This is a genomic window from Paenibacillus sp. FSL K6-1122, from assembly GCF_037977015.1.
Classification (GTDB): Bacteria; Bacillota; Bacilli; order Paenibacillales; family Paenibacillaceae; genus Paenibacillus; species Paenibacillus amylolyticus.
Map to the genome: position 1 here is coordinate 2990280 of NZ_CP150272.1, position 115343 is coordinate 3105622.

A 115343-nucleotide genomic window follows, 5' to 3' on the forward strand; every position below is an offset into this window, starting at 1 on the left:
CTGCTTGATGAATCTGTGTATATGGATGAAGTGCGGAATAAACGGATCTCCATGCTGGATTATCTGGTGAAATATGAGGCATGTGAACTGCCGTTTGAGCGTTTCCTTGAATTATTGCCTTCACTAAAAGCCAGATATTATTCGATCTCCAGTTCACCGCGTGTTCAGCCCGATCAAGCGAGTATTACGGTCAGTGTTGTGCGCGCCCCAGCATGGAGTGGACAGGGAGAATACAAAGGCATTGCGTCCAACTATCTGGCTAACCTGAAACCGGGTGACGAGATCGTCATGTTCACGCGGACACCGGAATCCGGCTTCCAACTGCCGGAGGATGCACAGGTTCCCGTTATCATGGTAGGTCCGGGTACAGGTGTTGCTCCATTCCGAGGTTTCTTGCAGGCAAGGCACGTATTGAAGGAACAAGGTCGTGAGGTTGGCGAAGCCCACCTGTACTTTGGATGCCGGAATCCCGAGCATGATTATCTGTACAAAAATGAATTGGAAGCAGCCCAGCAAGAAGGGCTTGTGAAACTTCATACGGCCTTCTCCCGTGTAGACGGGGAGGAGAAATGTTATGTACAGCATCTGATGAGAGACGATGCCCATCATCTGATTCCTTTGTTTGAAGAGGGTGCGCATCTGTATATCTGCGGTGATGGCAGCAAGATGGCACCTGATGTGGAAGCTACACTCCAGCAGGCATACGCTGATATTCATGGCAAATCCGCGAAGGAAGCAGAAGATTGGCTTAATCAGCTTCAGCAGGAAGGTCGTTATGCCAAGGATGTATGGACAGGCATCTGATGTACACATGTGAAGGGTCAGCTTGATCCGTAACTGGCTGAGCGGTGAGATACAGAAGCAGTTCTGTTCTCACCGCTTTTTGACATAAAATGATTCTTCAGCAGATAAGTGGTTGCATGGGTTATAATTATATATTGGAAGGGAGCACCCGTATGCAGACATTTGGGAACCATTGTATGGCTTGCGAAAAGAACCAGCTTTACTTCCGCCTACAAGGCCGTTTCAGGTTTTTTCTTCCGGTGGTTGGCCGATAGATCGACTCGACGCTGGAGAGAGGAAATAAAATACGGGAAGGGACTCTGCCTTTTCCTTGGAGTTCAAGATAATCCAGTCCCACACCCACAAGTCTGATATTGTTAAATGCATTCCTGGAAGGGAAAGTCGTGCGGATTCCCACTCTGACGCCTCGCCGTGTTCGAGGAATATCGAATACCCGAATGGAATTCAGACTAAGTGGAATGAATAACTGCCGGTTTACTTTGATAAACTGCCTTGGATAGACACGACGAATACGTCCCGGTTCCAACCCGGAGAGTGGAGTATTCAGTTCTGCAAGGTGCCCCTGGAGTTCTGCCAGGCGCTGCTGAAGTGTTTTTCCAGTATGGAGATGCTGCCAGCTCATAAGTATTCCTCCGTTCGCCATTTGTACCTAGTATATGAAGGAACGGGGTCGGAAGGTGTACGTTTGATAGCCCATGTTCGTTAAGGCTAACGGGGTTTCTTTTATAATAGAGGAGTGATTCACATGATCGTAGAGATGTATAAAGACCTCATTAAGGATGAGCGTGGCAATTATTATCTAGCAGTGCAGATCGAGGGCAATGAGCTTACGCTCGTTAATGCTTTCGTCGAAGCGGCATTCACACCTGAACTGATCTACAATGAAGAGTTTCGTGCCAAGCATAAAGAGATGGAAGGCGGGTTTGTAGGCAAAATTGCGATGGATCTGCTAAGGCACGATGTGGTCATGGGGATGAAGCAAATCGACCGCAAACTGTTGAACTTGTCGGATGTGGAACAGCATTTCACGGTAAATTATATTGATACGATTGAATTTTATCGTCACCCGGCGTGGAACCGGAAGGTGTAGAAATAAAGAAATGCAAAAGCGCAAGTGCAGGGGCAGTAAACCTCCGCAACTTGCGCTTTTTGCATACAAACAATTAACGATACGTAGGATGGATGATGCCAATATCGCGCTCGGTGCTCAAACTTCCATCAGCGTAACGCTGCATTTCATTTCCTTTGATCCGAATCGGAATGTGCTCTCCTTGATAGAAGAGCTCTCCCTCAACGGTGCGAACGCTCATTCCAATAACGCCTTCCAGATGTCCACAATGATCCGTCACCAGTCGAATCCCTGACGGGCCATCCAGATGAACCTTGCCTTCCAGATATACCGTCATGCGATCAGGCGTGTTGACCAATTCATATCCTACTCTGTTGACTTTTCGGCTATAAGCCGTGTTGCCAGATACGATCTCGCCATGATCCATGTCGATGGGGAGCAGTCCGGTAAACCAGAGCTGATTCGATCCAACAGGCATAATTCCGCATAATCGCTCCACATAATCAAGGAGACAGAGAATGGAGGGTGAGTAAGTCTCTGTAAAACCTTGTTCTCCGGTCCATGGGCTTAGTACCTGACCAAATCGCTTATTTTTGGATAGAGCGGACAAGATTGGCTGCATTACCCAGGTTAGCTCCACATATCGATGATGATACTCGAATGCGTGAGGTGCCCGAATCAGACTCAGGAAATTGGATGCCCCTCCCCAGCTGTTATAAGAGGAAAAGGGATCAAATCTGGGATCATCCATTGAAATCGATGTAAACGGGTATTTAGCGAAAAACTTGCTTGTATTCAACAGGTACCGACGCAGTAGGTTATCGAACAATTCACGGTCGCCCACCTCGCAGGCCATTACGCGGAGCAACACATCGGATTGGACTCTGACCAATTCGTCATTGCGATCCCGATCATAGAAGAACATATCCTGTTCGTCGTAACAATAACGGAAAAGACTTTCCAGGCTAGACTCGGCTTTTGCTTTCCAATCCGTTCCCGATTCTCCCAGTTCTTCAGCCATGCGGGATAGATACAAGCGCTGACAATAGATATTGGCAGTCAGATCTGGTGCCAGAAAAGGCAGAATCGGAGAATCCGGTTGATAGGCAGAAGCATCATTCATGTAAGGTGTGTCCGGAACATGCCAGAATCGCGGGGATAAGTCATGTCCGGTGTCAAACGTACTGAACGCCTCTACACAGCCAGTTCCTCGAGTATTACGGTTGTGGGCAATCCACTCATCGTAACGAACCATAGCCTTATACATCGTGTTCAGGAAAGGCGACTGCTTGCCATGATTGCTATGAAGCTGATAGTGGTTCCATACACTGCGTGCCAGTGGAGTGACCAACTGGATTTGCCGGAAAGAGGGCCCGTTTGCCGTGAGTTTATACGGGAACAATCCATCTTCTCTTTGCTGCTCGGCAAATGCGAGGTATGTTGTTTCGGACACGGAAGGAAGCAGGCGAGACAGCAGCTCTGCATTGATGGTACCTGTGCTCTCTAACCAACAACCCAGATAGATGCCACCTTCTTGTAAAATAGGATCGTTGTCTCCCATGGGCAGGATACAAGCAAGCAATTTCTCCACGGCTGCATTATACGTAGCTTCCAGTTGTCCGCCCGATGCCGCAAACCGGATACCTGACGCATGCCATTCTTGTAATAACTGCTGATCTTCCGGTTTAACTGGCTGAACTTGATCCATCATCGAAATGTTGCGCAGCCGATTTAATATCTCTTCTGTCATATGTTCCTCCTCACAGTGTCTGGTTTCTGGTTATTGATTCGATTCAAAGATTCGAACGGTCCCGTTATAGAAGTCGGAGACAGCTTGCTCCACACTTTTTCGTCCAAATCCGATCTCTTGATTTGTCGTCTGAGCTAACTTGGAGAACTCTGCAAATCCAGGTGGATTGTAACTCACGTCAAATGGTTCAGTCTTCGTTGCTTCAGAGACAAGATTTGTATAGTTATAGACAATCTCCTCCACAGGGCCTGCACCTTCCTGAAGAAGATTTCGATTGGCTTCCGTAACGGGCACGCCACGGTCATTACCAAGGATATTGGTTGCTTCAGGATCATGAATCCAGAAGTCCATTAATATAGCTACTTCCTTCGGATGTTTGGTATTGGCATAACCTGATAATCCCTGACTGGATTCAAATACAACACCCGTTCCCTTAGGGCCTCGTGGTACAGGGAGTAACACCAGAGGATCTTCCGTCAAACTCTGGAATGCAGCAAGTTGGTTGGATGGTAGTAGAGTCATGGCTGCTTTACCTGTGATCAACAGGGATTTACTGGTATCATCATGCGGGTTGGATACCTGCAATTCCGGTGTGACTACACCGCCGGATGCCGAAGTCTTTTCCCAATACTGGAACCATTCCAGAATGTCTTCCTTGGCGAATCCAAGTGTGCCGTTTTTCATGTCATACAGTTGTTTACCCCTTTGTTTTAGAAAAATATCCATCCCGTCGACGGTAAAATTGTACGTCCCATAGAAGCCATCTCCGAGCTTGTCGGACAACTCTTTGCTGATGGCGGCATAGTCCGTCCAGTCCCAATCGGATGCTGGCAAAGGCACGCCGGCTTTCTCAAAGAGTGCCTTGTTAACAACAATTCCTCGTGCGTTCGCACCGGCAGAGATATGTTGCAGCTTCCCGTCGAGACGTCCGTATTCGATCATGGTTTCATCCATACCGTCCAAATTCAGTTCGTTGCCAACATACGGGTCCAGATTGAGCAGGACATCTTTTTTGGCATAGTCCACGACATTTCCGCCAAGGAAAAAGATATCTGGTGCTGTGCCTGATGCCAGCTGGGTATTCAGTTTGTCGAAATATCCGGAGGAGGGTGCAAATTCTCCTGAAATTTTAATATCTGGATATTTCGCCTGAAAGACTTTGAGGGCTTCATTCGTAATATCTGCCCGTTTCTGGTCACCCCACCACATGATGCGAAGTTCGACCTGTCCGCCCTCGGTAGTTCCATTATCATTACCATTGCCTGCATTATCATTAGCCCCTGTATGGTCTGTTCCAGAGCAAGCTGTTACGAGTAACAAAAGTGAAGTAATCATACCAATCATGAAACGTTTGAACATGGTAAATCCCCCTGTCTATGGATAATGAGAAACGTGTTGTTACTTCAGACCTGTGGTCGCAATGCCCTCAAGGAAATATCGCTGAAACAATAAAAAGATGATGGTCACGGGAAGCAGTGACAGGGTGGACATGGCGAGTAATGCGCCCCAATCGGATTGTCCTGAGGGATCAAAGAGAGAGCGAATGCCCAGCTGCACGGTGAACAGATCAATTTTGCTCAGATAGATCATCTGGCTGAAAAAGTCATCCCAGCTCCACAGGAAGGTGAAGATCGCTGTTGTAATCAGTGCCGGAACGAGCAGAGGCACTACGATTCGGAAAAAGATCTGTGATTGCCCGCAGCCGTCAATGGTCGCACTCTCGTCCAGCTCTCGCGGTATACCGCGTATAAATTGAACCATAAGCAAGATGAAGAAGGAATCCTGCGCAAGCCACTTAGGCAGAATCAGCGGGAAATACGTATTAATCCATTGAAGCTCATTATAGAGAATATACTGGGGCACCAGAGTAACATGGTAAGGCAACATAATTGTGACCAACATCATGCTGAACCACAGGCCTTTGAATCTAAATTTCAATCTGGAGAAGGCGAAGGCTGCAAGGGAACAGGAGATCACATTGCCCAGCACACTCATGACCGAGATCAGCACGGAGTTGCCGAAAAAACGGCCGAAGGAGATGCCCTGTAGACCTTTCCAACCATTAATATAGTGCTCCAGCGTGAAGCTGGTTGGAAATAGACTACCGCTGGTGAAAATGAGATGGTTCGGTTTAAATGAACTGAGAATCAACCATAGTACTGGATATAACATCAGCAGACCGAAGAGTATAATGGCGGCATGCCTCCCGGCCTGAACCAGTTTTCGTTTGATTGGCATATGCATTACCTCCCCTCCTGATTATCCCCGTAGAACACCCAAAATCGGGATGTAACAAAGACGATTGCGGTGAATACTCCGATAATGACCAACATGATCCAAGCCAGAGCTGAAGCATAACCCATATCAAAGAACGAGAAACCTTTCAGATACAGATACAAGGTATAAAACATCGTTGCGTCGAGTGGACCCCCGCGGCCATCTCCGATCACGTAAGCTGGTGTAAACGCCTGAAATGAATTGATCATGCTCATGATCAGGTTAAAAAAGATAACGGGGGAGAGCATGGGCAGAGTGATTCCGAAAAATTGACGTATTTTTCCCGCTCCATCGACATCGGACGCTTCATATAAGTCTGCCGGGATCTGTTTCAGGCCAGCAAGAAAGATGACCATGGCAGACCCGAATTGCCACACGGATAGTGTAATGATGGTGTAGACCACATAATCTGGATGCGCAATCCAGGATGGTCCCGAGATACCAAACCAGCTTAAAAACTGATTGACCAATCCATTCCCCTCAAAGAGTTGCCGCCAGACGATTGCAATCGCAACGCTGCCGCCCAAGAGGGAAGGGATGTAATATACAGTCCGGTAGATGCCGAGGGCTCGAATACCTTTGTTCAGCGCCATCCCCACCAGTAGAGCAAAGGCAAGCCTTAGTGGAACAGATAGAAAAACATAATAAAACGTCAGCCCAAGGGACCTGCGAAAGGTATCGTCCTCGGTAAAGATGTGAACATAGTTGCTAAGTCCAGTCCAAGTCGGTGATGACAGTAGATTGAATTTGGTCATGGATAAGTATAGGGACGCAACCATCGGTCCCAGTGTCAGACAGAAGAGTCCGATCAGCCAGGGCAGAAGAAACAAGTAGGCTGTGGTATTGTGCTGACCGTATAAGGGTTTGGTCTGTTTTTTCATCATGTGCCTCCCTTTTGAATGGGTAAGAATAATAGTTACCAGTTATGAATCCGCTTACAACATGCGGCGTTCTCTTGGTAACCACATCATACCGGGGAAGGGGAGAAGCTTGAATCTCATTTCTTCGGATCATGGCTATCGATTTTTTCGGAATGCAGCAAGCGATAGTCTGACGGACTCATGTTGAACATTCTTTTGAATTTCGAGCTGAAATAACTTGGTGAACTGAAGCCGGTCAGTTCTGTAATATCCCACACGGTTAATTGGGTTTCCTTCAGCAGTTGCAAGGCGTGTTTCATCCGAACGCCCGTCACATACTGAATAAAAGAGGTCCCTGCACCTTCCTTAAACAGTTCGGAGAAATAGGTAGGATAATAGTTAAACCGTTCAGCGAGTAACGTCAAGGTTAGCTCCTGCATGTAGTTCTCCTCGATATATCGCTTGGCTAAGTCTATAACCGTCTCATCCCCATCTTCTGAAGGAAGTTGTCGACTCAGGAAGTCTTGAGCCCATTGCATTAATAAGCGTTCTGCTTGATCTGGCGTCTTAAGCCACAGTATCCATTCCGGGGCTATAGGAAAATCCATCAACAGTGAAATTTGAAAAATACTTCGTGTCATTCGAGAGGGAGAAAGCTGGAATGCCTCGTGAAGTTTCTTGTGGATGATGCTGCGGAAGGAGTCCAATTCTCCTCGAATGAGGCAACGATGCAGCTTGCGTGTTGTTTCTTCAGGCAGTAATGGACTATAGTCTGTTCCTGCCTGAAGGTTTGGCCCGCTGACAGCCCGTTCAGCTGAATTCCATGCCAGAAGGGAATGGATATAACCTTCTTTCCAGTGCTCAAGTCCGGAACCAGAAAGCCCCACCCCAATCTTGAGTTCCATGGAAAAAACGGATGCCGTATGTTCCGTAAGCTGTTGGATGAATTCATGCTGCATACCATCTTGCACTATGAAATGCATGATCCCTGCGTGTGCCGAATCATGAAAAACCTGGACATTGTCTGAATCAGACTGGGCGATTTCATAACATACCATCTCAAAAGGAAGATGCATCTGCTCGTGTGAGCGATCTTTTCGAATATCCTGCTTGTCCGATTGACTTATACTGGCGGTGATGAAACAGACCTTCTGATCTTGCCATGATTCGAGATGAAATAATCTGAGCCGTTCTGGCATGGAGGAAGGCGGTAGGCGATTGCCTTTAACGAGATCAAGAAGGAAACGTTCCTTCATTTCCCGGTAATACTGAGAGAGTCGCCATTGCATCAATTCGGAATTGCCTCGAACTTTACGTTGTTCATCCAGATCCGCTTTGATTTTGCCTAATGTGGCTTTCAGTTCATCCCGGGTTACAGGCTTCAGTAAATAATCCATGACCTGACTGCGGACCCCCGCTCTGGCATATTGAAAATCTTCATAACCCGTGATAATGATAATCTGAATAGAAGGATTATAACTGCGGCAGACATCCAATAGTCTGATGCCATCCATGACAGGCATATTCATATCGGTAATCAGCAAGTCAAAATGTTCAGATTTCAAAAGTTCATCCGCTTCGATCCCATTAGAGGCTTCTCCTGTTATGACAAAACCCATGCCATGCCAATCGACTTTCAATTTTAATCCTTCGCGAACTTCGATCTCGTCATCTGCGATTAATACGTTGTACATCATATTCCTCCTGTACGGGTAGAGTCAGTTCAATACATGCGCCTCCGTTTTCATCGTTCTCCATGTGGACCGTGAACAAGCCACCATAATGCAGACGGCAACGAGCAATAACATTGCCCAGTCCAATATGCCAGCCTCCATTATGCAATATGGATTCCAATGAGGAGGGAGCAACCGGATGTTGCAACTTATTGATTATTTCTGCTGGAATACCCGGTCCGTTGTCTGAAACGCTGATGTGCAGACGATCATACATCCGGTTGATCCGTATCTGTACCTGAGCTGTCGTCTGATGCTGGAAGCTGTATTTCACTGCATTTTCAATAAGTGGTTGAAGAATAAACTTGATGATGACCACGGAGTTCAGTGTACCTTCTAACGTTACCGAAATGTCGAGTTTATGACCGAAACGAGTCTGCAAAATGGAGATATAACGCTGCACATAATCCAGCTCTTCGGTTAGCGGAACACGGTCGTCATTGGTATTGATAGAAAAGCGCATCATTTTACCCAGATCCTCAATGACCTGAACCGTATCATCCGTTCGGCGCTGAATGGCAAGACTGCTTACCAGCTCCAGAGTATTAAACATAAAATGTGGATTAATCTGTATGAGAAGTGCTTTGTACTCTGCTTGCTGGCGAAGCAGTTTCAGTTCAAATTCATTCTGGATATGCTGCCGTAGCTGACTGATCATATAACGGAAAGTGAAGATTACATAACTGATCTCGCTCTTTACATTTTTATCTGGAGGCAGAAGTGAATCCGCTTGGTCAAAAGCACCTCGTTGAACCTGTCTCATCGCCAGCACCAGTCTGGTCAAAGGTTTGGTTACGCCATGGGATAGCCATGCAGCAGCCAAGAGGGAGACCAGAATCAGGGCAATCGTCACCACCACAATTGTGCTTTGGAGCTTATGGAGAGAGAGGTACATTTCCTTTTCAGGTGCGATACCCGCCAACATCCAGCCGGTACGTCCCAGTTTCTTGAATACAAGAATGTCTCGCTGTCCTTCCTGGTTTTTGAGGTATGCCACACCGGATTTGAGCGGGCTGTTTCGAAAACGATCGATCTCTGCGGTAGCTACAGCACCCAACGCGTCTATCTGTTGTGACAGAATAGGATTTCCTTGCTCGCCCAGTAGAAAAATAGTGCTACTCTCCGCAAGATGTATGCGCCGGAGCGGCTCCAGAAAATAAGATTCACTGACATTCACCTTCATGACATTCTGCGCTGTAGCATGATGAAAGGTGCCAATGGGCATCAGCAGACTGACCACCGGATTACCATGATCTCTGACACGTTCATGTTGATCGGTGTGTGCAGGTAACCAGCGTTCTCCCAACGTGTAAAAATTCGTATACCAGGATTCTTGTACAAAGGCAGGGTCATATGTTACCTGATTCTCGCTGCCAATTCGCAGTCCATTCCGACGATAGATGGATACATCCGAGATACTGGTGTAACTGTTGGTTGCCTGAGTAAGAAAACGGCTCATCGTAAGATTGGCCAGCATCTTTTCTCCTTCGGGCAGGTTCGGATCACCGATCGCGTTATCCCAGTTTTTGCCCATATCACTATTAAAAACAAGAGAGGCGACATCGTAGATCTGCATCTGCACCATGTCTACGTATGAACCGTATTCCTCCATTTTCTCAAGAGCAGAGGATTCGATGTAAGAGCGAATGACCGTGCGTGATTCCTTGAAGAGCAGGTAGGAGAGTGTGCCAAAAGCGAGGACAAACAGGACAACGATAAAGGCAATCAGACGGTTTTTTAAAGAGAAGAACATAGATTTCCTCCTTCTACCGAGTCAACTTGCGTGCAGATTAATTATAAAAATATAAAAAAGACTGCGTGATATGCGCAGCCTTTAAATGAAATTAATAATGTAGTGCAGACCTGGGAGACTTAGAAACGAACCAGATTATTGACATTGACAGGCAAACCCGTCGCGATGGCGCGATTGGCAGCAATACCCGTCAGAATGGATCTGGCACCGTCCACGTGGTTAGCAGCGCGATGATACGGATCTTCAACAGGCTCTCCAAACAGATCATTCAGCAGAACCGGGTCACCTCCGCCATGTCCACCTGCTTTTTCTTCCACTTCAACCTCATATGGCGCATCAAACATTGGAAGAACCCGCAACGTTTTACCGATCAATGCACCTTCTTTACTCTTGTCACCCAATGAGTTGACATAGGATTGCTCCACAATGTTCATCTCAATCCGGCCTTTGGTGCCATTAATGGCAATGCGGTAACCTTCCCATGGCTGGTAGGCGACGAGGGAGTAGGTCAGAATGGCTTTGTTCCGATACTTCACAAGAACACCCATTGTATCCTCAATGTTGATGCCATCCCCAAATACACTCTGATCGCGCTGGTAACCATCTTCCGATTCGGCATCCAGATACATGGACTTCATATGTGCGTCTGAATCCAAATGCAGTGCAAAAGGATCATCCTTTGCGATCGGGTTGCCGGTTGCCCGGTTGTAGAATTGCGTTACACCGCGTTCTTCTGCGTTTTCTCTGCCGTAATACATCAGATCACCAAATGCAAACACGGTATCCGGTTGCGAGCCAATCCAGAAATTCACCAAATCGAAGTGATGGGTGGATTTGTGCACGAGTAATCCGCCGCTATTACGCTTGTCCCGATGCCAACGGCGGAAATAATCTGCCCCGTGGCGGGTATTCAGCAGCCATTCAAAGTGAACGGAAGTGACTTTCCCGATGGTATCATTCAGAATAAGTTCTCGAATCTTAGTATGGTGCGGTGCATAACGGTAGTTAAAGGTGACTCTTACGTTCTGGCCAGTCCGCTTGACAGCATCCAGAATCTCCTGACATTTCTCCTCATCGATGGTCATCGGTTTTTCGGTGACAACGTCACAACCCAGTTCCATCGCACGAATGATGTACTTGTGATGGGTGCGGTCAACACTCGTTACGATGACATAGTCAGGTTTCTCGTTCTCAATCATCTGATCAAACTGATCTGCAGGATAAGTGGGTACCTCAGGATACTCGTACTTTTCCTTCAATAGTTGATTCGCGTAGTTCATGCGGACTTGATTTATATCACAAAAGCCGACAAGCTCGGATGTATCTCTATAATCCCGGGTCAAAGCACCATAAAAAAATTCGGCGCGGCCGCCGGTTCCGACTAATACATAACGTTTCTTGTTACTCATGTCTATCGCCTCCTTGAATATAGCTCTAGACTATAACAAGGGAGTACTTCTTTCGCCGCATTTTATGCGTAACCGCTTTCAAATGCCGCATATTTTGCTATAATTTATGGAAAGGAGAGAGGGCGACATGACAGAACCTTTTCGTGCAGATTTTCATGATCCGACGGATTTGTTGCACATCGAATATGATCGTCGCATTGGATATTTCTCGATGACGGATGACCACCTGCATGATCATTATGAGTTGTATTACCTGTTGTCTGGTGAGCGCATCTATTTCATTAAGGACCGGACCTATCGGGTAAAGGCTGGTGATCTGGTGTTTGTTGACCGCAATACGGTTCATAAAACATTGGAGAGTGGCATGCCTGACCATGAACGGATGGTGCTGTATTTGAAGCCTGAGCTTTTTGCAGCCATAGCTATTTCCCCCGAGTTAGTTGAAGGCTTGAAGGAACCCTTCTGTTGGGAGATTCCTATTGTAAGGTTTCCATCTCAAGTCACTGAGGTTCTAGAACGGATGGTTAGCGAAATGGTGGATGAAATGCTTCGTCCTCAACCCGGAAGCGACCTGCTGCTCCGTCACCGGGCTGTTGAATTGTTGCTCCATGCCTATCGTAATCAACACTTGGGCAGGTTAAGCTCCGATGATCGTGAGCCGGTTCTTCATCCCAAGACACAGGCAGTTGTACGTTACCTGAATGAGAACTATCAGAAACCACTGACATTACCGGAGGTGGCGGGCATGTTTCGCATTAGTCCGCATTATCTGAGTCGATTGTTCAAACAAACGACGGGCTTTACCTTCAGTGATTATCTGAATCTGTTACGGGTAAAGGAAGCACAACGTTTACTGCGAGAAAGTGAGGAATCCGTTACGGATATCGCCTGGCTTGCGGGATTCAGTAACTTCTCTCATTTTGGCAAGATGTTCAAACGTACCGTTCAGGTATCACCAAGAGTTTATAGACAGGAATACAAGGAATCGGGTTCCGTGAGGACCGTAAAAGAGGGAGAGAATATACGATGATTGAAGCAAGATTGAATGAACTGGGGATCATTTTACCACAGGCCAGCGCGCCCGCTGCAAAATATGCCAATGCCGTTATTGTCAATGGAATCATGTATGTATCTGGGAAAGGACCTGATACCTCTGAACGTGGCAAACTGGGATCAGACTTCACAACAGAGCAGGGATATGATTTTGCCTGGAACGCTGGACTGGAGGTGCTTGCTGTCGTTCGAGATGTGTTGGGTTCACTGGATCGGGTGAAGAGAGTGGTTAAAGTGCAGGGGTTCATTAATGCGTCCGCTTCGTATCAGGAGCATCATAAAGTGCTAAATGGATTCTCGGATCTGATGATGGAGGTATTTGGGGATCAGGGGGTACACGCTCGTTCCGTATTCGGTGCAGTGTCCGTAAGGGATAATTTGCCGCTGATCATTGATTCTATTTTTCAAGTGGAGGAGTAGGTATAACGATGACAGAATCGTCTTCTTTTAATCCAATTATGCTAACGATTCCCGAGAGCTTCCATACGAAACGCCTCTCGATTCGAGCACCGCAGTGGGGGGATGGCGCAGCCGTTAATGAAGCGGTCCGTGAGAGTGCGGAGCAGCTGCGGTTGTGGTTACCTTTTGCCGAGAAAATCCCTTCATTGGAAGAGTCTGAAGTGACTGTTCGCAAAGCAAGGCTGAAATATCTGGAACGTACCGACATGATGTTACATTTGCGTGATAGACATACGGATGAATTCGTAGGCAGCAGCGGGTTACATCGTATTGACTGGAATGCACGCTGTTTTGAGATCGGTTACTGGATTCGAACATCGCGAGCTGGTGAGGGTTTGATGACAGAAGCGGTGAGAGGCATTGAGCAATTTGCCATTACTCATCTGGAGGCGAACCGGCTGGAGATCCGCTGTGACGCCCGCAATGTGCGAAGTGCCAAAGTAGCCGAACGAGCGGGTTATACGCTGGAAGGTGTACTGCGCAAGATGAGACGTGACAGCACAGGTACGCTGGTCGATTGTATGGTTTTCTCCAAAATCAGAGGCAGTGAGTTCGAGTAAAGGGAGGGTAGATATGGAGCGAATCGGTCAAGGAAGAACTGCGGAAATCTATGCGTATTCGAACGAGCACATTATGAAGTTATATCGAATGGATTTTCCTCACGAAGCCGTCCAGAATGAATTTAGAATAAGTGAGTTGGCATTCAAAAAAGGACTCCCCGTCCCACAGGCAGTATCCTTAATAGAACATACTACATCGCGAGCAGGCATCGTTTTTGAGCGAATCCAGGGGATTACCCTGTTATCACTTATCATTCAGCAACCGGAGTTACTAGAGCAGCTGGCGTTTAAAATGGCTGACTGCCATTACAGACTTCATTGCGAGCGAGATGATGAAGGAACACTCCCCTTACAGAAGCAGATTTTATCGGGAGCGATTCGCAATGTTCGATTATTGTCGGAGGACGATCAAGCGCGAGTCCTTTCTTACTTAACAACATTGCCTGATCAACAACAGATCTGTCATGGCGATTTTCACCCTGATAATGTTATGCTCAGTGAGGCTGGCGATCAATACTGGGTCATTGATTGGATGACTGGTATGTCCGGTGATCCTGCGGGTGATGTGGCTCGAAGCTGGGTAATATTAATGAGTGCCACATTGCCGGAAGATACAGATTCTGCTATACGAATGGGTTTTGAAAAGGCTCGTGAATCGCTGGTCGAATTTTACATCCATCATTATATGCAACTCTCCGGGATTACACGTGAAGCAATAGAGTCCTGGATGCTGCCAGTTGCTGCCGCGCGTCTTGACGAGGATTTGCCCGCTCAAGAGGTAGAACAGCTGCTCAAGTTTGTTCAGGAACGAATTCGTCGGTTAGACGAATCTAATGATTTTTATATATAAGGGTAGAGAAAGAGAGGGGACATATTTATGCTGCATTCATTAAAGGCCATACAATCATACAAGTCAGGTAATACGCCGGAAGCCCAGCAGCTATGGCTGCAACTGCTGGCAGCAGCGGAGAAACCCCATATTAACCTCGAACGCATTCATTCCATTGCCGAACTTGAGGGAACTAATCCGGTACTGGACTATACCGAGCGTACACTTCACGTACTGGAGGAGCTTCAGGTTTCTTTTTGGGTGCGAGAAATTCTGGAAGACGTATTAATCTGGTCAGAGACGGCGAAGGCCGGATCACGGGAGCAACGGCGGGTATGGCAAAAGCAGGGCGTTAACTTGTTTGTACACAATGTGGGGTCCGCTCAGTTATATGACTTATACGCAGTGGCGGAGCACCTGGATAATGACATCGATAAGACCAAGGAGACGAGTATATATCAACTTGGTTCTCCGAGTGGTGCTCTGAGTAAGAATGCGGATATAAGCGAGCATGCTGCACTGACTTCACACACACCAAGGCATGAGATTATTCGTACTCTGATTGCTACGCATGGACTTATTGGTCAATACATACGGGGCGAGATTCCATTTGCCGAGAATGCTTCGCTCCACGCCTTGATCGTCAAAGGATGGCTTACTACAGATGAATTGCACACTATACTGATGGCATTAAATGAATGCATTATTGCAGGTGTTGATCCAGCGTTATGGAATCAGGTTCAGGCTGAGGTGCAGCGCATTGTAGGCTGGATTATCGTTGGACCGGATCATGAGGACTGGAGCGTGAAGGAACGGTTATCCCGCTTAAGAAGTTCATCCATTCGGCAGGGAGAAGCTATGGATACGGCTTACGCCAAGCTACAAACGGAACTGGATGTAGAACAGGCGCTGGCTCCGCTGGCTCATCGCACATTATGGTATGTGGAGTCGGCCATGCAGGATTTTTCGTTGCAGGAGATGGTAAAAGTGTTCCTGTTGACGCTTCGCAGCGAAAGTATGAATCCAACATCCATGGAGAGTCGATCTGAAATCGTTCGTCATATCAGCTTCGAACCATTGATGAATACGATGTATTACGACTACAAGGGTGTGAAGAAGCTCAATATTTACAAGAAACGAATGATTGAAAAATATTTGGAACAGTATGCATGGGAACAGATTACGGCTGGAGAGCAGATCGTCTATCCCCATCTAACCCATCGCATTGAACGTCATGCGGATCTGCCGGATACACTGTTTGTGACCTTTGAATTTTCTCCAGCGGCGGAGAAGCTGATTGCATTCTGTATTGAAGCGGAAAAGTCGCCGTTATACGAGAAGGCTGTACTGCTGTTATTTGACCTGTTCGGATTACGCCGGGATGCGTATGATCGTTTCCACAACGAAGAGACGTATTTGTCCGATATGAACAGCTCCGGTGATTACAAAAAAGTACTGCTCGACTATATCGTTGGTAAACGAGTACTGGATATTGGTCCAGGTGGAGGAATTCTGCTGGATCTGATTGAGCAGGAAAAACCGGAAGTGGAGCCGATTGGTATCGATATCTCAGCCAATGTCATTGAAGCGCTGGAACGCAAAAAACAACGTGAGGGACATCGCTGGCAAGTGATGAAGGGCGATGCCCTGCAACTGGAGCAATATGTGCAGCCGGGCACAGTGGATACGGTTATTTTTTCATCCATTCTGCATGAATTATATTCATATATTGAACTGGACGGTCGAAGATTTAATTCCGATACGGTTGTAGCAGCGCTGAGAAGTTCATTCCGTGTGCTGTCACCTGGAGGAAGAATCCTGATTCGGGATGGGATCATGAGTGAGCCGGAGGCGCAGAAGCGCCGGATTCGTTTCCAGGAACCGGATGGGATGCGCTGGCTGGAGCGGTATGCAGAGGATTTTCAGGGACGTGCAATTCAATATGAGCGGGTCTCAGACAATGAGGTCGTATTGCCGATCAACGATGCAATGGAGTTTCTCTACACCTATACGTGGGGCGAAGAGGCATACGTGCATGAAATTCAGGAACAGTTCGGTATATTCACGCCGACAGCCTATGAGAACTGTATTCGAGAAGCGCTGGGTGAACAAGCCGCGATGATTACGTTCCGACATTTTCTCCAGGAGGGGTACACGGAAGCACTTGGAGAACGAGTGATCTTCATGAAGGAAAATGGTGAGCCTGCGCCTTTGCCAGACAGTACCTGCCTGATTGTCATTGAGAAGAAAAAAGGGTTGGCGGATGAATGATGAGTGAGGCCAGTACGTTTTTGTATTTTGTCAGACATGCGGAGTCTCGATATGTTGAAGGACAGGAACGCGAGCGTGGACTGACAGAGCAAGGTCATCAAGATGCGGGAACGGTTGCCAGTCTGCTCCATGGGGAGCAGATTCAACTGTTTTATTCTAGCCCCTACAGGCGAGCGGTAGATACGATTCAGATTCTGGCAGATTGGTCAGATGGAATTGTGGTGACAGAGGAAGATTTGCGTGAACGCCAGTTGTCGAGTTCAGATGTGAAGCATGCTAATTTTCGTGAAGCCAAGCAGCAGTTGTACCGTGATCCTACGTATGCGTATTCAGGTGGGGAGTCTGGTGCACAGGCTCGCTCAAGGGCAGTAGCGGTAATCGAGAAAATTTTGGATAAACATATGGGTCACAAGGTAGTCATCGGAACCCATGGAGATGTAATGACACTTATTTTACAACACTATGATTCTTCCTACGGGTATGACTTTTGGGAGAGTACTACGATGCCGGATATTTTTAAATTGCAGTTTGATGGAACGCGCAAGTTGGTCCAGGTCACCCGATTGTGGGAGTGACAGAGTTATATATGAGAAATGCATTTGCCAGAATGATAGTGGGGAGGAGTGAGTTGGCGGATGAAAATTACGCTTTTGCCTGATACATACTTTATTGAAAATCTAAGCGTATCTCCATTACAGGATAGAATGTACTGCATATTTGATCTCGAAGGTACAGGCATTAATCCGTCTCTACGGATTTTCTGATTCGGTATTACGATCTGAATACAGATGGAATTCACAGGCACAATGCTTTGGCAGATTGTGGTGTGATCGCTGGTATCTTTGAAAGTATCCTTAGCGAATATGAGGAACTTCAATTGGATCATTTTACAGCCGATCCAAAGCAGATGATGAAACGTTTTGTTATACCAGAGATGTATCTGACTTGACGAGGAACTGGAGGAGAGATCAATGAGCAAAACGGATGTGGAGAAGCTACTGTTGGATCTTAACGAGGGACGGATTCTGACCCAGCAGACATTCGAAGGATTGGATGTGGAAATTTACTTGGATGAAAGGGATGCTTCTGCATTTGCTGACGAGTGGATGCAAGCTTTTGTACGATGGGCTCAAGATAAAGTGGTGGCTGAAGAAGAGGTGCTGCGCGCATGTAGGGAACAGGCGTTCAAACAGACCTTGGCTCTCACCGGCGAACCTGAGTTAGCGGGGTATGTGAGTGATGATATGGGTTTAATTGGTGCTGCATTGTTACAGGGTACGGCGAACGATTTCTTTGTGGATCAGTTGTTGGAAAGTTATCGTCAAGGCAGGTTGCCCCTGCGATAAGCGGGGGAGGACCAACAGGGTTGTTTTCGTTTGTATAAAAAAACAACATCAAATGTACATTGTGGGTCGGCTGAGGCATAAGGTACAATTCACCTAAGCAATCGATGAGAATGATAATCATTATATGTGAAATATTCTCACGGTTACATCAACAGATCACATAGGGGTGAAGGGTAACATGGTAGGTTTAGTTAAAGGTTTCAAAGGGTGGATGATTACATTACTGCTCATGGGTCTGGTTATTTCAGGATGTAGTACAAATACCGCTACGAATGCGGAACAGACTCCTGCAACTGCAACTGAAAGTGCGGCTTCTGGAGAAAATACTTCTGGAAACGAGACAGAGCCTGCGACACGACTTGTACAGGATGAATTTGGAGATGTAACGATTCCGGTTCAGCCACAGCGGATTGCTGGAATATATGTGGAAGATTATCTGAAGGCGCTCGATATTACACCAGTCGTGCAGTGGTATAACCCGATGTGGGGTGTACAGGATTATTTAGGATGGGATGTTCCTCAATTTGATACTACGGGGAGTATTGAGGCTTTGTTGGAATATGATCCGGATCTCATCATTGTAGATGGTGGGGTAGATATGGAGAAGTATGAGATGTACTCCAAGGTAGCACCGACATATCGTCTGCCTGAGAGCGTACTGCAGGATTCGAATCAAATTTTGAAAACCATTGCCGATGTTGTAGGGAAACCGGACAAGGGTGAAGAAGTTGCTGCGGCATTTGAGGCCAAGATTGCAGATGCTAAGGCGAAGTTGCAGGAAGCGGTTGGAGACGAGACTGTGGCAGTTGTCCGGCTGAATGTTAACGATGATACACTGGCACTGTTCGGTGTGAAAAATCGGTTCACCGGATTTATTTATTCGGAGCTTGGCCTAATACCTCATCCTCTGGTTAACAAGATGGAAGAATACCAGGAAATTCTGTCTGAGGAGGCCGTGCCGCAACTTGATGCGGATCATCTTATTATTTTCCCTTCCAATGGAGAATGGTCTTCTCCCGAGAACAAGGAAGCCTTGAAGGTACTTGACAGCAAATTGTGGAAATCTCTTCCGGCCGTTAAGAACAATCAGGTATATATTATGGAAAGATCACATTGGCAATCAGGTGCGATTACAGCAAATTCCATGAAAATTGATGATCTCTTGGAAAAATTGACTCCATAATTGAATCGATTACTTAAAGAAAGTTCTTCAGCCAGGGTTGAAGAGCTTTCTTTTTTCGTATACACTATTTTAAATGATAATAATTCTCAGTTAAGGACGATGAACATGTGCCCCACGATAATACAACTGATCCCCAAGCCCTGGCTATGCTCACTTCAGCATATGGAATACGTAGATCACCATCAATCTCATATCAATAAACGTTTGTTATACAGAATGTCGACTTCACACTCCATATTTGTTGTAACGTCTGGGAAAGGTTCAATAGTTTGCTCAGATCGGGAATCTCATCTGGAAAAAGGAATGATTATGTTTGTTCCATCGGGAACATCTATTAAGATAGAAGGCTCTCCTTGGACAGAAAGTGAATTGCAGTATTATAAGCTTGATCTTATGGTGGCTGAGTTGAAAGAAGAGACTTCAAACGCTTTGTTTAGAAGAAACACGGAGGAGCAGCAGGGACTTTCCCAAAGTCCAGATTCTCCGACATTATTACCGCTTATGCAACTCAGCTACAGTCCGTGGAGTTCTTGTCTGGAAGCCTTGGAACAAATACTGCGTCAACAGGTCACTGGCGATTGGCTGGAGCAATGGGAGGTACAGCTTCGTTTCCAGGAGTGGTTCCGTGCCTTGCTTCGCCAGAGTGCCCCCGAAACAGAAGTACCTGATGACCGTGCCCGTCTTCAAAGTTCAATTCGTTATATTGGCGACCACTATGATCAGACGATAACCGTGGATGAGCTCGCGGCAGATATTGGTCTTACCAGAGCCAGCTACACTCGGCAATTCAAAAGGATTACGGGCAAACTTCCGCTTGAATATGTAAATGCGGTTCGGCTGGAGCGCTCGAAGCAACTATTGCAGCTGACGGATGATCGCATCCATGAAATTGCACAGAATGTGGGCTTTAGCAGCGAGTATTATTTTGGTCGCCGTTTCAAGCAATATGCTGGTATTTCACCTGGATTGTATCGCCGTCATCATCGTCAAGAGGTTCGTGTCTTTGCTCCTTATCTGGAGGACTTTGTGTTGGCTCTTGGCGTAAAACCTGTACTGCAATGTTCGCATCATTCCTGGGGTAGACAGCATTATTTGGGGTTGGATGACGTACCTGAATTTGATGTGAGTCAGATGGATGCGCAGTTTAATCTGGGCAATGTACCTGATTTTATCATGCTGGACAAGGGATATGATCGATGGAATCTGGACCGCTTCGAGCAGGTAGCACCTACGTTTTACGTGGAACATCTGGGAGAAGATTGGCGCTCCATTTTGAGATCGACCGCCGATGTATTGGGAAAGGTGAATCGGGTTCAAGATGTAATTGGTGCGTATGAGGACAAGGCAATGGAAGCTAAGAGCCGGTTAGCACGATATATACGTGGTCAGACAGTGGCATTTTTGCGTATATCCGCGTCTGATATTACTCTCTATGGGGATCAACAGGGTTACGTTGGCCCTGTAATTTATCAGGATCTTGGACTGACTCCCCACTCCCGTGTGCAGCAATGGACAAGACACGAGCGGAGGATTTTCATTGGATTGGACCAGTTAAGTCAGCTCCATGCGGATCACTTGTTGATTACATTTGACACTGGAAATTCTGCTAAACCAGGAGATGAGCGCGAACTGCTCGATAGGGATGAATGGAAACGTCTGCCTGCGGTGAAGAGCGGTAATGTGTATGAAGTGGATTTTATGAGCTGGATGAACTACGGTGTGATTTCTCATGGAAAGAAGATTGAGGATATATTGCGGTTTATGGCTTGATAATGAATGGTCTGTGAGATGTTTTACGAAAAAATCAAGAAAACCATATAACTTTCAAAGCTATCAAAATTTTGTGATGTAATTTACAGGCACTCTATTAATCTACTGGGATTATCCTTTTTTAATCAATAATCTGTTTGTTTAATAGACTAAACAAAGGAATTTCAATTAGATTGAGGAATATCTTGTAACAGATGGGATATAACCTAAAGGAGCAGATTAATGATCAAGGATAAAATTCCAATTTGGTTCTGGTGTACCTCGGTAGTAGTTGTCATTATGCTAGTATATAACTTGTTTCAAGTAGATTCTCGTATTAACATGCTTGCACTAGGCATACTAAATATTGCTAATGCCATTCGGATGTGGAAGAAATATCGGAACTCAGCAATTATATTTTTGATAATAGGTGTTCTTTGTGCAGTTTTATTTTTCAAATATCTATTTCAATAATCAGAAGCCTGACCATCATATATCTGGCGGTCTTTTTCGTTTTTAAAAATTAAAACATTGGAGGAATTACAATGAGCGACAAACTACAAAATAACAAACACGCTGGATTCAACATCAGAGAAAATATTATAACATTCCATTTTAATGTATAATATAGGAAAAATAGAATTGGAGAAAGGAACTTCCTATGCGGAAAAAAATCTTGGCCGTACTTTTAGTAGTAGCTGTTATTGGGATGATTCCTGTTACAGCAATATCGACGACTATGGTTGCCGAATCGCATGAAATTTCGGGTGAAGATCTTCCTGAAAGCTTACGATATGATTCTAACCATCCAGATATAATTTATGTGAAGGATTGTGGGGCCTACGAGAAAGTGGATTCGAGTTTAGTAGATTACGGCGAAGAAGAATTTGTTTTCGATGATGTACAAAAGGTAACAGATAAACGAATGTAATTGTTGCATATGATGCAACTTATATCAAAACAGGTGAATGGGAATAGCTAATTCATTGGATATACAATCTGGAAGCGCAAGGAGAGATTTATTCTTCTTGGGCTTTTTTTATATCCAATAAAAAATAAAAATCCAGAATTTAGCTGAATTTTATAGATTAGCAAGTTTATGTTTAGACATATTTTCAAGTACATATTACATTAGTCACTTATTATATTAATAGGGGGATAATAGAGTGATTGCTAAGTTTAAGAAAACAGTATTTGCGGTAGTGTTATTATGTTTAATGAGCATGAACGTAGCTATGGCAGCAAATGAAGAAGTAGCTACAGTAGAAGGGATGCAAGGAATTTCACCTCCAAAGGAAACAGTTGTAACAGTAAATGGTACATATAGTGCGAATTATGGTAAAAATTCTATTGACGGTAAGTTGGGTACTCTTTGGAATTCGGGTGCAACAAAAGGAACAATTCAATATGTTTTTCCAGAGGAATTAAGTCTTAACTTTATTCAAGTTGCTGCGTATTCTAATCCTAAATCCAATAACTATTACACAGTGTACGGTTTGAAAGATGGTAAATGGATTTTGGTGAGCCCTAAAGTGGGAAGGTATGTAAATGCAACTGTTACCATAACCGAACCAGTAGCAATTACTCCAGGGGTCTACGAAGGCATCAAGGTAGAAGTAGATGGAGCGGCGTCATGGGCTCATATTAATGAACTTACGATAGGTGTAGTAGAGATGATGAATCCAAATATAATTGATCTGAAAGCAACTCCTGGAAATACTCAGGTCGGACTAAATTGGGGAGCCATAGATGGTGCAGAAAATTATATTGTGAGGTATGGGACGGAATCAGGAAAATATACTGAAACTGTTGTTGCTACAAAAGATGAAAATGGGAACTTTGTCATTCCTGCTCTTACAAACGGAACTACGTATTATTTTGTTGTAACGACTACGATTAATGGTGTTGAAACTGAATACTCCAACGAAGCATTTGCTACTCCGTATGGAGAAGAGCTCCCTAACCCAGAACCAGAAGAACCTACAACTCCGGAACAACCAGAGGAACCTTCCACTAACCGTGCCATCTTTGTCGTCACCATGACAACGGGTTTGGAGAAAGAATTCGACCTAAGTATGAAAGAAGTAAATGATTTCATCGACTGGTATGAAGCGAAGCAAGCTGGAAGCGGAAAAGCATCGTATGCGATCAATAAACACGACAACAACAAAGGGCCATTTAAGAGTCGGAAGGATTATATCCTGTTTGATCGGGTGCTGACGTTTGAAGTAAGTGAATACTAAAAAATGTGAAGTTCCTCCAGCTTAGCTGAAGGGGCTTCTTTTTTGTTACTTTGATGAATGAGCCAATGCAACTGCTCGAAAGGCTTGTTTCATCTTATTTTAGTGTAACGTTTACAAAAAAACAGGATAACGAGCACAAAATGCAAAAGCGGATGTCCTTGACTGAACGATTGTGACATACCATTAGAGTGAAGGCTGATCTGTAACGCAAGAATTGCAGTCTTCAAGCATAGCCATGAATGGCGGATGGGAGAGCTGTAATGACAAAACGGGTAATTCTGTTGGAAGAAGGTACGGCAGAGATGAAAGGGCTAATGGGCAGTAAAGGGGCTGATCTTGCAGAACTTATCCATGCAGGGTGGTCTGTCCCAGCCGGATTTGTAGTCACAACGGAATGCTGTCGCGAGTTCTGTACCCGTCTTGGACATCTTTCCGGTGAAGGAGAGGAAGAGATTATTAACGCGATCCGGCATCTGGAACAGCAAACCGGGAAGTTCTTCGGACATTCGGAGAATCCGCTACTACTCGCGGTACGTACGGACCAGGATCGAGCCTCAGCAACTGCGACACAATCACTGCTCAATGTTGGTCTGAATGATGTTACTGTGGAAGGACTCGCACGTCAAACCGGTGATCGGTTGTATGCACTCCAATGTTATCTAGATTACTTAGAGGAATATGGACAGCTGGTATATGCAATTCCGTCTGAATTTTTCACAAAAATATCAAGTCACGTCAAGGGTCGGGATGAAACGGAACTTGAATTAACCATTACCGAGTTTAAATATTTAATCGAAGGGGAGGGGCGTAACCCTTTTCCTCAAGATGTTCAAATTCAATTCAAAGAAGCAGTACGTGCGGTATATCATTCACAGCGTATTAAAGCATCCAGATCTCAGGACGAGATCATGCGTAAATCATATTACATCTCTTCGGAGCAAAGCGCTCCTGTTCTTATACAGACGATGATGCATGGAAAATGTGGAGAATCAAGCGGGACCGGAACAATATATACGTGTAACCCACTTACAGGAGAAAAGGGAATTACAGGACAATATGTCCCAACCGGGAACGCGAGCCAAACAGATCACAGCCTGGAGCGTTTACGGAATGACGAACCTGAGCTGTACACAAGTTTGCTGGAGATAGGTAGCCAGCTGGAGACGCATAAGGGAGAAGTGCAGGAAATCACCTTTGTGATTGAATCCGGCGCGTTGTATGTTGTGCAGACCCAGCCCGCACGATTATCCTCAACAGCCACACTGAGGAGTACTGTGGATTTTGTCCATGAAGGACTCCTCACCAAGGAGGATGCACTTCTTCGCATCGAACCTGCGCATATCACGGAAGTGTTGAAGCAACACTACACAGATTCTAACAGCGAAGCGAGCAATGGACATCTGCCCATACAGATCCAGCCAGTAACTAATGATGAATGTCCAGCTTATAACAACTCAGATTCACTTTTATCAGCAGATCTGCAACTACTGCTCAATTGGGCTGATGAAGTGAAAGAGTTGAAGGTACTGGCCAATATAGATCATCCACTGGATGCCAGGACATCACGGCTACTAGGGGCAGAGGGAATAGGTCTGTGCCGGACGGAGAACATGCTGTTATCACCTGCGCGGTTACCATTTGTACAAAAAATGATCCTGGCAGACAGTGAATCCGAACGCAGGCGTGGGTTGGAGCGTCTGTTGCCGATGCAGCAGTCTGATTTTGAACAAATATTCGAAGCGATGGATGGATACCCGGTAACGATACGTCTGCTCGATTCGCCGTTGCATGAACTGTTACCGGATCTGGGAGTGTTGGAGAAACGACGTGAGTGGTTACAAGCAGAGGAGTGGCAGGAGAAAAAAGACCATCAGATTGAACTGGAGGAACTGGAGCGTGTAATTCGCAGAGTCTGTGAATTGCATGAACATAATCCGACATTGGGGCAACAGGCTTGTCGGCTGAGTACGGTGTTCCCGGAGATCGTTGATATGCAGCTGGAAGCGATATTCCGCGCAGCGGTGAAAGGCATCCGGCAAGGCTGGTGGGTACGTCCCGAGATTATGATCCCGCAGATCGGTCATGTGCATGAACTTCAGGTGATGAGAGATCTGGTGGATCATGTGGCGGACCAAGTGCTTGGTGAGGAGAAGCGGCATTGTCTCTATAGAGTGGGGGCGATGATCGAAGCTCCGAGAACGGCGCTGACGGCGACTCACATTGCTCGCCAGGCTGACTTTTTCTCGTTTGGCACGGATGAGCTGACAGAGATGACATTTGGATATAGTCGCCATGAAGCTGAGAAGCGGCTCCTTCTCCTTCAACGTGATACGGACTCTCGTACGGTAACGAATAATCCATTTCATGTGTTGGACATTGAGGGAGTCGGACAACTGATTGAGATGGCGGTAGTCCAAGGTCGAATTCGAAAACCTCATCTGAAGACAGGGATCTGTGGGGAAAATGTTGTGGACCTGGAGTCGATTACGTTCTGCCACCGCATTGGACTGGATTACGTAAGCTGTTTGCCTGAACAGATCCCTTATGCACGAATTGCTGCTGCACAAGCAGCCATTAAGGCACAGAGAGAGGGAGCAGACACGCAGAACACGGATATTTCTACAATTGCGTAACGCTCACCCTGTCCTACACGGAACTTCCATGGAATAGCAACCAGAAAACTGTTATACTGAAATATGCGTTTTGTAAAATGAACGTAAAATTTCAGGGTAAGGGTTGAAAGCGACCATGTATAATTCCAAAAATGAACGAACTTCATCACGGACCTTATTCGCCGTGTTATTCATTCTTATGCTGCTGAAGCTGTCACTGCTACGGTATTTCTTTTTCCAGGGTCTGTCCGGCATCGGTCTGTTAACTGACGCATTAGGCGCACTAACCGTGGTATGCCTGCTGGATCTGATCGTGCCCAAAGGCTGGAAGCGAGCAGTATACGGAGGATTCAATATTCTGTTTTCTCTGGTGTTGTTCGCGGCTACGCTGTATAACGTTCATTTCAGTTCGGTACCCACATATACCGCGCTAAGTGAGTTGGGGCAAGTTGCCCAAGTACGGGGAAGTATCGGACCACTGGTACGACCGGAGCACTTTCTGTTTTTTGCAGACATCGTACTGGCATTGCCAATATGGTTGATTATGCGCAAACGTGCTGGCGGGCGTAACCGCAGCAGTTACCGCGATAGCGGTTTGACTTTTGGCAGAATTCGTAGACGTTACTGGGGCAAGCTCGGCGTTGCGCTTACGGCTGCATTCTGCATCGTGCTGTCTGGCAGTTTTATTGTCAAAGGTGAAACGATTGATAACGAGTTGGTGCGAGCCGAGAATCTCGGTTTCCTGAACTACCAGGTATCGTCTGCCATTCTGACGAGCAAAGAAAATGAGGCCATTGCGAATGGCAACATTAACGAAACGATTGCCAAGATCAATGAGCTGGTTAGCCAGTATCCGTATCAGGATAAACCAAGTGACGGTACAGCCGTGAAAGCCAAATATTTTGGTCAGGCCAAAGGCAGCAATCTGATCGTACTGCAACTGGAGTCCTTTCAGAATTTTCCGATTAATGCTTCATTAGACGGTCAGGAGTTAACACCGGTACTGAATGATCTGGCCAAAGAAAGCTATTATTTCTCTCATTTTTTCCAACAGATCGGACAGGGAAACACATCAGATGCGGAGTTCATGTCGAACACGTCTATCTATCCAACCGGAGTTGTGCCCATGTCAGCAGGGTATAGTGACCGCGAACTTCCAAGTCTTCCTAAGTTATTAGGAAAAGAGGGATATGAGTCCGAGACGTACCACGTCAATGACGTCACCTTCTGGAACCGGAACAAGATGTATCCGGCACTCGGATTCACTCGTTACTTCGACAAGCCCAGCTTCGAGAATGACAGATTCAATGACTTTGGACCATCGGATGAAGAGTTGTACCGTGTAGGTGTGGAAAAAATGACTGCGCATCAGGCTGCGACTCAGCCGTTCTATGCTCAGTTCATTACGGCATCGAGCCACTCGCCGTTTACGGTTCCCGCTGATCGTGCACGCATCACGATTCCTGCGACTATTACGAACAAACTGCTTCACGATTATCTGCAAGCGATCAATTATACGGACTATGCCATCGGTCAACTCATTAATGAGTTGAAGGCGAACGGATTATGGGATAACACAACGTTAGTGCTCTACGGAGACCACTTTGGTCTGCCTGCTGACGAAGAGATTACACAGCAGATTCAGGCCAATCTGGGCGTCCCTTATGACGGTAAAGTAAGTCGATTCAACATCCCGTTCATGATCCACACGCCGAAACAGACCAAAGGACAATTGATCGAGCAGCCTGGCGGTCAGCTGGATATGTTGCCAACGATCATGAATCTGATGGGAGTTTCGCTCCAGGATGAGAAATTCACTGCCTTCGGACATGATCTGCTCAACATGGACCACAATGCCTTTGGTATCCGGTATTACTTGCCGACGGGTTCATTTGTCAACAATGACATCATGTTTATTCCGGGTGCAGGCTTTGACGATGGAACAGCCTATTCGCTGAAGACATACGAGCCGGTAACGGATTTGGAACCCTATCGTGCAGATTATGAACATGTGCTCAGCCTGATGAAACTGTCTGACGAGTATGTGAAGTTGTTACCAAAACGTGCACCATAAATTAATTTTCTGCAATAGGTCAGATCAAAAACGTCACCAGTTCAGAAGCTGGTGGCGTTTTTTTGCATGTTTCTTGCACAAGTGTGGTAATAAAGAGGATAACTAAAGTTTGAAACTGTAATAATTAATGTTACAATGGAATGAGCAAGAATGAAGTGAGCAAAAGCGCGTAATATTCGCAGATCTCATATTCACAGAACTTATGAACCTAACAGACGAGAGGATTGAATATATATGAAACTGAGTGTACTCGAACATGGACATATCAATGAAGGACGAAGTGTACAGGATACGTTGCAGGAAACGGTGAAACTCGCACAACATGCGGATCAATTGGGGTACTCCCGGTTCTGGATGTCGGAGCATCACGGTAGTGGTGCGCTGTCATTCTCCAGTCCTGAAGTTATGATTGCACATGTGGCTGCACATACGGATCGGATTCGCGTAGGTTCCGGTGGCGTTATGTTACCTCATTATAGTGCTTATAAGGTTGCGGAGAATTTCCGTCTGCTGGAAGCTTTGCATCCGGGGCGGATTGACCTTGGGATTGGTAGAGCACCAGGTGGCATGCCAATTGCCAGCAGAGCTCTGAATGAGGGGAAATCATCGAATGTACAATTCTTTCCGCAACAGATTGCGGATCTGGGTGGATACTTCCATGAGCAATTGCCCGAGGATCATCGGTTTGCATCTCTGGTAGCCGGACCATCGGTTCCCACGGTACCAGAAGTGTGGTTGCTGGGTTCCAGCTCCGAAGGTGCAAGAATTGCTGCGGCACAAGGGACGTCGTATGCGTTTGCCCAATTCTTTGGAACACCAGGCGGCGAAGAAGCGATGAAACATTACCGCAGACATTTCAAACCGTCCATCCTGAATGACAAACCACATTCAATGATTGCTGTCTCGGCATTCTGCGCGGAGACAGAGGAAGAAGCAGCTGAACTTGCACGCAGCAATGAACTTTTCTTCTTACGCCTTGGACGAGGTCTTGAACAAAGTTCATTCCCATCTCTGGAGACGGTGAACAACTATCCATACACAGCGATGGAGATGGAACAGATTCGTCAACGTCGTTCTTTTTCCATCGTGGGAACACCGGATCAGGTGAAAGACAAAATTACCGCAATGGCTGAACGCCATGAAGCAGATGAAGTCATTATCGCATCAGCGGTCCATTCGTTTGAAGCACGTCTGCGCTCATTCGGCTTGATTGCAGAAGCCTTTGGACTCAAGCAGGACTAATGGTAAGCAAGCGGGAATAACTACTCTGAACAGACTGGAATCTTGCTCATACAAGGTTCCAGTTATACTCTTGCGTGATCAGGGAGAGGAGAGATTCACATGCGCAGATGTGTCATTAGTGATATTCATGGCTGTTACGATGAATTTAATGCACTGCTTAAGCTTGCAGATTATAATCCGCAGCAGGATGAATTGATTTTACTCGGTGATTATGTGGATCGCGGTCCAAGCAGCAAACAGGTCATCGAACAGATTATGCAGCTTCAGCAACAGCACGATATTATGGTGATTAAAGGCAATCACGATGCCATGATGGTCAAGGCGTTAACCCAGGATGTTGAGCAATATGATCAACACTGGATTCGTAATGGCGGATTACAGACGATGGCAAGTTATCTGGATCTGGAACTTACTTATGATGAGCAACAGATAGATTGGGAAGCTTATGCTGAAGCCAAAAAGTGGATACGTACACACTATGAACACCATCTTCGTTTTCTGGAACAGCTTCCGCTGGTGTACGAGATTCCGGGTTATATTTTTGTGCATGCCGGGATCAACCCGGATATCGAGGATTGGAGAAGCCAGTCCGAGCGGGACTTCATTTGGATTCGTGAATCATTCTATTCCAGACCAACAACGATTAGAGAGACGGTCGTATTTGGACACACCCCCGTGAAGCATTTGCATGATGAGACAGGCATTTGGTTTGACCCGAGCGGAGACAAAATTGGCATTGATGGTGGTTGTGCCTACGGAGCACAACTGAACCTGCTGGAGATTAGCGAGGACGGCAGTCTACAGACCTTTTTTGTACGGCAAGGGCAGAGCGCGGAAGAGCCTGAGATTTAATGTTTTCGTTGCGTATCAGAGTTTCGTATGCTAATTTATAAGGTTGTACGATGGAATAAATAGGATACATACCATATCAGCTTGAGGGGAATGAACCAAGTTTGGCTATTTTCCAAAATGACTTGCCTGAGAATGATTTGCAATTAATTCGCTGTAAAGGGATTGGAATTAAGCCTTATTAGCGCTATAATCAGTAGGGTATGATTGAAATATGACATATATTTTCTATATAAGTTCAACTAAACTTTTTACACGAGAACGGAGAGGACAGAAAAAAGCTGGAGAAGCGGAGCGTTCGCCTTTATCACCGGATTTTCCCTTTAAAAGGGAATCAAAAAATCTGGGGATAACAGCGATCGGAAGGTTATTCTGTCATCGGAGTGGCAAGTGTAAACATTCTTTGGTTAAACTTATATAAATCAGAATTGACGGAGGGCTATGAATATGGAAAAAGCGTTAATCTTCGGTCACAAAAATCCCGACACGGATACGATCTGTTCGGCAATCGCCTATGCGGATCTCAAAACAAAATTGGGTCAGGACGTTGAAGCAGTTCGTCTCGGCGAAGTCAATGGTGAAACCCAGTTTGCACTGGATCAATTCAAAATTGCAGCACCACGTCTGATTAAAACAGCTGCAAATGAAGTAAACAAAGTTATTCTGGTTGACCACAACGAGCGTCAGCAAAGTGTAAGCGATATTGAGGAAGTGACTGTTGTTGAAGTTATCGACCATCATCGTATCGCTAACTTTGAGACAAGCGGACCTCTGTATTTCCGTGCAGAGCCTGTAGGTTGTACAGCAACCATTTTGAATAAAATGTACAAAGAAAATGGCATCGAAGTGAGTGCACCGATTGCTGGCCTGATGCTGTCTGCGATTATCTCCGATTCCCTGTTGTTCAAATCCCCGACTTGCACAGAGCAGGACGTAGCCGCTGCGCGTGAACTGGCTGCCATTGCTGGTGTAGATGCAGACAGCTATGGTCTGGACATGCTGAAAGCTGGCGCGGATCTGAGCCAAAAAACAATTGCTGAACTAATTTCCCTGGATGCCAAAGAATTCGTAATGGGTCAATCCAAAGTGGAAATTGCACAGGTTAATGCTGTTGACGTGAATGATGTTCTCGTGAAGCAACCTGAGCTTGAAGCAGCTATTGATGCGATCATTTCCAGCAAAGGTCTCGACCTGTTTGTATTTGTCGTAACAGACATTCTGAACAACGATTCCGTAGCTTTGGCATATGGTACATCCACTAAAGCAGTGGAGAAAGCCTACAATGTGACGCTGTCTGATAGCAGAGCTATCTTGAAAGGCGTAGTATCACGCAAATCACAAATTGTACCGGTTCTGACGGAAGCATTCAACACGCTGTAAATCAAACCGATTGGCGTATTTGTACGCTGATAAGTATTACAAATAAGTAGCAACACCATCCTAGCCTGCTCTGATCCGTAAATGGTCAGGACAGGCTTTTGATGTAGAGGAGGAAGAATCATGATCAAAAATGAAAAGATCAAAGCAGCCGAAGTGCAGCTGACCGGCCTGAATGGTGAAGATCTGGGTGTGATGTCCACGCAGGAAGCACTTCTACTTGCAAAGCAGCATAAAGTAGATCTAGTGTGCTTGTCCTTGATGACAAGTCCACCGCCATGCAAGCTGATTGGAGCTGGAGCGGCCAAAGCAGAAGCGCAGCAGGCGAAGAAAAAAGCCAGTAAATCTCCCGATAAACGTAAAGTCAAGGAAATTCGCTTGAACCTTGCGATGGAAGATCATGACCGGGAGACGAAGCAGTCTCAGGCGGAGCGCATTCTGAAGAAGGGTGATTCGGTAAAACTCGTCATCCAGGTGCATGGAGCCAAAGAAGGAGTTGCAGGCAAGGAGTGGGCTGAGCAACTGAGCAAATCGCTGGCTGAATTCGGTAGCAAAACGACAGGTGTTCAGGTAAGTGGTAAACAGGTTGTTGTGCAACTGGACCCGAATGCGTAAACTGCCAGAAGCGATCCTCGATGTAGCACAAAGGTAAAGCGAATGTCGATATAGTAATGATTTTTTTTTGGATGTAAAAAAGCCCAATGAGGTGGCAGGTTAACTGCTACTGTATTGGGCTTGTTTGTCATCACTTGGATTGAGGTATTGTTCGCAATTTAATGCAAAATCCGTTTCCGTTTCAGTAGTTCAGCTGCGTAAATAACGGCTGCCACCAAGTCGTACATATAACTGTCCGGGTAATACGGGCGTAGAACCAGCGGCAATATTATTCTGGCTGTTTTTGGCGAATCGGGATAAATAAAAGAAGTCCGGATAGATCACCATATCCATTAAGTAGGCGGAGACTCGGCTACCTGGAACGCGGAACTGATTCAGGGTGCGTATAATCTCTTCGCCACTTGCAATACCAATGCCATGACCATAATACAAGTTCTCGCGCAGCATGAACGTATTCTCTCCCTGCCACTCGGGGGTTTCCGGAGAAACATCCGGATTTTTGAAATACAGCACATCTCCTGGCAGGGCGGTTTCGCTACCGTTTTTTTCGGTTAATCGCAGGTCACTGTCATAATGCCAGTCAAAGAGTAACAGATTGCGAAACAGGGAATTAAAGGCGTCTTCGCGAATGCTTCCCAGCACGCCACCATACAGCACAATAACGGTAGCTGTTGCACATTCAAAAGCATATAAGTGTCCATTCCTCCAGATATCCCGGATGCCGTCGGCAGGGGTCACGTTTGATCTTAGCTCAAACCCACCTTCCGCATTACGATTCCAGTAGGCAGGATTACATCTGGATTTTTCAAAGGATGCAAAACTCACACCGCTTCGATCCAGCCCTTCCGCGGCTTCCACGAGAGAGCCCCTCAAGTCCCATTCAAATCGAAGATGATCCATGGATTGGTACACATACCTCGTTGGACGATTCTGGAGTTGCTGTAACCAATACCATTCAAAATCAGACCATTCCGAGCGGTTCAGCTGGACGGGTTGATTAGCAACAATGATCATGATCCATAACCTCCGTTCCTATTCGAATATTCAACATTGTATAATCGGGAGAGCACGGGTATTGTGTAGTATATGTCGATTCATGCAGGGATTTTGTCTGACCTCGTTTATAAATCATGGCATTTGGGGTAGTACTCTATAGATGAAGTTATGTTCAGGTCGATCTATTCATACGGAATACATTCAGATTCTCATAAAGGAGGACATGTAATGTCGAAATCCATTACAGAGAGCCGATCTCTGTTCGAACAATTGTATACGCACGCACCAATCGGCATTGCTGTCGCATCGCATGTAAATGGACGGTGGTTGCAGCTTAATCCTGCATTTTGCGAGATGCTTGCATACAGTGAAGATGAACTGATCGATACTTCGGTCATACATATGATCTACGAAGAAGATCTGCATATGGAGGAATTCCGCAGCAAGTTCTGGGAAATGACTCATGAAACAAGTCCGATGTACGAGACGGAGGTTCGTCTGAAACGAAAGGACGGTTCGTTATTGTGGGCAACCATTAGAGCTTGCATTGTTAGGGATGAAACGAATGGTGAGCCATTGTATCTGTTGGTACAGGCTGCTGACATTACGAAACAAAAAGATGCAGAGGAAATCCTCATTGTGCAACGTAAGCAATTGGAAGAGAGCAGTCGCATCTCTCGCCTGCTGGCGGAGTCTTCACTAGACCTGATTGCAATACATGATGCCGATTCAAGTCGTACATTTAAATATGTATCAAATGCATGTAAAAGCATGTTGGGCTATGAGTTGGAAGAAGTTATAGGTAAGCCGGGAACATTTGTTATCTATCCGGAGGATGTGCCTTTGGTTGAAGCGTACGTAGAAGAGCAGAGAAAGGGTCTGGCTCCCAAACGGCTCAATTATCGCCTGTTACATAAGGATGGATCTACGGTATGGGCAGATACGATTACGCACTATGTATATGACGATTCAGGTGAATTAATGGAGATGGTCGCCGTAACCCGGGATATCACAGCCAGCCAGCAACAACAGTTAAGCATGCAGGAGTACAGATCGTTATTTGACTGTAATCCCCTAGGTGTGGCTTCTCTTGATCTGGAAGGCAATCTGCTGAAAGCCAATATGGGTCAGGAACAGTTGACAGGACACACCAAGGAGGAGCTGCTGAGTCGGCCTTTTGATCACCTCATTGATCCTGTGGATCTGGAGAAGACTCGATATCATTTTGAGGAAACGGTGAAGGGCAATGCACAGAGCTACGAGATAGGTTTAATTCACAAAAATGGGCAGCGGATTGAAACAAATGTGATTAATGTTCCTATTATACTTGAGGACAAAGTTGTTGGGGTCTACGGGATTACAAGTGACATCACAGAGTCCAAACGTTACGTCGAGGAAATCGAGAATCTTAGTTATGAACGGGCATTGATTTTGAATGGCATGTCTGAAGGTGTTATTGGACTGGACCTGGAAGGGAATCTGAACTTTGCCAATCCGGCCGCTGCGGAGATCATGAACTTCTGTCCAAGTGAATTGAATGGCAGACCATTAGAGCAGATGATGATCCAAATGCAGAGCGAAGGCATCCCCTACCCATCCAAGGATACACCAATTCTACAGGCTGTTCGTGAGGGACGAGGTCTGCCACGTACCGAATCCGTATTCTGGAGACAGGATGGGTCCAGTTTCCTGGCGGAGTTCCAATTGAAGCCGATTATGGATCAGGGTAGAACCCGCGGAGCAGTGTTGGTTTTCCGTGATATGACATCTGTTAAGGACATCATACGTGCCAAGGAAGCAGCAGAGCATGCAGACCGGGCCAAGTCCGAGTTTCTCGCCATCATGAGTCATGAGCTTCGTACGCCATTAAACGGCATCATGGGCATGGCCCATCTGTTAATGGAAACCGAGCTGGATGATGAACAGAAAGGTTTTGCGGAAATCATGATTGATAGCGGCGAATCCCTTTTGTACATTTTGAACGAAATTTTGGATTTCAGCAAAATCGAAGCAGGCAAAATGGATCTTGAGCGCGCACCTGTAGATATTAAGGCGATGCTGGGTGGGGTGATCGAGCTGTTTGCACTGAAGGCATCAGAGAAAAATATTGAACTCTATTGTGAAGTGTCGGACCATATTCCTGAACGCATTCGAGGGGATGAGACACGAATCCGGCAGATTTTGATTAATCTGGTGGGTAATGCCGTTAAATTCACAGAGCAGGGCCGTATTATGGTGAGCGTAGGTGCTGATTTCTCAGATGAGCATGGTCAGGATAACCTGATGTTGACCTTTAAGGTGAGAGATACGGGGATTGGCATTCCAATAGAAAAGCAGCATCAGTTGTTCCAATCCTTCTCACAGCTTGATCCGGCCATTAATCGTAAGTTTGGCGGGACAGGTCTAGGCCTTGCGATCAGCAAAAAACTGGTAGAATTAATGGGCGGAGCGATTGGTGTACAGAGTGAGATCGGTGAGGGGGCAGAATTCCAGTTCACCCTCGTAGTGGAGCGGTGGTTAGAGGAAAGTAATGACCCGATTGAAATCACCACGAATGATGAACTGCAATTGGATCGAGCGAGTCTTGCCCATGACATCAAAATTTTGATTGCTGAGGATCAAGCGGTCAACAGTCATCTGTTGGAGGAGATGTTGCGCAAGTTTGGCGGAGTCTGTGATATCGTTGAGAATGGTGCACAGGCCGTCGATTCATTGAACAAGGTTCAATATGACCTGGTGTTTATGGATATTCAAATGCCCGTTATGGATGGGATTGAAGCGACCTGCCACATCAGACAGAGCCACCCAGACATACCGGTTATTGCAGCGATTACAGCTTTTGCAGGCGCCGGTGACCGTGAGGAGTGTCTGAAATGCGGGATGCAGGACTTTATCAGCAAACCGTTTCATTCCACGGAGATTAGCCGCGTATTGAATACATGGGTTCCATATATTCGCTCTCAAAGGGTAACGTAACAGAAAAATAACCTGTGCCTTGAAATTCAAGGCACAGGTTATTCTGTCATTTACGACCAGCCTCCGATTAAACCGGAGAGAGTCACGCATTCGTCATCTTCCAAATCTGCAATCAGAGTGAGTTCTTCGTTGTCTTGTGGATCAACGGAGAATAATTCACGGCGTCCGTCCTCATGCACAATAATGACTAACTGATGGCCGCCCTTTGTATCAAACTGGTACTTAACTCCGATACCAGGTAGTGGGCATTCGCGGATATTCATGAAACCTGTCACCTCTTTAGCTTTGCTTAATAAAAAATTAACCGTTCACACAGTACGGATGTATTCTACTATCCATAACACCGTTTGGCAAGTCACAAATAAAATTGGTGTGAAGAATTAATTTTTTCCACGATGTGATCTTGCACTGTGGCGCTGTCTGGCCCGCCTGCGACGAACAAAAAACCAAATGAGCAGAGCAGCGATACATAATAGGCCTATGACTGCAATTATGATGATATTCCGGATATTAGGAACCTGTACAGTCAGATCCAGTTTATTCATCTGGAGGGGTGAAACGTGCCAAATGAGCGTTTTTCCGCCATCCTCCACTTGATCCGCATTCGAATCGGCTGCCTTGATGGGCAAAGACAACTTAAAGTCAAAGTTAACGTCTTTTAACAAGAGGTTTTTAAGAAAGCTAGGCACCTTGTTAATTTGATTTTTGATCTCACCATCGGGCATGGACTCCATGAGATCGGCTTCTGCTGTAATGTGCATCTTGGAAGTGAAGAAGCCGGGGGAAGTTGTTTGTTCAACTTTGATCCCTTGTGGTAACTTGGACGTATCAAAGCTGGTTTTATTGCTTTTTTCATAATGGGTGGTCGCTGTGAGCTGCTTCTGATCTCCCTGTTCCGAAACCTCTGCCTGGAAGTTATTTCGATTCAATGCATCTGCGATCAGAGGCATGAGATTGTCTTGTCCAATTTTTCCAAGAGCGGAGTTCTTTACGTTGAGATTGAGATCCAGATCCGTTGATCCATCCATATTTACCGTTAGATGGGCTTCTCCATCAGCACAGGCGGTCAAAACAGATAACATAAGGGCTAATAAAACAGTAAGAAATAGCTGACGTAAGGGAATGCGAGTTGACATGTCTTTCAACCTTTCTGCGTAAAAATCCAAATTCCATTTCATAGAAGTATAGTATACACCGTAAGCATGGCGGATGAAACTTTGAACCCGTGCAGCGAGGTACGTATGAATTAGTGTGATCGGGGAAATAATCCATTTATTAAAATTAAAGATTTCGTATTTTTGTCAATGTTCGGTCAATTCAAACGGCGATTCACCGTGTACACTAGTAGTAGTGTGATGAATATACGGAAGCAGGGAGGTTACATTCATGACATATATCATTATTATGGCCGTTATTATGGTCGTGGGCATGGTCGGAATGGGCTGGTTCTATCAGATTATGGATAAAGACCAAAGCTAGTATTGTTTAAATGTGAAAAGAAGAGAGACAACCTATAAGCTGGCTTCGCTAACGCGAGGCGGGCTTATTTGTGTGGGGAAAAATTGTGAGGCACTGACCTTACATAAGTAAGTAATATTTGTAACCATTCATGTTGCACAATTTGACCGATGGACAAATATTTTTCGTAATTATGGGATTTTTTAGCTGCTCTTTTGTATAATAGGGGGTAGTTTAACTCGGGATACTCCCGAAATTCTGCCAAACAGGAAAGGGTGTACATAAATGAAATTTAGTGAGTATACGTATACACGTCCGAATCTGGAACACATCAAGACATCTTTCCGTGAGCTGTTGAGCGGTTTTGAAGCTGCGGCAACGGTTGAAGAACAGAGTGGGTTCATGGATCAGATTAACGCGCTACGCAGTGATTTTGAGACACAAGCCCAATTGGTCTACATCCGTCATTCCATTGATACCAATGATGAGTTTTACAAGGCGGAGAACGAATTTCTGGATGAGAATGCACCAATTGTGCAGGAATATATTACGGATTTTTACCGTGCATTGGTTAACTCCAAATTCCGCAACGAGTTGGAACAAAAATGGGGTTCACAGCTGTTCCAACTGGCGGATCTTTCACTGAAAACATTCAGCCCGGAAATTATTGAAGAGCTCCAGAAGGAGAACAAACTTTCCACAGAATACAATCAGTTGATCGCATCGGCCAAAATTCCGTTCGAAGGTGAAGAGCGCACGTTGCCACAGCTTCATCCATTTGAACTGTCCACGGATCGCTCCATGCGGGAGCGTGCTTCGGAAGCCAGATACACGTTCATGGCTGAACATGAAGCTGAATTCGATCGCATTTACGATGAACTGGTTAAAGTACGTACACAGATCGCGAAGAAACTGGGATATCCAAGCTATGTGGAACTTGGCTATGATCGTATGAACCGTACGGATTACAACGCCGAGATGGTTGCCAACTTCCGTGCACAAGTCCGTGATTATATCGTGCCTGTGGCGACCAAACTCAGAGAGCGTCAGCGTAATCGGATTGATGTGGATACGCTGTATTATTACGATCAGGGTTTCAGCTTCAAGACGGGTAACCCGACACCTAAAGGTGACGCGGACTGGATTATTGATAATGGTAAAAAAATGTACGCTGAATTATCACCAGAGACGGATGCATTTTTCCAGATGATGACCGAAAACGAGCTTATGGATCTGGTAAGTAAAAAAGGTAAACAGGGCGGCGGATATTGTACGTTCCTGAACGATTACAAAGTGCCGTTTATCTTCTCCAACTTCAACGGTACTTCCGGTGATATTGATGTATTGACACATGAAGCAGGTCATGCTTTCCAGGTGTATGAGAGCCGTGATTTTGCAGTGCCTGAATACAACTGGCCGACATATGAATCGGCTGAGATTCATTCCATGAGTATGGAGTTTTTCACATGGCCGTGGATGCAGTTGTTCTTCAAGGAAGATACGGACAAGTACAAGTTTGATCACCTGTCTTCCGGTCTGTTGTTCATTCCGTATGGTGTAGCTGTGGATGAATTCCAGCATTTTGTGTATGCGAACCCGGATGCAACTCCAACGGAGCGTAAGCAGGCATGGCGCAACATTGAGAAGACCTATCTGCCACACATCAATTACAAAGATAATGCGTATTTGGAGCAAGGTGGTTTCTGGCATAAACAGGGTCACATTTTCTCATCGCCATTCTATTACATTGACTATACGTTAGCACAAATCTGTGCATTCCAGTTCTGGAAACGCAGCAATGAGGACATGAAGTCCGCATGGGCCGACTATCTGACATTGTGCAAAGCGGGAGGAAGCCTGTCCTTCACTGGATTGGTTGAACTGGCTGGATTGAACTCTCCATTCGAGGATGGCTGTGTATCCTCCGTAATTGGTGATATTGAGGCATGGCTTGACGGCGTGAACGATAAGGCGCTGTAAGCCTTCGTCAGGATGCTTTTAGTGTAAGTACCTTCGGTAAGGTATAAGTAGTGGATAAAGCTTTAAGATAGATAAGTAAGACGGCTTGGAGACCTTCGGGTGTCTGGGTCGTCTTTTTCATTACGGGGAAAAATCAACCTTAAGTGTAACATTTATCGGACTCATTGTGATTTATTTCACTATATCTGAAAACGGATTCAGTTACAATGAAGATAGTAAATCAGGGGTTACAGGAGGCTGGTTCAAATGGCAACACATGCATATTATGTTCCGCCCGTGAACTTGATGGGTAGAGGATGTTTACAGGAAGCAGGTCAGATGATTGGAGAGATGGGTATCCGCAAAGCGCTGGTTGTAAGTGATCGTCAATTGATTACTTCAGGTGTTGCTGAACAGGTACTGTCTATACTAAGAAAATCAGGGTTAGACTATGTAGTATATGATGAGGTTCAGCCTAATCCAACATGTCAGAATGTACATGATGGACTTCAAGTATTCCAGGATCATGGCTGTGACGCCATTATATCAATAGGCGGAGGTTCACCGCAAGATGCTGCCAAAGGCATTGGTATTGTAGCTACGAACGGTGGGCATATCCGCGAATATGAAGGATTTCATCAATCAAAACATAAGTCCGTGCCACTTGTGGCGGTTAACACAACGGCTGGCACATCGAGTGAGGTGACAATTAACTACGTGATTACAGATGAGGAACGTAAAGTTAAGATGGTGATGGTGGACCGCAACAGTCTGGTCTCCCTGTCGGTTAATGATCCGGAGCTGATGCTCAGCAAACCTGCAAGTCTCACAGCGGCCACAGGAATGGATGCATTGACACATGCCGTAGAAGCGATGGTTACACCCGGTGGATTTACAGTGACAAGTGCGACAGCTGCAGCAGCTGTTGAACTGATCTTTGAATACTTGCCAAGAGCTGTGAGAGACGGCAGTGATCTGGAAGCGCGGGAACATATGACGTATGCGTGTTTCCTTGGCGGGATTGCTTTTAATAATGCGGGCCTGGGTTATGTCCATGCGATGGCGCATCAACTGGGTGGCGTATATGATCTGCCGCATGGTGTCTGTAACGCAATGTTACTCCCCTATGTGGAAGAGTTGAACGCCAAGCATGTACCCGGCAAATTCCGTCATATTGCTAAGGCAATTGGTATGGATGTGAAGGGTAGAAGTGATGAGGAGTGTTCCGATTACGTCATTGAGGCCATACGTCAGCTATCGAAGGAAGTCGGCATTCCTGAGAAACTGTCTGAACTGGGTGTAAAAGATCCCGATGTGGAACTGCTTGCCGATAACGCGATGAAAGATGCCTGTGCACCAGGCAATCCCTATCAACCGTCCAAGGATGAGGTGATGGAGCTGTTTCGCAAAATTATATAGACTGTTTCAGGAACGGATACACCAAAATAACAGACAAAATGAGCCGGGATCGAAAGTCGGCTTTTTTGTCATGTGAACTCATTCTTTTTACTTATTTTTCCACTTAATGTTTGCACAAAAACTAAAGGATTTTGCTTCTCTATTATCGAATACAATATGAATAACAGCGGCAAGAGAAAGGGTAATCTTACCCGCAACTTGATGTCGATGTTTTCCAGTAAGATTCCCCAGTCCGTTTCGTGTTTAATGTTAAATAGGAGTAGACTATTTCATTGTTCACGAGCTACACCTTAAGTTCTGCATCTAACATTCACCTCTGTAAGACAGTCAAGCAATTCTACACCAGCATCATCTCTATTTCAGGATTTACAATCCAAGAAGTTCAACTGCAACAAAGATTCACCGGTTACACATCTGTACAGCAAGCTCCTAATCAAGACAACAGTGTCCACACAACAGAATATCGATTATGGGCTCTGAAATGAATCAGAACGAATGCACGTGGAGGAGGCTGTAATGATGGCGAAAAAAGAAGTTGTAGCGATGCTACTTGCCGGAGGGCAAGGTAAGAGGTTAAAAGGATTGACCAAATCACTGGCTAAGCCAGCTGTATATTTTGGGGGCACGTACCGAATCATTGATTTCCCGCTGAGTAACTGCTCTAATTCTGGTATTGATACAGTGGGTGTATTGACCCAATATGAACCACTTGTCTTACATTCCTATATTGGCATTGGCAGTGACTGGGATCTGGATCGGAAAAACGGCGGGGTATATGTACTTCCTCCACATGAACGTGAAGACGGTAGCAACTGGTACCGGGGTACAGCGGATGCGATCTTCCGGAACCTGAACTTTATTGAACAATTCGATCCTGAGCATGTGCTCATTCTGTCAGGGGATCATATCTATAAGATGGACTACGAAAAAATGCTCCAGTATCACAAAGAAAAAGATGCGGATTGCACCATATCGGTCATTGATGTCTCATTGGAAGAAGCCAGCCGGTTCGGGGTGCTGAACACCAACGATGACTATAGCATCTATGAATTTGAAGAAAAACCTCCTGAGCCCAAGAGCACACTGGCTTCCATGGGTATCTATCTCTTCAAGTGGGATGTACTGAAACGTTTCCTGATCCAGGATGAACAACAGGCATCCACCTCCTATGATTTTGGTAAAGATATTATTCCTTTATTGCTTGAAAATGAAAAATCCTTATATGCGTATCCATTTGAAGGTTATTGGAAAGACGTTGGTACCATTCGCAGTCTGTGGGAATCCAATATGGACCTTTTGGACGAAGACACACCGTTTAATCTGAATGATCCGGACTGGCGTATTTTCACACGTAATCCAAACCAACCTGCACAATACATCTCACCTTCGGGCAAGGTGCGGAATTGTATTATTAGTGAAGGTACTGTAGTGCATGGTGAGGTCAATCATTCTGTGCTGTTCTATGGAATTGAAGTTGGTGAGAACAGTGCGGTCATCGATTCGGTGATCATGCCAAGAGTGAAAATCGGGCAAAATGTGCGCATTTACCGAGCTATTATCGCAGAAGGATTGGTTATTCCGGATGGAACACAGATTTCGCCTGCACCGGAAGATGAGAGTGATATATTGCTCGTGGATCAGGAAGAACTGGAACGTCAGCTTCGCCAAGGAATAACCAGCAAGGCCTAATTGAAGTCAAAAGGACGGTGCATGCGATGAAACAATTGATCGGAGTTATTAACCTTGACCATGAACTTGAAGAATTGAAGGAATTGACGTATTTTCGCTGCGGAGCCGCGGTGCCTTATGCCGGACGTTACCGTCTGATCGATTTTGTTCTATCCAATATGATGAATGCAGGCATTGAGAGTATTGGTGTATTTGTACGGCGAAAATATCGCTCGTTGATGGACCATCTTGGTGACGGTAAACCTTGGGATTTGGATCGCAAGCATGGTGGCATGTTTATTTTGCCACCAGACTGGAACGATCCAACAGATACATCACAAGGGGATTTGCAGCATTTCCATAACAATTTGGACTTTTTCCACAGAGGGGCAGGACAATATGTTGTGCATGCGGGCAGTCGCCATGTGACCAAAGCAGATCTCCAGGATGTCTACAGGTATCACATCAGTAAAGGAGCGGACGTTACACTGGTCTGCAAAAAAGTAGATCAGCTGCTGCCTGAGCATGACGCCTGTGTCAAAGTTGAACATGACGGGGACGGTAACGTGGTGGACATTCACCAAAGCGCTAATCACCCGAATATATATACAGAAATTTTCATCATGGAAAAAGAATTGTTCCTGCGCCAGGTGCAACGCTGCATCGATCATGGCGAGAGCCATTTCTTCCGGGATGTGATTCAAAAAAATCCGGATGGATTGAATATCGCTGCGTATGCATATGATGGCTATCACGCAGTCATCAATTCCATTGACAGTTATTATCGCAACAGTATGGATCTGCTGAACACAGGGCAATATGAACAACTTTTCAAGGAAGATCCGATCCAGACCAAAATTAAATACGAAGCGCCTGCCAAATACCTGGATACCGCCGATGTTAAACATTCACTTCTCGCGAATGGCTGCATAGTAGGTGGAGAGGTGGAGGACAGCATTCTGTTCCGTGGTGTACAGGTGGCCAAGGGTGCCAAAATAAAAGGGTCCATCATCATGCAGAAATGTTACATTGGTGAGGGGACGGTACTTGAGAATGTCATTCTCGATAAAGACGTGAAGCTGACCGGAGGACAGACGCTGATCGGCGACCCGTCGAATCCATACATTTTAGCGAAAAGTACTATTATCTAATGCCCCCACGTAACCGATATCTTCTATAAATATATATAAAATAAAAATCCTGTAGGATGGATTTTAGGTTCATACACTTACTAAGCATCGGGTGCCACTGTTAGAGCTCCTTCATACGTGCAAACGTAGTGGAGGGGACGAAATCGATTCTGAAGAAGCGAAGCGCTCGCCTTTATCACTGTATTTTCACATCTAAATAATAAATTCAAGAAAATACAGGGGTAACAGCGATCATAAGAACGATTCGTAACCGTAACGGCCACTTTGCACAATGTTGAGCAATTGAGTATATGAACCGCCACCATCCTGCAGGATTTCCCCGGGAGGAACCTACTTTTGTTTGACAACAAGGAAACGTTCAAGAGTATATTTACACGGAATCTGGTCAGCAAATTGGGCAAACCGATTGAAGAAGCAACACAGGAAGACGTGTACCATGTACTGGGAAGCATGATTCGTGAATATGCAGGCCAGGATTGGGCAGCGTCGAATCAGGGGTTCAAGCAGCGCCAGGATAAACAGGTCTATTACTTCTCGCTGGAATTCCTGATTGGACGTCTGCTCGGCAACAATCTGTTGAATGTGAATGAATTGGAATTGGTGCGGGACAGTTTAGCTGAGCTGGGCTTCTCCTTGGAGGAGATAGAAGAACAGGAGGCGGATGCAGGACTCGGTAATGGAGGTCTGGGACGACTCGCTGCTTGTTTCCTGGATTCACTCGCATCACTACGATATGCAGGACATGGTTGCGGGATTCGATATAAATACGGGTTGTTTGAGCAAAAAATCATCAATGGTAATCAGGTAGAGCTACCCGACAATTGGCTGGATAAGGGCAATGAATGGGAAGTCCGCCGTCCAGACAAAAAGGTGGAAGTACAGTTCTGGGGCCGAGTAGAAGCTCATGAGCAGGATGGAGAATATCAGTTTGTTACAAAAGATGCCGAATCGGTTGTCGCCATACCCTATGACGTGCCTGTCATAGGGTATGGTCAAACCCATGTGAATACATTGCGTCTATGGAGTGCCGAGCCAAAGCGCGAGACTTCACTCGACACCCCTTCGAACTACTACGGTTATCTGGATTATAGCCGATCGGTTGAATCAATCTCGGAATTCCTGTATCCGGATGACTCTCAGTATGAAGGAAAGTTGCTGCGATTGAAGCAGCAATACTTCATGTGCTCAGCAGGTGTACAGAGCGCCTTGCGTACGTTCAACAAGCTGGAGTTACCGTATGATCGTTTGCCTGATAAAGTGGCCTTCCACATTAATGACACGCATCCAACCTTGGTTATACCAGAACTGATGCGCATCCTGATTGATGTGAAGGGGTACGGCTGGGATGAAGCATGGGATATCACAACCCGTACTGTATCGTATACCAATCATACAACGCTTAGTGAGGCGCTTGAGAAGTGGCCTGTATCCATGATCAGCAGGCTGCTGCCACGAATCTACATGATCATTGAAGAGATCAACAAACGCTTCTGTGGCATGCTGCTGGACCGGTATCCGGGAGATCAGGATCGCATAGGGCATCTGGCTATTGTTGCAAACGATCAGGTACGGATGGCGCATTTGGCGATTGTAGGCAGTCATAGCGTGAATGGTGTTGCTGCTCTGCACACCGAGATCTTGAAAGAGCGCGAGATGGCTCCGTTCTACGAACTGTATCCAGAGCGTTTCAATAACAAAACGAATGGTATCACCCATCGCCGCTGGTTGATGCATGCCAATCCGAAACTGTCGGATCTCATCACGGATACAATCGGTAACGAATGGATAACAGAGCCGGGCAAGCTGGACCAGTTGGCTGGTTTTGCGGATAATACATCATTCCAGGAGCAGTTCCGTTCAATTAAGCGGGATAACAAAGAGCGGCTTGCTGCGTATATTCTGGATCATACCGGGACAGCAGTGAATCCGAATTCCATCTTTGATGTACAGGTGAAGAGACTACACGGGTACAAACGTCAACTGTTGAACATTCTGCATGTTATGCATTTGTATAACCGGCTTAAGAATGATGCTTCGTTTGATATGGTACCACGTACGTTCATCTTTGGTGCCAAGGCAGCGCCGAGTTATTATTTTGCCAAGAAAATTATCAAGCTGATCAACAACGTGGCTGACACGGTGAATCGGGATGCGGCCGTGAATGACCGCTTGAAGGTATTTTTCCTCGAAAATTATTCCGTCTCTCTTGCAGAGAAGATCATTCCCGCTGCGGATGTTAGTGAACAGATCTCAACCGCAGGTAAGGAAGCTTCCGGTACGGGCAACATGAAATTTATGATGAACGGGGCTTTAACGATTGGCACGATGGATGGAGCCAACGTGGAGATGGCGGAGCAGGTTGGGGAAGAAAATATGTTCATCTATGGTCTGCGTGCAGACGAAGTACTTGAGTATTATCGTTCAGGCAGCTATCGTCCGAATGAGATCGTGCAGCACGATGAACGCATTCGCGAGGTCGTGGAGCAACTGGTGCATCCAGGTGCATTCTGTTATCGTGACGGGGAGTTCTGGGATATTTATGACTCCTTACTGGCCCATGGTGACGAATACTTTGTATTGCGTGATTTTGCTGCTTATGCCGACGCGCATGCTGCGATTGACCAGGCGTATCGGGATATTCCGGGCTGGACTCGGAAAGCGATATTAAACACGGCACATTCCGGCATATTCTCCAGTGATCGTACCATTAGTGAGTATGCGACAGATATCTGGGGTATTCATCCCGTGTCCGGGAACTGGAAAGGTTAAGAACAGATTGTTAAACAAACAAGTCCCCTTGTTCACAAGAGCCATCTCTGCTGGTAAATCAACCAGAGTAGAGAGTATCTCTTGTAGAACAAGGGGATTTTGGCATACAGTGTGTATCATAGTGTCATTCAACTTGAAGATAAGCGAAACTCACGCATTTTTCATCATACAAGTTCGCACACAAAATCAAAAAAATGATCTGGATCTCAGTCATACTACATAAGAAATTGTTTGATATTTTGAATTAGATAGGGGAGCCGTCACTATGGATCATTACACACGAATTCAGCTTGCTATTGAGTATTTGGAACAGCATTTGCAAGATGATTTTAATATCAGAGAGACGTCCGCTGCTGCGAGCTTTTCGGCGTTTCATTTTCAGCGTTTATTTCAGGCGATCACGGGATTCACGGTACTGGAGTACGTGCGCAGACGCAGATTAACGGAAGCTGTAGGGATGCTGCGAGGCACATCGGAAGGCATACTGGACATTGCGATGAGCTTTGGCTATCAATCTCAAGAGGCATTTACCCGTGCATTTTCAGCCTACTTTGGAATGACACCGGCGAAGCTACGTAAGCTGGAAGTGGATCAATTGTCTCTTCTGAAGATGCAACAGAGCATTGATTTTAACGATTATCGAACTTCGCTTGGTGGAACTTTTCACATGAACACACCCCGTCTGGTCACACGGGAACCGAACTGGATTGTCGGCTATGAATATAAGACCAACCTGAATGACAATCAGCATTATGCTGAAATACCCGGATTTTATCACGATTTTGGCATGGAACAGAAATTCATGGCGATCCCGGAGAGGACACGCCCTGATATGGCTTATGGTGTGGCTTGTCATTTTGAAGAGGATGGAGCATTTTCTTTTATTGTGGGTGAAGAAAGCAGTGGAGCATCACAGGTACTTGAACCCGGTTTTGCTTCGATTGAAATTCCAGGTGGCTTGTATGCAGAATTCACCGTGGAAGGCTCAGGGCAGGATATTCGGAAAATGATCTATGGCAGCTGGCTGCCGCAGTCGAACTATGAGCGGAGGGAAGGGCCTGACTTTGAAGTGACGGATGTCTGGAAATCGACCCCTGAACAACTGGACATGAAGATCTATATCCCATTAAAATAGACCTTACCGCTTCGCGGAATTCAAGGTCGGAGGACGGATGGATGAGCGAAAAGTCGTGGCTCCACTCCAAGTGGATGCTGACCATTGTTGCTTGCATGGCAGCGCTCTATATACTGATTATGGGCATTTTACTGTTTGTCAGTGGACGAACACCTAGCATGTATTATCAATATAATTTCGTACCCTTCGAGACGATTCGTCCACTTCTTATGGAGAGGGAGAGGTACAATACAGATACCTGGGTCAAAAACCTGTTTGGCAATATCGTATTGTTCATTCCGCTGGGTATCTGGATCCCATGGTTGTTTCGGAGGTGCCGCACATTTCTGACCTTTACATCGACAGTTGTTTTACTTCTACTGGGTGTTGAGGTCACACAATTGATTACACGTGTAGGTTCGTTTGATGTGGATGATATCATTCTGAACACGATCGGTGCCTGGATAGGTTACACCGGATTTAAGTTAGTCTTATGTTCACAAAAAAGGACTCGGAATTGAACCGCAGATCGCGGTCCATGACCGGGTCTTTTTGCATAAGATACCTTTCAAATGTTTACAAGGGAATCATTTCGGATAAAACATATTAACGGCTTAATACAGTGAGCAGAGATTATATATAAATTTAACTAAACATTTACACGAAACGGAGAGGACAGAAATAACCTGAAGAAGCGAAAGCGTTCGCCTTTATCACCGGATTTTCCCCTTATAAGGGGAATTCATAAAATCTGGGGATAACAGCGATCGGAAGGTTGTTCTGTCATCGGAGTGTCCAGTGTAAATATTCTTTAGTTCAATTTATATATTGAACAATGATGAGAGCGAGGTGGGCGATATCGTTTGGTGGAAAGAGAGTGTGGTATACCAGATTTACCCGAGCAGCTTTAAGGATTCGGACGGAGATGGATATGGCGACTTGCAGGGGATCTATGAGAAGCTCGATTATTTGGAGAATTTGGGCGTAGATGTGATCTGGCTCTGTCCCATTTACGATTCACCAGGACATGATAACGGATATGATATCCGGGATTATTACGGCATTTTACGCAAGTATGGCACTATGGAGGATTTTGATCGATTATTGGCAGAGGCCCACAAGCGTGGTCTCAAGATCATGATGGACCTGGTGCTGAATCATACGTCAGATGAACATGCGTGGTTTGCTGAATCACGTTCATCAAAGATGAATCCGAAGCGGGATTATTATATTTGGCGTTCAGGCAAAAATGGGCAGGTGCCGAATAATTGGGAGTCCTATTTTGGAGGTTCGGTGTGGAAGCATGATCCCGAGACAAATGAATATTATCTGCATCTGTATTCCGAACAGCAACCGGATCTCAACTGGAACAATGCACAGATGGCAGAAGAGATGTATGAGATGGTGCATTGGTGGCTGGAAAAAGGGGTCGACGGATTCCGTTTCGATGCAGTGGCGCATATCGCCAAGGCAGAGGGTCTGCCAAGTGCCCACAACCCGCATAATCTGCCGGTGGTTCCAGCGTATCAGCTCTTTTCCAACCTGGAACAGGTACACTCCATCCTGAAGAAACTGAATAACATGATCCTGAAACCCTACGGACCCATGACAGTTGGCGAGACTTCAGGACTTGGACCTGAGCAGGCCTTGGCTTATGTGGGGACGGATCGTGATGAGCTTAATATGGTATTCCAGTTTGAGCATATGTTTATCGATGCTAAATCCTCCGGAATCGGTAAATGGAACTATAAGGAATGGAAATTGACCGATCTCAAAGAAATCATGAGCCGGTGGCAAACGGTTTTGCATGGTAGAGGCTGGAACGCCAATTATATGGGGAACCATGATCAGCCACGTCCGGTTTCCCGTTTTGGTGATGATGGTAAATATCGGGTGCGTTCTGCTCAGATGCTGGCGACATGGATGCTTACACTCGAAGGGACCCCCTACATCTATCAAGGAGAAGAGATCGGCATGACCAATGTCGCTTTCCCGAATATCGAACAATACCGGGACATCGAGACCAAAAATTATTTCAATCATTATATTGGTCAAGGTAAGTCGAAGCATGAAGTCATGCAGGCAATCTGGCTGAAGAGTCGCGATAATGCCCGCACGCCGATGCAATGGGATGAGACGGAACATGCAGGGTTTACCCAGGGTCAGCCGTGGATTCAGGTGAATGATAATTATCCTGAGATTAATGTGGCTGATGCCGAAAGTGATCCGCAATCCATTTTGCATTATTACCGTAAGTTAATTGCCCTTCGCAAACAACATAAAGTACTTATCTATGGTGCGTATGAACTGCTGCTACCGGATGATCCGGATATCTATGCCTATACCCGAACGCTGGAAGATGAGCAGATGCTGGTCATTCTGAATTTCCGTGGGCATGAACCTGAGATGCACTGGCCGGAAGGTTGGACTTCCGAGCATGCCAAGCTGATCATCAGCAATGTGAGCAGACGTTATTCTACCGATGAAGGTGCCATTCAGCTTCAGCCGTATGAAGCAAGGGTGTATCGTAAGCAACGTTGACACGGAGGCTAGCGTAATTTTGCGTTGGTGAAGAGCTATGATTTATAATAAATAGTGGTTTTCAAAATAATCAAAACATATGTCGGGAGGAATCCAAGTTGTTGAATATTACGTTCCACGGTCACTCCAGTGTACAGCTGGGCACAGAAGAAAAGTCTCTGATCATTGATCCCTTCCTGCGTGGCAACGAGCTTGCCGTCACGAAGCCTGAAGATATTAAGACAGATGTTGTGTTGCTGACACATGCACATATGGATCACATCCTCGATGCTGAGCCTATTGCCAAAGCAAATAACGCCAAAGTTGTGGCTATTGTGGAATTGGCTACATATATGTCTTGGAAAGGTCTGGATACACTCGGCATGAACATGGGCGGAACGGTAGATCTTGATTTTGCTCAAGCCAAAATGATTCAGGCGTTCCATACTTCCGGGATTGTGCTCGAAGAAGAACAACGGATCATGTATGCAGGTTTGCCTGCTGGATATATCATTAATATTGGTGGTAAAACGATTTTGCATGCCGGAGACACAAGTCTCTTCGGGGATATGAAAATGATCGGTGATCGTCATGATATTGATGTAGCTTTCTTGCCGATTGGTGGACATTTCACCATGGGACCTGAGGATGCGCTGCAAGCGGCCGAATGGTTTAATGCCAAACTGACGATTCCGGTTCATTATGATACGTTTCCGGTAATTCGTCAGGATGCAGAACACTTCGTGCAACAACTGGCTGCAAAAGGGTTGGAAGGCCGTGTGCTGGCCCCGGGAGAATCGATTACCCTGTGATGCACATTTAACCGCTGTTCAATAATAAATGGATTTATGGATAAAGACGAATATCACGTCAAGATAACTGACGCGATATTCGTCTTTTTTCGGTTTCAGGTTCAATTTTCACCAATAGAGTTGGTACAAATGACAAAAACATTGAAATTCCATTGTTGAACTCCCTTTTAGAATGATATAAAAAGTTACACGGAAACCAAACGGAAATCCGAATTGACCGCAAACAGGGGGAGCGTTCATGTCATTTATGAAATCATTATTTTTTCAAATTATTGTAGCGGTAATTATCGGGATTGGCGTAGGCATTCTGTGGCCGGATCTGGGTAGCCTGCTGCAACCGCTCGGAACAGGTTTCATCAAATTGATCAAGATGATCATCGCACCACTGATTTTCATGGTGATTGTGACAGGTATTGCCAAGATCGGTGATCTGAAGTCGGTAGGTCGCATCGGGCTGAAAGCCATCGTGTGGTTCGAGATTGCAACTACAGTGGCGCTGGTACTTGGATTGGGAACAGCCAATCTGCTTCGCCCCGGTGCCGGAATGAACGTGGACCCTTCAACCATAGATGCAAGCGGCATTGAAGCAAAAACCAATGGTTCCGAGTTACCGCATACGGTAGACTTTATCATGAATATTATTCCGACAAGTGTTGTAGATGCCTTTGCACAAAATGCACTTCTGCAAGTATTGCTCGTGGCCTGCCTGTTCGGGGTTGCCCTGGCAGCAACAGAGAGTAAGGCAAAAGAGAATGTACTGACGCTGATTGAGAACTTGCTCGGCATTGTGTTTCGTATAATCGGTTATATCATGAAACTCGCTCCGATTGGTGCATTTGGAGCCATGGCCTACACGGTAGGTGCCTATGGGGCATCCACATTGTCGTCCTTTGGTCTGCTGATTCTGGCCTGCTACGGGGCAGCGCTGCTGTTTCTGGTCATGCTGGCATTGGCTGCCTGGTGTATTACCGGGCTGAATTTCCTGCAATTTGTGAAGTATACCCGTTCTGAAGTGATGCTGGCGATTGGAACCGGATCATCAGAAGTGGTGATGCCACGCATGATGGACAAACTAACCAAGGCGGGTTGTGATCGTGCGGTTGTGGGTCTTGTGGTGCCAACGGGGTACTCGTTTAATCTGGATGGCGCTTCGATCTACTTATCCTTGGCCACGGTTTTTGTTGCTCAGGCCGTAGGGATTGAACTGACATTGATGCAGCAAATTACGATTTTGCTGGTGTTGATGTTAAGTTCCAAAGGCATGGCAGGAGTACCTGGCTCCGCATTCTTGGCCCTGTCCGCAACGGCAGTGGCTGTCAATGCTTTTCCGGTAGCAGCGGTTGCTCTGCTGCTTGGTGCAGATCGATTCATGGATACAATGCGTGTATTCACCAACCTGATGGGCAACTGTGTCGCAGCATTTGTAGTGGCAAAATGGGAAGGTCTGCTGGATCAAAAGCGAATGCGTGCCGTACTCTCTGGTGAGATCAGTGCCGCTGAACTGGAAAGGGAAGAGCAAGCTGCACTATCTCTATTGAAGTTGAATATGCAGGAAAAACAAGGGAAAGCCGTTGTTTCACCGGAGATGTCGTAAGAAGCGTTTTTGAAAATTTCAACCAAGTTCAACCCAATTAGACCGTCTGTTGCCCGCACCAATGGTGGGAAGAACAGACGGTTTCTTGTTGTCCCAATACAGATATCATTGGGTTCACGAACGCAGGTTCCAAAATAAATGTTACAGAGGAAAGATTTATGGGGAATGTGTAGAAGAGGCGGAGAATATACATATTATAGTTTCAACTTGTATATACATGTTTACTTATGTAATATAGATATGAAGTTAGCCGAGAACATCACATAAGAGCATTACAATTTATTGGAGGCGTTAACATGAGTTCTAATAACACTACTCCGTCATCTTGGTGGAAGACATCAACGGTGTATCAGGTATATCCGAAGAGTTTTAATGATACAACCGGATCGGGTGCTGGAGATATTCGTGGATTAACCGAGAAGCTTGATTATTTGCAGCATCTGGGTATCGATATTGTGTGGTTGCAGCCGGTATATGTATCCCCGCAGCATGATAATGGATATGACGTAGCGGACTATTACCGGATTAATCCGGATTATGGGACGATGGAGGATTTTGACGAACTGCTGAAAGGTCTGAAGGCTCGTGATATGAAACTGATGATTGATATCGTGGTGAATCACTCCTCGACCGATCATGAGTGGTTCCAGCAATCCCGTTCTTCCAAGGATAATCCGTATCGGGATTATTATATTTGGAAAGATCCTGCTCCGGATGGCGGTGTGCCAAACAACTGGCAATCCAAGTTCGGTGGGCCCGCGTGGCAGTATGATGAACAGACGGAACAATATTTCCTGACTTTATTTGATAAAACGCAGGCAGATCTGAATTGGGAGAATGAAGAAGTACGCAAAGCTGTACGGGATATGATCAAGTTCTGGGCGGATAAGGGTGTGGATGGTTTCCGTATGGACGTGATTAACCTGATCTCCAAAGACCAGCGTTTCCCGGATGATGATGGTAGCGTCTCACCGGGTGATGGACGCAAATACTACACGGATGGACCGCGTGTGCATGAGTACATTACCGAGATGTACGATGAAGTATTCGGGCCTTACAACATGGTGACTGTAGGGGAAATGTCTTCCACAACACTGGAACATTGTATCCAATATTCGAACCCGGCTTCCCGGGAGTTTTCGATGACGTTTAACTTCCATCACCTGAAAGTGGATTATCCGAATGGTCAGAAGTGGGAACTGATGCCGTATGATTTCGAAGCGATGAAACAGCTCTTTAGTGAGTGGCAGACAGGCATGCAAGCCGGTGGAGGTTGGAACGCGCTGTTCCTTAATAACCATGATCAGCCTCGGGCACTGTCCAGATTTGCCGATGATGGTGACTATCGTGCCGAGAGTGCGAAGATGCTTGCAACAACGATACACGGCATGCAAGGTACACCTTATGTCTACCAGGGAGAAGAGATCGGCATGCCGAATCCGGTCTGGAATGACGTTAGCGAGTTCCGCGATATCGAATCAACGAACATGTACCGTCTGCTTCAGGAAGAACGAGGCAAATCCGCTGAAGAAGCTTTCAACATTGTAAAAGAGCGTTCCCGGGACAACTCCCGCACACCGATGCAGTGGAATGGAAGTAAGAACGCCGGATTTACTACTGGAACACCTTGGCTGAAGGTGGATGAGCGGTATCCTTCCATACACGTGGAACAGCAGCTGGCTGATCCAGATTCGATCTACTACCACTACCGCAAATTGATTGCCCTGCGTAAACAGGTTAACGTGCTGATCGACGGTCTGTATGAACGATTGGACGATGCACACCCGGATGTATTCGCGTACGCACGGACCAATGGAAGTGAAACCCTGATTGTTGTATCCAACTTCAGTAAACGAGACGTCACGTTCTCGCTTCCGGAAGCGGTCTGGAATGATCACATTGCAGGCAAATCAGCAGAGTTACTCATAGGAAATACGGAGGCAGCCCCTGTGCTGACGCAGGAAATCTCTCTCAGTCCGTATGCATCCTATATGTGGCTTGTGCCACAACAGGACTAATCACATTTTATAAATAGGAAGTGACACTATGGCAATCGATAAAAAACAGGTTGAGGAGATCGTCCGGGCTGTTGGTGGCAAAGAGAATATTGAAGCTGCTACACACTGTGTTACACGACTCCGGTTTGCCTTGTACGATGAGAGTAAAGTGGATACTGAAAGTCTGGATCAGAATGATCTGGTTAAAGGACAGTTCTCTTCCCAAGGACAATTCCAGGTCGTTATTGGGCCTGGCCTGGTGGATAAAGTCTATGATGAGATGATTCAGATTACTGGGGGAGATCGTTCTTCCAAGGATGATGTGAAGGCGGTTGCTGGTAAAAAGCAAAATCCAATCCAGCGAGCGATCAAAACACTCTCGGATATTTTCATTCCGATCTTGCCTGCAATCATTACGGCAGGTCTTTTGCTCGGGATTAACAATATTCTGACAGGTCCAGGCATTTTCTTTGATGGAAAATCACTGGTGGATGTTTATCCAGCCTGGAAGGATCTTGCGTCCATTATTAATACGATCGCAAGTACAGCCTTCACGTTCCTGCCGGCGCTAATTGGTTGGGCAGCTGTAAAAAGGTTCGGTGGCAGTCCGCTGCTCGGGATCGTGCTGGGTCTCATTCTGGTACATCCCGATCTGCTGAGTGCATATGGTTACGCTGATGCCGTGAATAATGGCACGGTGCCAACATGGAATCTGTTCGGTTGGGAGATTGAGAAGATCGGTTATCAAGGGCAGGTTCTGCCGGTACTGGTATCGGCGTATCTGCTTGCGAAGATGGAGATTTTCCTGAACAAAAGGGTACATGATTCAATTAAACTGCTGGTCGTTGCACCAGTTACCTTGCTGATTACCGGATTCTTGGCATTTACAATTATTGGACCGGTTACATTTGCTATTGCAAATGCAATTACATCTGGCTTGATCTATGTATACGATTCATACGCGGCGCTGGGTGGTCTGATCTACGGTGGTCTGTACGCTTTGCTCGTTATCACCGGTATGCATCACACGTTCCTCGCGGTGGATGTTCAGCTCATTGGTAGTCAGGGCGGTACGTTCCTGTGGCCGATGCTGGCATTGTCCAATATCGCACAAGGCTCGGCGGCACTTGCGATGATGCTTGTCCTGCGTGAAAAGAAAATGAGAGGACTTGCGGCAACGTCCTCGGTGTCGGCCTTCCTCGGAGTAACCGAGCCGGCGATCTTTGGTGTTAACATTCGTTACCGTTATCCGTTTATCTTTGGTATGATCGGTTCCGCAATTGGTGGTGTGTTGCTGACGATGAATAATGTTCAGGCAACCTCCATCGGTGTAGGTGGCGTACCGGGATTCCTGTCGATTTTCCCTGACAAATGGGGTGTCTTCTTCATCGGCATGGCGATTGTCCTGGTTGTACCGTTTGTACTGACCGTCCTTTTTGGCAGAGCCAAACTGAGAAAAGAAGATCGTAGTGCAAGCAATGAAACCGTTAATGAGCCTAAAGCGGCTACATCGCAGTCTGTTTCGGGTGTTACCTCTTCAACTGCAAAAACAGATCCAAACCAGCGCACACGTAGTGCAGCTCAAGTAGGGGACGAAGCCGTGAATACACTGGAAATCATGGCGCCATTAACAGGCCAGGCCGTGTCACTGGAGCAAGTACCTGATCCGGCTTTTGCCGAGAAACAGATGGGTGAAGGTGTAGCGATTGAACCTTCCGGCAACGTTGTTGTTGCCCCGTTTGATGCTCAGGTAGCCCATGTGATTAAAAGTAAACATGCGGTGATTCTTGAACACGCAAGTGGATTACAAGTTCTGATTCATGTCGGGATTAATACAGTATCCCTCAAGGGTGAAGGCTTCAACATGCATGTGGAAGCTGGTGAGCATGTAAAGGCTGGACAAAAACTGTTAGAGTTTGATCGTAAGGTAATTGAAGATGCGGGATACCCACTGATTACACCGATTATCATTCCAGATGGTCAGGATATGGTTGAGCGGGTGGAAGTCACGACAGGTGATGTTACATCCAATCAAAATGGTGTGCTGAAGGTTCATCTGAAAGGTTAATTGAATACAACAACAAGAAGGGGCTGCGTGATGTGCAGCTCCTTTTTGCTGTATGATCGTTATTTTCATGACGATCATGGTAAACTGTATATAAAATGGAAGAATCACATTTTTGAAATAATGGTGGTTGGAAAGGTTCTTCTGACAAAGCAAGCTGCAGGCATGTTCGAGTCGTGGCGTTCATATGGTGGAGAAAGAGTTCCTAGATCGATGAGGAGGAGAGCCATGACACGTATTGCGGTGATGGTCATTCATGGGCTGGGTATGCGGAAGGATGGGTACGCGGACAAGCTGATTGCTTGTTTGCATAAGGAATTGGACAAGGTGATGGTCTTGCCTGGCGCCTCTAAACAGATGCTGGATATCGAACCTGTATATTGGGCGGATGTATTTGAGGAGCGGGAAGAGGCGCTCTTTCAACAGCTCGTCAGCTCTCCGGGATTGAACTTTCAGGCGTTGCGCCGATTTGTCATCCACTACCTGGCTGATGCGGTTGCTTATCAACCGGTGGAAAATCAAGGCCATAACTACGATGCCGTACATCGAACGTTGAATCAGGCGATGCATACCCTTGCACAGCGTAATGGACCGGAAGCTCCGCTCTGTGTGGTTGCCCATAGTTTGGGTGCCGTAATCGCCAGTAACTTCTTCTACGATCTGCAATATCCCTCCAGTCGTGTGCCTGAGGTTGTGGATGTGAACTCGGCTCTGGAGCGGGGGGATACGCTGACCCATTTTTACTCCTTTGGTACAACCCTGCCCTTATGGAGTTTGCGTTACCATGACTTTAGTTGCCCAATTCAGGTGCCCTCTTCCCATGTGAATCAGTATTATGCCGGGCTGGAAGGGGAATGGGTGAACTTCTACGATCGGGATGATATTCTGGGTTATCCATTACGCCCCATTGATCCCGCTTATGATAAAGCGGTCAAAGAAGACATTGAAGTGAACTCTGGCGGCGTGGCTATGAGTTGGAATCCGCTAAGTCATGGGGGGTATTTTTCCAATCGAAGTATGAATCGGAGAATGGCTCAGGGGCTAGCTCGAACCTGGACTTGGATAAATCGCTCATAATATCAGAGGTAGTTCAAAAAGTCCGCTTTTGATTACGAAGGATGCCTAATGGCATCATCAGCATCGAATATGGAATTCAGCCCATCTTCTTGGTACTGAAAACCGATCTTTTTGAACACGTATTGTAAGTACTATAAGTTTTAATCAGGAGGAAATATGTATGGAATGCAGGACAGGCTGTGCCGCATGTTGTATCGCGATCTCCATATCATCACCGATACCGGGCATGGCTCATGGCAAGCCGGCAGGTGTACGTTGTGTGCAGCTTACGGATGATAATCGCTGCGGAATTTTTGGCCAAAAAGATCGTCCTGCGGTATGCAGTGGATTGCAAGCTGAGGAAGAGATGTGTGGTAGCACCGATCAGGAAGCCTTTGATATTCTAACCTGGTTGGAGCAAGAAACTGCACCAAAGGTAATATGAGTAGGTTGTTTTAATGAATTGGGATAATTATACTTAATAGGGAAGAAGCTCGATCAGAGAGAGGAGACGCGAATACAATGGGGCTTGTTAAACGTTTTGTATTGGTTGTTGTGAATATGATCGGAGAGTTATGGATGGGGTTTTACCGACGTAACTCGGATTATTATGACCATCAGACTTCGGAGTCCAAAAGTAAGATTGGCTATTATGCATTTATTATTGGGGCAACAGTGGTTACGGTGGGCATTGTAGGCTGGATGTACAACCGAATTTATTCATAAGTAGTCTGTACAAATAAAAGAGAGTATCCGCAGGATGTGGCATCAAATGGATACTCTCTTTGTCATGGGATCAGACAAGATATGATCATTGAAGATAGGGTTTAGCTTTCTTTTCTTTCAACATATGTACAAGAATCATCTTCAGTACGGAAGAGACGATGAAAAAGATAAACAGGATGCGGAACAATTGATACCCGGATACAACCGAAAGATCGGCATTCACTTCATGAGCCATGATACTCATCTGATCCATGCCGCCAGGGGCCATACTGAGTAGTGAGGTAGCCGCCGAGAGGGAGAATACATTCATTAACAGATAACTCAATCCAAGCGCACCAGCAATGAGAAGTACACTGCTAATCACGGCTAGGGTCACCGTCTGTGTCTTACGTTGCAACTGTTCTGGCTTGAGCATCAGTCCAACATGACTGCCAATCATCAATTGCGATACGTTTAAGAGGGAGGTTGGCAGACTGGGCGTGTGCATCGTTGTGCTTAATTGAACGACACACATGACAATCATGGGACCCAGCATAAAGGCCGTCGGAAATCGGAGTTTGCGTGCAACCCATGCACCCGCTACACAGAGCGGAGCATAGACAAGAATCTCCGGGAAAAGGGAACCCCACGTTGCTACGTCAATGAACGGATGATCCAAACCTCCACCTGCGGTACCTCCAATCCACGGACTGAACAGCAGGAACGGAACACAGAAGACAATCATGATCAGCCGAGTCACCTGCAAAAAGGTAACTAGCGTCAGATTGATAGATTTCATTTCTTCTGCAAGGGACACCATCTGGGACAGTCCTCCTGGAATGCTGCCAACCAGCAGGGAGGGGAAGTCAAAGTCGGTTATCTTTGAAGCGATGTAGGCCGTAATTACACACAATCCGATTAACAGCAAGGTCATCAGAAGCATCATGGGAAGTTGTTGCAAAATGCCGTGCAGTGCCTCTTTAGTTAAGGTGAGTCCAATCGAATAACCAACAATCAGAATGCCATAGTCCCGAATGGAGGCAGGCCACATGAGCGGCCATTTGGCGACTTGGGAGCCAAGCAGCATAAATACCATTGGCCCGAGCAACCACGGGATCGGTGTATGAATGACTGTGAACAGCAATCCGCCAAGAACAGAGACACCCAGACTAAGAAAAAACCGAAAGACAACGTGGGAACCAAGCTTGCGCATCAGTTCCATCCGTTTAGCCTACCGGTTGAATGAGGTGGTATGAGATTCAGGTATGCATTCAGGTTTAATGAAGGATTCATGTTCATGTGTGATCACTCCTGATGATGAGATACGTTGCGTTATCTGCGGAACAACCAGACTGCTAGTGTTCAACTCATTAAGATCCTGCGAGAGCCGTAGCGGAAGGTTTGGGTTCTCTGAACATTACAAAGTACATCAGTGATGAAATAACGTATAGACAGCCTGTGATGCTGAAAGTGATCGCATAACCCCAATACGTTCCGTATGTGGTGACCAGATAGGATTGAACGGGTCCCATGGTCGCCCAACCAATCATGAACGAGGTCTGCATCAGTGAATTGGCAATGCCGCGGCGTTTGTCCGAGATCCGATCCACCAATATGGCTGAATGAATGGGATTGGCGGCGTTCATCAATGCTTGTCTGAACAAGAAACTGAGCGAAGCGATGAACAACAGATTGGTGAAACCTGTTAATAGAAGGAAGGGCAGCGACATGACCTGGAAAATGACAACGGCTCTTACGCTTCCGACCTTTGCCGCCAAGGTAGGACCAATCAGCATCGATACAATCGTCATAATCTGACCAAGTGCAATCAGTAAGCTCATGCCGCTCAGAGAAACCGAGAACCGATTGGTGAAATACAGATTCAGATACGGTACAACCAGTCCGGAACCTAATCCAATTAACAACTGAGTCACTATAAACTGACCAATCAGTCGGGCATCTTTTTTCTTCGTGATCGAATCGTCCGTACTTGGGATATTTGTTGAACTTTCTTTTAGCTCCTCATTGGGTTGAAGAACGGGTTGCGCCGGAATTGTTGTCTGCGGAGCAGCCTTGCCTTCGGTTACAAATAACAGTGGAATAAATGCAGCTAGTGTTGCTGCACCACCGACAAATAAAACCGTCTGCAATCCGGTCACTTTGGCGAGTCCTGCCGTATGTAACAAATCTGCGAATACACCGCCACCCAGGCTACCAAGCACCTGGGAAGCGAGCACAAGAGATGAATAATAACTGAACATCTTCAGCCGCTGGCTTTTCTTGACGTTTTCCGCCAGATAAGGAATGGCCAGTACTTGGAATACTCCAGCGAAAAGGCCAGAGAATACCGCGAACCAGATCAGTCCTGTAGCCGAATAATCGAAGGAGCGTCCGATCAGAAAGATTCCGCTGAATAACGCCCCGGTAATGAGTAATCGCTTGCGGCTGAACAGATCACCGCATAGACCGATAGGAACAAACATAATGGCTGTTGCGAGTGATTGAATACTTACTATCTGGCCGTTCATTGTATCATTATAGCCCAGACCCTGAATGTACAGATTATACAAGACAGAGAACATACCATTTCCGATCTGATACAGAATGCTAGCCAGGAAAAACAGTTGAATATTGCGGGACCAGCCGCGAATTTCATCATTAATATGTTGTAAAACTCTCAAGTGGTTCCCCCCAGTCTGCCTGTGCAGTGATTCCAGTTTAACAGGAAAGGGGAATTTGCGGAAGAATTGACCACTGTTTATTTTGGTTCAGGGGCATCAATCACACGAGCAATGACGAATCCATCGTAACCTTTGCTACCGACCGTTTGCAGCGCTGTAGCTTCAAGCCGAGGGTGATCCGCGATCAACTGCAGGAATGATCGAACGCCTTGAACTCTGGGGTCTGTGCTGTCTGTGCGGATCACTTCACCGTCCCTGACGATATTATCACCAATAATAAGACTCCCCGGCCGAGTCAGTCGCAGGGCCCATCTCAGATAATCGGGATTACTCGGTTTGTCAGCATCGATGAAGATCATATCAAACGGTTCCCTGTATTCTTCCTGAACATCTGGAAGGGTGGTTAGGGCAGGACCAACTCTCAGGTCAACCTTGTGCATCAGTCCTGCTCGTGTGAGATTGGCTCGGGCCAAGTCTGCATGGTGTGATTCCGATTCCAGTGAGACGATGCGTCCGTGTTCAGGCAGCGCTCTTGCCATCCAGATGGTACTGTATCCACCCAATGTGCCGATTTCAAGTACACGGGATGCGTCTTGGATTTGCAGTATGAGCTGAAGTAACTTTCCTTGATTTGGTGTTACGTCATGAGCAGGAAGTCCAGCTTCGGCATTGCTTTGCAGTGTATGTTCAAGCAGGGAATCTGATGGAATCAGCAAATCATTCATGTAGTCGTCAACTTGAGTCCAGGTATGCTGTAGGTTGGTCGTATTTATATTTTTCATCTTCACATGTTCCTTTCCTTGTTCCTTGTATTGGATTTCATATTTCAACTATAAATGGAGCAGATATATAAATAAAATATATATTATGTATGATAATATAACTTTAGATTATGTATTTGACGTGGAAGAGGTGTAAACATGAATCTGCATGGATTACGATTATTTCATGCCATCGTGAGATATGGCGGGGTCACTCGTGCCGCAGAGGAACTAAATATTAGTCAACCTGCGGTATCTTCTCAGGTGAAGAAGTTTGAACGTGAATTAGGAATCCAGCTTTTTGTTTCGGAAGGAAGAAGACTGGTGCTCACGGATGCAGGGATACAGTTAACAGGTTATGCGGAACGTCTGTTCATGCTGGAGCAGGATGTCGAGAATTTTGTGCAGGATTTTCGGGAGGGCAAGAAAGGACTGATCCGTATTACGGCAACCTACTTGCCTTCAAATTTTCTGTTGCCGGGCTGGATTGCGCGGTTTAAGCAAATGCACGAGGATGTGGAGATTGTTGTGAGCACAACCAACACCCGGATGGCTTTTGACCAATTACTTCGTTATGAGGCAGAGATTGCAGTGTATGGTGGAAGTGGAATTACACATGCAGGTGTCCAATGGGATGAATTGTTTGACGATGAGATGTGGTTTGTTGTGCACCCTGACCATCCGTATGCGGGAAAAGAAATCGAGCTGCATGAGATGATGGCAGAACCGTTCATCATGCGCGAAGAAGGCAGTGCCACGCGTGAGCGACTCGTTTCCCTTTGCACAACAAATAACCTGGCCGCTCCCCGCATTGCCCTTCAGTTCAACGGGCTGAACGAAACGATCAGTGCGGTGAAGGCAGGTTATGGGGCCAACTTTATATCTTCTTTGGTTGTGAACGAAGATGTGCAGCAAGGCAGGCTGGCACGTGTGTTTGTTCGAGGTGTACAGCTGAGAAATACGGTTGCCGTATGTACACGAGCCGGGGAGGTATTATCACCTGCTGCACAGCATCTGGTCAAGCTTATCCGCCAAGAAGCTGCTTTGATGAAATAAATAGCGTGATTGTACTTAAAACAACTTAAAGTACGTGTTCAAAAAGACCAGTTTTCAGTATCCCAAAGCGGACTTTTGAACAGTTACTTGAACATGGACAGGTTACTTCTTCTATTATTAACTTTTATTAACCTTCACTTTGTTGTGAAGTTCCCCATGCATGTAATCGGGCGTATAGGGTTACGCCGCCAATGATCAGGACAGGAATCCAGACTGCAATCATGGGCACACGGTGGAATAACAATGCGGCTGCAATGACGCCGATCAAATAGATGACAACAGCACCTGCACGAAGGTAGGAGTCTGTAGACAAGGCTTTGGTTAACGATCGAATATTGGCATGTCGCAGCTTTTTGAGGATGTTTACGGTATCCTCAACCACAGCGGCTAAATTATTGGTGAGCACGGTTGTTGAGATGCCAGCAATTCCAATGCGGCGTGCCGCAGTTGTTTGCATCCCCATTGCAACGGCAAGGATGACGATTAAAAGATAAGACAGTTGTTCTGAAAATGGACTAATCATGGCGATCGCGAACAGCAGGAGCAATATGCTTTCAACAGTAAATACAGCTGTGACCTTAGAAGACCAGCCATTTTTGGTCTGCACAGGTCCAACCATATGTGCTGCAATGGCATTGCCGGCAATAAAACCGATGAGAGCAAGCAATGACCGCAGCACGACAAATTCCTGAGCACGGGCAATGGCAATACCCAACAAAACAATATTTCCCGTCATATTGGCTGTGAGCACATGCCCCAGTCCCAGATATCCGATCAGGTCCACCATTCCGGCAGACATGCAGAGAAGTAGCATGGCGTATTTTTGGAGGGTGCTTTGATTCATCCTATCCGTCCTTTCAAAAAAACGTAGCTCCTCCAGTATACAGCCATAACCCATGCATCTTCAAAATGAAATTCATCTCGCAAGACTTAAGGTGCAGCGAGCCAATCAAACATATTGTTCACCGCTGACTGATGTATTTTCTCGTGAAAATGATGATCCTGCCCGCCGTAAGCGTGAAATGTGACGTCTGCACCTCGCCGCTTAAGCCAGTGATACATTCGGGTTCCGTGACTATAATTCACCTGTGTATCTGATGTACCATGCATGATTAGCACGGGACAAGATAGTTTGTTCGCCTTCGACAAGGGAGAACGGGCGAGATAAGCTTCCGGAACTGCGTGTGGGGAACCACCCAGCACCCGTTTCAATGTGCGCCTCAGGTCGGTTCGCTCATGATAAGTGCGTTCCACATCGGCGACACCGCTCCAAAGAATTAACTTATGTACTCTGTCAGGTCCCTTATTATAGGCAGTTGCGGTATGTACAGCATTAATGGCTCCACGGGAGAACCCCATTAACGATATCCGAGTCGGATCGACAAAGGGTAAACGCTGTATCAACCGGTAAGCGGCATGCACATCTTCGGCATCTTTCCCGCCATACTCGTCACGACCCTCACCGCCTTCGTTGCCACGATAGGATGGAGCGAACACGATATAACCTTTATGTACAAATTGCTCAAGCCAAACGGTATTTACCCCGCCATAGCTGCCAAGTCCGCCGCGACAATAGAGCAGAACTGGCCACTGTTCCGGTATGTTATCCGTATCATGCATTGTTGCAGCAGGATAATGGCTGGCGAGCGGTTGCAAATGTAGAGACTTATGTATGGAAGCGAGTTCCGGATAGGCAGAGGAGACAGAGCCGGGATGAGAAGTTTCATATGTCGTGATATCAGGTAATGAGCAACCTTGTGGCAGGTATAAATAAGCTTTAACCCGAAGTGTATCGGATGAATACGTCACTTGATAGAGCAGGAAAATCCACCTCTTTTATTAATAATTGCAGGCCAAACGACAGGGATGCTTCTATAGGATGCGCGTAAAATAAGTTCCCATACCTTCCAGGCTGAATCGCCAGCCCAAATGTGGAAATTCGTTTATTGGCTCCATATGATTTATAATGGTTCAGGAGACATGTGGATCGACCGCTTGTCCTCATATTCATAAAACTAATTTTAGTGTGCAGAAAGAAAGGGAGAAAGCCATGATGAACGCTCCACATCCAATCGATCAATTCAAGAAATTCAAATATGAAATTACCAGATTTATGATGATCTATAAATTTGCTCTGGATCAAATGGAGACCAAGATTGAAGTCCTGAAGGAAGAATTCCAGTCTCTGCATGATTACAGTCCAATTGAGCATACAAAGTCCAGACTGAAATCTCCTGAGAGCATTATGAACAAGATGTTCCGCAAAAATCATGAGTTAACATTTGAGAGCATCAAGCAAAATATCAAGGATATCGCCGGGGTGCGGATTACATGTTCTTTTATCTCGGATATCTATCGCATTAAGGATATGTTGTGCAACCAGAGTGATCTGCGTGTACTGGAGGTCAAAGATTACATCGAGAATCCAAAGCCAAACGGCTACCAAAGCCTTCACCTTCTGGTGGAAGTGCCTGTGTACATGTCCAATGGCGAGGAACGAGCATGTGTGGAGATCCAGATCCGTACAATCGCGATGGATTTCTGGGCGAGTCTGGAGCATAAGATTTTTTATAAATACAATAAGGATGTTCCCGAGCATTTGACGAGAGAGTTAAAGAGTGCGGCAGATTCGGCAAATGCGCTGGATCAACAGATGGAGCGACTTCACCGGGAAATTCAGGAGATTAAGGACGCCGATAACGAGCGGGATGAAGAAGAATTGCGCCGTATTATTATTAACAATCAGCAGTTCACACTGCCGTCCAATCTGCTCAAACTGCTGGGTAGCGGGGAGTAGTACTTGATGAAAAGTACAACAGCTTCATTGGACACAAACTCTACATCGCGTGTGCGAATGGCATTAATTCTGGGGACGCTGTCGGCCTTTGGGCCGTTGTCCCTGGATATGTATTTACCCGCATTGCCCACGCTGGCTGATGAGTTTGGTTCATCGACCTCGTATGCTCAACTCAGTCTGACGGCATGTATGATTGGACTTGCGGTTGGACAGTTGCTTGCCGGACCTCTAAGTGATGTACGTGGTCGGCGAACACCGCTCATTGCAGGGCTTGTGCTCTATACGATCGCCTCCATACTTTGCCTGGTCAGCCCGACGATGGGCTCTTTTGTTGTGCTGCGGTTCATTCAGGGTGTAGCTGGAGCGGCAGGGATTGTCATCTCGCGCGCAATCGTCAGAGACGTATATTCGGGCCCGGAACTGACACGGTTCTTCTCCCTGTTAATGCTGATTAACGGCGTAGCCCCGATTGCTGCACCAATCATTGGTGGACAATTGTTGACGTATACGTCGTGGCGCGGCGTGTTTATTTTGCTCAGCCTTATAGGCATAATGACGCTGTTGGCTGTCATTTTCGGTCTTGGAGAGACATTGCCTTCCAACCGCAGATCAAGCGGGGGATTGAAACAGACATTACTTACGTTTCGTCAAATCGCAGGGGATCGTCAGTTTATGGGTTATGCGTTGACCCAGGGTTTCGTAGCGGCTGGCATGTTTGCCTACATATCCGGTTCGCCGTTTGTGCTTCAGAAAATATACGGGGTATCCCCGCAAATGTTCAGTGTATGCTTCGCCATTAACGGGTTAGGCATTATTCTGGCCAGTCAGATTGCCGGCAGACTTGCAGGAAAGGTATCAGAGAATCGCCTGTTAATCGCGGGGCTGCTAACCGCGGCGCTCGGAGGAACTTCATTGCTCATCGCCATTCTGGCTGGAGGTAATCTAATCTCTGTACTGATTCCGCTATTTTTGGTGGTATCCAGTGTTGGGTTGGTCAATACCGCGTCCTTCGCTTTGGCGATGGCCAATCAGGAGAAATCGGCAGGCAGTGCGTCTGCGCTAATTGGTGTGATGACGTTCCTGTTCGGAGGTATTGTCGCTCCCCTCGTAGGTCTCGGGGGAGAAGGAACAGCCGTGCCAATGGGAATCGTTATCGCGTGTGCTGATCTCGGTGCCTTGGTGATTTACTTCCTAATGGTCAGTAAAGGCAGGAAGCGCCAGAACGATCAAGTGTTGAGTTAAATGTACTGATTCTGTACACCTTGCGTTTATGGAGCCTTAGTAATGTAAAGGTGCATCTGGATAAAAGGACGAAAAAGAGCCTCACTTGGAAGGAATTATGCTTCCAAGTGGGGCTCTTGCTGTAGGTAAGGACAGGTTTAGCAGAGCGCAAACAAAATCTGTGTATTGGACAGTATACCTGGCGTGAGGAATGGATAGAAGTACCCCACCACAAAACCAAACAGATTAATCGCAGGCCACATCAGGTAGACATCATTATATGTGAAGACAAGGGACCATCGGTTGTAGCAAAAGTTGGGCAGCGCACGTTCTTCGTTATCTCGTGGTGCCGCTGCACCAGTCTGTGCAAATTGCACAGCTTGAGTGAGACTTTGCGGCTGTTGCTGGAGGAAGAGCGGGAGCAGACCCGGGCTGCTTTTGATCAGGTTATACAGAAAAAGCATTTCTGCCGGAGGCTGACCTACCGGACGAGGATAGGCACTAAGCAGGCTGGGCAGATTGCCTTGAGTCAATTGCGCAGGTACGCCCGGTGCTGTACCCTGGATTGTACCTGGAATGCCTCCGGGGATATATGGACCGGGTCCTCCGCCTGGAATGTATGGAGGATAGGGGCCTTGACCGCCAGGTATACCAGGAAACGTCGGACCACCCGGTGTGCCGCCACCGCCTGGGAACAGTGGAGGCAATTGAAAGGAACGGTCTTCTCCATAACTTAGATAAGGGTTATATTCGTAATACATGTACAGAACATCCTTCCTGTCGTCGTATTCTGCATTCAGCATATGGCGGCATCCGCCTATATGTGAATGCCGCCAAAAAGATTTATATGATCTATATAGTTGAACTAATCATTTACACCAAACGGAGAAGATAGAAAAAACCTGAAAAAGCGAAGCGCTCGCATTTATCACCGGATTTTCCCTTAGAGAAAGAGGAATCGAAAAAATCTGGGGATAACAGCGGTTGGAAGGTTGTTCTATCATCGTAGTGTCAGTGTAAATAAATTTTAGTTCAACTGTATAGCGCAGAATATAATCGAATTGACAACTGAACTGATAACAATTATCATTGTCAATGGAATCGAACAAATGTACATGCGGATATTATATGTATCAATAATAGTTTCAATATTTTTGGACATTGAAATCTGTCACAATAACGCCGAATAAGGTTTTTATAATGAATTGAAAGGGGATATATCAAGTGTTTAAGAGAAATAAAAAGTTGATCATGCTTCTAATGACGGTGATGGTTATGTCCATCTGGTTGGCCGCGTGTGGAGCGAAGCCTGCAGAGAATGGAGCAACAGGAGAGAACGATACAAAAACGGAGACTGAGACACAAACAGAAGCCGCTACAGAGCGCACATTAACAGATGCAATGGGACACGTAGTAACAATTCCCGCAAATCCGGAGCGTATTATCGCTTCTTATCTGGAAGACCATCTCGTTACACTCGGTGTTAAGCCAGCGGCACAGTGGTCCATCAACAACGGCAATGGTTTGCAGGATTATCTGCAAAATGATCTGAATGGCATACCTGGTATTGCAAGTGATCTACCTTTTGAAGCCATGGCCAGTTTCTCACCAGACCTGATTATTATGGGTTCTGAAAGTACAGTGGAAGGGGAGAAATACGAACAGTACAACAAAATTGCCCCTACTTATGTACTCGGAGATGAGGTCAACAAGGACTCGCGTCAGGCTCTGCTCAAGATCGGCGAGCTTTTGAACAAATCGGATGTAGCGCAGAAGGCGCTTGATGATTATGATGCCAAGGCAAAGGAAATCAAAGAAAAAGTAACTGCTGTTACTGGAGGAACAAAGTCGGCCGCAGCGTTGTGGTTGTTCAATAACAAGTTTTATGTTGTAAGCAACAATGTTTCCAGTGGTGAAGTGATGTACAACGAACTTGGACTTGCAGAGCCTAATGTTGTGAAGGAAGCATCTGCGAAGGCAACGGGTAACTGGTCTGAGATTTCATTGGAGAAGATCGCGGAAATGGACACAGACTATCTATTCCTGGTGAACAGTGACAAGGGAGCAGGCTCAGAAGCGCTGAAAGATGCCGTATGGCAGAGCATTCCTGCTGTAAAGACAGGTAATGTCTTTGAATTCACCCGGTCCAGTAGCTGGTTGTACAGCGGAGTTCAAGCGAATCTTCAAATTATGGAAGACATTCAGAACAGCATCGTTAAATAAGAAATAGCCAATACGAAATGGCATGTTCAAACTCCTTGGTGCAGTGGGCACCAAGGAGTTTTTTTGTTAATTTAGCATTTTACGATATATAATAAAGAAGTAGAAGCATTGTCGTATCATGAAGTAGAGTTGTCATTTGCTTCACGAGCATGGAAGGGGATATTTACATATGTATACATTGGATCCACGTGAAATAACGGGAAGAGACAACTATAAACTGATGAGTGGTTCGGTGGTACCACGTCCAATTGCTTTTGTGACGACTCGTTCAGATGAGAATGGTGTAATTAATGCGGCGCCGTTTAGTTTCTTTAATGTAGTTAGTTCGGACCCGCCGCTGTTATCCATATCTATTGCACGTAAAGACGGTATCATGAAAGATACTGCACGTAATGTGATTGCTCATCAAGAACTGGTCGTGCATATCTGTGATGAAGCAATCATAACAGAAGTGAATGAGACAGCAGCCATACTGGAACCCCACGAAAGTGAGCTTGAGCGGACAAAACTTACTACAGTGCCAAGTACTAAGGTTGCTGTGCCAGGAATTCAGGAAGCACTCATTCGGATGGAGTGTGAGCTGTATCAACACATTCCCATCACGAATGATGAGGGCAAACCGGTGAGTGACCTGCTGCTGGTACGCATTGTACAGTATCATTTCAGCGAACAAGTCTACAATCCGGACAAGGGCTATATCCTGATGGATCATTTGAAACCAGTAAGTCGACTGGCGGGCAATGATTATGCCAAGCTTGGGGAGAGATTCACGGTGATTCGACCTGAATAGTTCTGACAGATCGAATATGTAATATAGGAACGGGTTTAATCCGGTAGCAAAGGCGGACAGCATGTGCGAAACTCGCATATGTTGTCCGCCTTTGCTTGTTAATATGAACATAAACAGGACAGGTAGTGAATAGACTTGTACTATATCCTGCACATATGTCATATGAACCTATTTTATATATAGGTTGTTTAAAAAGCCTACTTTTGAACACGTACTATAAGGGGGTTAAGCCGATGAACCAGCTTGAGGCAACTACTGGGGCAAGTATTATGGGAATAGGAACGGCGTGGCCTGCCCACCGTATTGAGCAAAAGGATGTGTCTGCCCGTCTCGCGCAAGCGCTGGAACATGAGCCAGATGCGAGAAGATGGGCCAAACGGATCTTTAATCAGTGCGGTGTGGAGACTCGTTATACGTGTGAACCGAATCTGCTTGAGCCTGTTGATTCTTGCCGATATTTACCCTTTACCAATGCGGACGAGGTTCCGACTACATCCGAGCGTATGGGCAAATACAAAGCCGCTGCTGTTCCACTTGGTCTCGAGGCGGCCGGACAGGCCCTTCAGGATGCAGACGTAACCTCCTCGGAACTTACACATCTCATTACGGTGAGTTGCACGGGGCAATTCCTGCCCGGACTTGATGTTCGGCTGATCCAACAGCTTGAACTGTCACCGCAGATCAACCGGATTCCACTGGTGTTTCAGGGATGTGCAGCCGGTCTGAAGGCGATTCAACTGGCGAATTCCATTGTAACGGCAGATCAGAAGGCTACAGTTCTCATCGTGTGTGTGGAACTATGTACACTTCACTTTCAGCCATCTGCCAAAAGGGACGACCTGTATGCTGCATCTTTCTTCGGAGACGGTGCCTCTGCCTGTGTTATTGGTGCGTACGGAACAGACCGCAATGAATGTTTTCGACTAGGCCGAGGGCACTCAACGCTGCTCCCGGATTGTGCAGAAGAAATGATCTGGGAAGTCGGCAATACAGGCTTTGATCTCTACCTGTCACCACAGATTCCGAAGCTGCTTGGTTTGCATCTCGGTCCAGAGGTAGAACGGTTGCTGGAGGGGAGCGGTTTACCGGAAATATGGGCGATCCATCCGGGAGGCAGAGGCATCGTGGATGCCGTTCAGAAGCTGTATCAGTTGACAGATGAGCAGGTCTCCTACAGCCGAAACATCCTGCGGGATTATGGCAACCTGTCGTCCGTGACGATTCTTTTTGTTCTTCAAGCCATCCGTGAGGATTACAGACAGAAGGAAGAGCATTCCAGTGGGATAGCGCTGGCCTTTGGCCCGGGACTGACGGCAGAGTTACTTCCTTTTACATACATCCCTGCCCCCATTGCGAACAGAACACCTGTGAATCATGGCATTCAATAGTTCGCGAACCCGAGTGAAGGAGATATACACCGTAAGTGTATGAATGTGCTTATGATCTTACCGATGAACATAATCGAATGACTAATCTGATCGCAGAGGAGCTTAGGTATGGGTTATCGCAGACTTGCTGCCTTCATCAGCCGATATCCGCGGTTCATTATTCTCTGCTGGGTATTTATCATCGGGATGTCAGCGGTCTGGGCATGGAAGTTACCTGACATTGTTCAAGATCACGGATTAAAACGGGTTCACGGGGATGCGCAAGCGGTTGAACTTGTTCTGGAGGATGAATTCGGATCTCCTGCTGATCCGGTTATTCTGGTGTTTGAGAAAAAGGAAAATACCTCGCCGTTACAGTTCCGGCAGTGGATCAAGGATCGTTTGACACAGGTTCAAGTGTTGCCTGCGGTAACCTCTATCACGTCCCCTCTGGATGTTAGCGAAAGGGTGACGCTGCAAAACCAAAGGGCTTATGCCTTTGTGAAAATGGATGTGCCCGCGCATCAGATGGGTCCCCCACTGGAGCAGTTGCGCGCCGTGCTGGCAACAGACGGTCCAGGTACGGTGCAATTGACGGGAAAGGCAGTCGTCCAGCAGGATGTCAATAATCTGAGCTTTCGTGATCTGGAACGGGCAGAGATGGTGGGCCTGCCGATTGCCCTGATCGTTTTGTGTTTTGCATTCAGGGGGCTATATGCTGCATTGATTGCTGTCATGATGGGGATCAGTGCTGTGATTACCGCCATGGGAGTCACGACACTCCTTGGTTATCATCTGGAATTGTCTAACTTTATCATTAATGTGATTCCCATGGTGGGTATGGCACTGAGTATAGACTTTGCCCTGATCATCCTGAGCAGGTACAGGGAAGAAGTTCAGCGGGCCTATGAAGATGAAGGCAAAGCTAACGTTACGGGCAGTAGCCTGGATATGCAGAGCGAGGTTTTGCGGAGCGAGATTCTTCAGCGAACATTGCGTACAGCAGGCAGAGCAGTGTTGTTCTCGGCAGCGTGCGTGCTCCTTGGGCTGATGGGTCTGCTCTGGATCAGACTGCCAATGTTTCTAAGTGTATCATTGGGGGCCATTATTGTTCTGCTCCTGTCGCTACTGTTAAATGTTACGCTACTGCCAGCTCTCCTGTCACTGTCTGCGGATCGGGTATTCAGGCGAAAGTTAGTCCATTGGTTACCCAGACGCTCGGTATGGCATAGATGGTCAGCAATGGTCATGAAACGACCCGTCAGTATGGCCATTGGAGGTACGGTTGTGCTTCTCCTGTGTGTTTATCCAGTAACCCGGCTGGAACTGTCCGTCCCGGATGCCTCTTCACTGCCAGAGAGGATGGACTCCCGCCAGGCAGCAGAGCAGTTGCAACATGATTTGGGGCAAAAGAATACCTCCACCATCGAGATCGTGATTGGCGGACAGCAGGACCTGTTGACTGCCTCTCACTGGCATTTGGCCCACCACAAAGCCCGTCAACTACTGCAGGACTCAAGCGTATTGAGCATTGTTTCACCATGGGGCCTATTACAGCCGAATCAAAATGGCTCGCAGAGCCTTTTTCAAATTCCACCGTCCTTATTGACTCCTTCCATAGAAGGCAAGGAGTCAATAAGGACGGCATGGCTACGTTCAACGGTCTCTGATCATTCCATACGCTTAATAGCCAACGTGTACGGGGAGCCCGGGTCGGAGCAGGTCGCAGACTGGCTGGAACGAATGAGGAATAGCGATCATGCACCAGGTTCCAACAACGTAAAACTACGTTATGGTGGGGAAGCTGCCAAGCAGTATGAAATAATGCAAGAAGTCACAAGTCAACTGCCCAAAGTGCTGGTATTTGTAGTGGTCACCAATTATCTTGTGTTACTGGCGGCATTCCGATCGATGCTCATTCCAATCAAGGCAATTGTGATGAATCTGCTCAGCTTAGCCGCTTCATTTGGCATATTGGTGTGGGTGTTCAATGAAGGACATCTAGGTATGGAGCCGTCAGCCATTGCCATTATGATTCCTGTATTCATTGCAGGATTGGTGTTTGGCATATCCATGGATTATGGTGTGTTTATGCTGAGCCGTATTCAGGAAGTGTATAGACGAACCGGAGACAGCGATGTGGCTGTCCAACAGGGATTGGCTTCTACAGGTCGTCTGGTCACCTCCGCAGCGGCCATTCTGCTTGCGGTGACTGTGCCGTTTGCTTTTGCTGAAGTCGCAGGTGTGAGGCAGTTAGGGATCGGAATCACGGCAGCGGTGTTGATTGACGTTACATTAATCCGTCTAATACTGGTACCTGCATTGATGAAATTAATGGGCAGGTGGAACTGGTGGCTCCCAGGTCAGATGAAATGAAGGGTATTTCCGTAACCTGTCTTCAGGTTGGAGATATCCTTTTTTTGGCTAGAAAGCGTGTGATTCTATTCAAAACAGGCAAACATGTTCAATTCATGGGTGACATGGATGTTCTATAATGGATGGGATTAATTCCATATAACAGTCTTTTATCTACGTTATCCTATGAAAAACAGGAGGGACACAGGCCCATGTCTGATATTGAAGCATATCTACAACAACAAACAAATCTTCGTGGTCGTTCCGCGTATCATGCAGATCAACCCCTAGAGTTATGGCGCAATCAGTTACGTACTCGCGTGAAAGAACGGCTGGGCGGTTTTCCCACGATGGCGGCAGCACTGAATCCTGTCTTACTGGAGCGCATTACATGTGACGGATATATTCGGGAGCGGATTGAAATCACGACCTATGCAGGACTTCGCATGCCAGTGTATTTATTAATTCCGGGTGATGGAAGCATTACCGAAAACAAGAGACCTGCTATCGTTGCTTGTCATGGGCATGGCTACGGTAGCCGAGAGATATCGGGTATGGAACCGGATGGGTCACTACGGACAGGCGAGCCCGGATTACACAAGGACTTTGCAGTAGCTCTTGTGAAGCGTGGTTATGTGGTTGCGGCTCCAGAGTTGCTCGGATTTGGTGATCGAAGACTGGAAGAGGACCGCGATGCGCCACCAGGGGTAAGCTCCTGTACGAAGATTGCTGCGCATCTGCTCATGGTGGGGAAGACCCTCGCCGGTCATAGGGTGTATGAAACAACACGTGTATTGGATTATGTATCGACTCGGCCAGAAGTGGATTTGGAGCGAATTGGAAGCATGGGTATCTCGGGCGGTGGGCTGGTGACCGCATTTACAGCCGCGTTGGATGAACGGTTCAGGGCAACTGTGGTAAGCGGTTATGCAAATACATTCCAGGGCAGCATATTGGATCGGAACCATTGTCTGGACAACTATGTGCCAGGTATCCTGCGTGAAGCGGAGTTGCCGGATCTTATCGGCCTGATTGTGCCAAGGCCACTTTTTATTGAAGCTGGAAGTGATGATCAGGTGTTCCCAATCCATGCAGCGAGAGAGGCGTATGCCCGTTTGACACACATATATGAGCAGGCGGGAGCAGCAGAATCACTGGATGCGGATTTCTTTACCGGTGGACATGAGATTAGCGGAGCGAAGGCTTATGACTGGCTTGATCAAGTTCTGTGAAGCTGTGGATCTTCAACTAATATAATTCTGATTCGAGAGGAGAAATTAGTGATGAAATGGTCAATATCGGTAAAGCTACTGCTCTGTTTTGTTCTGTTTGCAAGTACAACGGGCATCGGTTTGGGAAGCAGTGGAGGGCAAGTCGCCGAAGCGGCAACGGACAATTACAGATTTGATTTTGGTTCGGGTGGTGTTGAGAGCGGTTACACAGGCGTGTCCGCAGGAGATGCCTATACGCCTACGAAAGGTTATGGATTCAACACACCTACCAATATGAGAAATGTGCCTGCCTCAGGAAGCGGGGTTAAGAGTGACGCTGTGCAGTTTCTGACTTACGGCACCAAGAGCACCAATACCTTCAATGTGAATCTGTCCAATGGCCTATATGAAGTTAAAGTAATCCTAGGTAATACTTCCAGAGCCAGCGTGGCTGCAGAAGGTGTCTACCAGATCATCAATATGACAGGCAACGGGGCAACGGACCAATTTCAAATTCCGGTGACTGACGGGCAATTAAACCTGCTGGTTACAGAAGGAAAGACAGGTACGGCCTTCACACTTAGTGCACTCGAAATCCGGAAGTTATCCAATCAAACCGTTACCAACCGCACAATCTACATTGGTGGTGACTCAACAGTTTGTAATTACTATCCGCTGGGTAGCAGTGTACAAGGAGGTTGGGGACAGCTGTTTCCGTCCTATGTGAACAATTCCATCTTCCAGGTTCGAAATATGGCGGCAAGTGGTCAATTTGCGAGAGGTTTCCGCGATGATGGTCAGATGGAAGCGATTCTCAAGTATATCAAGCCGGGAGATTATTTTATTTTGCAATTCGGAATTAACGATACCAATGCCAAGAATAATACAACGGAGGCGCAGTTCAAAGAGATTATGCGGGATATGGTACGTAAGGCGAAGAACAAAGGAGCAACGGTTATCCTCTCCACGCCTCAGGGCCGGGCAACAGACTTTAATACAGCCAATGTACATCAAGCGGAGAACCGCTGGTACAATCAATCCACCCGTGCACTCGCTCAGGAAGAGGGGGTTACCCTTGTTGAACTGAACAAGCTGAGTTCTGCCTATTTCACGTCTATTGGTCCTGCCGCAACACTTGCTCTGTATATGACAGGGGATAGTCTGCATCCGAATCGTCAAGGGGCTGCGGAGCTTGCGCGTATTGTGGCTGCGGATCTGAGAAGACAGGGACTGAATGGATTCTGACTTTACTACTTAATCAGTCTGCATAATCAGTGCTTGATATGATCCGTATATGCAAAATGAAAAAAATACCCCCGGGAACATGCCGCGAAAAGGGCGGCTGATCCTCGGGGGTATTTGTTATGCCTAGACTGGGGATTACTCCATCATATCCTTGGCTTCATGGTTCACTTTTTTCCCTTTTAACAAGGGTTCCAATTCATCTTGTACGCTCTGCTCCCACAGTGGTACATCTGTGCGATAGGCGGCCCGTCCGTTCAGATGTCCGGCGACCGGAGCCGTGATGAATACAAACAGGATACCTAACAACAAGCGGGCACTGATATAGTTATCGAAATACCAGAAGTAGAAAAATGTAGCGCTTAATACACAGAACACACCAAGCGTCATACTTTTGGTTGCAGCATGGGCACGTAGATATACATCAGGCAGACGAATAAGTCCAAATGCGCTGAGTGCACTGAGTAGTGCACCGAGCAGTACGAGTAGACCTATAGAGGTTTCAGCGGCTACTTTAACGATCTCCATCATTTTTGAATACCGCCCCCCGTTCAATATAACGTGCAAATGCCACTGTACTTAGAAAAGCCAAGATGCCAATCAGCAAGATAATATCCAGATAGGCCTGAGTTTGCAGCATCATCGACAGAACGGCAACGATCGCAATCACATTGATACCGATGGTATCCAGTGCCGTGATCCGATCAGCCATGGATGGTCCCCGCAGCACCCTGTACAAGCAACCCAGAATGGCTAAGGAGAGAATGAGCAATGAGATGAACAACAGTGAGGATAACATTAACGCGTCACCTCCATAATTGCTTTTTCGAATGTATTTTGGATATCATCTCTCATTTTCTGTTCATCCTTAATATCCAGTGCGTGAATAAACAGTTTACGTTGATTACCTGAGATTTCAAGCGGCAGAGAACCTGGTGTCAATGAGATGAGTAAGCAGAGCAGAGTAACTTCCCAATCCGAGGACAATTGAGTTTTATACGTAAAAATACCGGGCCTTATATCGAGCTTAGGCTTGATAATCTGGCGTATAACCTCAATGCTGGCTCGCACCAGTTCCTTGAATAGCAGAGTAATCAGTTTGAAGATGGCCCAGACTCGCACAATATAGAAGCGCTGGGGGAAGAATCTGCGCATCCCCCCGATGAGAAGCAGTCCGAGTAGGTAACCTATGAGAAAACCAACACCATTCCAGGCGTTGTTCAGAAACATCCATACAAAAGCAATGATAAGATTCAGTACAATCTGAAAGGCCATAGACATCTACTCCTTCAATACGGCATCAATATAAATATTGGGATGCAGTAGAATATCGCCTGCGCGGGAGGTCAATTGGAACATGCCTTCAGCCCCCACACCCATTACGATGATGAATACAAACAGAATTCCGGCAGGAATCAGAAGGCCGTTCACCGCGTAAGGGCGTCTTGTAACCCCGGCAGGTGGTTCGCCCCAGAACGCTTGTATGAAGATGCGTAGTACCGAATATAACATCAACAAGCTCGAAAGCACCGCAATGCCGGTAAGACCATACAAGCCTGCCTGCAAGCCTCCTTCAAAGAGAAGCAACTTCCCCGGAAATCCACTAAATGGCGGCAAACCTGCCAAGGCAAGAGCACTAATGAAGAACATCCAGCCTAGCAGCGGATAGCGATGGATCAGCCCGCCCATGTTGTCGAGTTTGGATGTTCCGGCAACAGCGATCAAGGCACCGCCGAGCAGGAAGAGCAATGTTTTGATCAACATATCATGCAACATATAGAAGAGCAGACCTTCCAGTGCAGGGCGACTGGCCGCGGCCATACCAAAAGCGACAAACCCTACACCTGCGACCACGTTGTAGATGAGAATCTTGTTTACATCGCGGTATGAGATCGCACCGATGACACCCAGGACCATCGTTGCTCCAGCCATCCATCCGATCAGTGCATGGAAGAAATCAGGATCATGATAGAAGATCAGTGTGAATGTTCGCACAATCGCGTACAAGCCAACCTTTGTAAGCAATCCTGCGAACAATGCAGTGACAACAGCAGGTGGTGCCGCATAAGAGCCCGACAGCCAGAAGAAGAGGAACAGCCCGGCCTTGATGCTAAATACGATCAGAAAGAGAACAGCAATTAAGGTAATGACTCCGCTCTGTCCCACTTCAGCAATTTTGACGGACAAATCTGCCATGTTCAGTGTACCAGTTATGGAGTAGAGGAAGCCGATGGAAGCGACAAAAAGAGCTGAAGAAACGATGTTAATCAAGACATATTTGATCGTTTCCCGAAGCTGTCTTTCGGTACCTCCCAATACGATCAGTGCATAGGAAGAGATGAGCATCAGTTCAAAGCTGACAAACAAATTGAACAAATCTCCTGTTAAGAATGAACCGTTAACTCCTGCGATCAGAAAATGAAAGAACGGATAGAAGTGATGTTCTTCTCTCTCCTTGTTTACACTGCGGAATGCATACAGCAGACACGCCAGTGCAATGATGGAAGCAGCAACAACAAGCAACGCAGACACCATGTCCGCAACAAGCACAATACCATAGGGAGGTGCCCAACCGCCCATATTAAGCGTTAGAACTCCAGTTTGAGTCACACGAGTAATGAGTATCGTTGAGACCGCTGCTGTAAACAAAAGTCCGATGACACTAATGATCCGCTGGATATTTGTTTTTCGGAAAAATAGCAGAGCCAGAACACCTGTAATCAAAGGCAACAAAATCGGCAGAACGACGAGATTATTCATATGGGCGCCCCCTTACCTCTTCCATATCGTCTGTTTTTAACTTCAGATAAGAACGATAGGAGAGAACAAAGAAGAACGCAGTGAGGCCGAAATTAATAACAATCGAAGTTAGTATCAAAGCCTGAGGAAGTGGATCGACATAACGTTCAGCCATCTCCCCAAGCAGTGGTGGTGCCCCTGTTTTGAGACGTGACATGGTGATCAAGAGCAGATGCACGCCATGGGTTAGTATGGACATGCCAAGTACGATGCGGAGCAGGCTCCGCGACAAGATTAAAAAGACGGCAACCGCAAACAGAATGCCAACGGCTACACACATCAATATTTCCATATCAGCGATCCTCCCCGATCTGTAGAATGATGGTCATGGTGACACCCAGGACAGCGAGATACACGCCAAGATCAAACAGCATGGCCGTGGCGAGTTCTGTCTCTCCCAGCAAAGGAAGTTCGAAATAGCCGAAGGTTTGACTGAGGAACGGAACTCCGAAAATAAATGAACCCGCGCCCGTCAGTAAGGCTATACCCATTCCGATTCCTGTTAGAATACGGAAGTCAACGGGTAAGGCTTTGCGTATCGTATCAGTACTGAATGCCAGAGCGATCAATACGAGCGCTGCCGCTGTGACCAAGCCGCCGATGAAACCTCCGCCCGGATTGTGGTGACCTGCAAAGAAGAGGTGCATGGCAAACGTCAGTATGATGAACACAACGACCTTGGTAGTCGTTTGCAGCAATACATCATTACTTTGCAAGGGTACAGTATCCCACGAAGATGAGCTGCGTTCCCGGTTACCGTACTTTTTCGTATTGTCCGTTTCATCATCCAGAGCAGGTTCGGACTCCTGACTTTCATCCTTCTTACGGAACTTCAAGCGGGCTCCGAGATCTTTTGCTTCGAGGTTCAGGTTAATCATGGAGTAGATGGATAATGAAGCTACGCCAAGCACCATAATCTCCAATAACGTATCGAAGCCACGGAAATCTACCAATAATACGTTCACGACATTTTTACCACCAGCCGAGTCATACGCTTCCTGAATGAAGAAGGTAGAAATGCTGTCCAGTGATGCTGTTCCGCTTGCAGCTAGAGCAACAAAGGTCATCACAACGCCGACTGCAATCGCTACGATCATATTTACCGTGAGATAACTGCGGCTTGATTTGCCACGTTGAAGCTCAGGCAAATGGTAGAAGCAGAGCAGGAACAGGGCTACAGATACCGTCTCGACTATCATCTGTGTTAACGCCAGATCCGGCGCGCGGAAGAGTACAAACAGCAGGGTTACGATGTAACCAACGGCTCCAGTCATTATGACTGCCGACAGTCTGTTCTTGGCAAAAGGAATCGAAACCGCAGCACCGATGAGCGTGACTAACAGAACGACCTCATAAAATGAGAAAGGTGCATTGCCCTGCAGATTCCAGCTAATATTTTCTCCTGAACGGAAGAAGGCATAGACCAGCAACGCGACCGTGAATGAGAAAATGTAAACGAGATAATTACGAACCGAGCCATTCATATAGGCTTCCGTCCATTTGCGTGCATAATGCTGAAGATTATCAAGCACGACATGGTACATATTGTTAATTGTTAATCCTTGTGGATAATGCTCATAAATATTCCTCCATCGTGGCAACAGCTTGTAGAGAGTGATTCCGAGAATCACAACTCCGATTGTCATAATCAATTCCGGAGTCCATCCATGCCACAGGGAGAAATGTACATCGAAGCGCTCATTTCCATTCAAGAGGGATGGAAGCACAGCGGCCATTGCCGGTTCAATCAGTGATCCGGCCAGCAGATTCGGGAAGAGTCCGAATACAACGACAAGAACACCTAGAACAACAGGTGGAATGAGCATGCCAGCGGGCGCTTCGTGCAGCTTCTCGGCAGGGATCTCGCTTTGGCTACGACCGAGGAATGTTTTGAACACGATAATAAGCGCATAGATCAGGGTAAACACACTTGCAAGCCAAGCGAATACCGGCAATAGAACACTCCAGGACCCAAGTCCAAAGATTCGTAGATGCGTGACTTCCACCATCGCCTGGAAGAATAACTCCTTGCTCAGGAATCCGTTGAACGGTGGAATACCCGCCATGGCAAGTGAACCGATCAATGCCACGGTGAATGTAATTGGCATGAATGAAGCTAGTCCACCGAGCTTCCGTATGTCCCGTGTACCCGTTTCATGATCAACAATCCCTACGACCATGAACAGAGCGGCCTTGAAGGTTGCATGATTAAACAGGTGAAGTAGCGCAGCGGTTATTGCCACAGTGTACATCGCAGAGGATTCGCCATATCCGAAGTAGAGAGCAGCAGATCCAACCCCTAAGAGGGACATGATCAGACCAAGTTGAGAGATGGTCGAATAGGCAAGAATCGCTTTGAGATCGTTTTTTTTCACCGCCAGGAATGATCCATAACACAAAGTCAGAAGACCAACGCCAGTAACGAGCCAGAACCAGAGTCCCTGTCCACCGAAGATTGGTGTAAACCGTGCGACAACGTACAGTCCGGCCTTGACCATGGTGGCTGAGTGAAGATAGGCACTAACAGGTGTCGGAGCTTCCATGGCATCCGGCAACCAGATATGGAACGGGAACTGAGCTGACTTGGTGAAAGCTCCAATCAGGATCAAGATAAGTGCGGGTAGAAATAGTGCGCTTTCCTGAAACTGACCCAATCCTGTAATGGTTGCACGAATACTGAATGTTCCTGTAATGAGATACATCATCATGAATCCGGTAAGCATGGCGAAACCGCCAAATACCGTAATCAGGAATGATTTTTGTGCTCCTGAAGTCGAGGCTTTACGTTTGTAATGGAATGCAATCAACAGGAATGACGTAATACTGGTCAATTCCCAGAATCCGTAGAGCACGATCATATTATCAGACAGCACCACGCCCAACATGGCTCCCATGAACATCAACAGATACAGGTAGAAACGGTTCAGCGCTTCTTTCATATCCATGTAGAAGATGGAGTAGAGAACAACGAGGACACCGATTCCGGTGATTAGCAATGTCAACATGAGGCTCAGACCGTCCAGATACAGATTAAATCCAATGTCCAGTGAAGGAATCCATGGGATATTTCCGGATACGGTATTGCGCTGTGACACAGCGGGTATGAGACTCGCAAAGTATACAAATAATAGTGCCGGGACAAGGAGAACCGGCCATCCCAAATGTAATTTACGGAAGAAACGATGCAGCATGGCAAGAAGAATGCCAGCGGCAAAAGGCAGAATAACAGCAACATGAAGCAGGCTCAACATTACACCCCCAATGTTTAGTATTTCGATTACTCTCTCTGTGACATACAGGCGCATGATCCTTTGAAGGATATGCTTGCTCTCTATATTCATAACCCAAGTATGTATATACAGAATCGTGTCTATTCTTTGAATGGAAGAAACACGGTGAAGATTTCAGTATAATATTGTATGGGCATGTATAATAAAAAAACACACAAGTTCCGATAAATATGAAAACGATTAGGGCGTGTCTGAAACTCCGAAGAAGCAGATTTTGCCGAATTTTCGTTCCAAGCCAGGAAGTTTTCCGCAGGCGTGCCGGGGCACGTCAAGGGAAAGTGACGCAGCAGGGGGCGAAAAGGCGGTAAAAGATGCACTTCAGCGAGTTTTGAGACACGTCCGAGGTGACATTCCGTGTACTCTTTACAGCATAGTTATGTTGAGAAGCAAGATGGTTTCACCGTGTAATGGAGGAAGTAATGTCATTCAAAATTAGAACTGTGCTTACAGTCATCTTTGCTGTGTTATCCTTGCTGGTTACCCTGACGATTGGGTCTATTTTTAGCCAAAAGTCATTTGTTGCTGTAGAGACTGAGATTGGTCACTCGCTTACAGGCACGGCCTCACAGGCTTCGGACAAGCTGGATCGATTCATGTCGGCTCGCGCGGGTGAACTGGACCTGCTGGGCCGAATGGCTTCGTTGGAAGATGAATTCCAACCTGATGAGATTCAGATGCTGCTGGATCAGTTACAAGATAGCTTTCCCTCATTCTCATGGGTTGGATTCATGGACCCGAAGGGAAAAGTGTTAGCTGCTACGGATGGTATCTTGCTTGGGGAAAATTTATCAGAGCGACCTGTGTATCAGGAGGGAATCAAGGGTAAATTCATTGGAGATGTGCATAATGCAGTCCTTCTTGCCAAGCTGCTTCCGAATCCAACGGGAGAGCCGTTGCAATTTGTCGATATCAGTTTTCCGCTGAAGGATAGCAAAGGAATGATTCAAGGTGTGCTCGCTGCACATTTAAGCTGGGAATGGGCGAAGGAAGTCGAGGAATCCGTACTTGCCCCATTGAAAAGGGAAGAAAAAGACATTGAGTTTTTTATCGTAAGCAAAAAGGAACATACAGTGCTGCTGGGGCCGAAGGAATGGGTCGGTAAACCGTTGGTATTGCCTGGCATCGAAGAGGCCCAGCTCAACAAGAGCAGTTGGTCCATTGAAAAGTGGCCTGACGGTAATGAATATGTGACAGGGTTTGCCTACAGCCAGGGTCATCTGGATTATCCCGGATTAGGCTGGACCGTAGTCATTCGTCAAGTCAAGTCATCTGCTTTTGCGTCTGTGTTTGACCTGATGTGGTTTAATGTGTGGTCTGGACTCGCCGTTACCTTACTCTTTGCACTGATTGGCTGGGTTGTCTCACGTCTGATCTCTGCCCCACTTGTGCGTCTTACCAGAGTAGCCAATCGACTGCGTGCAGGGGAAGAGCTTGAGATTCCTGCGATTAAGGGGATTAAGGAGATTGAAGTGTTGTCCCGTTCGCTTCGGGATATGCTGACCTCTCTTATGAATAAAAACTCAGAGCTGATCGTGATGCAGAATCTGGCGCATTTTGATCAGTTAACTAGACTGCCAAATCGCACTGCCCTTGAAGTGTATCTGGAGGAGTCTCTGGAGACCGAAAGTGAAAATCACACGCTGACTTTTCTCTATCTGGATCTCGATGGATTCAAACGGGTCAACGATACACTTGGACATCAGACTGGAGATGTGCTGTTACAGAAAGTGGCCCAGCGACTGTCTACTCTTGGTCAGGTGAAGGGTATAACAGTCCGATTGGGCGGAGATGAATTCCTGATTGTACTTCAGTCTGTTGGAAGTCATCCGAGGGAAGAAGCCATGGCTTATGCAGAAGCCATCATTCAAAGCTTGAACAAGCCGTTTATTATCGATTACGAGCGAATTCGAATTGGATGTAGCATTGGAGGAGCCGAATATCCTACCAACAGCGACAACCCAAGTGAGATTATTCGGATGGCGGACGAAGCTTTGTATGAGTCCAAACGTGCAGGCAAGAACAGAATGACATTTTATTCCGAGTTGAAGCAAGATCGTTAGCGTATAATAACATGAGCTGGGTTATCCCAATCACCTTTGTGCGAATGTGCGTATAAACAAGGAGGGGTGAAATGTCTGGAAAATATGCATCTGTACCTTATGGTTATGAGCCACCTGCGGCCAGCCGCAAAGGCACACTGACTTTTTATGACTCGTTTGAACATGTGACTGATGAGCAACTCAAGCGCGCCGCTGCAACGGTAGATACCCGTTCATTCATACAGCTTGTGTTGTATCCTTTACACGAGAGCACGTTTAAACGAATGAGCAAGGATTCGATACAGGCATATTACAAAAGAGAAGACCGCCTGCATGATTGGCGGCGGGAACATCCAACTTCACGTATACGTGTGGAGGGGCTTGAGGGCAAGAGAAAGAAATATACACCTGTGGATAGCGCGCTGCGCCATATCACTGCGGAATATCAAGCCCCTCACTTTCTGTATTTGACGATAGAGATGGCAAATATGTTTGCTTCATTTGATTCCTTCAAGGATTGGATCAAAGAGCTGCGTCTCATCATTGACGGATCGTCCGAATACCTGCATCCGATGCTGGAGCAAAATCGCCATCGCTGGGAATGGGCGGAATGAAAACATAGATGTATGAAGACGATCGGCGTGCTGATCATATTCAAACCCAAAAAAAGTTGTGTTGTACAAACCGGAATTCGGGTGTACAGCACAACTTTTTTAGTTATATTTTCTCTGACAAGGACGAAGTCAGATCAAGTGATGTTACGGTTTTATTTTTACCTGTTCGTTTCGCGGCATACAGACAGGCATCCACTTCCTCGAACAATTTGTCTTTGGTTAGATTAGGGCTGTAGCTTTTGAGACCGATACTCACGGTGATGGAAGCTCCTTCAAGTTCCAGATGGCCCATCAGGGCAATCTTCTGACGAATCTGTTCCACCAAGGCATAAGCCTGCTTGAAAGATTGCTCAAACATCAATAAGGCGAACTCTTCGCCCCCGTACCGTGCTGCAATATCACTTGAGGTAATGGTTTCCTGAATGATCAGGGACACTTTCTCCAGAATAATGTCTCCAACCCGATGACCATACGTATCATTAATGGATTTGAAGTCATCAATATCGATCAGGGCCAGATGCAGACTCATGCCACTGTTGGCATACTCAAATGCTTTTTCATAATAATCCTTAAATGAGCTTTGATTATAAAGGTTGGTTAAACCGTCTGTTTTGGACTGTTTGGTCATAATGGCATTTCGCACAATAAGGTCCTGCTTGGCAAGCATGCTGGCATGAAGATCATCGAGCACCTCAACGCCGCTGGTTACGATAACCTGTGCTACATATGTACCTAGGATTAGAAAAGCAGGAATGGATACCATGTCAAATGAAGACAAGTACAACCGGTAGGCCGGATCGAACAAAACCAGAAAGTAACCAGTCATCTGCATCAGAAAGACAATCCAGACTCTCTTTTTACTGAAAAACAGCACCGAAGCAAAGATGGGCAACAGACAGATTGCTAATATAATCCGAATGTCATAATTGACATGAATAATCGTCCAGGCGATAACCGTGCTGGCTATAGACATGGTGTAAAAGGAATATGAACTGAAGCGCCGATCAACCCAACTTGCGAACAAAATGCATGAACTGCTGACGGCCGTAGGCCAGAAGAGGACATTCATCAAGAAATCTGTAGGTGTGCGATCATACTTCAGAAACAGGAAACAGCCAATCTGAATGGCGAAATGTGCAATGATAACAATCCAGTAGGCATGAAGCATTTTTTGAATCCATTTGGAATGTTTGAACTCGTACTCTGTTGGAATGTGGCTATTGTGCGTATGGAAACCTTTCATATATCACCGCTGACTGCATCATAATGGTACGACAGAATTACTCTCGTATATGATAATTATAAATCACAATGAACAAAACGCAAATGTATTTAACTGTTATGAGAGAACAAGACTCACAGAAGTTTCGAGTTGTCACAAACTTTTTATGGAGGACAAACAAAACTCAACAATACACTCATAGACTATATACATGGCTCCGTTCCATATGTAGGAAATCATTGATGAAGGGGAGGTGATCTTCATTCCTCTTGTCGTTCGTTCAACCGTTAATGCTACGGGAGCAATTACATTTACAGGAAATACGCTTGGACTGAGTCGTTCGGAAACAGCGGGAGTACCCGGAACACAGGATAGTATTGGAGGTTTTATCACAACCAACACCAGCCTCCAATACGGCACCTATCCACTGGGAACGACAAGCCTGTATCAGAGCAACAGTTCAGCAGCCATTCTAACACTACCTGCTGGAAGTACCGTTCTGTATGCAGAATTGATCTGGGGCGGAAGTTACATTAATGGTACAGTCAACCTGAGTGCTGCCATCAACAATCCGGTTACGTTTATTACACCCGCAGGGACTTCCAGTGTTACCCCTGATCCACTTACCTACAATCAATTCGATCTGGGGGGCGGTGCTGCTGGCTATGTACGTTCCGCTAATGTGACCACACTTGTACAAAATGGGGGAGCAGGTACATATATCACCGGAGCAGTGGTAGGGACTATTGTTATTACAAATGATTCCACGGCCAATCATGCGGGGTGGACACTTGGAGTCATTTATCAGAATCCCAATCTGCCTTTTCGCAACATGTCTTTGCGTGCAGGGGGCGTACTCGTTCAATCCACTTCACCACCTGTTGTTACCACACTGACTGGATTTGCAACGCCCCTTTCCGGTGTATTGGGAGGAAGAATACTGTTCAGTGCACAGGAGGGCGACGCGAACCGGACCGGTGACCAGGCATTATTCGGGCCGACCTCAGCTACATCGGTTGCTTTGTCTGGGCCCAATAATCTAGCTGCGAACTTTTTTGCCTCTCAGATTAACGGAGATACCGGAGCGCTTAATACAACAGGAACGTTTGGAACACGAAATCAGATCAACGGAGCTCCAGGTACGAATATTATCGGTGGACGTCAAGGCTGGGATATTACCAATGTGGATGTGTCAGCAAGACTGATTAATAACCAGTCATCTGCGGTGTTGACATTAACGACCTCGGGGGATGCCTACATTGTCAACGCCAATGCAATTCAAGTTGATATTAATGCACCCAAGATCACATTGGCTAAGGCAACGGTCGCCGCCGGTGCAGTTGCCGGGGATAGTATTCTATATTCGGTTACCGTCACCAATGCAGGCACTGCGAGTGCGGCCAGTGTTGTTTTATCCGATTCACTTCCTGCAGGTCTTACCTTTATTCCAGGCAGTGTCACGGTTGCAGGTGTATCCCGTCCAACACTTGATGTGACGGCAGGCATTCCGCTGGGTTCGTTAACTTTATCCAGCAGTGTTGTTGTAACCTATCGAGCACTCATCGGTCAGGATGCAAGCATCCTGCAACTGGTGAATTCGGCCAATGCAGCCTTTACATTTCAAAGTGTAGCAGGGGGGCCGGTCATTACCGGAGTTATTCCGTCCAACAACTCCACCCTTACGGTTTATTCGCCAAACCTGTCCATTGTGAAATCGGCGAGTACCACCAATGCCACGGTGGGTGACCTGGTAACCTATACACTGCAAGTGAACAACGGAGGGAATGTTGCTGCCAACGTTACATTGAGGGATAACATTCCAAGTGGTAGCTCATATGTAGCAGGCAGCTTTCGTCTGAATGGAAATGTGATTGCTGGCGCCAATCCGGTTACCGGCGTTAATCTGGGGAGCCTCGCGGCAGGAAGTGCCAATACCGTGACCTTTCAGGTACTTGTAACAAGCTTGCCGACACCGCCGACTCTTGTGGATCAGGCGACAGCTTCTTATTCCTTCAATTCACCTGATGGTCGGACGATCACGGGAAACATCGCGTCGAATACCTTAACGATCCCGGTAACATTGCCCAATGTGACCACGGTAAAATCAGCATCCGTTACCGATGTTGCTGTCGGGGAGACCTTCACTTACACCGTAGTTACTACCAACAGCGGTATTCAGGTGATTAACAATGTGGTACTTACAGATGCGCTCCCTGCTGGAATAACTTTTGTTCCCGGCAGTGCAACCGTAAGGGGAACTGTTGTACCGTCTGCGAATCCGAGCAGTGGTATCTCTATTGGGACATTGGCGGCCGGAAGTTCTGCGACGGTGACGTTTCAGGTGAATGTGCAGTCTTTGCCTGCTTCAGGTTCGTTAGTTAATCGAGCGGTAGTGTCCTATAGCTCTGGTTCGTTCACGGGCATTTCCAACTCCAATTCCATTACAACCCCTGTATACCAAGCTGTTGTTGGTATCAACAAGTCGGCAAGCCAAACCAATGCGACACTGGGGGATCAGATTGCATACACACTTGTGGTCACGAACAGTGGGAATATAGCGACTCAAGTGAATGTGACGGATACGATTCCAGCGGGGCTGACGTTTGTCCCGAATTCGGTAACTGTGAATGGTACTGCACGTCCTGGAACAAGCCCATTAACCGGAATAACACTGGGCAGCCTCCTGCCGGGAGTTGCGGCTACGGTGGTGTTTCGCGCTACACTCACCACACTTCCGACTCCCCCGACACTGGAGAATCAAGGGACAGCAAGTTATACGTACCAGCTTCCAAGTGGAAGGAATCTCTCAGGCAGCAGCTTATCCAATATCGTTCGTATATCTGCATCGGCTCCCAATATTTCTCTTAGTAAAACAGTAAACACACCAGATGCGACAGTTGGGGATGTGCTTACGTATACCGTTGTTGCAACAAACGCAGGAATTAGTGCAGTACAAAATCTGGTGATTTCGGATGCACCATCCGGCTCTGAATTTGTCCCGGGTAGTGTCACGATTAATGGATCTGCTGTTCCCAGCGCAAGCCCCGTTGCGGGAATCGCAGTGGGTTCATTGAATAGCTCAAGCAGCGTAACTGTGACCTATCAGACCCGAGTGAATTCCGTTCCATCTACGGGTTTGGTTAGTAACCAGGCCAATGCAGCATTTACATCAGGCAGTTTTAACGGTGTTTCTTCTTCTATATCAGTAAATACCCCCATATTTCTGCCAGTGATCCAAGTGGTGAAGTCAGCAAGTACAACAAGTTTGACTGTAGGCGATACGTTTAATTACACCATCCAAATTAACAATACAGGTAACATAGCTGCAACGGTTACCTTGACAGATCCCATTCCAGCAGGAGCAGTATTCAGCACAAATAGTGTCATTATTAATGGCGTACCTACACCTGGAGTCAGCCCGGAGTCGGGTATCAGTCTAGGAGAGATTGCTGCGGGCTCAGGTGCAACGGTCACCTTTGTTGCGACGGTTACCAGTTTGCCAGATGCAAGGCAGTTAATTAATCAGGCGGTTGCTTCATTTGCCTACACACTCCCAAGTGGGAGAACGATTGCCGGTCTCTCGTCATCAAACACCATCACTATTCCAGTGTCTCTGCCCAATGTTACGATTGTCAACAGTGACAATGTAGAGTACGGCGTAGTCGGAGATGTCATTCGATACACATCTGTTATTCGTAATAACGGCACAGTAGCCGTTAATAATGTGGTATATGTCAATCCTCTTCCTTCGAATACCCCATTTGTACCCGGAAGTGTCATTGTGAACGGGACTTCGTTCCCGCTCTCCAATCCGACCGCCGGCATTCCAATCGGTACGTTGGCTCCAGGAGCCGAGGTTACCGTAACTTTTGAGGTGACGATTACCATGCCGATTCCTTCGCAGATTAACAATCAGTCGACGGTCAGCTTCACATCCGGTTCATTTTCAGGGTCATCATCGTCCAATACCACTCAGACTCCGGTCATACAACCGCAGATTTCACTTGTCAAAACAGCAAATACCGTAAATGCAACTGTAGGTGATACGGTTGTATACACGGTAACGGTCAGCAATGCTGGCAATCTGGAAGCAAATGTTACTCTCACAGACAACATTCCTTCTGCGACTACTTTTGTACCCAACAGTGTGGTTGTATCCGGTGTGCCAGAGCCGGGAGTAACACCAGGAACAGGTATTCCGGTAGGCATTGTAGCAGCAGGGGCGACGGCTGTTGTCACGTTTGCCGTTGTTGTGGATTCACTTCCATCCCCACAGCAGCTTAGCAATTTTGCTACATCATCCTTTACATTTACACCTCCAGATGGGCGGACGTTGACTGGCTCAGCCACTTCGAATACACTCACGTTCCCAGTCTCGTCACCAAACGTCGCTGTTGTCAAAAGCACAGCTTCCACTGCGGCTACGGTAGGCGATACGGTGACCTATTCCATTCTGGTGACCAACAGCGGAATTGCACCGGTGAACAATATTCAGTTTTCAGACCCGATTCCAGCTGGAGCCTCTTTTGTTACAGGGAGTGTCACAGTGAATGGGGTTGCGCAACCCGGAGCCAATCCGGCAGGTGGGGTACCCCTTGGTACATTGGGGCCCGGAACGTCCGCGACGGTCACATTCAGTATCCGTATCGACGCGATCCCGCCAAGTGATCAGTTGAGCAATCGCTCTACGGTCAGTTTTACCTCAGGTACATTCTCAAGCACAACCTTTTCAAATACCGTGGTCACTCCGGTGTACCAGCCTATTCTTTCAGCACAAAAAACAGCCAGTACACAAAATGCTACCGTTGGGGATACAGTCAGCTACACGATAACCGTGAGCAATCAGGGAAACTATGGAGCCCAGATTAACCTGACAGATAACCTTCCAGCCGGAACCATCCTTGTTCCAAATAGCGTTATTGTGAACGGTCAACCGCTGCCAGCAGGAAATCCAGCAACGGGCATCCCCGCAGGCAATGTGGCTCCCGGAGCTACGACCACCATTACCTTTTCAGTGGTTGTTGATACGCTGCCAAGTCCGCAACAACTGGTGAATCAGGCTTCCGTAGCTCTATCATATACATTGCCGGATGGGCGGAACATCACGGAGTCTGTTCTATCCAATGTGTTAACCATTACCGTATCGGCACCGGATGTCGATGTCGTCAAATCCACAACTTCAACGTCGGTATCAGTTGGTGATATCGTAACGTATAGCATCGCTGTAACCAATAACGGAATTGCAACGGTCAACAATGTGGTTTTCACGGATGCAGTGCCGACAAGTACCGTTCTTGCGCCAACCGGCGTGTTTGTCGATGGTGTTCTGCGCCCTGGTGCCAATCCTTCTACGGGAATAACGCTTGGTTCCATCGCACCTGGCGTTACGGTAACCGTTGTATTTAGTGTGCAGGTTACGGCGCTCCCGGCAAGTGCAGTGTTAAACAATCAGTCCACGGTCAGCTTTACATCAGGGGCTTTCTCAGCGACCACATTCTCCAATACGGTTACAACTCCGGTCTTTCAACCTATTCTGGCTGCAGTGAAAACGGGAGATCAGACGATAGCAACGGTAGGGGATACCGTTGTGTACAGCATCGCTATTTCCAATACCGGGAACTATGGGGCATCTGTCACGTTAACGGATACCATTCCGGCAGGAACAGAGTTTGTTCCAAATAGCGTTATTATTAACGGGGCTTCTGCACCAGGTGCAGATCCTGCTTCGGGTATTCCGCTTGGTGTCGTTTCCACAACAACTCTAGTTACCTTCTCCGTTGTGATTGTGACGTTACCTTTGAGCCAGTCCATTACCAATCAGGCATCTGCGACATTTTCGTATACATTACCTGATGGAAGAACACTTGGAGGCACGATTACGTCCAACTCACTCAACATTCAAGTATCTGCTCCGAACGTGAGTGTAGTTAAGACGGCTTCGGTAGTTGATGCCGTGGTAGGCGACACGATTGTGTATGAAATGGTTGTGACCAATGAAGGAATTGACCCTGTAAACAATATTGTGATCACCGATCCGATTAACCCAGCCACCACATTTGTTACAGGCAGTGTTCTGGTGGACGGCGTCCCACGTGCCTTGGCCAACCCTGCGCTGGGCATAGCTCTTGGTAGTTTGGCGCCTGGAGCATCGATAGCGGTATCGTATGCAGTGCGGGTCAATACGCTTCCAACACCACCACAAGTGAGCAGTCAGTCTTCCGTAAGTTTCACATCGGGTGTTTTCTCGGGAGCAGCGTATTCCAATACGGTTGTAACACCGATCTATCAGCCGATTATTGCCGTAACCAAAACAGGGAGCACCTCCAATGCAACGATTGGTGACACCATCACCTATTCTTTTGCCATTAACAATAGCGGGAATCTGGATGCAAGTTTGACATTAACGGACAATATACCGAATGGAGCCGTACTGCTTCCCAACAGTGTTCTGATTGATGGTGTTCCACAGCCAGGTGCCAATCCAGAGACGGGTATCGTTGTGGGTACCATACCGTCCGGAGGTACGGTTATTGTAACGGTTACCCTCGAAGTGACTGTAGATACGTTGCCACAGGATCAGCAACTGGTTAACCAGGCGGTGGCCAACTATACATTTAGTCCACCCGATGGCCGTCTGTTGACGGGGACCGTATCTTCGAATGTTCTGGTTATCCCGGTATCTGCACCAAATGTTGTTGTTGCCAAAAGTACAAGTGCCATTGATGCTGTTGTTGGTGATGTAATCACCTATACGGTTGTAGTAACCAATAGCGGCATTGAAGTGGTTAATAATGTGGTCATGGTTGACCCGGTACCTGTCGGTACAGTATTTGTGCCAGGAAGTGTTACGGTGGATGGTGTGCCAAGACCAACAGGGAATCCGAATACAGGCATCACGCTTGGTTCGATTGCTGCGGGTGCTTCCGTTACGGTTACATTCAGAGTAGAGGTTGTGGTGATATGAGCCAATCTTCCGGTCCGTTGTCCCACTGGCTAAAGAATCAGTCCCTGGTTCGATTCAGCTCGGGTGCGACTGAACTGGAACAGGTATCCTATTCGAATACGGTTGTAACACCGTGGATCGGCCCCAGGCTTGAAGTCAGAAAAGTCTGCAATGTCACGGAGGCTGCCTTAGGGCAGTCTCTTATCTACCGTGTTGAAATTGTTAACACCGGAAATCTTACGGCCCTAGTGTACCTATTGGATCAGCTATCTGCAGAGACGGCACTGCTTCCCAACAGTGTACTGCGTGATGGTATTCCGTTACCGGGAGCATCACCGGAGAGAGGATTGCCTCCAGCTGAAATCGCGCCCGGAGCCACGTTGCGATACCACTTCCAAGTTGTAATCTTGCGTTTACCTGAGACACTGAAGCTGCTGAATCAGGCACAGGTTAACTATGAGTTTTTGACACCGGAAGGCAGAACGGTTACAGGTATGGAACAATCCAATATCGTGGAGGTCAATCTGGTCTCATCCCGGCTGGAGATCTCCTTGCAGGCGGATCACATCTATACCTTCTCAGGGGATATTGTCATGTACACCGTCATCGTGAGCAATCCGGGTTTTATTGCAGCCACGAATGCCCAAGTAACGATTTCTTTGCCACAAGGTATTGTTTTTATACCTGCGAGTGTCATCGTAGATGAAATGTTTGCGCCACAAGTAACGCCTGATACGGGCATACAACTTGGAGAGATTTTGCCCGGAAGCTCAATTAGGGTACAATATCGGGTTCAGGTTATGGGGGGAAGCGATGCAAACGGAATATCAAGTGTAGCTGTACTGTCATATATCTCGGTAGGACAGCAGGAGACGGTCTACTCCAATCAGGTTACCCTGGAAGTGATACAGCCCCAGGTCTCTGTGCTGAAAAGTGTGCTCCCGGTAACGGCCACATTGGGTGATGCCGTCCAATATAATATTACCGTCTCCAATGCAAGCAGTTATGCGGTGGATGGAACTCTCCTGGATGTACTGCCCACAGGTATGACATTTGTCGAAGGCAGTCTGCGCTGGAATGGGGTTAAACGTCCCGGAACCAACCTGGCTAAAGGTCTTAATCTGGGGACGTTGACAGCCCGGTCGGTTCTGAATATTCAGTTCGAAGCGAAACTTCCAGATCGAGATGAATCGATGCCTGATGACTACAGGTATGTGAATCATGCTAGCCTGATGTATACATTTCGATTGCCAGATTCACGGTCAGTGCAGCGGATGATTACATCCAATGAAGCTGTGGTCGAATTGAAAGCGCCGATAATTCAGGCTTATGTTCAAGTGACACCCACATTGGTCGAGCAGGGAGGTACCGTCACTTTTCAGGTACGTGTGGGGAATACGGGTAATTTGCCGGCACGTGTACAACTTGGGAGCATTTTACCTGAGGGTGCCAGATGGCTTGGTCAAGCTACGGGTGAGCTCCAATTGAGCATATCAGAGTATTCCACACCACGGGTTCTGCATGTGGGCGTGATTGAGCCTGGAACGGAAAAGAACATCTCGTATGTAGCGAAGTTAGCTTCTGAGAAGGTGGGGACGCTGCAAGGAGACTTGATTGCCAGGTACACGTATGAATGGAATGGACAAAAACGGGCTGGCGAAACCCGATCGAATGAGTACAGCATCATTGTGGAGTATAGAGAAGAATAGGAGGTATCACGGTTAACGGTAACTTGCCTGAGGAATTTGCTCATTCTGGTTGCCATGAGATTACACGAACGTAAATGAATGGTATACTAATTGAATATGAACTCGGCAATCAACCCGTGGAATCGGGACGTCGGAGTAGAGGAGGCAGCCACATTGGCAAAAGCAAAAGTAGCAAAAAGACCTACACGGGATGAGTTTGAACTTGAAGAGTTGGGAAACCAGCTGGTTGAAGCTTTTCGGGAACGTTCGGAAGTACTGTTGACGGTATGGGGCAAAGAAGATCAGGTGCAAGGAGTCATCGTCAAAATGGACTCCCGTACACGACTCGTGCATGTAGAGTATACCGAAGAAGAGTTCACAGCGAAGGTACCTTTTCTGGATATCATGCGTGTGCAATCTCCCCGGTACTGAACGAAAAAAACAGCAATCTGAATAATTAGGGCATCCGCCCTGTCAAAGTCGTTCTTCCTGCATAAGATAACCCATACCTGTTGCAGAGGAGGTACGGTCAATGAGCGAAGTATTAGGTGGAGAAACAAGAGGCTACGGATACGGAGGTTTCACTTCTGTAGGTGCCATTCTGGTTCTGTTCATCCTGTTGGTTATCATCTCCAAAGCGTTCTTGGTATAATTGCATATCTCTAAAGAATGAAAGAAGCTCTGCCATCGCGGCAGAGCTTTTTTGTTCGTTCAGTCCTTGGCGAATTTTGTAGAAAATCGGTGTAAGTCCTGCTTACGTTATGTTAGAATATAACCATCCCTAGAGAAAGAAAGAGGTGTTTTGATTATGAGCCAAACGTTAACAGAATCTTTAAATGAACAGATGAACTTTGAGTTTTATTCCGCTCATGTATATCTGGCTATGGCAGCCTATTGTTCCAGCAAAAGTCTGGATGGATTTGCGAACTTCTTCATCGTGCAAGCGGAAGAAGAGCGATTCCATGGCATGAAAATATACAAATTCCTGAATGATCGTGGACAACGTGCCACACTTGAGGCTTTGCCAGAACCGAAGAATGAATATGCTTCGATACTGGATGTATTTGAGCATGGTTATGCTCATGAACAGCAAAACACGAAAAAATTCTACAATCTGGCTGACATCGCTCTGAATGAACGTGAACATGCAACGATGTATTTCCTGAAATGGTTCATTGATGAGCAGGTTGAAGAGGAAGCTTTGTTTGACAATATTATTCAGAAGCTGCGCCGCATTGAAAAAGACAGCAATGCCTTCTACATGCTGGATGCCGAGTTTGGCAAACGTTCGTTCACTGCTCCTGCTGAATAAATGCACGTGGGGAGTCGAGAAGATTCCAGCGTCAAAACACCATTTACATACAGCATGAGGTAATGATCCTGAAAGCAATGGGGGCAATCCCCTTGCAAAGGATGATGGTTTGATGCCATATGCTGATTGAAGACAAAGAAGCCTGCACTTGTGCAGGTTTTTTTGCATGCAACGATATTTAATGATTGTATTGATTTACTTGAATTGGAGTAAAGGTCTATCAAAATTCTGAATGTGGGTAATAGAGGATATGTCACAATTGATCTATCCTGCCGGGATCTTATTTTGCGCAAATCTATCAAATTCGTATTAAATTTTAGGTTTATCTGACAAAAGTGTAACTCTACCGTAGCCTTTGGAGCGAGAACAGGAGCCACTATCTTTGATAGTATTAGGATTAATCGCCAAGGGATGAAGGTAGAAACACATGGACACCCGGGGAAATATAACACATAAGGGAGACTTTTAATTATGCTACATATTCGTAAATCTATCATGGTCACACTTGCTATTTTACTAATCATTCCACTATTATTGCCGCAGTCGGTATCTGCCAAATCTGTTGCATCCAAGGATGGAGCAAGCAAAGCAAATTCGAAAATCATATACCTGACGTTTGATGATGGGCCAACCGCTCATACGGGTCAGTTACTGGATATTCTGGATCAATATCATGCGAAGGCAACGTTTTTTATGCTGGGACCTCAAATGGAGCAATTTCAGAAGGCTACCAAACGTATCGTAGCTGACGGGCATGGATTGGGTCTGCATGGTGTGACTCACGTTCCAGGCAAATTCTATAAATCTGCATATAGCGGATTGAAAGAAATGCAACAGGCCAATGCAAGTCTGAACAAGGTTGCCGGAGTTAAAACAAGTCTCGTGCGGACGCCATACGGTAGTAAACCATACCTCAAGCCTGCGTTCCGTAGTGTACTTCTGGGCCAGGGTGGATTCCATCTATGGGATTGGAATGTCGACTCGGAAGATTGGAAATACAAGAAGGATCACCAGAAAGTCTATAACAGTGTAATGAAGCAAATTCACAATGTGCAAAAGAGCGGAACAACACCTGTTGTGCTTATGCACGACCAGGAAGCAACGCTGAAAGTATTACCGCAAGTATTGAAAACATTGAAGGCAGAAGGGTATCGTTTTGAAGTATTAAGCAAAAAAGTACAGCCGGTTAACTTCTGGAACGACAAGCGTTAATCTTTTGAATTTTTAGATTGGCTACAACGAAGGAGGTACACATCATGAAGAAACAGCCATTATGGATCATCATTCCAGTAACGACAGCCGTTTTACTTGCTCTGGCAGGATGTGGCGGACCGGATTCAAATGCAGCATCATCAGAGAATAGCTCTTCACCAACGACAACAGTGGGGGAGCAGACCGAGACCGGCAGCGGTGGTGCTGATTTCTCTAATGAAAATGAAACAGGAACCAAAGAGAATACGGGCACAACAGATAATGAAGACACATCAGGATCGAAGGCAAATGACAACCAAGTTGCCACTGGTCATTCAGGTGTGAATGATGTGATCAAGCAAGTTCGCAACCAGTTGAAGATGAAGGATGCCGCATTACCCACTTCATTCACATTGGACAAGGGTACATCTTTGGGGGCGGCAATACTGTCCAATACTGTTGATGCATTTAAGGTAAACTTCTACGCTACCACTCAGTCTGTTGCCATTAACGATCAATCTTTAACTGCATCCGACAGTAAGATACCTGTATTGGCTTCCTATGAAGTGAAGACCTATAAGGACCCGAAGCAGCCAGAAATTTTCCCTGAGACGGACCTGAAAGATATTCCAGCAGATATGGCTGTGGATCTGGGACATGGTATCAAAGGTATGAGTGAAGGTGCCGCAGGCAGTCAATATCTGACTTGGCAAGAAGGTAGATGGACGCTGGAAATTCGTTCGGTATCCGAAGATGAAATGAATAATCCGGGCATAGCGAAGAAAATGGTGGAGTATCTGGAGTCACATACGTTGCCTGTACCCAAAGATAAAGGGTATATCAAGGTTGAATATCCAAGTGGTGGACAGTCTGTTCATGTAACGATCTCATGGCAGGACGGTAACCGAATTCATCAGCTTAAGACTGATCAAGTGCCATTAGAAGCTCTTGGTATGGTTGTATCTGTGAAATAAATCTTGAGTGTTTTACGGATATTCTGCAATGTAAAAGAGATAAGTGTGGGATTGTTACGATACACCTAAAAAAAGCTTCGCCCAGGAAGAAATTGCTGGGCCAAGCTTTTTATTTTGAACATGTTATCGCAGCTTATGCAGCCGGGGTACATGCTTATTTTTGTTTCAATGGGTTAAAGCGGTACTTTCATTTGAACCACCCTTTTTCCTTGGAGCGAGTGATGGCCTCAATGCGGTTACTGGCATTTAACTTGTTGAGAATAATGGAGATGTAGTTACGCACCGTGCCCGTTGTGATGAACAGATGCCCGGCGATTTCTTTGGTGTTTTTCCCATCTGCCATGAGGCCTAGTACGGCATTCTCCCGTTCTGTCAGGGGATTTTCTTCTACATAAGCTTCATCTACCAAGTCGGGAGCGAAGATGCGTCTGCCATTCATAACTTGGCGGATCGACTCGGCAAGTTCTTCAATTGGACTATCTTTGAGCAAGTAACCACGGACACCGCCCTTTAGGGCACGTTCGAAATATCCGGTCCGGGCAAAAGTGGTCAGTATAATGACCTTACAGCTCATTCCTTTGAGTTCTTCTGCAGCTTCAAGGCCGCTTTTCACGGGCATTTCTATATCCATCAGACAGATGTCTGGTGCAAGCTCTTGGACAAGGGCAAGGGCTTCCTGGCCGTTGCTGGCACGTCCGACGACTTCCATATCTTCCTCCAGATTGAGGAGGGAGGACAAGGCGCCGAGCATCATGCGCTGATCTTCCGCGATTACAATTCTAATCATGATTCTGCCTCCTTTATCGGTTTGCGAACGAGTTTTGGAACATGAATAATGATCGCTGTACCCGGGATGTCTGTCGCAGAGCGAATATCCAGACAACCGTTCACAAATTCAAGTCGTTCCTTCATGCCCAAAATTCCTGTTCCGCGCCGATCCTGTTTGCGAGTTCGTTCTATTCCAACACCGTTATCTTGAACGGTTACTACATTATCCGCTAGTGTTTCCTTAATGATGATAGTACAGGTTGTTGCCTGACTGTGTTTGACGACATTCGTGACAGCTTCTTTCAAGCACATACCGAGCACATTTTCATTCAATTGTGACGTATCCTGTAACTTCGGATTACCTTCCAGCACAAATTCAATCGAAGCGGCCTTCAGAATCTGCTCCGCCCGGAACAGTTCATCGACCAATTGTGTACCACGCATGGTGGTGACCATTTCCCGGACTTCCTTCAGAGCTGTACTTGCCGTTTGTCTGAGATCGTTCAATTCAATCTCGGCCTGATCGGGATTATTGCGGAGCAACCGTCTCGCCAGATCGGTTTTCAGACCGATCAGAGAGAGCTTCTGTCCAAGTGTATCGTGCAGGTCACGAGCGATACGCTGGCGTTCTTCCATTTTTACGAGATCATCAAGTCGCTTGTTCGCATTCTCCAATTGGCCTTCCAAATGTTCAGTTTTGTTTTTGTTATACGTACTGATTGGGAGCAGGATGGAGGCCATTAAGCTGATGAATACAAACGGGAGTTGGCTCACCAACAGAGAACTCTGATTAATGAAACCGTAATTAATGGTTACGAAACTGGCTCCCAGGTTCACCGAGTAGAGGGTGAAGAAACCGGCTTTATTTTTAATATTCCCAATAAAGAAAGCAAGAAACAATGAGAAGTAGGCATAATCATAGGCGATCGTCATCGTAATGGATATGGCAATAAGCATTCCAATCCACATGTACACCTGCCAGCCCTTGGTGATGAAGGCGAGCAGGTAACAGACGAAGAAGACGAGGATAATGATGATGCCGGTTACCATCGTCCATAATTTAGAATATTGCGATATAAAATAGAATGGCAGGATGAAAAAGGCGAGCCATACATAAAGGTTCAACCCTGTTTTTTTATAAAAATTTTGCATCCACTTTTGAATGGAATTCTCCTCCTCAAACTTGTACTCAACTTTAGCATGACTGTAGCATGACTATGGCTTGAACACAAGAAAACGAATCCGACAGAGTTAAGGCTTCTCTGTCAGACCCGCTGGATTGGTTACTCGGATAGGCGGTTGAACATACGGCTTGCGGGATAGCTTTTTGAGCTGTCTGAAGCTAATAAACTGTTTAGAATCTTCATCCCACAGACGGAAGCGCAGGGCAACCAGACTGGAACGTAATGTAATAGTCGTTGCTTTTTGCAAAGGTGGTGTTGCGTTATGTGCTTCTTCCAAGAAATAGTTAGGTACACGTGGGCTCAAGTGATGCACATGGTGAAACCCGATATTACCACTGATCCATTGCAATAATTTTGGCAATTTGTAATAAGAACTGCCTTCAACAGCTGCTTTTACATAACTCCACTCATCTTCATGTTCAAAATACGTCTCTTCGAACTGATGTTGGACGTAGAACAACCAGATACCAAAGAAACCGGAGAAGAAGAAGATAGGTGCCTGCACCATTACAAAAGCCTGCCATCCGACTAACCAGGACATGAATGCATAGAGCACAACGATCAATACGGTAGTCAGGTGTGTATTGATACGTTCTTTACGTCTAGCACCTTTGCGGTTAAAACGGTAAGCCAACAGAAACACGTAAATGGGTCCGATACAAAACAATACAAACGGGTTACGATAAATCCGATAGAAGAGACGACCCCAAGTAGAAGCTTCTTTGTATTCGTCAACCGTCATAACCCAGATATCACCTACACCACGTTTGTCAAGATTACTGCTTGTTGCGTGATGGATAGAATGCTCGTTTTTCCACTGCTGATAGGGTGTCACTGTTAATACACCAGTAATGGTACCGAGAATATCGTTGGCGCGTTTGCTCTTGAAGAATGAACCATGGCAGCAGTCATGGAAAATAATAAAGGTCCGCAGTACAAATCCGGATGCCACCAAGGCAATCGGGAAGGTCAGCCAGTAGGAAACCGATAAGCTAAAATAAGCTGCAGCCCATAACAAGAAGAGCGGGAGCAATGTATTGATTAACTGGCGGATACTTAGTCTGAGATCATTTTTTTCGTAAGGGGTGACTTCTTTTTTTAAGGCCATTTCTTTTGATCTGTTCATAAAATTGTGTCCTCCTTCAATCGTTATAACTGTAATCAGCTACAACTTGGCGTTTCCCGCTAGACTTTCTTGTAGGAAGCGTTTTTATCATTATAAAACAATCCGAACATGACAGTAAGTCATAAACGTCAGCCTTCTGTAATGATGAATATCAATGACGGACCATGACATTTGTCATGGGTGTATGATACTCAATAGCTCTGAAGAAGACAGAAGAGCAGGTTTTACAAATTCCTTTGCATAAATTACGCAACAATTTGTATTATGTATACAAATTTTGTTGAGAGCATGGTAAAATCTATCTTTGAGTGGTTATGACAACTTATGAGACGGGTCGATTAGGTTGATTTCTGATGGATTGGATGGAATGCATAATGAAGAAACGAATTACGGATATCCTATTTATTATGGCAGGTGCATTTCTGTTTGCACTGGCGGTGAACCTGTTTGTCATCCCGAACGATTTGGCTGAAGGCGGCGTCACGGGTATCACGATTATTTTGTATTACCTGTTTGAATGGTCCCCTGGACTGATGAACTTGATCCTGAACGGTATTTTGTTAATTGTGGGATATCGGTTTCTTGATAAAACGACTACGGTATATACGATTATTGCAGTGGTATTCAACTCGTTGTTCCTGCATCTGACGGAGAGTTGGACGATTGCATCGGATGAACTCTGGATCAATACCATTTTTGCCGGATTATTTGCCGGTCTTGGTATTGGCTTGATTGTTAGAGTGGGAGGCACAACGGCGGGGACAGTGATCCTGGCCCGACTTGCCAACAAATATCTGGATTGGAATATCAGTTACGGACTTCTGTTCTTCGATCTGATTGTGGCTTTCTCCTCATACTTCATCATTGGACCACAAGGATTAATGTGTACAATTGTCTTGCTGTTTGTTGGAACCAAAACAATGGAGTTCATTATTGAAGGGCTCAATCCGAAAAAAGCCGTTATGATTATCTCTTCCAAACAGGATGAAATCGCAAAGCAAGTCATTGAGAAGATGGATCGCGGAGTAACCGTCCTGTCCGGTCATGGCTATTACACGAAAAATAAGAAAGAAATTCTATACATTGTGATTAGCAAGCAGGAAGTTTCTATGCTGAAGAAGATTGTACGAGCAGAAGATGAGATTGCTTTTATCACCATTCATGACGTGCGTGATGTTTTCGGTGAAGGATTTATTGAACTCTCCAAAACTTGATGAATATGTATATAAGGAAGAAAAAAGTTGCGGTGAAATATCACCGCAACTTTTTTGATAGGTTAATGGTATCCGGTATTAATCTAGTTCAATAAGAAAGAACCCTTCTCCGAAGAGAAGGGCAAAAGAGTATTAATAATGTCTTCTTTTTTTGATTCCACAATATTCAACAGTGACATGACAGTGTTTTTTACACTTTGTAGGGACATATTTAACTTTGGTAACACAAGTTTTCGTAATTTTTTTGTAAAAACACTTTGGTCTTGGATGATGACATTTATGATGTTTTCTATACATATTAAAACCTCCCTGATCGTGATAAGGTATTCTATGAGCGTGTCACTGTTTCGGAAATGTATAAACGTCTATTATTGTATAATAATTCCTTTATTAGGCTTCTGTGTTATAGGTGAAGGTTGGTTCTTTCTAGTAAAACTTTCTACTAAAAGAGTGCAATGACAAAAAGCTGTACACCTACCAAACACGATGATATATTGAATTTAATCAATTTGTTAATAAACCTAACTAACTAAGCATTTAGCATAATTTCCAAGAGCGTTTTACAATCAGCAAGATATAGATCGAAACGGTGTTATTCGTCTATATTTTGTACCCGAGAGCGACTTTAATCGAATTATGAAAAATGCTAACTATAAGAGGAGGCGATAACATGGCTGGCACACCGCAGTATATCCGCAATCTGAATGAAAATCTCATTATGGATGCCCTCATAACTCAGGGAACCATGTCGAGAGCGGAAATCAGCCGTCAGACCGGACTTAGTAAACCAACAGTATCTTTGGCAGTCGAACATCTGATTGACCGTAATCTGGTGAGGGAAATGGGGCCAGCTGACAACGCTCAGGGTCGAAAAGCAACCCTCATTCGTTTCAATGAAACGGCTTATTATGTCTGTGGGATAGATATCGGCGCAACACGCATTCGGATTGCATTATCCGATCTGAATGGAGAGATCATTGCCTATCGAACATATCCCATGGTTGTTCAAGGAGCTTATGAGCGAGCAGAAGCGACGATGCTGGAGCTTCTTCGAAGCCATATGAACGAACTGCTTGATGAGAATCATCTGAACTGGGATCAGATTCAGTGCATCGGGTTTGGTATACCAGGCGTAGTGCTGCCTGAATCAGGGCGTATCAATCGTATTGTGGACCCGTTAGCGGGTCTGGAAGAAGCTTTCTCTCTAGAATCGTTGTCAGGAGCTTTTCCCTGTGAAGTAATTCTGGAAAATGATGTGAATCTTGCAGCGCTTGGGGAGTATCGGAGTGGTGCAGCAGCAGGATATCCCTTGTTTGTTTTTTTCTCCATCGGTACAGGGACAGGCGCTGGCATCATGGTACATGGCCAACTGCTTCGAGGTTTAGGTGGCTTAACTGGAGAGATCGCGGAGATGCTGGTGGACGATGGCCGACGTCTGGAGGAAGTGCTGTCCGCTGATGGTCTGATGCAACTGGCGAAAGATTATCTAGATCAGCATGATGAACTATTATTGGAGGCTGCTGATTCGGGTGCAGATGATCTTCACAGACACCTGACTCCCGAGAGGTTATTTGAAGCTGCGCGCAGTGGAGAAGTAGAGGCGTTAGACATTCTACAACAATACAGCAAGAAGATTGCTTCAGCTCTGTGTCAGATTAGCGTTGTGCTTGCTCCGGATCTCATTGTGCTTGGCGGAGGTGTAGGAGGGAACGGTGATGTGTTATTGCCTTTACTGAGGCAGATCATCTCTGAGCAATTCCCTGTGCAACCACAGTTAATCTGTTCCAAGCTTGGTGAGCAGGCTGTTGTCACTGGCGCGGTACAGGTAGCCATACAACAAACGATGCTGAACCTTCAGCAGGCCATGGAATAAGAGATTGGATATACAACATGTGAGGAGGGAAAAGGGATGACAGAATCCGTGAAAAACGTAAGTAATAATTATCAGCCCAATCAGAATGGTACGGTTGGAGGTGATCCATCCGGCTGGCTTGCAGGTATTGACATTGGAGGCACCAAAACATTAATGCTCTTGTCATCACAAGAGGCTGGAAATGAAGTTCATGAACGTATCTTGCCTACGCTTGCCAGTGATCAGCCGGATGAGTTCTTCCGATGGTTATTCACTGAATTGGAAATATTCTGCCGCGAAGTTGGATGCAGTCTGGATCAACTTAAAGGTGCAGGCTTGGGATTCCCTGGTGTGATTCTACAAGAGGAGGGAATACTGCGAAATGCTCCGGCTTTTCAGTGGCCTGAGCTAGATATTCGCCCTGTGATTGCGAAGTATTACAGCGGGAATATCATGTTGGATAATGATGTGAATATGGCCGCAATGGGAGAATATGATCAAGGGGCAGCACAGGGACATCAACACTGTGTAATGGTCACGGTTGGAACAGGCATTGGATCTGCTCTTATCCTGAATGGACAGCTCTATAGCGGCCAGAATGGAGCAGCAGGTGAGATTGGGCATTTCATTGCAGGAGACGAAGGGCTTCATACCGGTTACGTTGCTGATGCGGATTCCTTTGGCGTATTTGAGCAAGTGACTTCAGGTACGGGAATTACCGAACAGGCGAGGCGTTATTTTGCTGCTGGAAAGGGAAGTTCCTTATCCCTGATCATGAGTCTGGCAGGAGGGGAAGCGGAACAGATTGAAGCCAGGCATGTATTCAAAGCAGCGGAGTCGGGTGATCTTGCTGCCCTGGAGATTCTGGAACTACCCATGCGTTATATGGCGAGAGGTCTGGCGAATATTACGGCTTTACTCAATCCTTCCATTATAGTGATCGGTGGTGGCGTGGCTGCATCCAACCCATCCTATTATCTAAACGAAGTGCGCACACGCCTCCAACGTTACACTGTTCTGCCTACACTTTTAGCTGTAGCTGAACTGGGGAACAAAGCAGGAGCAATCGGGGCATTGGCTGCAATCAAGTCCAGTCTGACACGCACATAAAAATAGAGAATAGGCGAAGCAACTACAGAAATAAAGGATGGAGATCCGGATGAGAAGTAGACATATGAAGGCTTACACAGAGAAAATAAAAGCCGATTCCAATGATGCAAAACGTGTTTTACTCCAATTACAGGGCCTATATCTGTTTATGGGGCTTGCTGGGGGGATGTTTAACCCGTACATTAATCCCATATTGGTAGCACAAGGGTTTTCCAGTAAAGAAACCGGATTTATTATGGCGTTTGGCACACTTGTATCCATTATTCTTCAACCAATATGGGGAATTCTGGTAGATAAGTTTAAAAAGACACGGTTCGTACTGGTGATAAGCCTGCTTGTTCCTGCATCGTTAGCGTATTTCTACAATATTCAAGTGTACTTTATATTAATATTGATTTATACTTTATGCACTATATTCCAAGTGACTCAAATACCCGTTGCTGACTCCTATGCGGTTACAGCCGCGAGAGCCGCGAACACCTCATATGGCATGATCCGACTCTTCGGCAGCATAGGAACGGGAGTTGGGGGATTTGCCGCAGGGATGTATCTCTCCCAGTTTTCCATTCACATGTTATGGCTACCATTTCTCCTGTTTAACATTCTGAGCGCTATACTGGCAAGTACACTCCCCCGGCAGACGAGTATATCCTCGTCCTCGGTAACCTTCTCCGTAGGTTTGGCAAGATTGCTCCGAAACCGGACATTCCTTCTATTTCTAACAGGCTGTTTCCTGGTTAACCAAACGCTCACTGCGTTTAACTCCTTTTTTGTTATTTCATTTCAGATGGCTGGCGGTTCGGTGACCATGACGGGTACAGCACTGTTGCTGGCGTCAATTACTAATGTTCCATCCATGTTGGCAGCGGCATTCATACTCCGAAAATGGGGGCATGAACGCACGTTGCTGCTTGCAGCGGGGGCGTATATGTTACGTTGGGGGATACAATGGCTATGGCCGACACCTGAGGTCATGATTGGCGTTCAGGTGCTGCATGGGTTATCCTTCGGATTCTTTTATATCGCAGCAGTGGAATATGTGGCTTCGGTTACGGGACGGGAAATGCAGGCCACAGGACAAAGTTTATTTAACATGGTGTTTGCTGGCCTGGGCGGAATTGTTGGTAATATGCTGAACGGATATTTACTCGATTCCGGCGGTCCATCACTGATGTATCTGGCTTGCGCGATCAGTGCGGGACTAGGATCAGTGATTCTATATATCGTCAGCAGGCAGGCCAAAGAACAGAGAAGAGCATACTCATTAGAATAGAGATGGAAGGAGTTGGAGCCTATGAAAGTAAATCTGAAGCGGAATTGGCACACCAAGTTGATGTATTCGTATTTTCCTATTTTTCTGCTTACGATTTCCATTCTGATCTTTCTCTCCTTCCTGATTGTCAACGAACTCTCACGTAACGAAACACAAAAAGCCGACATGATCTCCACCCGCTATATCGTGGATACACTGGAGCGCTCGCTAAGCGACATTGAACTTCGGTTGCTTGAAGACATTGGTGCAAACAAAACATATAGTCGCTTTCTGGAAGCTGGACAGGGACAATTATCGAGTCAGTTCATCTATGATGCGGCAAGTGGGCTGGGACGTATGCTGGATCAGCAGGATATGATTCAATCCATTTATCTCTATCGCATGTCCGATTCCCAGATTCTTACGCCCAGAGGCATGATGCGTTTGGAAGATTTCGAAGATCGTGCCTATATTGAGCAAGCCTTGAAAGATCGGGATAACCTCGGTTGGAATCTACCACGTGATTATAAGGAACGTTCCTTCGACGTACCTTCACAGGTGATTAGCATGAATAAGTGGCTTCCGTTACCGTGGGGCGGGGAAGGACTGCTCGTCATTACCATCCGCATGTATGCAGTGGAACGGCAGATTGATAACATGACCAATGAAAAGTTATCTGTTCTTCAGGTTCGGGATAAAAGCGACAATCTGATCTATACCGCGCATCAAATGGACCCTTCAGCAGGTGAAATCCTTAATCGTGTGACTGCGGACAAGCTTGGTCTGGTCTTCGAGAGTGGTATTCAATCCGGACAGCTGTATTCATGGGTATCCCTTGTTTCTTATGTGTGGATCGGTATTGGTTTATTAACGATTGTTGGTGCGGTGGCGGGACTAATCTACATTACTCGCAGAAATACACGCCCCATCCAGCTGATCATGAATCGAATTCAGGCGTTACAGCCACGTGCCGAGGAGAATGAAGCAACTCCATCCGTCAAAGATGAACTGGCACTCATCGACCGTGCGCTGGAACATCTGATTGCTCAAACGGTTGACTATGAGAAACAACATCATGAAAACTTGCTGATTCATCGCAGACAGTTGCTTGTTGATCTGATGGAAGGGGAGCGGATGGATTCGTTCCGTCAGCGACTTCGCCATCTGCAACCGCTAGAGGAACGATTCATGGAACCGAAGAGTGTTGCTGTCCTCATTGCGGAGATGAATGGTGACGATCTCTCGACCAATCAGAATATTCTGAAGATTGCGCTTATGAACGTAGTGGAAGAACTTGTGCAGAATGAGACCCAGTTCGGCGGTTGGGCTGAATGGTTTGGGAACCGCAGGCTTATTGTGGTGATTGCATCGGATGAGCAGGAAGGACTGGACCGTGAATTACTTATGGATCTGGCTAAGCAGATGCATATGTGGATTGCGGAAAACTTCCGCCTACGGTTTACGTTCGGGATTGGACGAACCGTACCGGGCTGGGAGGAGATTACTCGTTCCTATGCGAGTGCAGATGCGGGTTTGCAGCATAGACTTACCCTTGGTAAAGATGCGATCGTTCTCAGTGAGCAACTGCCGGATCGTATTGAGCTGCAATCGTACAAGTATTTGCAGATGCTCGCAGACTTTGTCCGTGAATTCAGACTAACCGGCGATGGTTGGCGAACGCAGCTGGATCAGATGTTTGTTGCGTTTAATGAAGATCAGATTACAGATAACGATATTCGCATGTTGCTGCAGGCGTTAATCCAGATGTTGTCCCGTGAATTCGGGGAGCTGTCTGAGCGGCTGCAAAGCCAATTTGCCGAGGAAATCCTGACTCGTCTTCGCAGTGATATCCAGCAGGTGGAGACACTCGAGGGGATTCAAGAGATTTTGCAGGAGTGGCTTAAAGAGGTTTATCGCAATTATGTATCTGTAAATGAAACGAAAAGTCATCGCGCGATGATCAACGAGCTGCGGATATATATTGAAGAGCATTTTGATGATCCGGATCTGTCGCTGAAACATCTGAGTGATCGGTTCCAGATCTCGGGCAAATATGCGAGTTATCTGTTCAAGGAAGAGTTTGAGATGAAGTTTGTTGATTTTCTGGTGAAACTGAGGGTCGAAAAGGCCTGTCGTCTGTTGTCTGCATCCGATATGGCTGTTCAGGATATTGCTCTGCAAGTGGGATACGCCAATGCAATTTCCTTCGGCAGGGTATTCAAACGGATTATGGGCGTGACACCAGGGGACTACCGCAAGCAGAGTGGAAAACAAGGGGATCAATAACGGAATTGCACGTGTTAGAACATCCGAGAATCGGGTGAAATCCAATGATCCTAGAGATATCTATGAAATCTCCTGTATGAGGCAATAAGGTTTCGTCCCTTATCGTCCTTTGCAGGAGATTTTTTGGATGTTCAACCACGATCTTAGGCCAGTGTAGCTGGTATGTTGTTAAGGAATTTTACGAATGTCCTATACTAGCATTATGACAATTCATAGATTAATAGGGCAGGAGTTGAAGATGGTGTACAAATATGGACAGCAAGTGTGGGGATCGGTAGATATCAGTAAACGGGTTACCATTACAGCAAGCAACAACACATTTACATTTCATGTAGATGACTCGTCATATACGATGACTATACCTGTTGGTACCTACACGACAAGTCAACAAAGGCATGAATCCGAACTTATTCAAGCCATTTCGAAGGCAGGGACATCTCAGAACATTCCAGTACGATTTATTTTGGGCGGAATGCATTATGATGAGAAGTATAATGTGTTGATTTTGGAACATACGGACACGATCAACGAACATGTCATCGATCAATTTGCGGGAAATGCCATCGATACGTTGTTTGGTCAAATGAAGTTTAATCTTCCCCCAAGGAATTAGTGCGTCGAATCGTTCTACACGTGTTGCTAAACAAGGAGATCACATAAGATGTGGTCTCTTTTTCATTTTTTGAAGAGAGATTTAATGGAAAAAAGATTATTGCAAGATGGGTGATGCCAGATTGTCTATGAGAAATCAAAATGAATGCAACACAATATGTTATTATAGTTAACATTAAAGGTGTGAAAATTGTATATTGTCAGGAAATATGTTTATATATCGCGGGGTTTAACTTAAAAAACGTGAATTTCACATTTTGAAAATAGTTTATTGTCTAAATATCAGATCTCATGTAATGATTAGTGACATTCACAGGTGCAACAAAATGGGATGAACAAAGTGGAGTGGCAATCATGTGAATCCATTCAGAGAGTGTGCGAAAGGGGAAAGGTCAAATGAGATTATTTCAAAGACGTAAGGCAGGCAAGGCAAGTTCAATCCTCGCAGTGGTAACAGCATTCACTCTATTATTATCTGCATGTTCGTCGGGAAGCGAATCAACATCTTCATCTGGAGAGTCGGGTTCGGGGGAAAAAACAACTTTGAAAGTAGAAATCTTCGATCGGGGAAACACTCCGGCGGGCTACACCATTTCGGACAGTTATCTGACTCGCTTCATTCAAGAGAAGTTTGGTGATCCAAACAACATCGATGTTCAGTTTGTTCCAGTACCACGCTCGGAGGAAGTACAGAAACTTAACGTTCTGATGGCGAGTGGCTCTGAAGTACCTGATATCGTCTTTACCTACGATTCGGGAACATTCAACCGGTATGCAGAGCAAGGAGGTCTGACCGAACTTACGGATCTGATCAATCAAAGTGGTCCTAACCTGAAGAAGTTCCTGGGAGATGAAACGCTGGCCTACGGTCAATACGATGGACAACAGTTCGCGGTTCCAGGTAAACGTCTTGTACTTGGCAAGTACGCATCCTATGTTCGTCAGGACTGGCTGGATGCACTCGGATTGCCTTCCCCTGAGACAGCTGAGGAGCTGCATACAACACTGAAAGCCTTTAAGGAAAAAGATCCGGGTAAGGTTGGCACAGGACTTATTCCGATGGGGATGTCCATTGCCTCGGCTCAATATGAACCACTGATCTGGTCATTCATTGAACCGCTGACGGAAGAACAGAAATATACATTAACGCAACAACTGGGTTCCAATGACTATCCAACGTTGTTGCCTGGTTTCAAGGACGCTCTGAAATATATGAACACACTATATAATGAAGGATTAATGAGCAAGGATTTTGGACTCGACAAAGACAAGAAAAAGCTGTGGGAAGATGTATCTAACGGCAAAGTTGGATTCTACACCGAGGATGCAGGGGAGATTTATATCTCCGGTACGTACAAAAACCTGCAAACCAATCAACCTGGTGCAGTGATGACACCGATTGATGCATTCAAAAACTCCGAAGGCAAATTCGCCAAACCGGCATATGCACCCAATGCGATGTATGTCATGATTCCAAAATCGAGCAAAAATGCGGAAGCCGCGATGAAGTATCTGGATTGGATGGCTTCGGGCAACAACCTGTTCGATCTGCAATTCGGTGTTGAAAACGAGAACTATGAGCTCGTGGATGGAGTTCCACTGATCAAAGATGATGCTTCTCCTGAAATCGCAGGTCGTATCTATAATTCCGGTGACATTGCCATTATCGTCAATGGTAAATACGTTGGAGATGACAAGAAAAATGAAGAGGCTTATGTCGTACAGGTAGAGTCGAAGTATCGGGATGATATGCGCAAGTCGGTAGCGATCTCTAACACGGACACCATTCAACCGGTACGTTTCTCCAAACCGATTGACGCAGAAGCACGTTACGGTAACGGCTTGAAAGACAAGTTTATGGAGTTTTTCGTGAAAACAACCATTTCCAAACCCGCTGATTTTGAAGCTACGTATGACAGCATGATGAAGGACTACATGGCGAGCGGTGGTCAAGCAATCTTGGATGAACGTACAGAAGCTTACAAAGCGATGAAATAAGTAGAGTAGAGATCACATCTAATGTGTATGACAACAAAGAACAGGGATTTCATTAGGGTGATGGCAACATCGCCTTGATGAAGAATCCTGAATGACATGGGGGGAAGGTATATGAAAACAAGCATCTATTTCCGCAGAAACTGGCAACTATATGCGTTGCTCCTACTGCCCATGATCTACTTCATTATTTTCAAGTATGGGCCAATGTATGGCGTGCAGATTGCGTTCAAGGACTTTAACTTCTTTCAAGGGATCGCCGGTAGTGAGTGGATTGGCTTGGATGCATTCAGAGAAGTATTTCAAAATCAGGGATTCTACACGGCATTACGCAACACGTTAGTACTTAACATGCTGGATCTACTGGTTTCCTTCCCAGCACCACTTATATTGGCCATCTTATTGTTCGAGCTGAAGAAGGCCTGGTTCAAAAAGTTGGCACAGACCTTACTATACATTCCTCACTTTATTTCGTGGGTTATTATTGGAGGGATCGTACTTCAAGTATTCGGTACGCAATCTGGTTTCATTAACAATATCTTAATGAGCATGGGATTTGATCCATTACCTTTCCTTTCAGACAAAAACTATTGGCTCTTTACGTATCTTGCGGTAGGCGTGTGGCAGAGTGCAGGCTGGGGTACGATTCTGTATCTGGCATCTCTCACGGGCATTAACCGGGAACTCTACGAAGCCGCAGAAGTGGATGGAGCAAGTCGGCTACGCAGAATCTGGCACATCTCCTTGCCAGGCATCAAAACAACGATTGTTACCTTATTGATCATCAATGTCGGCAACATGATCTCTATCGGCTTCGACCGACCGTTTATAATCGGTAACGTGGCTGTACGTGAATACTCGGATGTGCTCAGCACATTTGTCTATCGTGTCGGTTTACAGTCTGGTCAAGTTACGCTCGCAACAGCTGTAGGTTTGTTCCAGGCATTAGTTGGACTTGTCTTCATACTCGGAGCAAATTATACGTCCAAGAAATTAACCGATGAGAGCATTATGTAGTGGATTGATTCACATATGATCTGTAAGGAGTGAGTGGGATGTCTGAAAACACGGCGAATCGAATATTCAACACGGTAAACGTCATTCTTATTATCATTACGATGGTGGTGTGTCTTGCACCATTCATTCATATTATTGCGATCTCGCTCAGTTCAAACCGGGCGATCGGTTCAGGAGAAGTTTCCTTTTTCCCCAAAGAGTTATCCTTTGAGGCGTATACCAAAGTATTTGCAGATGGATCGATGATTCGTTCCCTCATCTATACCATTTGGCTGACCGTCCTGAGTACGGTACTAAGCATGGTGATGACCATTGCAGCAGCTTATCCACTGGCGAAGAGTAATCTGAAAGGGCGCAAGTGGTTCATGCTTGTGATTGTGGTGACGATGTTCTTCAGTGGCGGCATTATCCCCGAGTACATTCTGATCAAAAATCTACATTTACTCGATAGCACATGGGGACTTATTCTGCCTGGATTGATTAGTCCGTTTTATATGATTATCCTCATTACCTTCTTCAGAGGGATTCCCGAAAGTCTGGAAGAAGCAGCAGGCATTGATGGAAGCAGCCACTTTGGAACACTTATGCGCATTATCTTGCCACTATCCCTTCCGGTTATGGCAACACTGAGCCTATTCTACGCGGTAGGACGGTGGAATGGTTTTCAGGATGCACTGATGTATATTACGAAACCTGAACTGTATCCTTTGCAATTGAAGTTGTATCAGATGATTCAGCAAAACCAGATTACAGAACTGATGCAGAACGAAGGTATTGGTGCTGTTCAAGTCCTGCCTGAGAGTCTGAAAGCAGCCAGCGTTATATTCTCAACGTTACCGATCCTGCTTGTGTATCCGTGGTTGCAGCGGTACTTTATCAGTGGCGTAATGGTAGGTGCTGTAAAAGGTTAATAGAGGTTGTTCAAAAAGTTCACTTTTGATTACGAATGATGCCTAGTGGCATCATCAGCATCGAATATGAAATTTAGCCGAAATGTCCGTTGCTCACGTAGTTGTCCTACGCTCCGCTACTCCATTTCTAGCTTAATTCCATCTTCTTGGTACTGAAAACTGACCTTTTTGAACACACACCTATAGTCTCGGGAGGTCCATGACATGACACAACGAAGGGTAGAGAAGATGTCGAAAGAGCAACAGTATCTTGTAAATCAGTCCATGTTGATGATGGATAGCTTCTATGACAAGGAAATGGATCTGCTTCGTAGTTTCGAAGAAGAGGATTCATCGCAGCACAGCACACGAGCCAGTGCACATTATGCGCTCGGATTGTTAATTCGAAATGAGCCTGGTGATGCGGAACGCGCGATACGAGTGTTCCACAAGGTGCTCGATGTTCAATATGACGCTCCGGATGAGATCTATCACGGAACCTTCGCGACCCGACCAACTGATGTGCATCCACCAGCGGGTCACTATGCTTGGAAATCTTTTGCGCCAGGCACGGCCTATTTCCTGGAACGCACCTTTGAGAAGGTGTCTGCGCAGTTTATCCATAAACTACAGGAAGAGGGTTCTCTGCTAACAGAGGCAGCAGACCCCAAACAACTGAAACACCTTTTTTATTCGGCAGTGAATCAGGTTCTGCCACCGGTCTGGATCAGCTATGATCCCAACTGGCGCGAGTTTATCGCTTGTGTCTGTGTGGTCGTAACTGCCGAATTTGTCGAACATATGCCGGAGACACTCATGAAACGGATGGACCATGCGATGGAACTGGCTGTTCAAGGGTCAATAGAACGCAGGTTATCCGACGTAATTCCCATGAACACGAATATTGAGTTAATGCATATTTTCATCACCCACTACTACGGCCATCGCTTGAACCGGACAGATTGGATTCGGCATTCGGATGAACAGGCGGAGGGATTGATGAAGGAGTTCGAACAATACGACGGCACATTCGCCGAGTTCAACACGACAACGTATTACGGGGTGGATCTGTCCGTGCTTGGCATGTATCGAAAGTATGGACTCACGGAACGTTTGATCGAAATTGGACACCGGATTGAACATGGGCTGTGGAATAACATTGCGCTATATTACAATGCCAACTTGGAGAATCTCTCCGGCCCGTTCTCCCGGGCGTACGACATGGAGATGCGAGAGCATAGTTCGATCGGTGTATTTATCTATCTCTTGCTTGGAGAAGGGTATGAATATCTGGCAGGAATCAACTGTGAGTCAGGCCATGATCCATTGATTGCGCTCCTTGGGGTGGATGTGCCCGCTGAAGCCGTGCCGTATTTCAAGGCTCATCAAGAAGATCGGCTTGTGCAGAAACAATTTATGGAACTGTGTGAGCGCAATGATCCAACGTCCAATCGAAATTTGTGTACAGCCAAAGCCTGGATTGGTGAGGACCGGATGATCGGGGCCATGTCGGGAAGTGTGAATACGAATGGACAGATGCATTCAGCTACGATCCACTGGCAGACAGAGACGGGTGAGCGTTATTATCTCCGCTTGATCCGCCGTGAGGTAGGCGAGGGGTGGAACAGTCATCTGCGCGGAGTAACGTTTGATGCGGATCTCACACCAGATTCGTTAACCATTGATGTGGAGCTGGATACGGCGGAAGAAATCGATGTTTATTTTGAAATCAGAGGGCCATCCCTTCGGCAACAGGACATTACACCAGCGTTATGGCAGTTCCCAGGACTTACGTGTACCGTGAAGGCTGAAGCACCTGAACCATCCGTGTTAATGTACGTGAATCATGCGGAGATCATCTATCGTTATGTGCCTGGGAAGACTG

At 46.3% G+C, this 115343-nt stretch carries 91 protein-coding genes (2 of these 91 cut by a window edge); 64 read left to right on the forward strand and 27 right to left on the reverse strand.

The window, feature by feature from the left end; translation table 11 throughout:
• Window positions 1-804, forward strand: the 3' portion of a protein-coding gene (locus NSQ20_RS13930) for a bifunctional cytochrome P450/NADPH--P450 reductase (RefSeq protein WP_340032758.1). 2370 nt of this gene lie to the left of the window's left edge; 804 of the gene's 3174 nt are visible here — the last part of the coding sequence; its start codon lies off the left edge, out of view; it ends in the stop codon at window positions 802-804.
• A 199-nt stretch (window positions 805-1003) separates the two neighbouring features.
• On the opposite strand, the gene NSQ20_RS13935 is transcribed toward NSQ20_RS13930, so the two are convergent.
• Window positions 1004-1426 (reverse strand): hypothetical protein, encoded by a 423-nt coding sequence (locus NSQ20_RS13935; RefSeq protein ID WP_036608832.1) that lies wholly within the window; start codon window positions 1424-1426, stop codon window positions 1004-1006.
• Between the two features lie 123 nt (window positions 1427-1549).
• On the opposite strand from NSQ20_RS13935, the gene NSQ20_RS13940 reads away from it, so the two are divergent.
• Complete coding sequence (locus NSQ20_RS13940; protein ID WP_340032759.1) at window positions 1550-1894, forward strand: hypothetical protein; 345 nt, start codon at window positions 1550-1552, stop codon at window positions 1892-1894.
• Between the two features lie 73 nt (window positions 1895-1967).
• On the opposite strand, the gene NSQ20_RS13945 is transcribed toward NSQ20_RS13940, so the two are convergent.
• From NSQ20_RS13945 to NSQ20_RS13975, 7 genes are all read right to left on the reverse strand, one after another.
• Window positions 1968-3623, reverse strand: a complete 1656-nt coding sequence (locus NSQ20_RS13945; protein ID WP_340032760.1) for a hypothetical protein — start codon at window positions 3621-3623, stop codon at window positions 1968-1970.
• Between the two features lie 30 nt (window positions 3624-3653).
• A complete protein-coding gene (locus NSQ20_RS13950; RefSeq protein ID WP_340032761.1) occupies window positions 3654-4982 on the reverse strand; it encodes an extracellular solute-binding protein in 1329 nt (442 codons plus the stop codon).
• 39 nt (window positions 4983-5021) lie between these two features.
• Window positions 5022-5861, reverse strand: a complete 840-nt coding sequence (locus NSQ20_RS13955) for a carbohydrate ABC transporter permease (RefSeq protein WP_340032762.1) — start codon at window positions 5859-5861, stop codon at window positions 5022-5024.
• Between the two features lie 5 nt (window positions 5862-5866).
• Entirely contained in the window at window positions 5867-6781 is a 915-nt protein-coding gene (locus NSQ20_RS13960; protein ID WP_340033025.1) for a sugar ABC transporter permease, read from the reverse strand.
• Between the two features lie 116 nt (window positions 6782-6897).
• Window positions 6898-8454 (reverse strand): response regulator, encoded by a 1557-nt coding sequence (locus NSQ20_RS13965; protein WP_340032763.1) that lies wholly within the window; start codon window positions 8452-8454, stop codon window positions 6898-6900.
• Window positions 8429-10246 carry a sensor histidine kinase gene (locus NSQ20_RS13970; protein ID WP_101313905.1) on the reverse strand — a complete coding sequence of 606 codons (1818 nt, stop codon included), beginning with the start codon at window positions 10244-10246 and terminating at the stop codon, window positions 8429-8431. Before NSQ20_RS13970 ends, NSQ20_RS13965 begins: the two co-directional genes overlap by 26 nt.
• Window positions 10247-10365: 119 nt before the next feature.
• Complete coding sequence (locus NSQ20_RS13975; RefSeq protein WP_036608810.1) at window positions 10366-11655, reverse strand: Gfo/Idh/MocA family oxidoreductase; 1290 nt, start codon at window positions 11653-11655, stop codon at window positions 10366-10368.
• A 127-nt stretch (window positions 11656-11782) separates the two neighbouring features.
• Here NSQ20_RS13975 and NSQ20_RS13980 point away from each other — a divergent pair, with 127 nt between their 5' ends.
• From NSQ20_RS13980 to infC, 18 genes are all read left to right on the forward strand, one after another.
• Window positions 11783-12685, forward strand: a complete 903-nt coding sequence (locus tag NSQ20_RS13980; protein WP_340032764.1) for an AraC family transcriptional regulator — start codon at window positions 11783-11785, stop codon at window positions 12683-12685.
• Complete coding sequence (locus tag NSQ20_RS13985) at window positions 12682-13128, forward strand: RidA family protein (RefSeq protein ID WP_340032765.1); 447 nt, start codon at window positions 12682-12684, stop codon at window positions 13126-13128. The genes NSQ20_RS13980 and NSQ20_RS13985 overlap by 4 nt, the downstream gene beginning before the upstream one ends.
• A gap of 8 nt (window positions 13129-13136) precedes the next feature.
• Entirely contained in the window at window positions 13137-13727 is a 591-nt protein-coding gene (locus NSQ20_RS13990) for a GNAT family N-acetyltransferase (RefSeq protein WP_340032766.1), read from the forward strand.
• 13 nt (window positions 13728-13740) lie between these two features.
• A complete protein-coding gene (locus tag NSQ20_RS13995) occupies window positions 13741-14577 on the forward strand; it encodes an aminoglycoside phosphotransferase family protein (RefSeq protein WP_340032767.1) in 837 nt (278 codons plus the stop codon).
• 27 nt (window positions 14578-14604) lie between these two features.
• Entirely contained in the window at window positions 14605-16827 is a 2223-nt protein-coding gene (locus NSQ20_RS14000) for a class I SAM-dependent methyltransferase (RefSeq protein ID WP_076327823.1), read from the forward strand.
• Window positions 16824-17402 (forward strand): histidine phosphatase family protein, encoded by a 579-nt coding sequence (locus NSQ20_RS14005; protein WP_245838095.1) that lies wholly within the window; start codon window positions 16824-16826, stop codon window positions 17400-17402. The genes NSQ20_RS14000 and NSQ20_RS14005 overlap by 4 nt, the downstream gene beginning before the upstream one ends.
• A gap of 60 nt (window positions 17403-17462) precedes the next feature.
• On the forward strand, window positions 17463-17591 hold the full coding sequence (locus NSQ20_RS14010) for a hypothetical protein (RefSeq protein ID WP_282615749.1): 129 nt from the start codon (window positions 17463-17465) through the stop codon (window positions 17589-17591).
• A 207-nt stretch (window positions 17592-17798) separates the two neighbouring features.
• On the forward strand, window positions 17799-18173 hold the full coding sequence (locus NSQ20_RS14015) for a hypothetical protein (protein ID WP_051449706.1): 375 nt from the start codon (window positions 17799-17801) through the stop codon (window positions 18171-18173).
• A 178-nt stretch (window positions 18174-18351) separates the two neighbouring features.
• Window positions 18352-19356 carry an ABC transporter substrate-binding protein gene (locus NSQ20_RS14020; RefSeq protein WP_340032768.1) on the forward strand — a complete coding sequence of 335 codons (1005 nt, stop codon included), beginning with the start codon at window positions 18352-18354 and terminating at the stop codon, window positions 19354-19356.
• Between the two features lie 309 nt (window positions 19357-19665).
• Window positions 19666-21126: an AraC family transcriptional regulator gene (locus NSQ20_RS14025; RefSeq protein ID WP_340032770.1), complete on the forward strand. Its 1461-nt coding sequence runs from the start codon at window positions 19666-19668 to the stop codon at window positions 21124-21126.
• A 640-nt stretch (window positions 21127-21766) separates the two neighbouring features.
• Window positions 21767-22036: a hypothetical protein gene (locus NSQ20_RS14030; protein ID WP_340032771.1), complete on the forward strand. Its 270-nt coding sequence runs from the start codon at window positions 21767-21769 to the stop codon at window positions 22034-22036.
• A 235-nt stretch (window positions 22037-22271) separates the two neighbouring features.
• The gene (locus tag NSQ20_RS14035; protein ID WP_245838098.1) at window positions 22272-23348 is read left to right on the forward strand and encodes a fibronectin type III domain-containing protein; all 1077 of its coding nucleotides are present in this window, start codon (window positions 22272-22274) and stop codon (window positions 23346-23348) included.
• A 260-nt stretch (window positions 23349-23608) separates the two neighbouring features.
• Window positions 23609-25981 (forward strand): putative PEP-binding protein, encoded by a 2373-nt coding sequence (locus NSQ20_RS14040; RefSeq protein ID WP_340032772.1) that lies wholly within the window; start codon window positions 23609-23611, stop codon window positions 25979-25981.
• A gap of 115 nt (window positions 25982-26096) precedes the next feature.
• On the forward strand, window positions 26097-28034 hold the full coding sequence (locus tag NSQ20_RS14045) for an LTA synthase family protein (protein ID WP_340032773.1): 1938 nt from the start codon (window positions 26097-26099) through the stop codon (window positions 28032-28034).
• 234 nt (window positions 28035-28268) lie between these two features.
• On the forward strand, window positions 28269-29276 hold the full coding sequence (locus NSQ20_RS14050; RefSeq protein WP_036670607.1) for an LLM class flavin-dependent oxidoreductase: 1008 nt from the start codon (window positions 28269-28271) through the stop codon (window positions 29274-29276).
• A 99-nt stretch (window positions 29277-29375) separates the two neighbouring features.
• Window positions 29376-30128 (forward strand): metallophosphoesterase family protein, encoded by a 753-nt coding sequence (locus NSQ20_RS14055; protein ID WP_340032774.1) that lies wholly within the window; start codon window positions 29376-29378, stop codon window positions 30126-30128.
• A gap of 444 nt (window positions 30129-30572) precedes the next feature.
• Entirely contained in the window at window positions 30573-31505 is a 933-nt protein-coding gene (locus NSQ20_RS14060; RefSeq protein ID WP_017688903.1) for a manganese-dependent inorganic pyrophosphatase, read from the forward strand.
• 120 nt (window positions 31506-31625) lie between these two features.
• Window positions 31626-32117 carry a translation initiation factor IF-3 gene (infC, locus tag NSQ20_RS14065; protein ID WP_047842654.1) on the forward strand — a complete coding sequence of 164 codons (492 nt, stop codon included), beginning with the start codon at window positions 31626-31628 and terminating at the stop codon, window positions 32115-32117.
• A 189-nt stretch (window positions 32118-32306) separates the two neighbouring features.
• Here the strand turns inward: infC and NSQ20_RS14070 are convergent, their stop codons facing one another.
• Entirely contained in the window at window positions 32307-33131 is an 825-nt protein-coding gene (locus tag NSQ20_RS14070) for a protein-glutamine gamma-glutamyltransferase (protein ID WP_076327827.1), read from the reverse strand.
• Window positions 33132-33341: 210 nt separating this feature from the next.
• On the opposite strand from NSQ20_RS14070, the gene NSQ20_RS14075 reads away from it, so the two are divergent.
• On the forward strand, window positions 33342-36089 hold the full coding sequence (locus tag NSQ20_RS14075) for a PAS domain S-box protein (protein WP_340032775.1): 2748 nt from the start codon (window positions 33342-33344) through the stop codon (window positions 36087-36089).
• A gap of 50 nt (window positions 36090-36139) precedes the next feature.
• On the opposite strand, the gene NSQ20_RS14080 is transcribed toward NSQ20_RS14075, so the two are convergent.
• Both NSQ20_RS14080 and NSQ20_RS14085 read right to left on the reverse strand, forming a co-directional pair.
• A complete protein-coding gene (locus tag NSQ20_RS14080) occupies window positions 36140-36352 on the reverse strand; it encodes a hypothetical protein (protein WP_017688899.1) in 213 nt (70 codons plus the stop codon).
• A 117-nt stretch (window positions 36353-36469) separates the two neighbouring features.
• Window positions 36470-37225: a hypothetical protein gene (locus NSQ20_RS14085; RefSeq protein ID WP_340032776.1), complete on the reverse strand. Its 756-nt coding sequence runs from the start codon at window positions 37223-37225 to the stop codon at window positions 36470-36472.
• Window positions 37226-37832: 607 nt separating this feature from the next.
• Between NSQ20_RS14085 and NSQ20_RS14090 the strand changes: the two genes are divergently transcribed.
• From NSQ20_RS14090 to NSQ20_RS14160, 15 genes are all read left to right on the forward strand, one after another.
• The gene (locus tag NSQ20_RS14090; protein WP_076217123.1) at window positions 37833-39527 is read left to right on the forward strand and encodes a M3 family oligoendopeptidase; all 1695 of its coding nucleotides are present in this window, start codon (window positions 37833-37835) and stop codon (window positions 39525-39527) included.
• A 246-nt stretch (window positions 39528-39773) separates the two neighbouring features.
• Window positions 39774-40925, forward strand: a complete 1152-nt coding sequence (locus NSQ20_RS14095) for an iron-containing alcohol dehydrogenase (RefSeq protein ID WP_340032777.1) — start codon at window positions 39774-39776, stop codon at window positions 40923-40925.
• 519 nt (window positions 40926-41444) lie between these two features.
• Complete coding sequence (locus NSQ20_RS14100; RefSeq protein ID WP_036608767.1) at window positions 41445-42614, forward strand: glucose-1-phosphate adenylyltransferase; 1170 nt, start codon at window positions 41445-41447, stop codon at window positions 42612-42614.
• 26 nt (window positions 42615-42640) lie between these two features.
• On the forward strand, window positions 42641-43744 hold the full coding sequence (gene glgD, locus NSQ20_RS14105; protein ID WP_036608765.1) for a glucose-1-phosphate adenylyltransferase subunit GlgD: 1104 nt from the start codon (window positions 42641-42643) through the stop codon (window positions 43742-43744).
• Window positions 43745-44080: 336 nt separating this feature from the next.
• Window positions 44081-46513, forward strand: a complete 2433-nt coding sequence (locus tag NSQ20_RS14110; RefSeq protein ID WP_340032778.1) for a glycogen/starch/alpha-glucan phosphorylase — start codon at window positions 44081-44083, stop codon at window positions 46511-46513.
• Between the two features lie 265 nt (window positions 46514-46778).
• Window positions 46779-47648, forward strand: coding sequence for an AraC family transcriptional regulator (locus NSQ20_RS14115; RefSeq protein WP_340032779.1), 870 nt, complete (start codon window positions 46779-46781; stop codon window positions 47646-47648).
• 41 nt (window positions 47649-47689) lie between these two features.
• A complete protein-coding gene (locus tag NSQ20_RS14120) occupies window positions 47690-48148 on the forward strand; it encodes a VanZ family protein (protein ID WP_339286537.1) in 459 nt (152 codons plus the stop codon).
• Between the two features lie 328 nt (window positions 48149-48476).
• Window positions 48477-50168, forward strand: a complete 1692-nt coding sequence (locus NSQ20_RS14125; protein ID WP_340032780.1) for an alpha-glucosidase — start codon at window positions 48477-48479, stop codon at window positions 50166-50168.
• Window positions 50169-50266: 98 nt separating this feature from the next.
• Window positions 50267-50959: a metal-dependent hydrolase gene (locus tag NSQ20_RS14130; protein ID WP_017688878.1), complete on the forward strand. Its 693-nt coding sequence runs from the start codon at window positions 50267-50269 to the stop codon at window positions 50957-50959.
• Between the two features lie 238 nt (window positions 50960-51197).
• A complete protein-coding gene (gene dctA / locus NSQ20_RS14135) occupies window positions 51198-52553 on the forward strand; it encodes a C4-dicarboxylate transporter DctA (protein WP_340032781.1) in 1356 nt (451 codons plus the stop codon).
• A 296-nt stretch (window positions 52554-52849) separates the two neighbouring features.
• Complete coding sequence (treC, locus tag NSQ20_RS14140; RefSeq protein WP_340032782.1) at window positions 52850-54571, forward strand: alpha,alpha-phosphotrehalase; 1722 nt, start codon at window positions 52850-52852, stop codon at window positions 54569-54571.
• A 28-nt stretch (window positions 54572-54599) separates the two neighbouring features.
• A complete protein-coding gene (gene treP / locus NSQ20_RS14145; RefSeq protein ID WP_340032783.1) occupies window positions 54600-56618 on the forward strand; it encodes a PTS system trehalose-specific EIIBC component in 2019 nt (672 codons plus the stop codon).
• Between the two features lie 225 nt (window positions 56619-56843).
• Window positions 56844-57692: a chemotaxis protein gene (locus NSQ20_RS14150; RefSeq protein WP_340032784.1), complete on the forward strand. Its 849-nt coding sequence runs from the start codon at window positions 56844-56846 to the stop codon at window positions 57690-57692.
• 160 nt (window positions 57693-57852) lie between these two features.
• Complete coding sequence (locus NSQ20_RS14155; protein ID WP_017688873.1) at window positions 57853-58116, forward strand: YkgJ family cysteine cluster protein; 264 nt, start codon at window positions 57853-57855, stop codon at window positions 58114-58116.
• A 77-nt stretch (window positions 58117-58193) separates the two neighbouring features.
• The gene (locus NSQ20_RS14160; RefSeq protein WP_017688872.1) at window positions 58194-58397 is read left to right on the forward strand and encodes a hypothetical protein; all 204 of its coding nucleotides are present in this window, start codon (window positions 58194-58196) and stop codon (window positions 58395-58397) included.
• Window positions 58398-58482: 85 nt separating this feature from the next.
• Here NSQ20_RS14160 and NSQ20_RS14165 read toward each other — a convergent pair whose 3' ends face one another.
• The 3 genes from NSQ20_RS14165 to NSQ20_RS14175 form a co-directional block, all read right to left on the reverse strand.
• Entirely contained in the window at window positions 58483-59598 is a 1116-nt protein-coding gene (locus tag NSQ20_RS14165; protein ID WP_340032785.1) for an AbrB family transcriptional regulator, read from the reverse strand.
• 148 nt (window positions 59599-59746) lie between these two features.
• The gene (locus tag NSQ20_RS14170) at window positions 59747-61057 is read right to left on the reverse strand and encodes an MFS transporter (RefSeq protein ID WP_340032786.1); all 1311 of its coding nucleotides are present in this window, start codon (window positions 61055-61057) and stop codon (window positions 59747-59749) included.
• 77 nt (window positions 61058-61134) lie between these two features.
• Window positions 61135-61839 carry an O-methyltransferase gene (locus NSQ20_RS14175; RefSeq protein WP_340032787.1) on the reverse strand — a complete coding sequence of 235 codons (705 nt, stop codon included), beginning with the start codon at window positions 61837-61839 and terminating at the stop codon, window positions 61135-61137.
• A 138-nt stretch (window positions 61840-61977) separates the two neighbouring features.
• Here NSQ20_RS14175 and NSQ20_RS14180 point away from each other — a divergent pair, with 138 nt between their 5' ends.
• Complete coding sequence (locus NSQ20_RS14180; protein WP_340032788.1) at window positions 61978-62874, forward strand: LysR family transcriptional regulator; 897 nt, start codon at window positions 61978-61980, stop codon at window positions 62872-62874.
• A gap of 127 nt (window positions 62875-63001) precedes the next feature.
• Here NSQ20_RS14180 and NSQ20_RS14185 read toward each other — a convergent pair whose 3' ends face one another.
• Window positions 63002-63718: a YoaK family protein gene (locus NSQ20_RS14185; protein WP_074094780.1), complete on the reverse strand. Its 717-nt coding sequence runs from the start codon at window positions 63716-63718 to the stop codon at window positions 63002-63004.
• An 86-nt stretch (window positions 63719-63804) separates the two neighbouring features.
• Window positions 63805-64530: a prolyl oligopeptidase family serine peptidase gene (locus NSQ20_RS14190; RefSeq protein WP_340032789.1), complete on the reverse strand. Its 726-nt coding sequence runs from the start codon at window positions 64528-64530 to the stop codon at window positions 63805-63807.
• A gap of 397 nt (window positions 64531-64927) precedes the next feature.
• Here NSQ20_RS14190 and NSQ20_RS14195 point away from each other — a divergent pair, with 397 nt between their 5' ends.
• Entirely contained in the window at window positions 64928-65671 is a 744-nt protein-coding gene (locus NSQ20_RS14195; protein ID WP_036608962.1) for a GTP pyrophosphokinase family protein, read from the forward strand.
• Between the two features lie 6 nt (window positions 65672-65677).
• On the forward strand, window positions 65678-66913 hold the full coding sequence (locus tag NSQ20_RS14200) for a multidrug effflux MFS transporter (protein WP_340032790.1): 1236 nt from the start codon (window positions 65678-65680) through the stop codon (window positions 66911-66913).
• A 137-nt stretch (window positions 66914-67050) separates the two neighbouring features.
• On the opposite strand, the gene NSQ20_RS14205 is transcribed toward NSQ20_RS14200, so the two are convergent.
• A complete protein-coding gene (locus NSQ20_RS14205) occupies window positions 67051-67695 on the reverse strand; it encodes a hypothetical protein (protein WP_340032791.1) in 645 nt (214 codons plus the stop codon).
• A 421-nt stretch (window positions 67696-68116) separates the two neighbouring features.
• Here NSQ20_RS14205 and NSQ20_RS14210 point away from each other — a divergent pair, with 421 nt between their 5' ends.
• The 6 genes from NSQ20_RS14210 (at window position 68117) to NSQ20_RS14235 (ending at window position 76083) form a co-directional block, all read left to right on the forward strand.
• Window positions 68117-69115, forward strand: a complete 999-nt coding sequence (locus NSQ20_RS14210; RefSeq protein WP_340032792.1) for an ABC transporter substrate-binding protein — start codon at window positions 68117-68119, stop codon at window positions 69113-69115.
• Window positions 69116-69284: 169 nt separating this feature from the next.
• Complete coding sequence (locus NSQ20_RS14215) at window positions 69285-69905, forward strand: flavin reductase family protein (protein ID WP_340032793.1); 621 nt, start codon at window positions 69285-69287, stop codon at window positions 69903-69905.
• 233 nt (window positions 69906-70138) lie between these two features.
• Complete coding sequence (locus tag NSQ20_RS14220) at window positions 70139-71293, forward strand: type III polyketide synthase (RefSeq protein WP_340032794.1); 1155 nt, start codon at window positions 70139-70141, stop codon at window positions 71291-71293.
• Between the two features lie 108 nt (window positions 71294-71401).
• Window positions 71402-73648 carry an MMPL family transporter gene (locus NSQ20_RS14225; protein ID WP_340032795.1) on the forward strand — a complete coding sequence of 749 codons (2247 nt, stop codon included), beginning with the start codon at window positions 71402-71404 and terminating at the stop codon, window positions 73646-73648.
• A gap of 191 nt (window positions 73649-73839) precedes the next feature.
• On the forward strand, window positions 73840-74859 hold the full coding sequence (locus NSQ20_RS14230) for an alpha/beta hydrolase family protein (RefSeq protein ID WP_340032796.1): 1020 nt from the start codon (window positions 73840-73842) through the stop codon (window positions 74857-74859).
• A gap of 51 nt (window positions 74860-74910) precedes the next feature.
• On the forward strand, window positions 74911-76083 hold the full coding sequence (locus tag NSQ20_RS14235) for a GDSL-type esterase/lipase family protein (protein ID WP_340032797.1): 1173 nt from the start codon (window positions 74911-74913) through the stop codon (window positions 76081-76083).
• A gap of 135 nt (window positions 76084-76218) precedes the next feature.
• On the opposite strand, the gene mnhG is transcribed toward NSQ20_RS14235, so the two are convergent.
• The 6 genes from mnhG to NSQ20_RS14265 are packed head-to-tail and all read right to left on the reverse strand — an operon-like array spanning window position 76219 to window position 82127.
• Window positions 76219-76611, reverse strand: coding sequence for a monovalent cation/H(+) antiporter subunit G (gene mnhG / locus NSQ20_RS14240; RefSeq protein ID WP_340032798.1), 393 nt, complete (start codon window positions 76609-76611; stop codon window positions 76219-76221).
• Window positions 76595-76879, reverse strand: a complete 285-nt coding sequence (locus NSQ20_RS14245; protein ID WP_017688855.1) for a Na(+)/H(+) antiporter subunit F1 — start codon at window positions 76877-76879, stop codon at window positions 76595-76597. Before NSQ20_RS14245 ends, mnhG begins: the two co-directional genes overlap by 17 nt.
• Window positions 76879-77355 carry a Na+/H+ antiporter subunit E gene (locus NSQ20_RS14250; protein WP_036608718.1) on the reverse strand — a complete coding sequence of 159 codons (477 nt, stop codon included), beginning with the start codon at window positions 77353-77355 and terminating at the stop codon, window positions 76879-76881. Before NSQ20_RS14250 ends, NSQ20_RS14245 begins: the two co-directional genes overlap by 1 nt.
• Window positions 77356-77361: 6 nt before the next feature.
• Entirely contained in the window at window positions 77362-78840 is a 1479-nt protein-coding gene (locus NSQ20_RS14255; protein ID WP_340032799.1) for a Na+/H+ antiporter subunit D, read from the reverse strand.
• Window positions 78833-79171: a Na(+)/H(+) antiporter subunit C gene (locus NSQ20_RS14260; protein ID WP_036670645.1), complete on the reverse strand. Its 339-nt coding sequence runs from the start codon at window positions 79169-79171 to the stop codon at window positions 78833-78835. The genes NSQ20_RS14255 and NSQ20_RS14260 overlap by 8 nt, the downstream gene beginning before the upstream one ends.
• Window position 79172: 1 nt before the next feature.
• Window positions 79173-82127: a Na+/H+ antiporter subunit A gene (locus NSQ20_RS14265; protein WP_340033026.1), complete on the reverse strand. Its 2955-nt coding sequence runs from the start codon at window positions 82125-82127 to the stop codon at window positions 79173-79175.
• A 461-nt stretch (window positions 82128-82588) separates the two neighbouring features.
• Here NSQ20_RS14265 and NSQ20_RS14270 point away from each other — a divergent pair, with 461 nt between their 5' ends.
• Both NSQ20_RS14270 and NSQ20_RS14275 read left to right on the forward strand, forming a co-directional pair.
• Window positions 82589-84229 carry a diguanylate cyclase gene (locus tag NSQ20_RS14270; protein ID WP_340032800.1) on the forward strand — a complete coding sequence of 547 codons (1641 nt, stop codon included), beginning with the start codon at window positions 82589-82591 and terminating at the stop codon, window positions 84227-84229.
• A gap of 71 nt (window positions 84230-84300) precedes the next feature.
• Window positions 84301-84822 carry a hypothetical protein gene (locus NSQ20_RS14275; protein ID WP_340020157.1) on the forward strand — a complete coding sequence of 174 codons (522 nt, stop codon included), beginning with the start codon at window positions 84301-84303 and terminating at the stop codon, window positions 84820-84822.
• A 103-nt stretch (window positions 84823-84925) separates the two neighbouring features.
• Here NSQ20_RS14275 and NSQ20_RS14280 read toward each other — a convergent pair whose 3' ends face one another.
• Window positions 84926-86065, reverse strand: coding sequence for a GGDEF domain-containing protein (locus NSQ20_RS14280; RefSeq protein WP_340020158.1), 1140 nt, complete (start codon window positions 86063-86065; stop codon window positions 84926-84928).
• A 232-nt stretch (window positions 86066-86297) separates the two neighbouring features.
• On the opposite strand from NSQ20_RS14280, the gene NSQ20_RS14285 reads away from it, so the two are divergent.
• The 7 genes from NSQ20_RS14285 (at window position 86298) to NSQ20_RS14315 (ending at window position 98152) form a co-directional block, all read left to right on the forward strand.
• Complete coding sequence (locus NSQ20_RS14285) at window positions 86298-93008, forward strand: hypothetical protein (RefSeq protein WP_340032801.1); 6711 nt, start codon at window positions 86298-86300, stop codon at window positions 93006-93008.
• Window positions 93005-94696 carry a DUF11 domain-containing protein gene (locus NSQ20_RS14290; protein WP_340032802.1) on the forward strand — a complete coding sequence of 564 codons (1692 nt, stop codon included), beginning with the start codon at window positions 93005-93007 and terminating at the stop codon, window positions 94694-94696. The genes NSQ20_RS14285 and NSQ20_RS14290 overlap by 4 nt, the downstream gene beginning before the upstream one ends.
• Window positions 94697-94849: 153 nt before the next feature.
• Window positions 94850-95107: a YolD-like family protein gene (locus tag NSQ20_RS14295; RefSeq protein WP_036608707.1), complete on the forward strand. Its 258-nt coding sequence runs from the start codon at window positions 94850-94852 to the stop codon at window positions 95105-95107.
• Window positions 95108-95207: 100 nt separating this feature from the next.
• Window positions 95208-95327 (forward strand): hypothetical protein, encoded by a 120-nt coding sequence (locus NSQ20_RS14300; protein ID WP_017688846.1) that lies wholly within the window; start codon window positions 95208-95210, stop codon window positions 95325-95327.
• Between the two features lie 156 nt (window positions 95328-95483).
• The gene (locus NSQ20_RS14305) at window positions 95484-95987 is read left to right on the forward strand and encodes a ferritin (RefSeq protein ID WP_340032803.1); all 504 of its coding nucleotides are present in this window, start codon (window positions 95484-95486) and stop codon (window positions 95985-95987) included.
• A gap of 471 nt (window positions 95988-96458) precedes the next feature.
• Window positions 96459-97199, forward strand: coding sequence for a polysaccharide deacetylase family protein (locus tag NSQ20_RS14310; RefSeq protein ID WP_340032804.1), 741 nt, complete (start codon window positions 96459-96461; stop codon window positions 97197-97199).
• Between the two features lie 44 nt (window positions 97200-97243).
• Window positions 97244-98152 carry a hypothetical protein gene (locus NSQ20_RS14315; protein WP_340032805.1) on the forward strand — a complete coding sequence of 303 codons (909 nt, stop codon included), beginning with the start codon at window positions 97244-97246 and terminating at the stop codon, window positions 98150-98152.
• A 187-nt stretch (window positions 98153-98339) separates the two neighbouring features.
• Here the strand turns inward: NSQ20_RS14315 and NSQ20_RS14320 are convergent, their stop codons facing one another.
• From NSQ20_RS14320 to NSQ20_RS14330, 3 genes are all read right to left on the reverse strand, one after another.
• Complete coding sequence (locus NSQ20_RS14320; protein ID WP_036608692.1) at window positions 98340-98939, reverse strand: response regulator transcription factor; 600 nt, start codon at window positions 98937-98939, stop codon at window positions 98340-98342.
• On the reverse strand, window positions 98936-100072 hold the full coding sequence (locus tag NSQ20_RS14325) for a sensor histidine kinase (RefSeq protein WP_174806443.1): 1137 nt from the start codon (window positions 100070-100072) through the stop codon (window positions 98936-98938). The genes NSQ20_RS14320 and NSQ20_RS14325 overlap by 4 nt, the downstream gene beginning before the upstream one ends.
• A gap of 99 nt (window positions 100073-100171) precedes the next feature.
• Window positions 100172-101230 (reverse strand): fatty acid desaturase, encoded by a 1059-nt coding sequence (locus tag NSQ20_RS14330; RefSeq protein ID WP_036670647.1) that lies wholly within the window; start codon window positions 101228-101230, stop codon window positions 100172-100174.
• A 374-nt stretch (window positions 101231-101604) separates the two neighbouring features.
• Between NSQ20_RS14330 and NSQ20_RS14335 the strand changes: the two genes are divergently transcribed.
• The 10 genes from NSQ20_RS14335 to NSQ20_RS14380 all read left to right on the forward strand — a co-directional run.
• The gene (locus NSQ20_RS14335) at window positions 101605-102444 is read left to right on the forward strand and encodes a YitT family protein (RefSeq protein ID WP_017688839.1); all 840 of its coding nucleotides are present in this window, start codon (window positions 101605-101607) and stop codon (window positions 102442-102444) included.
• Window positions 102445-103114: 670 nt separating this feature from the next.
• Complete coding sequence (locus tag NSQ20_RS14340; protein WP_340032806.1) at window positions 103115-104317, forward strand: ROK family protein; 1203 nt, start codon at window positions 103115-103117, stop codon at window positions 104315-104317.
• Window positions 104318-104353: 36 nt separating this feature from the next.
• Entirely contained in the window at window positions 104354-105406 is a 1053-nt protein-coding gene (locus tag NSQ20_RS14345; protein WP_340032807.1) for an ROK family protein, read from the forward strand.
• 49 nt (window positions 105407-105455) lie between these two features.
• Window positions 105456-106679 (forward strand): MFS transporter, encoded by a 1224-nt coding sequence (locus NSQ20_RS14350; protein ID WP_340032808.1) that lies wholly within the window; start codon window positions 105456-105458, stop codon window positions 106677-106679.
• Window positions 106680-106700: 21 nt separating this feature from the next.
• Window positions 106701-108944, forward strand: a complete 2244-nt coding sequence (locus NSQ20_RS14355) for a helix-turn-helix domain-containing protein (RefSeq protein ID WP_053061534.1) — start codon at window positions 106701-106703, stop codon at window positions 108942-108944.
• A gap of 184 nt (window positions 108945-109128) precedes the next feature.
• Window positions 109129-109557, forward strand: a complete 429-nt coding sequence (locus NSQ20_RS14360) for a hypothetical protein (protein WP_340032809.1) — start codon at window positions 109129-109131, stop codon at window positions 109555-109557.
• A gap of 395 nt (window positions 109558-109952) precedes the next feature.
• Window positions 109953-111554 carry an extracellular solute-binding protein gene (locus tag NSQ20_RS14365; RefSeq protein ID WP_315939630.1) on the forward strand — a complete coding sequence of 534 codons (1602 nt, stop codon included), beginning with the start codon at window positions 109953-109955 and terminating at the stop codon, window positions 111552-111554.
• Between the two features lie 111 nt (window positions 111555-111665).
• Window positions 111666-112568 carry an ABC transporter permease subunit gene (locus NSQ20_RS14370; protein ID WP_017688833.1) on the forward strand — a complete coding sequence of 301 codons (903 nt, stop codon included), beginning with the start codon at window positions 111666-111668 and terminating at the stop codon, window positions 112566-112568.
• Window positions 112569-112606: 38 nt separating this feature from the next.
• On the forward strand, window positions 112607-113479 hold the full coding sequence (locus NSQ20_RS14375) for a carbohydrate ABC transporter permease (RefSeq protein ID WP_036608671.1): 873 nt from the start codon (window positions 112607-112609) through the stop codon (window positions 113477-113479).
• A gap of 204 nt (window positions 113480-113683) precedes the next feature.
• Window positions 113684-115343 carry the 5' portion of a hypothetical protein gene (locus NSQ20_RS14380; RefSeq protein WP_340032810.1) on the forward strand. The gene runs 47 nt beyond the window's last position, so 1660 of the gene's 1707 nt are visible here — the first part of the coding sequence; the start codon lies at window positions 113684-113686; its stop codon lies beyond the right edge, outside the window.

What these genes read in the sequence shown, in the direction of transcription:
- NSQ20_RS13935 (WP_036608832.1), bottom strand. Translation starts at nt 1,426, where the DNA reads ATGAGCTGGCAGCATCTCCATACTGGAAAAACACTTCAGCAGCGCCTG.
- NSQ20_RS13940 (WP_340032759.1), top strand. Translation starts at nt 1,550, where the DNA reads ATGATCGTAGAGATGTATAAAGACCTCATTAAGGATGAGCGTGGCAAT.
- NSQ20_RS13945 (WP_340032760.1), bottom strand. Translation starts at nt 3,623, where the DNA reads ATGACAGAAGAGATATTAAATCGGCTGCGCAACATTTCGATGATGGAT.
- NSQ20_RS13950 (WP_340032761.1), bottom strand. Translation starts at nt 4,982, where the DNA reads ATGTTCAAACGTTTCATGATTGGTATGATTACTTCACTTTTGTTACTC.
- NSQ20_RS13955 (WP_340032762.1), bottom strand. Translation starts at nt 5,861, where the DNA reads ATGCCAATCAAACGAAAACTGGTTCAGGCCGGGAGGCATGCCGCCATT.
- NSQ20_RS13960 (WP_340033025.1), bottom strand. Translation starts at nt 6,781, where the DNA reads ATGAAAAAACAGACCAAACCCTTATACGGTCAGCACAATACCACAGCC.
- NSQ20_RS13965 (WP_340032763.1), bottom strand. Translation starts at nt 8,454, where the DNA reads ATGTACAACGTATTAATCGCAGATGACGAGATCGAAGTTCGCGAAGGA.
- NSQ20_RS13970 (WP_101313905.1), bottom strand. Translation starts at nt 10,246, where the DNA reads ATGTTCTTCTCTTTAAAAAACCGTCTGATTGCCTTTATCGTTGTCCTG.
- NSQ20_RS13975 (WP_036608810.1), bottom strand. Translation starts at nt 11,655, where the DNA reads ATGAGTAACAAGAAACGTTATGTATTAGTCGGAACCGGCGGCCGCGCC.
- NSQ20_RS13980 (WP_340032764.1), top strand. Translation starts at nt 11,783, where the DNA reads ATGACAGAACCTTTTCGTGCAGATTTTCATGATCCGACGGATTTGTTG.
- NSQ20_RS13985 (WP_340032765.1), top strand. Translation starts at nt 12,682, where the DNA reads ATGATTGAAGCAAGATTGAATGAACTGGGGATCATTTTACCACAGGCC.
- NSQ20_RS13990 (WP_340032766.1), top strand. Translation starts at nt 13,137, where the DNA reads ATGACAGAATCGTCTTCTTTTAATCCAATTATGCTAACGATTCCCGAG.
- NSQ20_RS13995 (WP_340032767.1), top strand. Translation starts at nt 13,741, where the DNA reads ATGGAGCGAATCGGTCAAGGAAGAACTGCGGAAATCTATGCGTATTCG.
- NSQ20_RS14000 (WP_076327823.1), top strand. Translation starts at nt 14,605, where the DNA reads ATGCTGCATTCATTAAAGGCCATACAATCATACAAGTCAGGTAATACG.
- NSQ20_RS14005 (WP_245838095.1), top strand. Translation starts at nt 16,824, where the DNA reads ATGATGAGTGAGGCCAGTACGTTTTTGTATTTTGTCAGACATGCGGAG.
- NSQ20_RS14010 (WP_282615749.1), top strand. Translation starts at nt 17,463, where the DNA reads ATGAAAATTACGCTTTTGCCTGATACATACTTTATTGAAAATCTAAGC.
- NSQ20_RS14015 (WP_051449706.1), top strand. Translation starts at nt 17,799, where the DNA reads ATGAGCAAAACGGATGTGGAGAAGCTACTGTTGGATCTTAACGAGGGA.
- NSQ20_RS14020 (WP_340032768.1), top strand. Translation starts at nt 18,352, where the DNA reads ATGGTAGGTTTAGTTAAAGGTTTCAAAGGGTGGATGATTACATTACTG.
- NSQ20_RS14025 (WP_340032770.1), top strand. Translation starts at nt 19,666, where the DNA reads ATGTTTGTTCCATCGGGAACATCTATTAAGATAGAAGGCTCTCCTTGG.
- NSQ20_RS14030 (WP_340032771.1), top strand. Translation starts at nt 21,767, where the DNA reads ATGCGGAAAAAAATCTTGGCCGTACTTTTAGTAGTAGCTGTTATTGGG.
- NSQ20_RS14040 (WP_340032772.1), top strand. Translation starts at nt 23,609, where the DNA reads ATGACAAAACGGGTAATTCTGTTGGAAGAAGGTACGGCAGAGATGAAA.
- NSQ20_RS14045 (WP_340032773.1), top strand. Translation starts at nt 26,097, where the DNA reads ATGTATAATTCCAAAAATGAACGAACTTCATCACGGACCTTATTCGCC.
- NSQ20_RS14050 (WP_036670607.1), top strand. Translation starts at nt 28,269, where the DNA reads ATGAAACTGAGTGTACTCGAACATGGACATATCAATGAAGGACGAAGT.
- NSQ20_RS14055 (WP_340032774.1), top strand. Translation starts at nt 29,376, where the DNA reads ATGCGCAGATGTGTCATTAGTGATATTCATGGCTGTTACGATGAATTT.
- NSQ20_RS14060 (WP_017688903.1), top strand. Translation starts at nt 30,573, where the DNA reads ATGGAAAAAGCGTTAATCTTCGGTCACAAAAATCCCGACACGGATACG.
- infC (WP_047842654.1), top strand. Translation starts at nt 31,626, where the DNA reads ATGATCAAAAATGAAAAGATCAAAGCAGCCGAAGTGCAGCTGACCGGC.
- NSQ20_RS14070 (WP_076327827.1), bottom strand. Translation starts at nt 33,131, where the DNA reads ATGATCATTGTTGCTAATCAACCCGTCCAGCTGAACCGCTCGGAATGG.
- NSQ20_RS14075 (WP_340032775.1), top strand. Translation starts at nt 33,342, where the DNA reads ATGTCGAAATCCATTACAGAGAGCCGATCTCTGTTCGAACAATTGTAT.
- NSQ20_RS14080 (WP_017688899.1), bottom strand. Translation starts at nt 36,352, where the DNA reads ATGAATATCCGCGAATGCCCACTACCTGGTATCGGAGTTAAGTACCAG.
- NSQ20_RS14085 (WP_340032776.1), bottom strand. Translation starts at nt 37,225, where the DNA reads ATGTCAACTCGCATTCCCTTACGTCAGCTATTTCTTACTGTTTTATTA.
- NSQ20_RS14090 (WP_076217123.1), top strand. Translation starts at nt 37,833, where the DNA reads ATGAAATTTAGTGAGTATACGTATACACGTCCGAATCTGGAACACATC.
- NSQ20_RS14095 (WP_340032777.1), top strand. Translation starts at nt 39,774, where the DNA reads ATGGCAACACATGCATATTATGTTCCGCCCGTGAACTTGATGGGTAGA.
- NSQ20_RS14100 (WP_036608767.1), top strand. Translation starts at nt 41,445, where the DNA reads ATGGCGAAAAAAGAAGTTGTAGCGATGCTACTTGCCGGAGGGCAAGGT.
- glgD (WP_036608765.1), top strand. Translation starts at nt 42,641, where the DNA reads ATGAAACAATTGATCGGAGTTATTAACCTTGACCATGAACTTGAAGAA.
- NSQ20_RS14115 (WP_340032779.1), top strand. Translation starts at nt 46,779, where the DNA reads ATGGATCATTACACACGAATTCAGCTTGCTATTGAGTATTTGGAACAG.
- NSQ20_RS14120 (WP_339286537.1), top strand. Translation starts at nt 47,690, where the DNA reads ATGAGCGAAAAGTCGTGGCTCCACTCCAAGTGGATGCTGACCATTGTT.
- dctA (WP_340032781.1), top strand. Translation starts at nt 51,198, where the DNA reads ATGTCATTTATGAAATCATTATTTTTTCAAATTATTGTAGCGGTAATT.
- treC (WP_340032782.1), top strand. Translation starts at nt 52,850, where the DNA reads ATGAGTTCTAATAACACTACTCCGTCATCTTGGTGGAAGACATCAACG.
- treP (WP_340032783.1), top strand. Translation starts at nt 54,600, where the DNA reads ATGGCAATCGATAAAAAACAGGTTGAGGAGATCGTCCGGGCTGTTGGT.
- NSQ20_RS14150 (WP_340032784.1), top strand. Translation starts at nt 56,844, where the DNA reads ATGACACGTATTGCGGTGATGGTCATTCATGGGCTGGGTATGCGGAAG.
- NSQ20_RS14155 (WP_017688873.1), top strand. Translation starts at nt 57,853, where the DNA reads ATGGAATGCAGGACAGGCTGTGCCGCATGTTGTATCGCGATCTCCATA.
- NSQ20_RS14160 (WP_017688872.1), top strand. Translation starts at nt 58,194, where the DNA reads ATGGGGCTTGTTAAACGTTTTGTATTGGTTGTTGTGAATATGATCGGA.
- NSQ20_RS14165 (WP_340032785.1), bottom strand. Translation starts at nt 59,598, where the DNA reads ATGGAACTGATGCGCAAGCTTGGTTCCCACGTTGTCTTTCGGTTTTTT.
- NSQ20_RS14175 (WP_340032787.1), bottom strand. Translation starts at nt 61,839, where the DNA reads ATGAAAAATATAAATACGACCAACCTACAGCATACCTGGACTCAAGTT.
- NSQ20_RS14180 (WP_340032788.1), top strand. Translation starts at nt 61,978, where the DNA reads ATGAATCTGCATGGATTACGATTATTTCATGCCATCGTGAGATATGGC.
- NSQ20_RS14185 (WP_074094780.1), bottom strand. Translation starts at nt 63,718, where the DNA reads ATGAATCAAAGCACCCTCCAAAAATACGCCATGCTACTTCTCTGCATG.
- NSQ20_RS14195 (WP_036608962.1), top strand. Translation starts at nt 64,928, where the DNA reads ATGAACGCTCCACATCCAATCGATCAATTCAAGAAATTCAAATATGAA.
- NSQ20_RS14200 (WP_340032790.1), top strand. Translation starts at nt 65,678, where the DNA reads ATGAAAAGTACAACAGCTTCATTGGACACAAACTCTACATCGCGTGTG.
- NSQ20_RS14205 (WP_340032791.1), bottom strand. Translation starts at nt 67,695, where the DNA reads ATGCTGAATGCAGAATACGACGACAGGAAGGATGTTCTGTACATGTAT.
- NSQ20_RS14215 (WP_340032793.1), top strand. Translation starts at nt 69,285, where the DNA reads ATGTATACATTGGATCCACGTGAAATAACGGGAAGAGACAACTATAAA.
- NSQ20_RS14220 (WP_340032794.1), top strand. Translation starts at nt 70,139, where the DNA reads ATGAACCAGCTTGAGGCAACTACTGGGGCAAGTATTATGGGAATAGGA.
- NSQ20_RS14225 (WP_340032795.1), top strand. Translation starts at nt 71,402, where the DNA reads ATGGGTTATCGCAGACTTGCTGCCTTCATCAGCCGATATCCGCGGTTC.
- NSQ20_RS14230 (WP_340032796.1), top strand. Translation starts at nt 73,840, where the DNA reads ATGTCTGATATTGAAGCATATCTACAACAACAAACAAATCTTCGTGGT.
- NSQ20_RS14235 (WP_340032797.1), top strand. Translation starts at nt 74,911, where the DNA reads ATGAAATGGTCAATATCGGTAAAGCTACTGCTCTGTTTTGTTCTGTTT.
- mnhG (WP_340032798.1), bottom strand. Translation starts at nt 76,611, where the DNA reads ATGATGGAGATCGTTAAAGTAGCCGCTGAAACCTCTATAGGTCTACTC.
- NSQ20_RS14245 (WP_017688855.1), bottom strand. Translation starts at nt 76,879, where the DNA reads ATGTTATCCTCACTGTTGTTCATCTCATTGCTCATTCTCTCCTTAGCC.
- NSQ20_RS14250 (WP_036608718.1), bottom strand. Translation starts at nt 77,355, where the DNA reads ATGGCCTTTCAGATTGTACTGAATCTTATCATTGCTTTTGTATGGATG.
- NSQ20_RS14255 (WP_340032799.1), bottom strand. Translation starts at nt 78,840, where the DNA reads ATGAATAATCTCGTCGTTCTGCCGATTTTGTTGCCTTTGATTACAGGT.
- NSQ20_RS14260 (WP_036670645.1), bottom strand. Translation starts at nt 79,171, where the DNA reads ATGGAAATATTGATGTGTGTAGCCGTTGGCATTCTGTTTGCGGTTGCC.
- NSQ20_RS14270 (WP_340032800.1), top strand. Translation starts at nt 82,589, where the DNA reads ATGTCATTCAAAATTAGAACTGTGCTTACAGTCATCTTTGCTGTGTTA.
- NSQ20_RS14275 (WP_340020157.1), top strand. Translation starts at nt 84,301, where the DNA reads ATGTCTGGAAAATATGCATCTGTACCTTATGGTTATGAGCCACCTGCG.
- NSQ20_RS14280 (WP_340020158.1), bottom strand. Translation starts at nt 86,065, where the DNA reads ATGAAAGGTTTCCATACGCACAATAGCCACATTCCAACAGAGTACGAG.
- NSQ20_RS14290 (WP_340032802.1), top strand. Translation starts at nt 93,005, where the DNA reads ATGAGCCAATCTTCCGGTCCGTTGTCCCACTGGCTAAAGAATCAGTCC.
- NSQ20_RS14300 (WP_017688846.1), top strand. Translation starts at nt 95,208, where the DNA reads ATGAGCGAAGTATTAGGTGGAGAAACAAGAGGCTACGGATACGGAGGT.
- NSQ20_RS14305 (WP_340032803.1), top strand. Translation starts at nt 95,484, where the DNA reads ATGAGCCAAACGTTAACAGAATCTTTAAATGAACAGATGAACTTTGAG.
- NSQ20_RS14310 (WP_340032804.1), top strand. Translation starts at nt 96,459, where the DNA reads ATGCTACATATTCGTAAATCTATCATGGTCACACTTGCTATTTTACTA.
- NSQ20_RS14315 (WP_340032805.1), top strand. Translation starts at nt 97,244, where the DNA reads ATGAAGAAACAGCCATTATGGATCATCATTCCAGTAACGACAGCCGTT.
- NSQ20_RS14320 (WP_036608692.1), bottom strand. Translation starts at nt 98,939, where the DNA reads ATGATTAGAATTGTAATCGCGGAAGATCAGCGCATGATGCTCGGCGCC.
- NSQ20_RS14325 (WP_174806443.1), bottom strand. Translation starts at nt 100,072, where the DNA reads ATGCAAAATTTTTATAAAAAAACAGGGTTGAACCTTTATGTATGGCTC.
- NSQ20_RS14330 (WP_036670647.1), bottom strand. Translation starts at nt 101,230, where the DNA reads ATGAACAGATCAAAAGAAATGGCCTTAAAAAAAGAAGTCACCCCTTAC.
- NSQ20_RS14335 (WP_017688839.1), top strand. Translation starts at nt 101,605, where the DNA reads ATGAAGAAACGAATTACGGATATCCTATTTATTATGGCAGGTGCATTT.
- NSQ20_RS14340 (WP_340032806.1), top strand. Translation starts at nt 103,115, where the DNA reads ATGGCTGGCACACCGCAGTATATCCGCAATCTGAATGAAAATCTCATT.
- NSQ20_RS14345 (WP_340032807.1), top strand. Translation starts at nt 104,354, where the DNA reads ATGACAGAATCCGTGAAAAACGTAAGTAATAATTATCAGCCCAATCAG.
- NSQ20_RS14350 (WP_340032808.1), top strand. Translation starts at nt 105,456, where the DNA reads ATGAGAAGTAGACATATGAAGGCTTACACAGAGAAAATAAAAGCCGAT.
- NSQ20_RS14355 (WP_053061534.1), top strand. Translation starts at nt 106,701, where the DNA reads ATGAAAGTAAATCTGAAGCGGAATTGGCACACCAAGTTGATGTATTCG.
- NSQ20_RS14360 (WP_340032809.1), top strand. Translation starts at nt 109,129, where the DNA reads ATGTCCTATACTAGCATTATGACAATTCATAGATTAATAGGGCAGGAG.
- NSQ20_RS14365 (WP_315939630.1), top strand. Translation starts at nt 109,953, where the DNA reads ATGAGATTATTTCAAAGACGTAAGGCAGGCAAGGCAAGTTCAATCCTC.
- NSQ20_RS14370 (WP_017688833.1), top strand. Translation starts at nt 111,666, where the DNA reads ATGAAAACAAGCATCTATTTCCGCAGAAACTGGCAACTATATGCGTTG.
- NSQ20_RS14375 (WP_036608671.1), top strand. Translation starts at nt 112,607, where the DNA reads ATGTCTGAAAACACGGCGAATCGAATATTCAACACGGTAAACGTCATT.